The organism is Candidatus Tisiphia endosymbiont of Temnostethus pusillus (assembly GCF_964264675.1).
GTDB lineage: Bacteria > Pseudomonadota > Alphaproteobacteria > Rickettsiales > Rickettsiaceae > Tisiphia.
In genome coordinates this window covers 921,852-1,037,194 of record NZ_OZ183472.1, presented here as the reverse complement: position 1 = coordinate 1,037,194, position 115,343 = coordinate 921,852, and the positions used below count along the sequence as shown (strand labels likewise).

General features: G+C 33.5%; 113 protein-coding genes, 1 tRNA gene and 5 pseudogenes (1 of these 119 only partly in view). 61 read left to right on the top strand and 58 right to left on the bottom strand.

Going from position 1 to position 115,343, the window contains the following annotated elements; all coding sequences use genetic code 11:
- The 7 genes from ACFEL2_RS04995 to ACFEL2_RS04965 all read left to right on the top strand — a co-directional run.
- Positions 1 to 1,062: the final stretch of an AAA family ATPase gene (locus ACFEL2_RS04995; protein WP_375331657.1), read on the top strand. Its footprint begins 1,179 nt before the window's first position; 1,062 of the gene's 2,241 nt are visible here — the last part of the coding sequence; the start codon falls outside the window, past its left edge; the stop codon is at positions 1,060 to 1,062.
- A gap of 530 nt (positions 1,063 to 1,592) precedes the next feature.
- Positions 1,593 to 1,790, top strand: coding sequence for a hypothetical protein (locus ACFEL2_RS04990; protein WP_375331656.1), 198 nt, complete (start codon positions 1,593 to 1,595; stop codon positions 1,788 to 1,790).
- Positions 1,791 to 2,058: 268 nt separating this feature from the next.
- Positions 2,059 to 2,547, top strand: a complete 489-nt coding sequence (locus ACFEL2_RS04985; RefSeq protein ID WP_375331655.1) for a hypothetical protein — start codon at positions 2,059 to 2,061, stop codon at positions 2,545 to 2,547.
- Between the two features lie 346 nt (positions 2,548 to 2,893).
- Positions 2,894 to 3,337: a hypothetical protein gene (locus ACFEL2_RS04980; RefSeq protein ID WP_375331654.1), complete on the top strand. Its 444-nt coding sequence runs from the start codon at positions 2,894 to 2,896 to the stop codon at positions 3,335 to 3,337.
- Between the two features lie 20 nt (positions 3,338 to 3,357).
- Positions 3,358 to 3,942 (top strand): hypothetical protein, encoded by a 585-nt coding sequence (locus tag ACFEL2_RS04975; RefSeq protein WP_375331653.1) that lies wholly within the window; start codon positions 3,358 to 3,360, stop codon positions 3,940 to 3,942.
- A gap of 628 nt (positions 3,943 to 4,570) precedes the next feature.
- Positions 4,571 to 5,035, top strand: a complete 465-nt coding sequence (locus ACFEL2_RS04970) for a hypothetical protein (RefSeq protein WP_375331652.1) — start codon at positions 4,571 to 4,573, stop codon at positions 5,033 to 5,035.
- Positions 5,036 to 5,068: 33 nt separating this feature from the next.
- Positions 5,069 to 6,916, top strand: coding sequence for a phage terminase large subunit family protein (locus tag ACFEL2_RS04965; protein WP_375331651.1), 1,848 nt, complete (start codon positions 5,069 to 5,071; stop codon positions 6,914 to 6,916).
- 17 nt (positions 6,917 to 6,933) lie between these two features.
- On the opposite strand, the gene ACFEL2_RS04960 is transcribed toward ACFEL2_RS04965, so the two are convergent.
- The gene (locus ACFEL2_RS04960; RefSeq protein WP_375331650.1) at positions 6,934 to 7,425 is read right to left on the bottom strand and encodes a hypothetical protein; all 492 of its coding nucleotides are present in this window, start codon (positions 7,423 to 7,425) and stop codon (positions 6,934 to 6,936) included.
- A 352-nt stretch (positions 7,426 to 7,777) separates the two neighbouring features.
- On the opposite strand from ACFEL2_RS04960, the gene ACFEL2_RS04955 reads away from it, so the two are divergent.
- The 3 genes from ACFEL2_RS04955 to ACFEL2_RS04945 are packed head-to-tail and all read left to right on the top strand — an operon-like array spanning position 7,778 to position 11,497.
- Entirely contained in the window at positions 7,778 to 8,326 is a 549-nt protein-coding gene (locus ACFEL2_RS04955) for a hypothetical protein (RefSeq protein ID WP_375331649.1), read from the top strand.
- On the top strand, positions 8,323 to 9,789 hold the full coding sequence (locus ACFEL2_RS04950) for a phage portal protein (RefSeq protein ID WP_375331648.1): 1,467 nt from the start codon (positions 8,323 to 8,325) through the stop codon (positions 9,787 to 9,789). Before ACFEL2_RS04955 ends, ACFEL2_RS04950 begins: the two co-directional genes overlap by 4 nt.
- Positions 9,746 to 11,497: a phage major capsid protein gene (locus ACFEL2_RS04945; protein ID WP_375331647.1), complete on the top strand. Its 1,752-nt coding sequence runs from the start codon at positions 9,746 to 9,748 to the stop codon at positions 11,495 to 11,497. The genes ACFEL2_RS04950 and ACFEL2_RS04945 overlap by 44 nt, the downstream gene beginning before the upstream one ends.
- A gap of 132 nt (positions 11,498 to 11,629) precedes the next feature.
- Here ACFEL2_RS04945 and ACFEL2_RS04940 read toward each other — a convergent pair whose 3' ends face one another.
- Positions 11,630 to 11,929 carry a type II toxin-antitoxin system RelE/ParE family toxin gene (locus ACFEL2_RS04940; protein ID WP_375331646.1) on the bottom strand — a complete coding sequence of 100 codons (300 nt, stop codon included), beginning with the start codon at positions 11,927 to 11,929 and terminating at the stop codon, positions 11,630 to 11,632.
- The gene (locus ACFEL2_RS04935) at positions 11,922 to 12,197 is read right to left on the bottom strand and encodes a type II toxin-antitoxin system ParD family antitoxin (RefSeq protein ID WP_375331645.1); all 276 of its coding nucleotides are present in this window, start codon (positions 12,195 to 12,197) and stop codon (positions 11,922 to 11,924) included. The genes ACFEL2_RS04940 and ACFEL2_RS04935 overlap by 8 nt, the downstream gene beginning before the upstream one ends.
- 50 nt (positions 12,198 to 12,247) lie before the next feature.
- On the opposite strand from ACFEL2_RS04935, the gene ACFEL2_RS04930 reads away from it, so the two are divergent.
- The 16 genes from ACFEL2_RS04930 (at position 12,248) to ACFEL2_RS04855 (ending at position 23,336) form a co-directional block, all read left to right on the top strand.
- Positions 12,248 to 12,556, top strand: a complete 309-nt coding sequence (locus ACFEL2_RS04930) for a hypothetical protein (RefSeq protein ID WP_375331644.1) — start codon at positions 12,248 to 12,250, stop codon at positions 12,554 to 12,556.
- Position 12,557: 1 nt separating this feature from the next.
- Positions 12,558 to 13,001, top strand: coding sequence for a hypothetical protein (locus tag ACFEL2_RS04925; protein WP_375331643.1), 444 nt, complete (start codon positions 12,558 to 12,560; stop codon positions 12,999 to 13,001).
- Between the two features lie 21 nt (positions 13,002 to 13,022).
- Positions 13,023 to 13,412: a phage tail tube protein gene (locus ACFEL2_RS04920; protein ID WP_375331642.1), complete on the top strand. Its 390-nt coding sequence runs from the start codon at positions 13,023 to 13,025 to the stop codon at positions 13,410 to 13,412.
- Between the two features lie 25 nt (positions 13,413 to 13,437).
- Entirely contained in the window at positions 13,438 to 13,779 is a 342-nt protein-coding gene (locus tag ACFEL2_RS04915) for a hypothetical protein (RefSeq protein ID WP_375331641.1), read from the top strand.
- A gap of 23 nt (positions 13,780 to 13,802) precedes the next feature.
- Positions 13,803 to 13,931 (top strand): hypothetical protein, encoded by a 129-nt coding sequence (locus tag ACFEL2_RS04910; RefSeq protein ID WP_375331640.1) that lies wholly within the window; start codon positions 13,803 to 13,805, stop codon positions 13,929 to 13,931.
- Positions 13,932 to 15,668, top strand: coding sequence for a hypothetical protein (locus ACFEL2_RS04905; RefSeq protein ID WP_375331639.1), 1,737 nt, complete (start codon positions 13,932 to 13,934; stop codon positions 15,666 to 15,668).
- Between the two features lie 71 nt (positions 15,669 to 15,739).
- Positions 15,740 to 15,994 (top strand): type II toxin-antitoxin system Phd/YefM family antitoxin, encoded by a 255-nt coding sequence (locus ACFEL2_RS04900; protein WP_375331638.1) that lies wholly within the window; start codon positions 15,740 to 15,742, stop codon positions 15,992 to 15,994.
- A gap of 13 nt (positions 15,995 to 16,007) precedes the next feature.
- Positions 16,008 to 16,301 carry a type II toxin-antitoxin system RelE family toxin gene (locus ACFEL2_RS04895; RefSeq protein WP_375331637.1) on the top strand — a complete coding sequence of 98 codons (294 nt, stop codon included), beginning with the start codon at positions 16,008 to 16,010 and terminating at the stop codon, positions 16,299 to 16,301.
- Positions 16,302 to 16,307: 6 nt separating this feature from the next.
- Positions 16,308 to 16,916: a DUF2460 domain-containing protein gene (locus tag ACFEL2_RS04890; protein ID WP_375331636.1), complete on the top strand. Its 609-nt coding sequence runs from the start codon at positions 16,308 to 16,310 to the stop codon at positions 16,914 to 16,916.
- A complete protein-coding gene (locus tag ACFEL2_RS04885) occupies positions 16,913 to 17,770 on the top strand; it encodes a DUF2163 domain-containing protein (RefSeq protein WP_375331635.1) in 858 nt (285 codons plus the stop codon). The genes ACFEL2_RS04890 and ACFEL2_RS04885 overlap by 4 nt, the downstream gene beginning before the upstream one ends.
- A 6-nt stretch (positions 17,771 to 17,776) precedes the next feature.
- Positions 17,777 to 18,238 (top strand): NlpC/P60 family protein, encoded by a 462-nt coding sequence (locus tag ACFEL2_RS04880; RefSeq protein ID WP_375331634.1) that lies wholly within the window; start codon positions 17,777 to 17,779, stop codon positions 18,236 to 18,238.
- Complete coding sequence (locus ACFEL2_RS04875; RefSeq protein WP_375331633.1) at positions 18,235 to 22,017, top strand: glycoside hydrolase TIM-barrel-like domain-containing protein; 3,783 nt, start codon at positions 18,235 to 18,237, stop codon at positions 22,015 to 22,017. Before ACFEL2_RS04880 ends, ACFEL2_RS04875 begins: the two co-directional genes overlap by 4 nt.
- An 8-nt stretch (positions 22,018 to 22,025) precedes the next feature.
- The gene (locus ACFEL2_RS04870) at positions 22,026 to 22,361 is read left to right on the top strand and encodes a DUF2793 domain-containing protein (RefSeq protein WP_375331632.1); all 336 of its coding nucleotides are present in this window, start codon (positions 22,026 to 22,028) and stop codon (positions 22,359 to 22,361) included.
- 66 nt (positions 22,362 to 22,427) lie between these two features.
- Complete coding sequence (locus ACFEL2_RS04865; protein ID WP_375331631.1) at positions 22,428 to 22,631, top strand: hypothetical protein; 204 nt, start codon at positions 22,428 to 22,430, stop codon at positions 22,629 to 22,631.
- A gap of 7 nt (positions 22,632 to 22,638) precedes the next feature.
- Positions 22,639 to 22,929, top strand: coding sequence for a hypothetical protein (locus tag ACFEL2_RS04860; protein WP_375331630.1), 291 nt, complete (start codon positions 22,639 to 22,641; stop codon positions 22,927 to 22,929).
- An 11-nt stretch (positions 22,930 to 22,940) separates the two neighbouring features.
- Positions 22,941 to 23,336: a D-Ala-D-Ala carboxypeptidase family metallohydrolase gene (locus ACFEL2_RS04855; protein ID WP_375331629.1), complete on the top strand. Its 396-nt coding sequence runs from the start codon at positions 22,941 to 22,943 to the stop codon at positions 23,334 to 23,336.
- A gap of 55 nt (positions 23,337 to 23,391) precedes the next feature.
- On the opposite strand, the gene ACFEL2_RS04850 is transcribed toward ACFEL2_RS04855, so the two are convergent.
- The 5 genes from ACFEL2_RS04850 to ACFEL2_RS04830 all read right to left on the bottom strand — a co-directional run bounded on the left by ACFEL2_RS04850 (position 23,392) and on the right by ACFEL2_RS04830 (position 32,537).
- On the bottom strand, positions 23,392 to 23,775 hold the full coding sequence (locus ACFEL2_RS04850; protein WP_375331628.1) for a helix-turn-helix domain-containing protein: 384 nt from the start codon (positions 23,773 to 23,775) through the stop codon (positions 23,392 to 23,394).
- Between the two features lie 265 nt (positions 23,776 to 24,040).
- Positions 24,041 to 24,349 carry a hypothetical protein gene (locus ACFEL2_RS04845; RefSeq protein WP_375331627.1) on the bottom strand — a complete coding sequence of 103 codons (309 nt, stop codon included), beginning with the start codon at positions 24,347 to 24,349 and terminating at the stop codon, positions 24,041 to 24,043.
- Positions 24,349 to 25,791, bottom strand: a complete 1,443-nt coding sequence (locus ACFEL2_RS04840) for a hypothetical protein (RefSeq protein WP_375331626.1) — start codon at positions 25,789 to 25,791, stop codon at positions 24,349 to 24,351. Before ACFEL2_RS04840 ends, ACFEL2_RS04845 begins: the two co-directional genes overlap by 1 nt.
- The gene (locus ACFEL2_RS04835; protein WP_375331625.1) at positions 25,767 to 26,072 is read right to left on the bottom strand and encodes a DUF6980 family protein; all 306 of its coding nucleotides are present in this window, start codon (positions 26,070 to 26,072) and stop codon (positions 25,767 to 25,769) included. The genes ACFEL2_RS04840 and ACFEL2_RS04835 overlap by 25 nt, the downstream gene beginning before the upstream one ends.
- A complete protein-coding gene (locus ACFEL2_RS04830; RefSeq protein ID WP_375331624.1) occupies positions 26,073 to 32,537 on the bottom strand; it encodes a hemagglutinin repeat-containing protein in 6,465 nt (2,154 codons plus the stop codon).
- Positions 32,538 to 33,137: 600 nt separating this feature from the next.
- Between ACFEL2_RS04830 and ACFEL2_RS04825 the strand changes: the two genes are divergently transcribed.
- A complete protein-coding gene (locus ACFEL2_RS04825; protein ID WP_375331623.1) occupies positions 33,138 to 33,509 on the top strand; it encodes a hypothetical protein in 372 nt (123 codons plus the stop codon).
- A 20-nt stretch (positions 33,510 to 33,529) separates the two neighbouring features.
- Entirely contained in the window at positions 33,530 to 35,482 is a 1,953-nt protein-coding gene (locus ACFEL2_RS04820) for an ankyrin repeat domain-containing protein (RefSeq protein WP_375331622.1), read from the top strand.
- Positions 35,483 to 35,682: 200 nt separating this feature from the next.
- On the opposite strand, the gene ACFEL2_RS04815 is transcribed toward ACFEL2_RS04820, so the two are convergent.
- Together ACFEL2_RS04815 and ACFEL2_RS04810 are read right to left on the bottom strand one after the other, a co-directional pair.
- Positions 35,683 to 36,975 (bottom strand): IS256 family transposase, encoded by a 1,293-nt coding sequence (locus ACFEL2_RS04815; RefSeq protein WP_375331621.1) that lies wholly within the window; start codon positions 36,973 to 36,975, stop codon positions 35,683 to 35,685.
- Between the two features lie 180 nt (positions 36,976 to 37,155).
- Entirely contained in the window at positions 37,156 to 37,338 is a 183-nt protein-coding gene (locus ACFEL2_RS04810) for a transposase (protein ID WP_375332390.1), read from the bottom strand.
- Between the two features lie 89 nt (positions 37,339 to 37,427).
- Here ACFEL2_RS04810 and ACFEL2_RS04805 point away from each other — a divergent pair, with 89 nt between their 5' ends.
- Positions 37,428 to 37,559 (top strand): PD-(D/E)XK nuclease domain-containing protein, encoded by a 132-nt coding sequence (locus tag ACFEL2_RS04805; protein ID WP_375332389.1) that lies wholly within the window; start codon positions 37,428 to 37,430, stop codon positions 37,557 to 37,559.
- Between the two features lie 247 nt (positions 37,560 to 37,806).
- Here the strand turns inward: ACFEL2_RS04805 and ACFEL2_RS04800 are convergent, their stop codons facing one another.
- The 3 genes from ACFEL2_RS04800 to ACFEL2_RS04790 all read right to left on the bottom strand — a co-directional run bounded on the left by ACFEL2_RS04800 (position 37,807) and on the right by ACFEL2_RS04790 (position 39,823).
- Positions 37,807 to 38,196, bottom strand: coding sequence for a hypothetical protein (locus tag ACFEL2_RS04800; RefSeq protein ID WP_375331620.1), 390 nt, complete (start codon positions 38,194 to 38,196; stop codon positions 37,807 to 37,809).
- Positions 38,156 to 39,253, bottom strand: coding sequence for a recombinase family protein (locus tag ACFEL2_RS04795; RefSeq protein WP_375331619.1), 1,098 nt, complete (start codon positions 39,251 to 39,253; stop codon positions 38,156 to 38,158). The genes ACFEL2_RS04800 and ACFEL2_RS04795 overlap by 41 nt, the downstream gene beginning before the upstream one ends.
- 321 nt (positions 39,254 to 39,574) lie before the next feature.
- Entirely contained in the window at positions 39,575 to 39,823 is a 249-nt protein-coding gene (locus tag ACFEL2_RS04790; RefSeq protein WP_341751287.1) for a hypothetical protein, read from the bottom strand.
- A 237-nt stretch (positions 39,824 to 40,060) separates the two neighbouring features.
- On the opposite strand from ACFEL2_RS04790, the gene ACFEL2_RS04785 reads away from it, so the two are divergent.
- The 5 genes from ACFEL2_RS04785 (at position 40,061) to ACFEL2_RS04765 (ending at position 42,799) form a co-directional block, all read left to right on the top strand.
- A complete protein-coding gene (locus ACFEL2_RS04785) occupies positions 40,061 to 40,321 on the top strand; it encodes a hypothetical protein (protein WP_341751286.1) in 261 nt (86 codons plus the stop codon).
- 493 nt (positions 40,322 to 40,814) lie between these two features.
- The gene (locus tag ACFEL2_RS04780) at positions 40,815 to 41,207 is read left to right on the top strand and encodes a DUF1376 domain-containing protein (RefSeq protein WP_375331618.1); all 393 of its coding nucleotides are present in this window, start codon (positions 40,815 to 40,817) and stop codon (positions 41,205 to 41,207) included.
- A gap of 72 nt (positions 41,208 to 41,279) precedes the next feature.
- On the top strand, positions 41,280 to 41,540 hold the full coding sequence (locus tag ACFEL2_RS04775; protein WP_341758062.1) for a hypothetical protein: 261 nt from the start codon (positions 41,280 to 41,282) through the stop codon (positions 41,538 to 41,540).
- Positions 41,541 to 41,733: 193 nt separating this feature from the next.
- Positions 41,734 to 42,549: a hypothetical protein gene (locus tag ACFEL2_RS04770; protein WP_341751284.1), complete on the top strand. Its 816-nt coding sequence runs from the start codon at positions 41,734 to 41,736 to the stop codon at positions 42,547 to 42,549.
- A gap of 16 nt (positions 42,550 to 42,565) precedes the next feature.
- Positions 42,566 to 42,799 (top strand): helix-turn-helix transcriptional regulator, encoded by a 234-nt coding sequence (locus ACFEL2_RS04765; RefSeq protein WP_341751283.1) that lies wholly within the window; start codon positions 42,566 to 42,568, stop codon positions 42,797 to 42,799.
- 50 nt (positions 42,800 to 42,849) lie between these two features.
- Here the strand turns inward: ACFEL2_RS04765 and ACFEL2_RS04760 are convergent, their stop codons facing one another.
- Together ACFEL2_RS04760 and ACFEL2_RS04755 are read right to left on the bottom strand one after the other, a co-directional pair.
- Entirely contained in the window at positions 42,850 to 43,107 is a 258-nt protein-coding gene (locus ACFEL2_RS04760; protein WP_375332388.1) for a type II toxin-antitoxin system RelE family toxin, read from the bottom strand.
- The gene (locus ACFEL2_RS04755; protein ID WP_341754024.1) at positions 43,097 to 43,348 is read right to left on the bottom strand and encodes a ribbon-helix-helix domain-containing protein; all 252 of its coding nucleotides are present in this window, start codon (positions 43,346 to 43,348) and stop codon (positions 43,097 to 43,099) included. Before ACFEL2_RS04755 ends, ACFEL2_RS04760 begins: the two co-directional genes overlap by 11 nt.
- A 267-nt stretch (positions 43,349 to 43,615) precedes the next feature.
- On the opposite strand from ACFEL2_RS04755, the gene ACFEL2_RS04750 reads away from it, so the two are divergent.
- The 4 genes from ACFEL2_RS04750 to ACFEL2_RS04735 all read left to right on the top strand — a co-directional run bounded on the left by ACFEL2_RS04750 (position 43,616) and on the right by ACFEL2_RS04735 (position 46,908).
- Positions 43,616 to 43,924, top strand: coding sequence for an HU family DNA-binding protein (locus ACFEL2_RS04750; protein ID WP_341751944.1), 309 nt, complete (start codon positions 43,616 to 43,618; stop codon positions 43,922 to 43,924).
- A 538-nt stretch (positions 43,925 to 44,462) separates the two neighbouring features.
- Entirely contained in the window at positions 44,463 to 46,223 is a 1,761-nt protein-coding gene (locus tag ACFEL2_RS04745; RefSeq protein ID WP_375331617.1) for a hypothetical protein, read from the top strand.
- Between the two features lie 449 nt (positions 46,224 to 46,672).
- Complete coding sequence (locus ACFEL2_RS04740) at positions 46,673 to 46,816, top strand: hypothetical protein (RefSeq protein WP_375331616.1); 144 nt, start codon at positions 46,673 to 46,675, stop codon at positions 46,814 to 46,816.
- Positions 46,816 to 46,908 (top strand): Mu transposase C-terminal domain-containing protein, encoded by a 93-nt coding sequence (locus ACFEL2_RS04735; protein ID WP_375331615.1) that lies wholly within the window; start codon positions 46,816 to 46,818, stop codon positions 46,906 to 46,908. Before ACFEL2_RS04740 ends, ACFEL2_RS04735 begins: the two co-directional genes overlap by 1 nt.
- Before the next feature lie 15 nt (positions 46,909 to 46,923).
- Here the strand turns inward: ACFEL2_RS04735 and ACFEL2_RS04730 are convergent, their stop codons facing one another.
- From ACFEL2_RS04730 to rimP, 11 genes and pseudogenes are all read right to left on the bottom strand, one after another.
- Complete coding sequence (locus ACFEL2_RS04730) at positions 46,924 to 47,610, bottom strand: hypothetical protein (RefSeq protein ID WP_375331614.1); 687 nt, start codon at positions 47,608 to 47,610, stop codon at positions 46,924 to 46,926.
- Positions 47,611 to 47,900: 290 nt separating this feature from the next.
- Positions 47,901 to 48,467 carry an SCO4402 family protein gene (locus ACFEL2_RS04725; protein WP_375331613.1) on the bottom strand — a complete coding sequence of 189 codons (567 nt, stop codon included), beginning with the start codon at positions 48,465 to 48,467 and terminating at the stop codon, positions 47,901 to 47,903.
- Between the two features lie 168 nt (positions 48,468 to 48,635).
- Positions 48,636 to 48,983, bottom strand: a pseudogene (locus ACFEL2_RS04720) (recombinase family protein); the annotation flags it as partial.
- Between the two features lie 75 nt (positions 48,984 to 49,058).
- A pseudogene (locus tag ACFEL2_RS04715) lies at positions 49,059 to 49,526 on the bottom strand (IS3 family transposase); the annotation flags it as partial.
- Between the two features lie 64 nt (positions 49,527 to 49,590).
- On the bottom strand, positions 49,591 to 50,853 hold the full coding sequence (gene ltrA, locus ACFEL2_RS04710; RefSeq protein WP_375331612.1) for a group II intron reverse transcriptase/maturase: 1,263 nt from the start codon (positions 50,851 to 50,853) through the stop codon (positions 49,591 to 49,593).
- 584 nt (positions 50,854 to 51,437) lie between these two features.
- Positions 51,438 to 52,475 (bottom strand): IS630 family transposase, encoded by a 1,038-nt coding sequence (locus tag ACFEL2_RS04705; RefSeq protein ID WP_375331611.1) that lies wholly within the window; start codon positions 52,473 to 52,475, stop codon positions 51,438 to 51,440.
- A 190-nt stretch (positions 52,476 to 52,665) separates the two neighbouring features.
- Positions 52,666 to 53,136, bottom strand: a complete 471-nt coding sequence (locus tag ACFEL2_RS04700) for a GNAT family N-acetyltransferase (protein WP_341751947.1) — start codon at positions 53,134 to 53,136, stop codon at positions 52,666 to 52,668.
- 7 nt (positions 53,137 to 53,143) lie between these two features.
- Positions 53,144 to 53,539, bottom strand: a complete 396-nt coding sequence (gene rbfA / locus ACFEL2_RS04695; RefSeq protein ID WP_341751948.1) for a 30S ribosome-binding factor RbfA — start codon at positions 53,537 to 53,539, stop codon at positions 53,144 to 53,146.
- Positions 53,540 to 56,029 (bottom strand): translation initiation factor IF-2, encoded by a 2,490-nt coding sequence (gene infB / locus ACFEL2_RS04690; protein WP_375331610.1) that lies wholly within the window; start codon positions 56,027 to 56,029, stop codon positions 53,540 to 53,542. It lies immediately after the preceding gene.
- 683 nt (positions 56,030 to 56,712) lie between these two features.
- Positions 56,713 to 58,209 (bottom strand): transcription termination factor NusA, encoded by a 1,497-nt coding sequence (nusA, locus tag ACFEL2_RS04680; RefSeq protein WP_341747730.1) that lies wholly within the window; start codon positions 58,207 to 58,209, stop codon positions 56,713 to 56,715.
- A gap of 650 nt (positions 58,210 to 58,859) precedes the next feature.
- A complete protein-coding gene (gene rimP, locus ACFEL2_RS04670) occupies positions 58,860 to 59,348 on the bottom strand; it encodes a ribosome maturation factor RimP (protein WP_341752283.1) in 489 nt (162 codons plus the stop codon).
- Positions 59,349 to 59,663: 315 nt separating this feature from the next.
- Between rimP and ACFEL2_RS04665 the strand changes: the two genes are divergently transcribed.
- The gene (locus ACFEL2_RS04665; protein WP_375331609.1) at positions 59,664 to 60,980 is read left to right on the top strand and encodes a porin; all 1,317 of its coding nucleotides are present in this window, start codon (positions 59,664 to 59,666) and stop codon (positions 60,978 to 60,980) included.
- Between the two features lie 126 nt (positions 60,981 to 61,106).
- Here the strand turns inward: ACFEL2_RS04665 and ACFEL2_RS04660 are convergent, their stop codons facing one another.
- From ACFEL2_RS04660 to ACFEL2_RS04650, 3 genes are read right to left on the bottom strand one after another with little or no spacing between them, the layout of a single operon-like run.
- Positions 61,107 to 61,838, bottom strand: coding sequence for an N-acetylmuramoyl-L-alanine amidase (locus ACFEL2_RS04660; RefSeq protein WP_341751952.1), 732 nt, complete (start codon positions 61,836 to 61,838; stop codon positions 61,107 to 61,109).
- Positions 61,839 to 61,848: 10 nt separating this feature from the next.
- A complete protein-coding gene (gene thyX, locus ACFEL2_RS04655) occupies positions 61,849 to 62,742 on the bottom strand; it encodes an FAD-dependent thymidylate synthase (protein ID WP_341751953.1) in 894 nt (297 codons plus the stop codon).
- An 11-nt stretch (positions 62,743 to 62,753) separates the two neighbouring features.
- Positions 62,754 to 63,752, bottom strand: coding sequence for an FKBP-type peptidyl-prolyl cis-trans isomerase (locus ACFEL2_RS04650; protein WP_341751954.1), 999 nt, complete (start codon positions 63,750 to 63,752; stop codon positions 62,754 to 62,756).
- Between the two features lie 402 nt (positions 63,753 to 64,154).
- Here ACFEL2_RS04650 and ACFEL2_RS04645 point away from each other — a divergent pair, with 402 nt between their 5' ends.
- Positions 64,155 to 65,111, top strand: coding sequence for an IS110 family transposase (locus ACFEL2_RS04645; protein WP_375331608.1), 957 nt, complete (start codon positions 64,155 to 64,157; stop codon positions 65,109 to 65,111).
- Between the two features lie 217 nt (positions 65,112 to 65,328).
- Here the strand turns inward: ACFEL2_RS04645 and ruvB are convergent, their stop codons facing one another.
- The 5 genes from ruvB to ACFEL2_RS04620 form a co-directional block, all read right to left on the bottom strand.
- A complete protein-coding gene (gene ruvB, locus ACFEL2_RS04640) occupies positions 65,329 to 66,312 on the bottom strand; it encodes a Holliday junction branch migration DNA helicase RuvB (protein ID WP_341751955.1) in 984 nt (327 codons plus the stop codon).
- Positions 66,305 to 66,907, bottom strand: a complete 603-nt coding sequence (ruvA, locus tag ACFEL2_RS04635) for a Holliday junction branch migration protein RuvA (RefSeq protein WP_341751956.1) — start codon at positions 66,905 to 66,907, stop codon at positions 66,305 to 66,307. The genes ruvB and ruvA overlap by 8 nt, the downstream gene beginning before the upstream one ends.
- Positions 66,908 to 66,910: 3 nt before the next feature.
- Positions 66,911 to 67,153, bottom strand: coding sequence for a Holliday junction ATP-dependent DNA helicase RuvA (locus ACFEL2_RS04630; RefSeq protein ID WP_341751957.1), 243 nt, complete (start codon positions 67,151 to 67,153; stop codon positions 66,911 to 66,913).
- 83 nt (positions 67,154 to 67,236) lie between these two features.
- The gene (locus ACFEL2_RS04625) at positions 67,237 to 68,124 is read right to left on the bottom strand and encodes an Rpn family recombination-promoting nuclease/putative transposase (RefSeq protein WP_375331607.1); all 888 of its coding nucleotides are present in this window, start codon (positions 68,122 to 68,124) and stop codon (positions 67,237 to 67,239) included.
- Positions 68,125 to 68,176: 52 nt separating this feature from the next.
- Positions 68,177 to 68,335: a hypothetical protein gene (locus ACFEL2_RS04620; RefSeq protein WP_341751959.1), complete on the bottom strand. Its 159-nt coding sequence runs from the start codon at positions 68,333 to 68,335 to the stop codon at positions 68,177 to 68,179.
- A 630-nt stretch (positions 68,336 to 68,965) separates the two neighbouring features.
- Between ACFEL2_RS04620 and ACFEL2_RS04615 the strand changes: the two genes are divergently transcribed.
- Positions 68,966 to 69,190 (top strand): DUF2674 domain-containing protein, encoded by a 225-nt coding sequence (locus tag ACFEL2_RS04615; RefSeq protein WP_341751960.1) that lies wholly within the window; start codon positions 68,966 to 68,968, stop codon positions 69,188 to 69,190.
- 206 nt (positions 69,191 to 69,396) lie between these two features.
- On the top strand, positions 69,397 to 71,280 hold the full coding sequence (locus tag ACFEL2_RS04610) for a DUF3857 domain-containing protein (protein ID WP_341751961.1): 1,884 nt from the start codon (positions 69,397 to 69,399) through the stop codon (positions 71,278 to 71,280).
- Positions 71,281 to 71,654: 374 nt separating this feature from the next.
- Here ACFEL2_RS04610 and ACFEL2_RS04600 read toward each other — a convergent pair whose 3' ends face one another.
- On the bottom strand, positions 71,655 to 71,810 hold the full coding sequence (locus ACFEL2_RS04600; protein ID WP_341747719.1) for a Sec-independent protein translocase subunit TatA: 156 nt from the start codon (positions 71,808 to 71,810) through the stop codon (positions 71,655 to 71,657).
- A 261-nt stretch (positions 71,811 to 72,071) separates the two neighbouring features.
- Between ACFEL2_RS04600 and ACFEL2_RS04595 the strand changes: the two genes are divergently transcribed.
- A complete protein-coding gene (locus ACFEL2_RS04595) occupies positions 72,072 to 72,977 on the top strand; it encodes an aminoglycoside phosphotransferase family protein (protein WP_375331605.1) in 906 nt (301 codons plus the stop codon).
- A gap of 129 nt (positions 72,978 to 73,106) precedes the next feature.
- Here ACFEL2_RS04595 and ACFEL2_RS04590 read toward each other — a convergent pair whose 3' ends face one another.
- The gene (locus ACFEL2_RS04590; protein WP_375331604.1) at positions 73,107 to 74,855 is read right to left on the bottom strand and encodes a hypothetical protein; all 1,749 of its coding nucleotides are present in this window, start codon (positions 74,853 to 74,855) and stop codon (positions 73,107 to 73,109) included.
- 431 nt (positions 74,856 to 75,286) lie between these two features.
- Here ACFEL2_RS04590 and ACFEL2_RS04585 point away from each other — a divergent pair, with 431 nt between their 5' ends.
- Positions 75,287 to 76,132, top strand: a complete 846-nt coding sequence (locus ACFEL2_RS04585) for a DsbA family protein (protein WP_375331603.1) — start codon at positions 75,287 to 75,289, stop codon at positions 76,130 to 76,132.
- Positions 76,133 to 76,512: 380 nt separating this feature from the next.
- On the opposite strand, the gene ACFEL2_RS04580 is transcribed toward ACFEL2_RS04585, so the two are convergent.
- The 5 genes from ACFEL2_RS04580 to ACFEL2_RS04560 all read right to left on the bottom strand — a co-directional run bounded on the left by ACFEL2_RS04580 (position 76,513) and on the right by ACFEL2_RS04560 (position 81,872).
- The gene (locus ACFEL2_RS04580) at positions 76,513 to 78,042 is read right to left on the bottom strand and encodes an HlyD family type I secretion periplasmic adaptor subunit (protein WP_375331602.1); all 1,530 of its coding nucleotides are present in this window, start codon (positions 78,040 to 78,042) and stop codon (positions 76,513 to 76,515) included.
- A gap of 9 nt (positions 78,043 to 78,051) precedes the next feature.
- Positions 78,052 to 79,809: a type I secretion system permease/ATPase gene (locus tag ACFEL2_RS04575; RefSeq protein WP_375331601.1), complete on the bottom strand. Its 1,758-nt coding sequence runs from the start codon at positions 79,807 to 79,809 to the stop codon at positions 78,052 to 78,054.
- Between the two features lie 244 nt (positions 79,810 to 80,053).
- The gene (gene asd / locus ACFEL2_RS04570; RefSeq protein WP_341751968.1) at positions 80,054 to 81,079 is read right to left on the bottom strand and encodes an aspartate-semialdehyde dehydrogenase; all 1,026 of its coding nucleotides are present in this window, start codon (positions 81,077 to 81,079) and stop codon (positions 80,054 to 80,056) included.
- A 25-nt stretch (positions 81,080 to 81,104) separates the two neighbouring features.
- Entirely contained in the window at positions 81,105 to 81,455 is a 351-nt protein-coding gene (locus ACFEL2_RS04565) for an HIT domain-containing protein (RefSeq protein ID WP_341747712.1), read from the bottom strand.
- Between the two features lie 51 nt (positions 81,456 to 81,506).
- Entirely contained in the window at positions 81,507 to 81,872 is a 366-nt protein-coding gene (locus ACFEL2_RS04560) for a DUF2628 domain-containing protein (protein WP_341751969.1), read from the bottom strand.
- A 90-nt stretch (positions 81,873 to 81,962) separates the two neighbouring features.
- Between ACFEL2_RS04560 and hslV the strand changes: the two genes are divergently transcribed.
- The 3 genes from hslV to ACFEL2_RS04545 are packed head-to-tail and all read left to right on the top strand — an operon-like array spanning position 81,963 to position 85,407.
- Entirely contained in the window at positions 81,963 to 82,523 is a 561-nt protein-coding gene (gene hslV, locus ACFEL2_RS04555) for an ATP-dependent protease subunit HslV (RefSeq protein WP_341751970.1), read from the top strand.
- Positions 82,520 to 83,884: an ATP-dependent protease ATPase subunit HslU gene (gene hslU, locus ACFEL2_RS04550; RefSeq protein ID WP_341755642.1), complete on the top strand. Its 1,365-nt coding sequence runs from the start codon at positions 82,520 to 82,522 to the stop codon at positions 83,882 to 83,884. The genes hslV and hslU overlap by 4 nt, the downstream gene beginning before the upstream one ends.
- Positions 83,885 to 83,886: 2 nt before the next feature.
- Positions 83,887 to 85,407: a YifB family Mg chelatase-like AAA ATPase gene (locus ACFEL2_RS04545; protein WP_375331600.1), complete on the top strand. Its 1,521-nt coding sequence runs from the start codon at positions 83,887 to 83,889 to the stop codon at positions 85,405 to 85,407.
- Positions 85,408 to 85,563: 156 nt separating this feature from the next.
- Here the strand turns inward: ACFEL2_RS04545 and ACFEL2_RS04540 are convergent, their stop codons facing one another.
- The 10 genes from ACFEL2_RS04540 to ACFEL2_RS04495 all read right to left on the bottom strand — a co-directional run bounded on the left by ACFEL2_RS04540 (position 85,564) and on the right by ACFEL2_RS04495 (position 95,913).
- Entirely contained in the window at positions 85,564 to 85,818 is a 255-nt protein-coding gene (locus tag ACFEL2_RS04540) for a hypothetical protein (protein ID WP_341747708.1), read from the bottom strand.
- 102 nt (positions 85,819 to 85,920) lie between these two features.
- Positions 85,921 to 86,364, bottom strand: a complete 444-nt coding sequence (locus ACFEL2_RS04535) for a phasin family protein (protein ID WP_341747707.1) — start codon at positions 86,362 to 86,364, stop codon at positions 85,921 to 85,923.
- 108 nt (positions 86,365 to 86,472) lie between these two features.
- Positions 86,473 to 88,527, bottom strand: a complete 2,055-nt coding sequence (locus ACFEL2_RS04530) for a S9 family peptidase (protein ID WP_375331599.1) — start codon at positions 88,525 to 88,527, stop codon at positions 86,473 to 86,475.
- A 7-nt stretch (positions 88,528 to 88,534) separates the two neighbouring features.
- Positions 88,535 to 90,151, bottom strand: a complete 1,617-nt coding sequence (locus ACFEL2_RS04525) for a proton-conducting transporter membrane subunit (RefSeq protein WP_375331598.1) — start codon at positions 90,149 to 90,151, stop codon at positions 88,535 to 88,537.
- 40 nt (positions 90,152 to 90,191) lie between these two features.
- Positions 90,192 to 91,064, bottom strand: coding sequence for a CPBP family intramembrane glutamic endopeptidase (locus ACFEL2_RS04520; protein WP_341751976.1), 873 nt, complete (start codon positions 91,062 to 91,064; stop codon positions 90,192 to 90,194).
- Between the two features lie 139 nt (positions 91,065 to 91,203).
- The gene (locus ACFEL2_RS04515; protein WP_375331597.1) at positions 91,204 to 92,673 is read right to left on the bottom strand and encodes a proton-conducting transporter membrane subunit; all 1,470 of its coding nucleotides are present in this window, start codon (positions 92,671 to 92,673) and stop codon (positions 91,204 to 91,206) included.
- Complete coding sequence (locus ACFEL2_RS04510) at positions 92,673 to 94,079, bottom strand: proton-conducting transporter membrane subunit (protein WP_375331596.1); 1,407 nt, start codon at positions 94,077 to 94,079, stop codon at positions 92,673 to 92,675. The genes ACFEL2_RS04515 and ACFEL2_RS04510 overlap by 1 nt, the downstream gene beginning before the upstream one ends.
- Positions 94,076 to 94,432, bottom strand: a complete 357-nt coding sequence (locus ACFEL2_RS04505) for a Na+/H+ antiporter subunit C (protein ID WP_341752284.1) — start codon at positions 94,430 to 94,432, stop codon at positions 94,076 to 94,078. The genes ACFEL2_RS04510 and ACFEL2_RS04505 overlap by 4 nt, the downstream gene beginning before the upstream one ends.
- A gap of 36 nt (positions 94,433 to 94,468) precedes the next feature.
- Entirely contained in the window at positions 94,469 to 95,215 is a 747-nt protein-coding gene (virB9, locus tag ACFEL2_RS04500; protein WP_341751979.1) for a P-type conjugative transfer protein VirB9, read from the bottom strand.
- Complete coding sequence (locus ACFEL2_RS04495) at positions 95,212 to 95,913, bottom strand: VirB8/TrbF family protein (RefSeq protein ID WP_341747699.1); 702 nt, start codon at positions 95,911 to 95,913, stop codon at positions 95,212 to 95,214. Before ACFEL2_RS04495 ends, virB9 begins: the two co-directional genes overlap by 4 nt.
- 236 nt (positions 95,914 to 96,149) lie before the next feature.
- On the opposite strand from ACFEL2_RS04495, the gene ACFEL2_RS04490 reads away from it, so the two are divergent.
- Positions 96,150 to 96,224 (top strand) — tRNA-Gln (locus ACFEL2_RS04490).
- A gap of 234 nt (positions 96,225 to 96,458) precedes the next feature.
- Here the strand turns inward: ACFEL2_RS04490 and ACFEL2_RS04485 are convergent.
- Positions 96,459 to 96,689: a hypothetical protein gene (locus ACFEL2_RS04485; protein ID WP_375331595.1), complete on the bottom strand. Its 231-nt coding sequence runs from the start codon at positions 96,687 to 96,689 to the stop codon at positions 96,459 to 96,461.
- A gap of 175 nt (positions 96,690 to 96,864) precedes the next feature.
- On the opposite strand from ACFEL2_RS04485, the pseudogene ACFEL2_RS04480 reads away from it, so the two are divergent.
- From ACFEL2_RS04480 to ACFEL2_RS04455, 4 genes and pseudogenes are all read left to right on the top strand, one after another.
- A pseudogene (locus ACFEL2_RS04480) lies at positions 96,865 to 97,302 on the top strand (IS110 family transposase); the annotation flags it as partial.
- Positions 97,303 to 97,432: 130 nt separating this feature from the next.
- A complete protein-coding gene (locus ACFEL2_RS04465) occupies positions 97,433 to 97,795 on the top strand; it encodes a transposase (protein WP_375332385.1) in 363 nt (120 codons plus the stop codon).
- Positions 97,746 to 98,876 (top strand): annotated as a pseudogene (locus ACFEL2_RS04460) (IS256 family transposase); the annotation flags it as partial. The gene ACFEL2_RS04465 and the pseudogene ACFEL2_RS04460, both read left to right, overlap by 50 nt.
- Positions 98,877 to 99,300: 424 nt before the next feature.
- Positions 99,301 to 99,996, top strand: coding sequence for an HD domain-containing protein (locus ACFEL2_RS04455; RefSeq protein ID WP_375331593.1), 696 nt, complete (start codon positions 99,301 to 99,303; stop codon positions 99,994 to 99,996).
- Here the strand turns inward: ACFEL2_RS04455 and ACFEL2_RS04450 are convergent.
- The 5 genes from ACFEL2_RS04450 to ACFEL2_RS04430 form a co-directional block, all read right to left on the bottom strand.
- On the bottom strand, positions 99,923 to 101,305 hold the full coding sequence (locus ACFEL2_RS04450) for an MFS transporter (protein WP_375331592.1): 1,383 nt from the start codon (positions 101,303 to 101,305) through the stop codon (positions 99,923 to 99,925). The two genes, ACFEL2_RS04455 and ACFEL2_RS04450, sit on opposite strands and share 74 nt — an antisense overlap.
- Before the next feature lie 47 nt (positions 101,306 to 101,352).
- Positions 101,353 to 102,717 (bottom strand): MFS transporter, encoded by a 1,365-nt coding sequence (locus ACFEL2_RS04445; protein WP_375331591.1) that lies wholly within the window; start codon positions 102,715 to 102,717, stop codon positions 101,353 to 101,355.
- A gap of 47 nt (positions 102,718 to 102,764) precedes the next feature.
- Positions 102,765 to 104,129 (bottom strand): MFS transporter, encoded by a 1,365-nt coding sequence (locus ACFEL2_RS04440; protein ID WP_375331590.1) that lies wholly within the window; start codon positions 104,127 to 104,129, stop codon positions 102,765 to 102,767.
- Positions 104,130 to 104,227: 98 nt separating this feature from the next.
- Positions 104,228 to 104,848, bottom strand: coding sequence for a hypothetical protein (locus ACFEL2_RS04435; protein WP_375331589.1), 621 nt, complete (start codon positions 104,846 to 104,848; stop codon positions 104,228 to 104,230).
- A 31-nt stretch (positions 104,849 to 104,879) separates the two neighbouring features.
- The gene (locus tag ACFEL2_RS04430) at positions 104,880 to 105,860 is read right to left on the bottom strand and encodes a hypothetical protein (RefSeq protein WP_375331588.1); all 981 of its coding nucleotides are present in this window, start codon (positions 105,858 to 105,860) and stop codon (positions 104,880 to 104,882) included.
- A 361-nt stretch (positions 105,861 to 106,221) separates the two neighbouring features.
- Between ACFEL2_RS04430 and ACFEL2_RS04425 the strand changes: the two genes are divergently transcribed.
- Complete coding sequence (locus tag ACFEL2_RS04425; RefSeq protein WP_375331587.1) at positions 106,222 to 107,568, top strand: MFS transporter; 1,347 nt, start codon at positions 106,222 to 106,224, stop codon at positions 107,566 to 107,568.
- On the opposite strand, the gene ACFEL2_RS04420 is transcribed toward ACFEL2_RS04425, so the two are convergent.
- A complete protein-coding gene (locus ACFEL2_RS04420; protein WP_375331586.1) occupies positions 107,462 to 108,199 on the bottom strand; it encodes an HD domain-containing protein in 738 nt (245 codons plus the stop codon). The genes ACFEL2_RS04425 and ACFEL2_RS04420 overlap by 107 nt on opposite strands.
- Before the next feature lie 200 nt (positions 108,200 to 108,399).
- Here ACFEL2_RS04420 and ACFEL2_RS04415 point away from each other — a divergent pair, with 200 nt between their 5' ends.
- The 8 genes and pseudogenes from ACFEL2_RS04415 to ACFEL2_RS04380 all read left to right on the top strand — a co-directional run bounded on the left by ACFEL2_RS04415 (position 108,400) and on the right by ACFEL2_RS04380 (position 115,304).
- Positions 108,400 to 109,680 carry a glycosyltransferase family 2 protein gene (locus tag ACFEL2_RS04415; RefSeq protein ID WP_375331585.1) on the top strand — a complete coding sequence of 427 codons (1,281 nt, stop codon included), beginning with the start codon at positions 108,400 to 108,402 and terminating at the stop codon, positions 109,678 to 109,680.
- A 321-nt stretch (positions 109,681 to 110,001) separates the two neighbouring features.
- Positions 110,002 to 110,370, top strand: coding sequence for a PD-(D/E)XK nuclease family transposase (locus ACFEL2_RS04410; RefSeq protein ID WP_341752001.1), 369 nt, complete (start codon positions 110,002 to 110,004; stop codon positions 110,368 to 110,370).
- Between the two features lie 62 nt (positions 110,371 to 110,432).
- Positions 110,433 to 110,906, top strand: a complete 474-nt coding sequence (locus ACFEL2_RS04405) for a hypothetical protein (RefSeq protein ID WP_341752002.1) — start codon at positions 110,433 to 110,435, stop codon at positions 110,904 to 110,906.
- Between the two features lie 194 nt (positions 110,907 to 111,100).
- Positions 111,101 to 111,670, top strand: coding sequence for an OmpH family outer membrane protein (locus tag ACFEL2_RS04400; RefSeq protein ID WP_375332345.1), 570 nt, complete (start codon positions 111,101 to 111,103; stop codon positions 111,668 to 111,670).
- 20 nt (positions 111,671 to 111,690) lie between these two features.
- A complete protein-coding gene (locus tag ACFEL2_RS04395; RefSeq protein WP_375332344.1) occupies positions 111,691 to 113,148 on the top strand; it encodes an NADP-dependent isocitrate dehydrogenase in 1,458 nt (485 codons plus the stop codon).
- 7 nt (positions 113,149 to 113,155) lie between these two features.
- Complete coding sequence (locus ACFEL2_RS04390) at positions 113,156 to 113,443, top strand: Na+/H+ antiporter subunit G (protein WP_341752005.1); 288 nt, start codon at positions 113,156 to 113,158, stop codon at positions 113,441 to 113,443.
- 14 nt (positions 113,444 to 113,457) lie between these two features.
- Positions 113,458 to 114,433 (top strand): annotated as a pseudogene (locus ACFEL2_RS04385) (DUF4040 domain-containing protein).
- A 223-nt stretch (positions 114,434 to 114,656) separates the two neighbouring features.
- Positions 114,657 to 115,304, top strand: a complete 648-nt coding sequence (locus tag ACFEL2_RS04380) for a heme exporter protein CcmB (protein ID WP_341752006.1) — start codon at positions 114,657 to 114,659, stop codon at positions 115,302 to 115,304.
- The last annotated feature ends 39 nt before the right edge of the window (positions 115,305 to 115,343 follow it).

The following is a 115,343-nucleotide window of genomic DNA, read 5'->3' as shown; positions in this document are numbered from 1 at the left end:
CCACCAAGACCACTGAGGATTTTCTATTTTCAGGCAGAAATTGGTTATCATTACTTGCGGGAGCGATTGCAGAATATGCAATTATCAGAAGAGATAATTAATCTAGCTAAAGATAATTTATACATTACTCCAAATTCAAAGTTGAGTTTGGATGAAAAAACGATAGAGGCATTGGCTGAACATATTAAGCAGGTATTTTCCGATAAACTAGACATTATCGCAATTGATCCCATTCGTAATGTTTTTGATGGCGGCAGAAATGGAGCTACTGAGAATGATAATGATGCGATGTTATTTTTTCTGCAAAAGAGGATTGAGTTACTAAGAGACCAAGTAAATCTAGATGCTGGTATTATACTAGTGCATCACACTAAAAAAATCACTAAAACTCAGTTTGACGAAGATCCATTTCAAGCTTTTAGCGGTGCTAGTAGTTTGCGTGGTTACTACACTGCTGGTACTTTGTTATATAAGCCCGATCTCGAAAGTAACGACCGCCACCTAATCTTTGAGCTGCGTAATGGCAGGGAGATACCAACTAAAATCATTTGTAAGAAAGATGGACGATGGGTGGAAGAATCTATTGCAAATAATAAAAGAATAGCATTTAAAAAAAGTGGTTTGTTATTTGATAGAGAACGACAGAGAAGGGTTATGGTGATCCTCAATTTGCTTGAGTCTGAAGCTATCAAAGGCAAGTTTTATTTAATGAAGCAATTTGGTGAAAAGTTTCGTAATACTAATGATTTAGGAAATAAAAGAGCTATTTGTGATGATTGTTCTGCAGCTGCTACTAAAGGACTTATTAAGTTTTTTGATAATCCAAAAGATTATGGTTTAAAACTTGTCAAAGAAGGAAAAGCAAATTTTGGTTTTATGTGTACTGAAGGGATGAGAATGTATTTAGGTGAATCTATAGATGCCAACACTGGTGAAATATCCAAAAACTATAAAGCGATACTGCCCACACATTATAAACGTGACGGTGATGGTAAAAAAGATGATGTACTTAATCCTAAAATTTGGCACATAGATTTAGAAGAAAGCATGAGGATTAAATGAAGAAAAAATACGGAACAAACAATTGCTAGAAAAAACAAAAGTGTAGCAAAGATGCAGAAATTTAAAGATGCAGCAAAAAAGTGCTGCTTTTTTGGACTGCTCGTAAAGCCTTATATTGCAAGGCTTTCAAGGGATATTAAAAGTGCAGTAAAAAAGCAGTAAAAACGTGCTGCTCTTTTGGAAATACTGCAAAACTTTTTCAAAGATTGGTTTGTAGAGAATTTTAAAAGTGCAGCAAAGATGCAGAAATTTAAAGATGTAGCAAAAAAGCACTGCTTTTTTGAACTACCTGTAACCCTTATATTGTAAGGCTTTCAGGGGATATTAAAAGTACAGTAAAAAAGCAGTAAAAACGTACTGCTCTTTTGGAAATACTACAAAACTTTTTCAAAGACTGGTTTGTAGAGAATTTTAAAAGTGCAGCAAAGATGCAGAAATTAAAAAGACGCAGCAAAAAAGTACTGCTTTTTTGGAAATACTGCAAAACTTAAAAAGACTGGCTTATATAGAATTTTAAAAGTGTAGCAAAGATGCAGAAATTTAAAGATACAACAAAAAAGTACTGCTCTTTTGGACTACCTGCAAACCCTTATATTACAAGGCTTTCAGGGGATATTAAAAGTGCAGTAAAGAAGCACTGCTCTTTTGGAAATACTGCAAACCCTTATACTATAAGGCTTTCAGGGGATAGCAAAAATGCATTTAAAAACGCAGCAAAGATGCAGTAAAAAAGCACTGCTCTTTTGGATTACCCGCAAACCCTTTTAGAAACTGGGATACAAGGCAGACCAAAAAAGCAGTACGCTTTTAAATAAAAATGCGTTTTTGGACTACCCGCAAGACCTTATACTACAAGGCTTTCAAGGTAGGCCAAAAAAGCAGGATTTTGTATATATATAAATATATATAGCAGACTTATAAAAAGTCTGCCGTAGATATATATTTTTGCTTCTGCTGGCAAAGTGGAACTGCAATAATTTTTACAAGGTAACAAACATGAAACACCATAAAACTGAAAGAACAGAATTAAACAAATTTGACAAAAGACCAATAGCTAGGTTTTATCGCTGTTGGCTAGAAGATGAGGCAAATGGAGTAGCAGAAGGTAAGAGGCATGGTATCAACCATGAGCAGTTTAGGGCAGCTGACCGCTTGGCTTGTAATTACCAAAGAACAATCATGTTTGGTGGTAGCGGTATAATCCAAATTGAGGCAAACAAGGACTTTACCAAAATGCTGGGGTTGGAGAGGCAAGTACAGGCGGCTCGCATTCATCAACGAATATTTGCTAAGCTTGGTAGGAAGTCACAGGAGATAGTTGAGCATTTTTGCTTACTGGAGCTGCCGTTGCGACAATTTGAGCTAAAGCAAATGCCACAGTGGCCTAAAGGTGCGGGCAGCACTAGATTACGTGAGGCACTAGATGATTTGATTGAGGCTTATCGGCAAGAGGGGCTAAAGAATTCTAGCAAAAATGTAACTTAAAGTAAAAATTTTTGCCTTGAAAACAGCATAATTCTAAGGGTGAGTAGTAACTTGCAGTAACTTTTAATTAAAAACTATTGCAGGCTGGTAAACTTTGGGATATAATAAAAGGGGAAAAGAGGGATAACAAGAGAAGAAAAAACAAAAAAGATGGCAATAATTTAGGCAAAATGTAACTTAAAGTAAAATTATTCACCTTGAAACCAACATAACTCTAAGGGCGAGTAGTAACTTGCAGTAACTTTTAATTAAAAACTATTGCAAGCTGGTAAACTCTAGGATATAATAAAAGGTGAAAATGGGATAGTGGGTTTGATAGCTTGGTGTAAGGGGAAAAGAGGGATAAATGGCAATAACAAGAGAAGAAAAAACTAATAGCAAACTGCAGCAATTGTTAGCACCAGTAGCAATTAATGCAGATAAACTTGATGTAGAGGCAGTGGATGTGTCAGGTTTTGAAAGTGGTATTTTTACGGTAACGGTAGGAGCAGCTGACGTGAATCCGAATGATGACAAACATGTACAAATCAGGTTGCAACATTCAAACGACAATGTTAACTTTACTGATTGCCTTGATACAGAGATTATAGGAGCTGTGCCTGGGGATAATACTGGCACTTTCGCTTACCTTAAAACTAGACCTGATAATGCTACTGCTTTTATGGCAGGTTATATTGGTGACAAGAGGTTTGTAAGACCGGCAATTAAAGTAACAGGTGACCTTGGAGAGGGGGTTTTAATGGCTGTTGCTGCAATATTGCACAATCCTAAATATCGTCCAGTAGTTTAAAAATTAGAAAGGTTGCAGTTATGAGTTTTACTATTGATGTGAGAAGTGATATAAACAGGATAGCTCGTTATATGGATAATATCGAGAAGAAACAACTACCATTTGCAGTTAACTTGACTTTGAACAAAATAGCATTGCTTGTTCAAGAACAAATCTGCAAAAGAGTACCAATTATATTCAATAACAGTAAAAAATGGTGGGACAAACACCAAAGAACTGGTATCAAGGTAGCATTTGCTAGTAAATATGCCTTAGTATCTGCTGTGTACACTAAGGCTCATTTTGCCTACATTCAGGAAGAAGGTGGCATTAAAGTGCCATATCGTGGCAGTATGATTGCTGTACCAACTAGTAATGTACCAAAAAAGCAAAGAAGTTCAAAAGCTTTGAGAGATCAACAGGGGAATAGAAGCATCTTTAAACTTGGCAAATCTATTTATCGTAGAGTTAGTAGTCAAAGACTGGAAAGGTTATATGGTCTAACCCATGAAGCTAAAGTTATCCCAAGGTTTGGGTTTAAGGCTACAGCAATTAATACTTTTAATAGCCGCTTTGATAAGGTGTTTACGACTTCTTTTAACTTTGCCTTAGACACAGCAAAATAAAGGAGACAGAAGCAATTTAACAAATAGTATGGAAAAAACGAAACGAAACAAGGTACTTTCTAGGCTTGTCGAACCTGGGTGACTGACCACCCCGCCCCTTGCCTAGCGATAAAAATTTTTGGTATATTTCGTTTCTTTTAATTTAACAAAAGCTCTGTAACCCTTAAAATATAAGACTCTTACATTTAATGAGCTGTAGTAAAAAACGAAATTAAGTATGAAATTGTAAGCCATATATCTATTTTTAAACATTGTCTATACATATAATAAAATTTAGTTTAATCTTAGTTTTTAAGAAGAATTAGAGAAAAGGAATGCAAATAGCAAGTATACATGAAGCGAAAATTCATTTTTCTGACTAATTAAAAAAGCTCAAGAAGGAGAAGAAGTAATTATTTGCAAAGCAGGCAGACCAACAGTTAAAATAATAAAATATAATACTTCATCAATTCCACGTAAAGCCGGAGCATGGAAAGGAAAAATAAAAATTGCTAAAGATTTTGATCAATTGCCACAAAACTTATTTAACTATAATTACTAGAGATAATAAAATAACTCAATATTCAGTTCCTATTATTATTGCATAAGTATAATTTTAAGAATTGTTTTTTGAAATAAACCAAGTTTAATGAATAACCATAAAGTATCAGACATTGCCAAAGCTTTGCAATTAAGTGAACGTAGAGTGCAACAATTGGTTAAGGAAACTATACTGCCTGCCCCAGTAGCTGGTAAGTATGATTTAGCTGACTGCATAAAGTCTTATGCACGATATCTTGAATCAAGACCAGTTGGCAAAAATACCTCTGATAATTTAAACGCCCAAAAACTACGCTTACTCAAGGCTCAAGCTGATAAAGCAGAATTAGAAGTACAGATACTGGAAGGCAAATACTTAGCTAGCAGTGAGGTGGAACTTCATTGGTCTAATTTGATTATTGCCTTTAGAGCCAGGATGCTGAGTCTTCCAAACAATATAGCTCGGCAAATAATAGTACTTGATAATGATTTTGCAGCCATTGTGCATTGCTTAGAGGCGGAAATACATAAGGCACTTTTGGAACTAAGCAAATATGGGACTGTTGTAAACTGATTCAAAAAATTTTCATCTTACAACAATCCCATTATGCCAACAAGCCAAATAATTTGGAGTCAGATTACCAAGAAAATAGCTAAACTAGTAGCACCACCACCAAAGTTAAGCGTAAGTCAGTGGGCTGATAATTACCGTAAGCTGTCAAGTGAGTCTTCGGCTGAGCCGGGTAGCTGGCATACTAGTAAGACTCCGTATCAGCGTGAAATCATGGATGCAGTAAATGATCCAAAAATAGAGATGATCGTAGTAATGTCATCAGCACAAGTTGGTAAAACCGAAGTGATCAATAATATTGTTGGCTATCATATTCATCAAGACCCAGCACCAATGCTAATAGTGCAACCTACTGAAAAGCTAGCAGAAAGCTGGTCAACGGATCGTTTAACTCCTATGCTGCGTGATAGTGAGATATTTAAGAACTTAGTCAAAGACCCAAAAAGTAGAGATTCCGGCAATAAGATATTATACAAGCGTTTTCCGGGTGGACACATTACCATGGCTGGTAGTAACTCACCCTCTTCACTGGCAAGCAGACCAGTCAGGATTGTGCTATGTGATGAGGTAGATCGTTATCCTGCTAGTAGTGGTTCAGAAGGAGACCCAGTTAATTTAGCCAAGAAAAGAGCTACAACTTTTTGGAATAGAAAAATTATTTTAACTTCAACTCCAACTATCAAATATTTTAGTAGAATAGAACTGGCTTATCTGCAAAGTGATCAAAGACGTTATTATGTTCCATGTAAATTATGCGGTGAGTATCAAACCTTAAAATGGTCTCAAATACGATGGCCTAAAGACAAACCTGAAGAAGCACATTATGTTTGTGAGGTAAATGGCTGCATTCTGCACGATAATGATAAAATGTCGATGCTGCAGCGTGGCAAGTGGATATCTGAAGCTAAAGGAGAAAGTAACAACATTGCTGGTTTTCATTTAAGCGAGATTTATTCGCCTTGGGTTACTTGGGCTAGAATGACGGCAGAATTCCTGAAAGCTAAAATGATGCCTGAAACCTTAAAGACTTGGGTTAATACCAGTCTTGGTGAAACTTGGGAGGAAGGAGGAGATAAGGTAGATGAGACTTCACTATTATCGAGAAAAGAAAATTGGGGCAATGTTGTACCTAACGGTGTTGTTATTATTACTGCTGGCGTAGACGTACAAAATGATCGACTTGAAGTGGAAATAGTTGGTTGGGGTGTAAAAGAAGAAAGCTGGTCGCTTGATTATAGAGTAATCTATGGTGATCCTGCTAGGAGCGAGATATGGGATGATCTTGATAATATCCTAGAGCAGAACATTAAACACCAAAGCGGCATTAACCTTAGGATTGCCTCAGTTTGTGTTGATTCAGGCGGTCATCACACCCAAGCAGTTTATGCTTACTGTAAGAAAAGACAGTTACGTAGGATATTTGCCATAAAGGGTTCATCAATAGCAGGTAAAGCCTTGGTTAGTAGACCATCAATTGCTAATAGAATGCGAGTTAAGTTGTTTTCCATTGGCACTGATACAGCCAAAGAAATGATCTACAGCCGGTTAAAGATTACTGAACTAGGACCGGGATATTGTCACTTCCCAATAAATTATGACGCGGAATATTTTAAACAGCTAACGGCAGAGAAAATCGTTACTTATTATAATAAAGGCTTTCCAACCCGCAAATGGGAGAAGCCAGCTGGTAAACGTAATGAGGCACTTGATTGTAGGGTTTATGCCTTAGCAGCTTTGTACATATTAAACCCAAATTTAGAACTTTTAGCAAATAAAATGCTTGAGCAAACAGCAAAAGTAGAAGTTAAAGAAACTAAGAAAAAGCTGAGTTTAAACTTTATCAAGCCAATCAGAAAAACAACTAGCTTTGTCAAAAATTGGTAAATTTAAATCCTGAAATATTATGCATTGCCGCCTTTATGTAATTCTTCATCATCGAAATCCATTGTTGCTTTAGCAGCATGCATTATAACGTTAAAATATGAGAAGCAGAATTTTAATAAATAATGCTCAGTTATTATGTCAGTTGCTAAAAAATTATCGAATTTATCTTTTTCAGTATTGGTAGTATGCAATATATTTTCTTGAATATAAAGCCTATTAATCAGCTTAGCTTCTAATAAAGTAGTAATTACCACCCAAGTTACGAAATAACAAATATTACCAAATATACTGTCATCGATGATTAGATTGATAGGACTATTATAATTATTTTGTTTGCTTACTGTATAAATTAATTCGCGAAGTATACTGTCATCGTATTTATTTGGTGCGTCGATAATTTTTATTATTGTAAAATTATTTTCCTTACAAAAATTGATCAAAGATTGCCTTGTGAGTTCAAAACGGGCATGTGATGAATATAATAAGATAATGGCTTGTTGGTTGTTCATATGCGACCCCTTCCCTAATGTTTTAATAATTAAGAGTTTTGATCGCCAAAGATAAAATGATAAAAGACAAATTTTATAGGTTACACATATCTTGGCGATCGGGGGTTCGAAAAACCGCATAACACAGCTACAATAGCCTTTAGGCTTGAGATTTACACCCCAAGCCTTGAACATAGCTATCATCACCCCGATCATGTAATCGAGGAACATCATTTTTACGGTTGATGTTTTACCGGTTATGCTGGAGGTTTCGATACCCCAAAGTAACTTTGCAGTTACTTCATTTTTAATTTTAAACTACAGTTAGCAAAAGTCAATAATAAGTTTTTTCAATTACTAATTATATCTTACGGTGATTTCTGAACCAACATCATTTACTGCAGGTGAAACTGTCAAGTGGCAACGATATTTAAACAAATATCCTGCTACTGAAGGCTGGAATTTGTCTTACAGCTTTCGTAATTATACCACTGGTTTTGACGTTGCTGCTATTGCTGAAGCAGATTATTACCTTGTGTTGCTAGATTCTGAAATAACAACTGCTTACCTAGCCGGTAATTATTGGTGGCAAGCAACAATACATAAAGAGAATTTGCGTTACATGATTGCTAAAGGTAATTTAGAAATTAAACCTAATTTAGCACTACTTGCAACTTATGATGGTCGCTCGCATGTTAAGAAGGTTTTGGATGCTCTAGAAGCTACCATTGTTGGCAAGGCAAGCCGGGATCAATTGTCATATTCGATCAGCGGTCGTAGCCTGTCACGGTTAAGCCCAGCAGAATTACTAAAATGGCGTGATATTTACAAGGCTGAATATGCTAGGAATTTGCAAGAAGAAAAGATAAAGAATGGGCTTAGTTCAGGCAACCTGATTAAGGTTAGATTCAATAACCCATGAAGCTATTTGATTTCTTCAAAGGAAAATCGCTTATTAAAGAAAAGCGTAAATACGCAGCCGCTAGCATTAATCGCTTTACTAATGATTGGATTACTGGGAATCTATCAGCAGATGCAGAGTTATATAGAGACCTCAAAACACTACGCAGCCGATCACGAGAACTTTGTATAAATAATGATTATGCTCGACGGTTTTTAAAAAGAACTTCTACTAATGTTATAGGTGCTAATGGCATACGGTTACAACTACGTGCCTCTAGTAATAGTGAAAATTTTCTGCAAGATAAAAATAATTATATCTTAGAACAATTTAATAACTGGAGCAAAAAAGGTATTTGTACGGTAGATGGCAGATTATCTTGGATAGATTGTCAAAAATTATTTCTAGAATCAGTGGCTCGTGATGGAGAGGTTATTATTCGTTTAGTCAAAGGCTTTGATAATGAGTTTGGTTTTGCTCTGCAGTTTATTGAAGCTGATCATTTGGACGAGGAGTTAAATGAAGCTCTACCGGATGGGGGATATATTCGTATGGGGATTGAATTTAATAAATGGAATAGACCTGTAGCCTATTATCTACTTACCTCCCATCCCGGTGAAATCTTTAAAAAATATGACAATAATAAGCAATACCAAAGAATTACTGCTAATGAGATTATTCATGGCTATATTTTAGAAAGACCTTCGCAAAGTAGAGGCGTGCCATGGATGCACAGTGCCATGTTACGTCTGCGGATGCTGGGAGCTTATGAAGAAGCAGAGCTGGTAGCAGCTAGAGTTGGTGCATCAAAAATGGGGTTTTTTGTTTCTCAAGATGGGAGTGGTTATCTTGGTCAAGATGATAGTTTTGGTGGCAAGATAATGGAAGCTGACCCCGGGACATTTGAACAACTGCCTGCTGGTATGGACGTGCGGCTATTTGACCCTAATCATCCAACAAGCAGCTTTGCTGATTTTGAGAAGTCAATACTCCGGGGAATTGCTAGCGGATTGGATATTTCTTATGCGACCCTTGCCAATGATCTTGAGAATGTAAACTTTTCGTCAATTAGACATGGTAGCCTAGAGGATCGTGATACTTGGCGTATGCTGCAAAATTGGGTGATAGAGCATTTTTGTAACTCGGTATTTGAGAACTGGTTATTAATGACCATTACTACTGGACGAATTAAAATACCGCTATCAGAATTTGATCAATACAACAAACCTATATGGCGAGCTAGAGGATGGGCTTGGGTTGATCCACTTAAAGAAAGCCATGCCAATCAAATTGCGATTGCTGAGAAAACTAAAACTAGGAGTCAAATAGCAGCAGATCAAGGTATGGATATAGATGAATTATTTCAGCAGATAGTATTTGAACAACAATTGGCTAAAAAATATGGCTTAGATTTAACATTAACAACTACCAACAAAGAAAATGAACAGCAAACAATTAGCACAGAAGAATCTAATGACGATTAAATGTAAAAGTGAAATGCTATACCGACATACGGTTTTAGATCAACTACTTAGAGAAGATCGCAGTTTTGAACTGTCTTTTTCAAGCGAAGAACCAGTAGAGAGATTTTTTGGTCTTGAGATACTTGACCACAAACCCGAAAGCATCAAGCTGGATTGGTTAAATTCTGGTCACGCTCCCCTACTTCTTGACCATGACCCAACTAAGCAAATTGGTATTGTTGAAGCTGCTGAAATAACTAGTGATGGTAAAGCTAGGGGCAAAATAAGGTTTGGTAAAAGTACTTTAGCTGAAGCAGCTTACCAAGACGTGCTAGATGGCATTAAAAGTAACATATCAGTAGGCTATTGTTATTTACCAAATGGCATAGTACTTGAGCAAGAGTCAAAAGGGGATAATCCTAACATTTATCGGATCAACAAATGGAAACCACTAGAAGTATCATTAGTATCAATACCAGCTGATCATACAGTAGGCATTGGTCGAAACCAACTAGAAATAATTGCTAATAATATGATTAATATGAGGGAAAACATGCAAAATGAAGTAATAGAAAATAGTCAACCAACGATTACCGTTAATACCGAACAAATTACCAAAGACATTAGGCAGAGTGAAACTACTAGACTTAGTGAGATATTAACTATCGGTGATAAACATAATATGCACGATATGGCGATAGAATTTATTCGTGAGGGCAAAAGTATTGATGCTTTTAGGCAGAAGGTTCTAGAAACATTGAGTAATAATCCAATTATCAACACTACTTCACCAAAATCAGCTATTATCGGAATGAGTACAAAGGAGGCAAGAAGCTTCTCTATTTTAAGAGCCATTAGAGCAACGGTAACAGGTAATTGGAGTGATGCTGAGCTAGAAAAAGAAGCATCTATGGCGATTGCTAAAAAAATTAATCGAGAGCCTTCTAGCTTTTTTGTACCTCTTGATGTCAATTTAGAACAAATAGAGCAAAGAAGTTATGTAGGCAGAACGCTGGAAAAATTATCAAATGTTGCCGGTGGTTACTTAGTTAGTACCGATTACCTAAGCAACAATTTTATTGAACTGCTGCGTAACAAAATGCTTGTTAAGCAAATGGGAGCTAAAGTAATGAGTGGCTTGCATGGCGATGTAGCAATACCAAAACAAACTGGTGGAGCTACTACTTTTTGGGTATCAGAAGGGAGAAGCCCTGAGCATAGCGAGCAAGCCTTTGCCCAAGTAACACTCTCCCCTAAAAGCATTGCGGCATATACTGACTTTACCCGCAAATTAGTGCTACAATCCAGTCCTGATATAGAAAATCTAGTACGCAGTGACCTTGCTACCGTTATTGCTCTTGAAATTGATCGAGCTGCGATAAGTGGTAGGGGCATTGGGGCTGAGCCACTAGGTATTCTTAACACAGTTGGCATTGGTAATGTTACTTTTGATGACGATAATCCAATAAGCTGGGGTAATATCGTAGACCTTGAAAGCCTAATTGCTGCAGGGAATGCTGATATTGGCACGCTTGGCTATTTATGCAATGCCAACATACGGGGAATTTTAAAGCAAACAGAAAAAGCTGAAGGAACTGCCCAATTTGTTTGGGAAAGTAGTAGTGAGCTAGGTTTTGGTTACCTTAACGGCTATAGAGTAGGAACAACCAACCAAATACCAGCTGATACTATATTATTTGGCAATTTTGCTGATCTAATTATTGGATAATGGGGAGTGCTGGATGTATTAGTAGACCCTTACACTTTAGGAACTAGCGGTGGCATTAGAATAAGAGTCATGCAAGATGTAGACATTGCAGTTAGACACGCTGAGAGCTTTGCAGTGCTAACTAGACAATAATTATAGGTAATTATTTTTGATATCACGATAAGAACTTATAACCCGCAAAATTTGCAATGGCTTTGTTTTAGGATTATATATTATGTAGTAGCTATAAACTAACCAAAAACGTACAGGTTTATCAGTTAAATCTTCACGTTTACTTCCAATGTCAGGATTTGCAGCTAGTTTTAAAAACGCTTGTTCAAAAAGACTGGCTATTTTCTCAGCAGCTTTGAGATTATCTTTGGCGATATATAACCAAATATCCTTAATATCTTGCTCTGCTTGAACAGTTAAGCAAAAATTATTTTTACTCATGAGACTTTAATTTATCTCTACGAAAATCCCTGAAATTTTGCAAAGCTTGGTCACCTGAAATAACCTTACCTTCAGCTGCTTGGTCAAGACCTATTTGAATTTCCTGATTAAGCCACATTTTATAGTTTTCAAAATTAGTGTTTTGCATTTCTGATTTAATAAGTAAACGTAATGCAGCTCTTATAACCTCGCTGGAAGAGTGATAAAAACCACTTTTTACCTGTTTATCTACATATTTTTCGAGTTCTAGTGTTAAGGATACATTCATAAATATCAATCATAATAACAATAATTGATATTATAATAACATAAATAGTTATGGTCTTTCAAGAAGATTTTGCTGAGTTTTTAGACACAGAGCAAGGGTTTGCAGTAGAGATAATCGTAACGCCAAAAGATGGACTAGCTTACCAACTCAAAGGGATATTTGTTAGCAACTACTACCCTATAGATATTGGAACAAGTGGCTTTGTCGGATTCAATCCAAGCTTTGAATGCTGTGAGGAAGAAGCAAGAGAAATCAATGATGGAGATATACTAACTGTCCGGCAAATAAAGTACAAAATTGTTGAAATCAAACAAGATAATGCTGGCTGGGTAGTGCTAGGACTAGAGCGACAAAGCTGATATGTTGCATGCTAGAACCAGCATAAGGCAAACTTTTGTGGATATCCTTAAAGGAAAAACGGCAGCAAAAGATAAAGTTTACGATAGCCGGTTATATAGCATGAATGACAGCACTTTGCCGGGGATTATCATATTTTCTAGCCAAGAAGAAATAGTAACCAGCACTATCAGTCCACCAAGATGTCAGAACAGGACGGCACGAATAACGGTAGAATGTTATGCCAAGGCTACTACTTCGGTCAATATCATAGTTGATAATATGACAGCTGAAGTGGAAAGTTTAGTATTAAATAATCCTGAACTAAGGAAGCTTTGCAAAGATTGCCGTTTAGAATCAACCGATATTAGCCTGAATTCAGATGGCGATCAACCAGTAGCAGTAGCAAGCCTCGTATTTGCAGTAAGCTACCAAACTAAAGAGACTTCACCGAATATAATAATATAAATCCAATAATGAGAAGCTAATATGTCAACACATGCAGGATCAGAAGGAATAGTTAGAATTGGTACAACACAGGTAGCCGAAGTTAAATCATGGTCGCTGGAAGAGGTATGCGATACGGTAGATGCCAGTACTATTGGCACTGAGTGGCGTAAGTCTCAGGCTACTATTAAGAGCTGGTCAGGTTCGATAGAGGCCTTTTGGGATGAAGCTGATACTGAAGGTCAAGGAAAGCTTACCATTGGAGCGACTGTACAGCTAAGTCTTTACCCAAAAGGTGAAAATGAGGAAAAGATATATTTTACTGGCATAGCAATTGTTACTGGCATTTCTCGGCAAGCTTCTTTTGATGGGTTAGTTGAAAGTTCCTTTACCTTTCAGGGCAATGGTAAATTATTAGAAGTAAAACAGTAAAATAGATAAGTAGGAGAAGACAATAATGACTGAAAAAATTATTGACAGGATTAAAGCCCATTTTGACGCTAAGGAGATCAAGGTAATTGAGGTAATCGAATGGGGAGATGGTGAAAATCCGTTATATATTCACAGTTCTCCTTTGACCTTAGCCCAAAAGAATCGTCTATATAAAATGGCTAAGGAAGATGATTTAGGCTTAATGGTTGAAGCATTGATTATGAAAGCTAAAGATATTGAAGGTAATTGTTTGTTCAGCAGAGCAGATAAACCAAATTTAATGAGAAACTGTGACCCTGATGTGTTAATTCGTGTCGCAACCTCGATCATGGAGAGTAGTGATACTGAGGTAGCAGAAAAAAACTAACTAACCAGCCAGTATTACTTAACATGTTTGCTTTAGCTGAGCATTTAGGAAAAACCATAGCTGAAATCGAACAAATGACAATAGATGAGTGGAATCATTGGCTGGCATATTTTAAAATTAAAAAACAGTATCAACATAAATTAACAAGATAAATGAATTCTAACAATAAAGAAGTCAGAGTAACTTTTAGAGGAGTTGATAAAACTAAAGAAGCATTTGGCAGAATCAAGCAGAATTTCAAGAAACTACAAGATCAGCTTGGCAGAATTAAACTAGGCTTTGGTAGAATCGGTACGGCAATAACTGCGGCATTTAGTATAGCAACTTTAAAGAAGATTATTGATAGCGGTGAGGAAATTGGTAAACTTGCTAATAAGCTAGATATTAGCACCCATAGTTTATCAGAGTTAAAATATGCTGCAGAGAGATGCGGGGTGGAGTTTAGTACCCTTACTTCAGGTCTTGAGCAAATGGCAATGAGGGTGTCAGATGCAGCAAGAAACTCCGGGGAGGCAAAAGATGCTTTAAGGTTACTGGGTTTATCAGCTAAAGAATTGAATCAAGTAGCACCCAATGAGCAGATTGGACAAATTGCTGAAAACTTGCTAAGAGTCAGAGATGCTTCAGATAGAACACAGTTGGCAATAAAGTTGTTTGGTTCTGCTGGAGCTGCCCTGCTACCAATACTTGAACAAGGTGAAGATGGTATAAGAAGGCTTAGAGAAGAAGCAAGGAATCTAGGGCTATCATTGTCACAGGAAGAATGTGAGGCAATGGCTAAGTTCAACGCAGAACTATCAAAATTACAGGCAATAATGACCAGTTTAATAACCTCAGTATTAGTGCCTATATTACCGTTACTGATAGGATTTTTTGCAGCTATTAGGGAGGGACACCCAGCCATAACTTTTATAATTACCGCAATATCTACTTTGCTAGCTTTGAGATTAGCAGTGTGGTTTATTACTGCTGCTACTGCTGTTAGGGCTTTTACGGCAGCTCTTATAGCAAATCCATTAGGTTTAGTAGCAGTGGCAATATCAACTGTGGTAGCTGGACTTGTTACCTTAACTAAATGGTTTAACAAATCAACTGAAGTAACTAAAGAATTTAATCAGACTTTAGAGGGAAGCAAAACATTAGCAGCAATAACCATCCCCAAAGCGTCACTTGAGGTAATGAGTCAAAGGAACGAATTGCAAAACGAAGCAAAACGGATATTTGAACAAACTAGGACACCGCTGGAAAAGTATAACATAGAAATGGAGAAACTAAATAAATTGCTTAAGCAAGGTTTAATTGACCAAGATACATATAACAGAGCTATGGAACAAAATAAACAGTTACTTGGTAATATGGCAAATGAATCCGAAGATGCATTTAATTTGATTAAAGATCGTTCCAAAGATGCAGCAGATAGTTTAATTGATAATTTTGCCAAGGCTGCTTTTGGTGTAGGTAATCAGGTAAAAAGTTTGAAAGATATTTTTAGTGATTTTTTTAAACAGTTGCAAGTTGATATATTAAAGATGACGCTTAAACAGGCTTTCTCTTCGGCTAGCGGAGGTACATTTGGTGAAATGTTTGGCGGCGGAGGAAGTTTGGGTGGGATAAGTTCCATTTTTGGAGGTGTGTTTGCAAATGGTGGTACGGTAAAGCCCGGTAAAGCACATGTGGTTGGTGATGGTGGTGAGCCTGAGTTGTTTATTCCCAATAGTGTTGGTAGCATTGTACCCTTTAGCAAACTGGAGGCATCGGGTGCTAGCAACAACAATATTGTAGTTAATATGAATATTCAAACCCCGGATATTAGCTCATTTAACCAAAGCAGAAGTCAAATTGCCGCTGATATGGCAAGGCAGATAGCAAGGAGTTCTAGGAATTTGTGACATATAACTTGACAAAAATTTGTACGTAACGTACATTTAAGTAGTAGATTAAAGAGGGTTACAATCCTACTATGAATTTTATTACCACTGTAGAAGCAAGAGAACATTTTTCGGAAGTACTGAATCGTAGTGCTTATGGGAAAGAAAGAATCATTTTTACAAGGCGAGGAAAAAAACTTGTTGCCATAATACCTATGGAAGATTTAAATTTGCTTGAAGCTCTTGAAGATAAATTAGATGTAGAGGATGCAAAAAAATCCCTAGAAGAAGCCAAGCAACATGGCACTATGTCTCTAGCTGACTTTAAGAAAAATGAAGATATTTAGAAGATATTAAATTGTGAGTGTTCAATACAATATCGAGCTAGCACCACTAGCTCAGAGACAACTCAAGAAATTACCAAAACAATTACAAAAGGACATTATCAAAAATCTCGAGAATCTAAACCCCAAAATATCTAATCTTGGAATAAAAAAATTAAGTGGGATGGATGATTTGTATAGATTAAGAGTTGGTGATTACAGAGTAATATATAAAATTCAACATAACATCTTGCTTATTTTAGTTTTAAAAATAGGACATAGAAAAGATATATATAATAATCTTAACTCTCTGATTAACAAGCTAATTTAATCATTTATGATAGTCTTTGCTGAGGTGCAATTTCCGCCTGAGATATCTTATGGTTCTAAGGGTGGCCCAATATTCTCAACTAATATAGTTACAACATTTAGTGGTCATGAGCAACGCAATATTAACTGGCAAATGGCAAGAAGCAGATATGATATAGGGAGTGGTATCAAGACGCAAGCCCAGTGGCAAGAGCTAATAAGTTTTTTTCGGGCAAGGCGTGGCAGAGCTATAGGTTTTCGTTATAAAGACTGGTCTGATTATCAAGGTATAAATCAGTTATTAGGCAAAGGGGACGGTCAAACAAAAAAATTCCAATTAGTTAAAAATTATATTAGTGGTGGATATATTTATGCTAGAATTATAACTAAACCAGTAAAAAATAGTTTTTGCAAGATTTATCTTGATTCTTGTGTAGTGCAAACAAAAGAAATTGACATTGATTTTACCACTGGTTCAATTGTCTTTGCTCAACCTCCAAGAAGAGATGAAGAAATAAAGGCAGATTTTGAATTTGACGTACCAGTTAGGTTTGATACGGATCACCTTGATTTATCGATGGATAGCTTTAACATAGGCTCTTGGGGTAATATTCCTCTCATTGAAATTAGAGTATGAGAAATTTACCGCCAACATTAACTCATCACTTAAAATCCGAGGTGACAAGCCTTGCTACTTGCTGGAAAATTACTAGACTGGATAAAATAATTTTAGGATTTACTGATTATGACCAAAATTTACTGATTGATGATTTGCAATATGAATCTATTGCTAGTTTTACTCCAAGCAATGTTGAGAGTAGCAGTAACATGGCAGTAGATAATCTTGACTTATCAGGGCAAATTTTTACCCCTAAAATAAATGCTAGCGATTTACTGGCTGGTAAATATGATTTTGCTGAAGTTGAAATATTTTTAGTAAATTATCAAGAGCCAAATAGTGGTAAGCTAATACAAAAGCGTGGAATATTAGGGGAAGTAACCTTAAATAGCAACATGTTTTGTTCTGAAATAAGAGGGCTTACACAATTCTTATCACAAACAATGTGTGAAACTTATCTGCCTCATTGTCGAGCTAATCTTGGTGATACAAAATGCAAGTTTAACCTGCAACAGCCAGGATTTACTGTGGAAGAAACAGTATCGAGGGTGATTGACCAGCAAAGCTTTTTTGCTCAAAGCCTTAATCAGCCCAATGGCTGGTTTACTGGAGGTTACGTTATTTGGTATAGCGGTAGTAATCATGGACTAAAGATGGAAGTAAAAGATTTTGCTGATACAAAGATAATATTAGCTCTACCAATGCCTTTTGCTATTAGTGTATCTGATAAATTTGCTATTATTGTTGGTTGTGATAAAAGTAGTGAAACATGTATAGAGAAATTTCAAAACATTGTCAATTTCCGTGGTGAACCTGATTTGCCCGGCATAGATAGACTGATGAGTACTGCTGGAACGCGTAAAAGTAACTAAGTAATAATGATCAGCGGTAAAGATATAGTAACAAACGCTAGAACATGGCTTGGCACTAAGTATCATCACCAAGGCAGACTGAAGAGAAGTTATGCCAGCAATGGCGGTGTTGATTGCATTGGGCTGATTATGGGAATTGCTACGGAACTAAGGCTAGTTGGGGCAGATGGCAAACTATTAGTAGAATTTGATGAAACTAGCTATTCTCCTCATCCTGATGGGGTAAGATTAAAGCAGTTTCTAGATTTACATTTAAAAACCATTGATACCAACCAAATAAAATTAGGTGATGTGCTGTTGTTTAAGCTATTTAGCCATCCCCAACATGTTGGTATAGCCAGTAACTATTTTAGTGGAGGTATAGGCATTATTCATTGTTATTCAGGTTCAGGTCAAGTAGTTGAACATTATTTATCAGCTGCATGGCAGAAAATGCTAGTTGCGGCTTATAGGTTTAGCTACCAATGACCAACGCCATATTACCAGTAGCAGGAGCGGTAGGCGGCTTTTTCATTGGCGGACCTGTTGGAGCGATTATGGGTGCTAATTTGGGTATGGCAGCCAATAATCTTTTTTTACCAAGAAAAAAGCAAAGTATTAAATTACCTACCCAAGAAGGGTCAAGGCTTAGTGACCTAAGAGTGCAGCTATCAAGTTACGGTGAAGTAATACCTAAAATATACGGCTCAATGAGGCTTGCTGGCAATATTATTTGGGCTACTGATATAAAAGAAGTGGCAACTGAGCATGAGCATTCTGAATGCCAAAACAGTGGTGGTAAAGGTGGGGGAGGTAGGCAAACAGTTATTACCACTCAAAGTACTATCACTTATAGCTATTTTGTTAGCCTAGCAATTAGCATATGTGAAGGTGAAGTTAATGAAATTATTAGAATTTGGGCTGATAGCAAGTTACTTACTGAAGATATCTTGAGAAGTGATCAGGGGAGATTTAACATTCATCTTGGTACTGAAGAACAAATGCCCGATGATATTATTGGTAAGTACAAATCTGCTCAAACATATCCAGCCTATAGAGGTTTATGCTATGTGGTAATAGAGGATTTTCCTCTTGAGCAGTTTGGCAATCGCATTCCGAATTTTACCTTTGAGGTTAAACGTTTAGTTAAGTTTAAGCCAGCAGTAGAGGACAAAATTAAAGAGGTAGTATTGATCCCGGGAGCTGGGGAATTTGTTTATGCTGATCAGATTTATACTAAACAAGATGGTATGAATATTGGCAATAGCTGGATGCCACTAAGGAACAAATACTATCTTAACATGCATAATTATGCAAACAAGCCTAATATGTTTGTAGCACTGGAACAAATGGCAAGGGCTTTACCAAACCTTGAGTGGGTGGCATTAGTAGTAACTTGGTTTGCAACCTCCAGCAGAGCTGTTGATTGTCGTATTGTACCTAAAGTAGAATATTATGGTGATAGCACAAAAATGTTACCGAATGATTGGCAAGTAGCAAGAATTGCTAGGTCGCAGGCTGAAGTAGTACTTTACATCAATGAATTTACTCCAACCTATGGTGGTACTCCTTCTGATGATAGCGTAGTAGCTATTTGTCAACATATTAGGCAGCGTGGGTATAAAGTAATGTTTTATCCCATGATCTTTGTAGATGAACTTGAACCAAAGCCGAAGCCTTGGAGAGGGAGGATAACAGCGGCTAGCAGCAGTGAAATTGATAACTGGTTTAATAACCCGGTCTCAGGATATAATCGTTTTATCATGCATTATGCAGACCTTATGGCTGGACAAGTTGATGCATTCATTATTGGCTCTGAAATGGTTAGCCTAACCTCCTTTACCGATAGAGCTGGATCATACCCAGCAGTTGAGCAATTTATTCAGCTATCCTCTATGGTAAAAGCAAAATTAGGTAATACTCTAGTAACATATGCTGCTGATTGGACAGAATACCATCATACAAATGGTGGTTGGTTTAATCTTGATCCACTGTGGGCTAGTCCAAACATTGATTTTGTCGGTATTGATGCCTATTTTCCGCTTACTGAAGATTTGCCACATTCTCAGATTAGCGAAGAGCTTATTAAAAAAGGTTGGGAAAGTGGTGAAGGATGGGACTATTATTGGGACTGGCAAAGGAAGCAAAAATATTATTTTGCCGCTGAATCACCACAAACCCCTGATAAATATGCTTGGAAAAATTTACAACATTGGTGGACAACTGCACATCACAACCCGGATGGTAGAGCTACTAATTGGCAACCGAAGATGAAGCCTATATGGTTTACTGAATTTGGTTTTCCGTCAGTAGATGCTTGCACTAATCAGCCTAATGTATTTTATGATCCGACTTCCATTGAGTCGTACTTTCCTAGAAATTCTAAAGGTAGAGTAAATTTTTCAGCTCAACGTCAAGCACTAAATGCTACACTGGATTATTTAGCAGAACGTAATAGTAAAGAAGGCTGTGAGCAACTGATACCAAAAAGATTTGTTTGGACTTATGATGCAAGACCTTTCCCTTTTTGGCCTGACTTTAAAAGCATATGGCAAGATGGAATATTATGGCCAACTGGTCACTGGATTAACGGTAAGCTGGGAGCTTCAAGCCTTGGAGCTATTGTTGCTGAAATTTTAGCAAGTGTTGGATTAAAGCCTACTGATTATGATGTATCTAGACTGACTCAAGATGTTTATGGCTATATTATCAATCAGCATATAACGGCAAGAGAAGCAATAGAACAATTGCAAAGTGCCTATTTTTTTGATGTAGTAGAAAGTGATGGCATCCTTAAGTTTATGCTAAGACTTGAAAGTATGAATGACATAGATATAGAAGAAGATAATTTAGTTACAGTAGGTACAGATACCAAAACTACTATAGAAATAAGCATTACTCAGGAATTGGAGCTACCACAAAAAGTAAGTGTTACTCATATAGACTGCCAACAAAATTATGATTTAGTCACTGTCCAATCACAACGGCAGGCAGTTCAAACCACAGAACAAGTAAATTTTTCATTACCAATAGTGTTAGATGATCAATTAGCCAAACAAATTGCTGATATTACCCTATACAACGCCTGGCAGGAGCGAATTAATTACCAACTAACTTTGCCTCCCCAATATGGCTTTTTAGAACCAACAGATATTATCAATGTGATCTGTAAAGCAGAAAATAATCAAGTGCAGCATCAGTTAAGGATTGTTAAAACCGATATGCAGCGTTCAGGGTTGATGAAGATTTTTGCTACTAGCTTTAATATGGCTATGTATGACTTTCATAGCGACACAAATTATCTTACGTCAAATTATGAATTACCAAAACCAGTAGCTGCAACCATCATGGAGTTAATAGAGACACCTACACTGCCAACTGACGCCAAATCAAACCAAGCAATGCTACGCATAGCCATAGTGCCTGATGGTAGCAACTGGCAAGGAGCAGCTATATATAACAGTAGGGATGATGGTTATGATTACAAATTGCTAGCAACTACTACTGTCCCCTCAGTTATGGGAGTGGTAATAAATAGGCTTTCTTTTGGAACTACAGTAATTTTTGATTGTCATAACGAAATAATTGTACAATTGCTTTATGGATCATTATCAAGCGTCAGCGAGCTTGCGTTACTAAATGGGGCAAACGCCGCTCTAATAGGTGATGAGCTAGTACAATTCCAAAATGCTGAATTAATTGGTGACCATAAATATAAGTTAACAAAGCTACTGAGAGGTAGGCAAGGAACAGAATGGGCTATTAATAAACACCAAGTTGCAGATAAATTTGTTCTTCTAAATTCAGCAGTTATGGCAGTTAATCTAAATCATCACTTAATTGGTCGGAAGTTACTCTACAAACCCGTGTCAGTCGGTAATTCATTTGGTGAAACTAATACTATAGAGAGCAAGTTTATGGCTAGAAATCTTAAACCTCTTGCACCAGTGCATACCAAGTCTGAAAAAGATAAGCAAGGTAACATTATTATCAGCTGGATTAGGCGGAGTAGAATAGATAGTGATTGGCGTGATTATGTTGATGTACCACTTGGCGAAGAGTTTGAAAAATATCAGGTTGATATTAAAAGTGGTAATAATGTTATTAGAACCCTTGAAGCCTTAACTCCAAATGTTATATACAGCAAACAAGCACAAATATCTGATTTTGCCTATGCATCAGAACTACCGGTAAACTTAAATGCCAGCATTTACCAACTCTCCAGCCAAATCGGTAGAGGCTATGGAACAACTTTAACGTTGCTCTAAAAATTACTATGTCTTACACTTCTAGGTTAAAGCTACCCTATATCCATAGTGGGCAGGCACAAAAGGAGATTACTCATAACGAAGCACTAACTTTACTCGATATCCTCATTAATCCAGTGGTAGAAGCTACTCAAGTAGCTATGCCGCCTCAAGATGCAACGACTGGACAGTTGTACATAGTTAGTCAAAATCCTCAAGGTGAGTTTATCAGCCATGCAAATAAAATAGCCCAAAAGTTGGAGATTGGTTGGAAGTTTGTTACTGTTCCTAAATGGCTAGAAGTAATACTTGATAGTAATGGCAGCAAATACCGCTTCGATGGAAATAATTGGATAAAATCATAGTCTAAATTCCCAATCTAAATCTAACCCTTAACCAAAATTCTAATTCTAATCTAATGAGAAATTATTATGAACATACTCCAAGGTTTTAAAACTATTATCTTCAATATAGTAGCAATAGCAGCAAGTTGGCTTGCTAGTGAGCATGGTATTGAAGTATCAGAAGATCATCAAACTGCAATTACTATCACAATTGTATCCCTTGTCAATATTGTCTTACGGTTTCTTACTAACACTCCTATAGGTCGTAGAAAAAACAAACATCAAAAATAAGCTTCTCATGAGATTCACAGAAAAACGCATATGCGAAGCCTTAAGAAGAGAAATATTATTAAGTATAGAGGTACATCTTGAAAAAGCCATAGAGAAAGGCGTGATAAGTGCTTTAAAGTCCTTTGGTGCAGATGTGGACAACCAACAAGAAGTACAATGTGATTTTCATTTTCTAAGGAAACTTCGCAAACGCTCGGAAGAATCAAGTCACATGCTGATACGGGCTGTAATTTCAGTAACCATAGGGACAGCAGCTGTAACCTTGTGGGAAGGCGTAAAGATAATATTACTTAAATAAATAATAATAGTATGAACAGCAAATACTACCTACCATACTTTACTCACCAAGAACTAGCTTGCAGGCAAACTGGTCAAATCATTTTAGCTGCAGGTTTTGCTGAAAAATTAGTTGTTTTGCGTAGCAAATTTAACTGTCCCATGCAGCTTACCTCAACCTGTCGTTCTAAAGAATACAACCGTAAAATCGGCGGTGTGCCAAACTCTTTCCACATCTACGACTATCCACGTTATGGCTTTACCGGCTGCTGTGCTATTGATGTAGCTACTTCGGACAATACCATTAAAGGAAACCTTATCTCACTTGCTTGGCAGCTAGGCTGGACCATCGGCATCAACAAAAACTTCATCCATTTGGATAGACGGATTGATTATACAAACCTGAAACAAACAATTTTTCTTTATTAAATTACACACAGTTCAAGTAACCACTATATTCCTTTGCTCTTAAAAATTGATAAAATTACTCAGACGTTTCTTGTATTATAAGTGAATGTACTAATGTATTAACTGCTTGTTGATGTTTTGGATTACGAATTTTCATAAAATTTCTTGATACTTCAATACATATAAGTTGGTGTTGGGTAAGTACTGGTTCAGCACTACCTGTATTTCCCAACCCTTCAAGAAAATAATCAATATTTTTATCTAATGCCTTGGCGATAAGCATTAATCTACCTGTGGATATTCTATTAATGCCTTTTTCGTATTTTTGTAATTGTTGATGGGTTACTTCAATTAAATCAGCAAGTTGTTGCCGTGCGTAACCTTTTGCCAATCTCAGAGAAGAAATTTTTCCTCCAATAAGTTGATCAACTTGCTGTATGTATTGGTTTTTTCTTGCCATTCTAGTGAATCAGTTATAAACTCATGTCCATATAGTAACATATGAAATAGCATAATTCAATCATGAATTTCACATAATACATATTTAGATTATAAATACAATAGAAATAATAACCTGTAGTTTTAATTACTAACTAAATAATTATAACATTCTATTCCTTATGATATTGCACCTAATAAATATGTAAAAGTGCTTGTAGCTCTATAATCCTCGCTTCTTCCACCATTCATCGGTTTTAAATTTGTATAGTACTAACATATTTAGTTTATCTATTTTTTACTAAAGGAATATCAAAAAACTTGCTCATTACTTCTAGTAGCCTTTCTTCCGTTATATCATCTTCAGTACTATGCACTATATAAGGTTTTTCAGTATCATTTGATAAAATTTCACACTCATAGAAATAATGATTAGGTTTCAATTCATAAGTGGAAATATAAACCAATTTATTATTTTTTTCTAGACCAATCGCATATAAATCTCCTTCCCAATGATCCATTATTATAGGAGCATTGTTACCAAATTTATTAATAATTAATTCTACTAAATTAGTTATTGAATTATGCTTTTTCATTATTTTGAGAACCTATTATCAATTAATAATTTTCTTACAGTCCTACCACCATCCTTTAGTGCTTCTCTAATTGCAATGGGATTCCCAGCTTTATCATGTAAATATTCTCCTGGAAATTCACTGTAAATACTTCCCTTCCTATATTTTGAAATAAAATTTTCAACAGTTGTGTCAAGGTTATCTAAAACTTGTCTAGTGTTTGCACTTTTGCCATCACTAAAACCAAATTTTCTAGCCTTTTGATCAAGTTTATATTGTTCCTTTCTTAACTGATCGTCATCAGGTTCAAAATCATCAGGGTCAGGCATGAAGGTGCTAGAGGTGGCGGATTTCTGCTGCTGACCAGTAGGTGGTGGCTTTTGAGTATGAGTTTTATAGTAGCTAGCATTCCCTTCATCTTCTTCCTGTTCAATATTATCGTTAGCTACTTTTGCTGCAGTGTAAGCAAATAGCAATGGACCTAGATATTTAAGCACTTCACGTATTGCTGGGATAGCAGCAGCCTCTGCCTCTTGTATACCAAACAATTCCTTAATGCCAAAGCTAACTTTATCTTTCAAACTATCAGCTTTAGTCTCATTTTGTTTTTTGTTTACTACTTTAGCTGCTTCTATCAATTGCTGCTTAAATTTCTCGTAACCTATTTCCTCTACTTTTTTAGCAATTTCCTGATTATCTCGAATAAATTCCTTTAATTTACTGTCTAGCTTATCTTCCTGAATGTGATGCTCATCCTTGATTTGACTAGCTCCTGAAACGACTTTATGATCTACTTCACTCGGCAGTAATGTGCTAGTAGTAGGTGTAGGTATAGAGAAATTATTACTTTCTAGTCCTCTTGTTATTTCCTTTGTTGCCCAATCAGAACCACCAGCAGTAGTGCTAGAGCTAGGTACTTGTTGGAAGGGCAAGATAGCTTTTAATAATGCAGCAGTGTCCGGGGATAATTTTAGTTCTTTAGATTCAGGTTTTGTAAGGAATAACATCGAATAATCAAATGGCTTATCATCGACAGTTGTTATTGCTTTTGCCTTATCTTCCTTGGTTTGACCAGCTCCTGAGACGGGTTGACCATCTACTTTGCTTGATTTTATACTATTTTCACCTCCTGAAATAAATTTAGGATGATGGGCGGTTTTATCTTCAGGGTAATTGCTATGTTGGTCAGCATGATTTCTACCGTCGACTTTCTCAACGCTACTTTGCAATCTAGCATCTAGCATTAATTGCGTTTCTAACAAGGCACTGACTAGATTATTATGCACTTTTGCAGCAAAAACTGGACTTTTGTAAATATAGTTTTTGTTGACGTAAGCTGCAAATTCCTCAAAACTTTTTACAGGACGACCTTCTTTCTCGGCAGCACTCTGTTCCTTGTGATATAGCACCTGATAAATATGTAAAAGTGCTTGTAGCTCTATAATCCTCGCTTCTTCCACCATTCATCGGTTTTGAATTCTTCAGGTAATGTTTCCCATTCTTCAGCATAAACTGTATCTAAACCCAATTCGTCTTTAACAATTTTACACCATTCCTCTCCTAAAGTTTTTGGTAACTTAGTACCACAAAATGGGCAGTAATACATATGTTGTTCCATACCATAATTGTGACCATGCAACATTAAATTATATTCTCTTATTTCAGAGTGATATATGACTAACTCATGTTCCTCATTATAACAATGGTTAGCATAATACTCCATTTTCTTACAGCAATGTTTCATTTATTTTATACCAATAGTATTCTTAAGTTTAATTACAGCTCCTGTTCTGCTTTTCCATTTATCTATTACTTTTCCTGTTAAATCTATATCTGCCTCATGTATTAGCTCCCCACCTTGTTGTATAAACTGTTTCCAATGTTCTCCAGCATGTGCCCTATCTCCACTTCTTTCTTTTGAATACCATATTTTATCATTTTTTGCATCTCTGTAAAGCTTACCATATCTAATGTCTCTTCTTATTTTATCATGATTTTCTTCTTTGCTTGGATCAAAGGAATTTTGCTGATCATCCTCATCATCAGGTTCAAAATCCCCTGGGTCAAGAGAAGGCATGAAGGTGCTAGAGGTGGCAGCTTTCTGCTGCTGACCAGTAGGTGGTGGCTTTTGAGTATGAGTTTTATAGTAGCTAGCATTCCCTTCATCTTCTTCCTGTTCAATATTATCGTTAGCTACTTTTGCTGCAGTGTAAGTAAATAGCAATGGACCTAGATATTTAAGCACTTCACGTATTGCTGGGATAGCAGCAGCCTCTGCCTCTTGTATACCAAACAATTCCTTAATGCCAAAGCTAACTTTATCTTTCAAACTATCAGCTTTAGTCTCATTTTGTTTTTTGTTTACTACTTTAGCTGCTTCTATCAATTGCTGCTTAAATTTCTCGTAACCTATTTCCTCTACTTTTTTAGCAATTTCCTGATTATCTCGAATAAATTCCTTTAATTTACTGTCTAGCTTATCTTCCTGAATGTGATGCTCATCCTTGATTTGACTAGCTCCTGAAACGACTTTATGATCTACTTCACTCGGCAGTAATGTGCTAGTAGTAGGTGTAGGTATAGAGAAATTATTACTTTCTAGTCCTCTTGTTATTTCCTTTGTTGCCCAATCAGAACCACCAGCAGTAGTGCTAGAGCTAGGCACTTGTTGGAAGGGTAAGATAGCTTTTAATAATGCAGCAGTGTCCGGGGATAATTTTAGTTCTTTAGACTCAGGTTTTGCAAGGAATAACATCGAATAATCAAATGGCTTATCATTATCCCCACCTACCTTATCTTCTTTATTTGGTTTATTCTTACTTCCAGCCTTATAGTCCTTATCTTTTACACCTTTTACATCATCAGTTTCATGTTTGGTTTCTTCTAGTTTATCATCCTTTTGTATTTTACTTTTTTCTTCATTGTTACTAGATACAATTTTTTTATCATCACTAGTGATTTTTTGCTGAATAAATTCAACCATATCGCTGATAGGTACAGTAGCGTTTAGTCCTGCTTGTTCACTATTAGTGTTGCCTATGTGGCAGTTAATATCACGTCCTAAACTATCAGGAATTTTGCTACCCTCAGCTGTTAATCTAATATCACCCTTGCCAATAACTGGCATAATATCCCGAGATCGCTCATTAAAATTGCAAACTACTGGCATGCCAGTGCCCCAAGCTAACTCACCATTATTAGTTACCTTTTTAGTTAAGGTAACACCAAGCCCAAAGGTTGAACCATTATCATAATCATGTAACTTTTTAGCCACAATGCTACCAGCTTCAACGTAAGCTTTGCCTTTATCTGTTAAGCTACCATCTACATTAACTTCAGCATTGGCAATCAATCCTCCAGCAATTTCTAAGGTTTGCTGGACTACGACATTTACTACTTGCGTACCGATTATACCGCCCATTGCATTAGACCAAGCTGCATTCCTACTACCAACTTCAACTTTACCACCAAGTGATTGTAAATATCCTGCTGAGTTAAAACCAATACTCATCTGCAAGCCTTGCATCCTTTCTTGGACTACATCTTGCAAACTCTCAACTACTAGGTTTTTTGCTCTAACCAGTACTTCATTGGCATAAAACATCACGCCACTTACCTTACCATTCCCTTCTACACTGACTTCTAAACGACCTTTTACCATTATCATATTGTTATCATGATAATGAACATTATGGCGGTTTGTTTCACTACCACTCATGCTAATGCCACTACCAACGTTACCAGCAATCGGGATCGTTAATTCCATCTCACAGCTGGTGGTTTGACTTTGTGATGAGTTGTGACTTGCTCTTACTTCTAATGACTTACTTTTAAGCTTAAAGTTATCAACTTGGCAAATTATACCTTCAATTACCGCTGCCTCATCTACTTGTATATCAATATCGCCACCAGTTAGGTAATTATCTACGGCTATTGCTTTATAGCTACTTGTACTGGTTTCGCTAACTTTGCTAGACAGCCACACTCCAAACTTTACCATATCAAGTTTTTGTAAATTTTGTCCAAGTTCTGCTAGATTGCTACTACTAGCAAGTGTCCTAATATCACCAGCAATTTGTTGAACATCACTGCCAAGTTTATATAGGTTTAATGCTCTATCTAATACATCAAGCCAATGAGTACCCCTCTTATCTAATAAATAAGCAGCTGTTTTTACAGCTCCGCTGATATTTTCTTGCATACCAACTTTTATTCCTAGACTCATACTCGTAGACTGCTGCTCTTGTGCATGCAGTTCTTTATGAGTAGAAAAATACATACCCCGAACCTTAACCTCAGCTTTAGCAAATTGCATTTTAGATGATATGACTTCTAAATTGCCATTGCTAGATCCAATAGTTAACTTGCCTCTAGCAATAACTTCCGATGCCTCATACAACTCCCTTACATATTGTAATTTATCAATATTTTTAAATAACTCACTACCAATACTTACTTCTCCACAACCTACGCTGTAGCCAGTGCGTATACCAGTTTCGCTGATACTAACAATATTTTGCTTATGATAAGGAGCGGCTTCTAGCTTTACACCACTTTGACCTAATAGATAAATGTTATTACCGATAATCTTAGAACCAAGTAAATGAATTTTACCTTCACTATAACCAAAGAAACTACCACCACTATAGTATAAGGTAGGTACTACCTTCTCACCATAAAAATGCTCTTTTACAGTCTTAGAACTGGCTATCGTTAGTTTTCCATTATGGAAATTAAATAAATAGGTTTTAGTAGATACATGATCATGCAAATGTATGTCATATTTTGGTAATAAATTTATTCCACCTTTACTGAATATAGATGATTCTTCTGTGACTAATATTTGAGCTGCTTCAATAGTAGTAGTGCCATTAATTTCAGCAAATAATTGATCAGCTCTAATAACTGTTGGCAGTACTAAGGAGTTCTCAGTATAATCTTGCCATTCTCGATAACCACCATACCATTTATCTGTGCCAACAAAATGCACATGTCTTTCAAAAATATCATACTCTGCACGAAGATTTAACTCTTTAACATCTAGTTTAATTCCTGTAACATTAATTAAGCTACTTACTGCTTCAAATGCTCCGCCAGCCTTAATATCCAAATAACCGGCGTGGATTTCACTAATTACTTGACGAACAGTATACTCACTAACTGTTGTTTTACTACCTTGGTGATACATCAGACTTTCATGTACTGCTACTGGTAATAAGTGTACTCCATCTTTGGTAATTATTTTTAGAGTCCCTTGCACTTGGAATTTACCAGCTTGTGATATTAACTGATCAGCAACTAAATAGACATCATTACCACCAATAACCGTACGACTTGCATAGGCTGCACTTCTCCCTTTTTCACCACCACCATTGCCAGTATAAATCTGTTGCAAATCTCTGCTAATAATTAATATCTTACCCTGTTCAGCATTAAGATACAGTTTGTCGTATTTAGTAAGTGACCGATCAAGCGTTATATCTCCTGCTGTTTGGGTAAATAATAGATCCTTACTTACATAGTTATCATATATTCCTAAATTACCTATTCTTTGACATATAGAAGTAGACTGACTAAAGTCAAAATATCTGCCTACATTAATTTTCTCTGTATATATTGGCAGATTTCCTATCCATACTGATAATTCTTTAACTCTTGCCTGCTGGTTGGCTATGTCTTGAGTGCTAGCTAGTAAGTGAAGTATCTCAGCTTTTACATTTCCTTCAGATGCTTTAAACAAAGCTCCCACAAAAGTAGCAGCCTTACCAGCATCAATATCGATAATACCAGCATTGATTTTGCTAACTACTTCAGTAATCGTCCGAGTGTTTAACCCCCCAGATACCATCACTTCATTGTATAATACCAAAGGTACTACCTCTAATGAGTGTTTGGTCTTAATAATTACTGAATCTTTTGAAGATATAGTTGATCCAACAATAACGCCTCTATTAGCATCAATGTAAGCCCTGCCTGATTCAACATTTACATCACTAGTAAAATCCACCTGTTGCCATTGAAGTCTAGGTAGAGGGTTATGTGAGTTTGCACTAAATATACCTACTAATGTTACATCATGTGCTACCCTAAATCCACCTTGTATAATCTTATTATCAGCAGAGGAGATATTAGCAAATAACGCATGTGAGTATTGAACTAAATGAATACCTGAATGGACTAATAAAAAATCATGAGTTGCTTGAACAAAAATATCATAGGTAATTATATTGCTATTGCCGATTCTTATGTTACTACCTTTGGTAAATAAAGAATTAGTTTGTATTTGTGAATTACCAATATTAGTGTCACCGCTAGACACTATAGCTATCTTGCATGACACTAACTTTGATGTCTCAATTTGAATATCACCGCTCAAACTATAAAGAAGTAACTCCTGTGCCTTCATTATAGTTTCAGCTATATAATGACTTGTACTGCTATAAACAGTTATACATCTTGCATCTAATGTAGCCCCAACCACATTAACAGAACCATGCTGAGCTACTAATATGATGTTATCTTTAGCTTTTAGAGAACCTTTAACAAATAAGTCGCCATATTTACTAAAGAACCCTATATCTCCACTTATTACTTGTAATGAACCATCAAACCTTATTCCCATACCTGCTTTAACAAGAAAATAGTCTTGTGAGATTGCTGATACAGAGGCGTATATTGCACCACTACCTAACATTCTGTTTGACTTAACTACACTAATAGTACCATCTCTTGAAACTACTATATTATGATCAAATCCGACAAATAGCCGATCTAATTTCAGTTGAGTCCTACTTCCATCTAGATCAACCCATAATAAGGTTGTTAAATTATCAATTGTTTGGATTAATACATTGCCTAGCTCAACCTTTCCTTTAATATAAAAAGTAGATAATTTTGCTAAAATCGTATCGATTTTTGTTAGTTCATTACCAGTATTATCAATTCTGATAACTGATTTGCCTGCCGTAATTCGATTATCCAAATTGGCTGCATCTAAATTTAAGTTTAGCTGCAACATCTTACATATTACACCATTAGAAAAGTTAATGTTACATAAACCAGTTCCTTCTAAATTATCTATTTCTATTTGATGTAATATAGCGTTTACTTCACCAATTAGTAATAAATTATTTAATATTTTCCCACTACTATAGAATTGCCCTGTTCGCGATTGAATACTATATTTTACATCAAATGCGTTTAAATTATACGCAACAACTTTAATACAATCTTCTAGTATTAATTGTTTACAACTACCACCATAAGGCATTGACACCTCATCAGCCTTAATGATAATTATACGATCAAATTGGAATTTATGAGCTGGAAATATAACCTTTCTGTTAGGATAGGTACTATCTGACATATCAAGGACTAAATCTATTCCAGCTAATTGCCCTTGATCTTCAATTATAAAATTAATATAGGATTTTGCCGCGATATAAAATTTGCCACGTGGGGCTAATAAACTAGTTATTTCTATTTTATCAGTAAATATTTGACTATCAATTGCTAGAGTCTTTAGGGATAAGCCGCTTACTGATTGAACATTCTCTAAGTGCCAATCTTCTGCCGCTACGCTATACTTTATGCACAAGTGGTTTATTCGTGCGTGATGAAAACTATCATTAATTAACACCTTATATAATGATAACTGATTAATTGGTGATCTAATATCTAGTTTACCAATAACTAAATACTTCTCTGTAGTGTCGTCACCTCTAAAAGTAATTTCAGGGCTATTGCCATGTAACTTAATACCAAGTATATTGGTTATAGTACCACCGTTTAATAGACTTAAACTATTACAAAATATATAACTTTCTTTAGCATAAAAATTATTTACTGTTAGTTTAGCATTATTACTTACACCTTCATCTAAGATGGCTTCTCTTTTAGTTTGTGTTCTTATTTTGTGATCACTTAACAATACCGACTTAAAACCTTTAAAACTACCATTATGTATGTGGGTAGTAGAGTCAAATAATATTAATAAATCCGCTTCCATACCTTCTATTAAATCAATTGTTCCATACCAATTAATAAGAGCAGTAGTAGAAAGGAGATGAGGCAATATTACAAATACCTCTTTAGCCGGATTCTTTAGATCATTATTATGCACATGCAGTATCGTATCTAAAGCTAAATGCTCCTGATTTAAGGCTAATACAGCTACATCACCATTAATATAAAAATCAAATTCAACCATAATAAATTATAAAAATACATTAAATTTACAATTATTATTTGTATAATGCTTAAGCAAATAATAATTTGTCTCATACATAAAGGGAGTGTTGCGAACTAGGTTCTTATATCTTAAAAATATGTTATAAGTAGTTATAAGAACCTAATGCCTTTTAGTAATTTTGTAGTCAAAATTTGTTTCCGTTCCTCACACATATATACCTACTACTTGCTATACTAAGCTGCATTTTTTCTAAAAATTTTTCAAAAATTATTCAATTGGCAACACTCTCATAATTGCCACTAAACTTAATATTCTCACTATTTTTATAAAACACTTTACATAGCAATAATATATTTATATTATATAAAGTATATACTTTTAAAGTAAAGGGGTTTTTAATTTTACTATTAAAGTGATTCGGTTGTAATTAGTATAAGAGGAGGATTAACGGTGCAAGAAAGTATGGGGCTGTTGTTTCATATTTCTCTCAAAACACTCAAATATCTCAAAGGGTTATGTTCTTTACGAGAAATAATCATGTTGTTTGTATATATGAAGTGTAGAGTTTCTTTTGATTACACCATGTTAGTGAACTTATAATTTAAAAATGAGGTATTTATGTCAAGACAAAGATTACATGAACTGAGAGTCCAATATGACGTACATGCAACGAAATTGAGTGAACTCCAAAAAGTACAGGATGCTGTCGTAGCAGAAGCTAAACAACTGCAACAACAACGAGATGAAAAATTATCAATGTGTACAAGTGTTAGAAGTACGTTAATGGCAAATGTTAACGCCTTAAATCAATTACAAGATAGTAATACTACTATCTCAACAAATATTGATGTGGAAAAAGGAATAATTAACAAAATTACCTCCTTATTAGAACAATATAACGAACATATGCCTGCACCTAATACGCCTAATTTAATTGTTGAGCAAGTTGGTGAAGTTGCTGCTTTTATTGATGCTATTAAATTAACATAAAATTTGAGGAGGGTACAGTTATGAAAAAAATTTTTGATGGAGTAGATGAACAACTTAATAAGCAAGAAGAGGAATTAAAAGGCTTAGCAACTTGCAACCAATTTTCTAACATTTTTGGTGTTAATGGTAGCAATTTTACAAACCCTAACGAACGTCCCCTTGTAAGGCTTGAAGAAATAAATCGAGTGATTGCTCACAATTTTTCCGGTATAGAAAATGTACTGAAGCAACAGCAAGATAATGTTGCTGAAATTACGGTTATGATTAATAATAATAAAACTGTGGTGCAAAATTTAAGATCTGAAATAACAACTATTCAAAGTGATATTAATGAAATACAATCTAAAAGTACTGAATTGTATACTAAGATTGCTGAAGCAACAAAACAACAGCAATTAAAACAACAAGAACTTAGTACTACTCAGAAAAGCAAGGAGCAATTAATTGATAGTATGAATCCTAAGCAGCTTAGCTTTGTCTTACAAAAATCTATTGAGCAATATGATGAGGAAATGGTTACTTTACTCATCAATAAAAATTTTGATGTTAATTTCCAAAGTAGCGATCAAGATACCCTGCTTCATACTGCCAAAAAACATAATCATAAACCTTTATTACAAAAGGTACTGGATAATCATCCTAATATTAGAGCTGATGTTAAGGCTAAAGATAATAGTGACAATATGGAGCTGCTCTTAGCTGCTCAGTCTTGCAAATGGGATATCGTCAAATATTTGGTAGAGAACGGGGCTGATGTTAAGGCTGCAGACAATGATGGCAATACAGTGTTGCACTTAACTGCTAAGTCTTACAAATGGGATATCATCAAATATTTGGTAGAGAAAGGTGCTGATATTAAGGCTACATGCAAGAATGGTTGGACAGTGTTGCATTTAGTTGCTCAGTCTCGCGAATTGGATATCGTCAAATATTTGGTAGAGAAAGGAGTCGATATTAATGCTACAGACAATTATGGTAGTACGGCGTTGCACTTAACTGTTCGGCACGACAATTTGGATATCGTCAAATATTTGGTAGAGAACGGGGCTGATATTTATGCTACAGACGAGAGTGGTTGGACAGTGCTGCACTGTGCTGGGTATGGTTTTGGTGAGTTGAACGTCGTCAAATCTTTGGTAGAGAAAGGTGCTGATGTTAATACTACAGACAAGGATGGTAGTACGGCGTTGCACTTAGCTGCTGGGTGGAAGTCTTGGGACACTGTCAAGTATCTAGTAGAGAAAGGTGCTGATATTAATGCTACAGACAAGAGTGGTCAGACAGTTCTATGCTGGGCTGCTCGGAAAGATCAATTGGATGTTGTCAAATGGTTAGTAGAGAAAGGTGCTGATATTAATGATAATACAGTGTTGCACTGTGGTGCTTCGGAGAACTCTTGGAACAGTGTCAAGTATCTAGTAGAAAAAGGTGCTGATATTAATGCTACAAACAATAATGGCAATACGGTACTACACAAGGCTGCTCAATCAGGTAAGTTGGACGTCGTTACATGGCTGGCAGCAAAAGGTGCTGATATTAATGCTACAGACAATTATGGTAGTACAGTGTTGCACGTTGCTAGTCAGTATAGTATGTGGGATGTCGTCAAATGTCTAGTAGAGAAAGGTGCTGATCTTAAGGCTATAGACAAATATGGCAGTACAGTGTTGCACATAGCTGTTCAGTCAGATAAGTTGGATGCCATTGAATGGCTGGTAGAGAAAGGGGCTGATCTTAAGGCTACAGACAATTATGGCAAGACACCACTGATTTTAGCTACAGAACAAAATCACGAGAAGATTATTGCATACCTACAACTAAAAAACGTGCTAAAAAGTGTTGATTTTCAAGGTCAAGATTTAGCTATACAAGACAATATAGACTATCATATTCCTGAAGTTACAGAACAAACCTGTAGCTCTTTGTTAGGTTCTTTACAAGAGCCGCAAGATTTAGGGGGTGTCATCAATTGAGCCAAATTACCATGGAAACCATATAAACAACACCTAAAAAGTTTTGAGATGTTTTGTCATATCGTGTTGCAATATAGTCAATTCAGGAGAATTTGATGCTAGGAACGATGGAACGAAGCCTATAGATAAATAGGCAAGCGACGAGTGACGACGTCATCAAATTCTCCTGAATTGACTATAGCTCTATATTGCTGGGTCTATCAGAAAGATTGTGTAAGTATGATGTCAGAGTTAGTCCATCTTTGATCGACATTTGCCCATTTTTGGTCATCAGTACCACAAAGTATGGCAAATTGATTCAAGGCAACTGACCAATCTTTAATTGGCATTGTCCACTTCTTTTGAGCGTTTGTCAATGCCAAAAATATTATTTTCTGAATTGATTTATCATCTGGAAATACCCCTTTATTTTTTATAATTTTCCTGATTTGCCGATTGGCTGATTCAATAGTATTAGTAGTATATATTGCCTTTCTAATCCCTTCAGGAAAACTAAAAAGCGGGGCTATACCTGACCAAAGACGTTGCCACATGTCAGAAATTACTGGATATTTTTCGTCCCATTTTTTACTAAAGTTTTGTAGCTCTCTAATCCCTTCCGCCTCGTTTATTGCTGTATAAATTTTCTTTAAATCAGCTGTTACCGATTTTAAATCTTTATATGACACGTACTTGGTAGAATTCCTAACCATATGCACGATACATAATTGTACAATAGTTTTAGGAAAAACACTATTTATAGCTTCAGGAAAGCCTTTTAGACCATCTACACAAGCAACATATATCTTTTCAATTCCCCTATTCTTTAGCTCAGTTACCACTTGCATCCAAAATTTAGAACCTTCATTCTTGCCAACCCAAATACCAAGTAGCTCTTTCTTACCTTCCATATTAACACCTATAGCTATATAAACTGCTTTATTTATTATAGTGTGATTGTCTCTTCCTTTGACATATATGCAGTCAAGATATATTATCGGATATATACTATCAAGGGGACGATTCTGCCAATTTATAATATCCTCCAAAACTCCGTCAGTTACTTTAGATATTAATTCTGCAGATACTTTGGTAGAATAGATTTCCTCTAAATGTCCTTGTATCTCCCTTGTAGTCATACCTCTTGCATACAGAGATATTACCTTCTCATCAAACCCTTTAAATTGTCGAACTCCCTTAGGAATTAATAGGGGTTCAAATTCTCCTTCTCTATCTCTTGGAACATCTACTGTTATATTCCTACCATCTTCATCTATTATAGTCTTTTCATAACTACCATTGCGTCTGTTTTCAGATTCTTTCTCATCCTTGGAATGTTTCTCATATCCAATATAAGATTCCATCTCTTTTTCTAGAATCTTATTAACTAGTTGTTTTTTTAACTCTTGCAATATCCCATCTTTGCCAAAAATTTCTGATGGATTACTTTGTGACAAAAGTTCTGATACTACTTTTTCTACAGATTGATTTATTGTTTTTGTTTTCTTCTTCATATTAACCTCATGTAAGTGTTTTTTCGTAATCTTATTTTTACTACTTTTTTCAACTTACACAATCTTTATGACAGACTCATATTGCTTTCAATTTTGCAAAAAAGTTCTCAATCAAATGCCTAGCTTTATAGAGGTTCTTATCATAATTAGCTGGGTTCACACGATTCTTCTTTGGGGGAATCACGGCTGTACATCCAGCTTATCTTGCATACGTGCATCAGCATCATAAGCCTTATCAGCAAGTACAGCATTCGCTTTCGTCAATTCATTCATCAAAACATTATATCCTTGCAAATCATGAGCTTGACCCGGGGTAAGATGGAATTCCGTTGGATTCCCTAGAGCGTCACATGTGACATGGATTTTAGTACTCAGCCCCCTTTACCTCGTCAAATTGCTTGGTCATCATCTAACCCTTTTTTTTAGCACCAACACTATGTTGATTAAAATCCATTGCAAAAGCAGGCTTAAAGCAAATTATAGATAAACAATATGATGCTAAAGTAAAAGGACACAAACACGTTAAAAAGATCATTAAAATCTCTATGACCTTTTGTGGCAAAAAAGTAGTGCTAGAATACTAAATTGATTAAGAAAAATATTGCATACATAAATTCTTTACTCCTATGACCAAAATTTACTCTTTAAAATGGTTGGGCTAACTATAAAAGCCCTATTAAGGGCAGAGTCTTGTTATAATTAGGCTTTAAAGGGATTTGCAAAAATTCTAACCTAAACTGGTTAAAAGTTCGCAACGTACACCATGCAGCCCGCCATTCGGTACAAGTTGTCGTTTTTTCAAAAATATCGAACGGGAAACGTAGAGAGGTCTCAAGTTTTTTGCCCCTTAGTTTGAGGTTCTGAAATACGAAATTTATCATTTATCATTTTGCGTTTTTGAGGGCTTTCAGAACCTTTGAAGGTTTCATGGCCTTGCGAAGCTAGAGTTATTAGCATTGTAGCCGTATCAGTAAATTTATCGTCTGCTTCCTCATAAACTTTAAGTAAACGAGCAATTTCATATTGACGATCTTTTAATTGTTGTTTCTTTGCTTGGAATTCTTCTTTGCTTAGTTCGCTGCTTAATCTTAAATCAATTAATGAATTTAGTTTATTTTCATTTTCTGTATGTTCTTTCTTTAAAGCAGCCGTCGCTTGCCCATGCTCATCTTTTTTTAGCTCATTTGTATTTTTTAAATAGGCTAGAGTCTCTTTTAGCATTTCTGGGTCTTAAACCTATTCTTTTAAAAACCTCTTCTACCTGCTTTAAAACCTCATCTTCTCTTACATAAATCTTTTTGTTTGGATTCTTTGGATCCCATGTACCTAAATAAGTCCATTCGTCCACTTTGCCATCTGAATATGTTTTGCTGTGAGTTTCAGCTGTTACAACTTTACCAGTTACTGCACAGGTGATTAATCCTCTAAAAAGAAAATCCTTACCACCATATTTAAAAGGCTTCTTCTTCCACCCTAAACGTACATCTTTACATGCCATAAAAGTCTCTTTTGTTATAATTGCTTGGTAACCATGTGACCACATCTCTCCTTTTACTCTCATTTCACCATAATAGAAAGGTTGTTGGATCATTCGATGCACTACTGTTTTATTGACGTAGCAATTGTTTTTGCTCCTAAGACCAAGCTCCTTAGCTTTTTCAGTCAAATAATTAAGAATATACATTCCTGTTGCATATTCTTCAAAGAGTTTTTTTATGATAGAACCTCTTACAGGATCGAGAATTACTATACTGTTTCCTCTTTCATCTCGGCTATTTAGGTAACCAAGAGGGGCTGGTCCTATCCACTCTCCTTTACGCAATTTATGATCTAGGCTTCTTTTAACGTTATCACTTAAACTATCAACGTAAGATTGTGCCATCAATACGTTCATTCCCCACATTAGCTTTGCATGAGACTGAGAATCTTTATCTATTATGTAACCTTCTGTTCTAAAATGTAATTCTATCTTACCAGCTTTTATTGGTTCTTCTAGTAATGAAATTTCTGAGATTCTTCTTTGTACTCGATCTACTTTATCAGCAACTATAGCAATTGTTTCTCTATGGCTTTTAGCAAATTTGATCATCTCTTTAAATTGTTTGCGATCACCTCTGCTTGAAGATTCGATAATTTCAAAAGTTTCGATAACTTCAAGATTTTTACGTTGGCAATATTCTACTAATCTATATTTTTGAGCTTCAATTGAATACCCTTCTTCTTGCTCCCTTGTTGAAACACGAACTAAAATTATTGATTTTGTTGCTTTGTCTGGCATATTTTTTCCTTAGATAATAAATTTTGCTTTAATTAGAAAGTAGTATCTACTCAAAGAGCAGAGATATATCAAGCACCGCACAAGTCAAGTTGAATTATTATTAAATTACCCCATCTCCTTCAGTATTAGAGCCAAGTGTAACATTTTTTTAGTATTAATAATTTTTGGTTATTGTAAATAAATTGTTCTGACACTTAGTAGTGTGCTACATCAGTTGGTTTGTTATTAAACTATTATTTTAGCTCTTTTAAGGCTATTACACGGCTTTTTAGTGTTCTTATGGTAGGGGAAATCAGTTTTTTAAATTATTACGCTCTAAGTCTAAATAGGGGCTTTTTTTAAATCATATTTCATCTTACTTTGCTCATCCCTTTGCTTTTTTATCTTATAATCGGTAATCTCCTGACAAAAACCTATTAGGTTTCTAGCTGCTGTGTGAAGTTCTTGGTCTGTAAGTTTACCTTTAGACATAATTGTTAGTTTGCTAACAATTGCTGTGTAAATTTCTTCAGACGAACGTTTATCTCTGTCTATTTCTTTTATCATCTGCTGTATATAAGCATTTTGCATAATATTCCCCTGTTGTTAAGCTTTTAGTCCTACTGTTTTTATATTACTGTTAACTATTTTTTTTTGATTTACAATAGCCATTTCATAACGTGAAATGATCTATAACTGATAAATTCCTGTCTTATTTGGTTTTATATATAAAAAAATTTCATGATTTGAAAAATTTTCTTAAATTCTTTGTATTTAGACAACTAATAGTGTTTTGTTAGTAAGGATTAAATATTAATGCTAATCGTTATGAAATTACTCACATGGTTAGAACTGTCTAAAGTGTCCGTACGAGAATTTGCTAAAATGATAGGTAAGAATCAAAGTTTAGTACATAAATATGTCTACGAAGAAACAATACCTGGACCTAAAGCTATGATCAAAATTTACACGGTTACTAAGGGAGCAGTTGATGCCAACATTTTTTTTAAGCTTTCTGACCAAATATTTGAAGAAGAATTAAAAAATAAAAAGAACCCTCCCAAACCTGAAATAGATTTTAGCTATTAATACTATCAGTTCGTTATAAATCTCTATTTTTATCGACCAATTACTTAAGCTAGTTAAGTGGTAGAGAATAATCTTATATTTACTAGCTTATCTATAACATTGTACTTCTAGGTTGTTATTTTTATTACATATAATCATTTAAGTTGATTATATGTTTTATAGCTAAGCGAAATAGCAAGGTTATTATTAGTTGTAAATATCAATAAAATCTTCTTAATTATAGGTATTAAGTGATAAAAGTTATCCACAAAATCCGTGCATTAATTTGTGGATAAATATGTGTGTAATATGTGGGTATTACGAGGATAAGTTTTTTCACCCTGTGGATAAGTGGTGAAATTTGGATTTTTTTATAACTTTTTTGGGATTTTTTTTTGCATTTTTTTAGGTTTTTTTTTGATTTATACGCTCGTATAGTTTTTTTTTTGCCATTTTTTGAGAGTTTTTTTATGAGTTTTTACAGCTAAATTATCTAAAATTATAGGAGATTATTATGTTAAAATCTAAGAACAAACCCTTTTCTCTATCATCTTTTCTTCATGGCACTAATTTACTTAGACATGATGAATTAGGAATTTACATTAGACTACTTGAACATATGTGGATAAGTGGTGGAAAATTGCCAAATAATGACCAAAAATTAGCATATTTTTTAAATATTTCGCTAAAAAAATGGCAAAATTATAAAAAAATTTTGCAAAAATTTTTCATTTTTTCTGATAAAACCTTTACACATTTGGAATTGAAAAACGAATGCCAAAAACTCATAAAAGTATCACAACAAAATTCCTTGAATATAGCAAAGAGATGGGAGAAATATCGTAGTCAACTGATCGAATCTGCAGGGGAAAAAGATACCCCCTCTAATGATACGACCGTAATATGATCGTATTACCTACGCGCACGCACGTCTAAAGATAATTATATTGATATAAGATTAGAGGATGATGATAGGCTTGTGGATAAGTCACCAGTGATTGCCAAATTAGCAAAAACCGAAATAGCAGAACTAACTCAAAAGCTACAAGGGTTGTTCAATAAGCACGATATGGTTTTACCAGTAGATGCGTCGTTGCTTATAGAATGGCTAGAAAGTGGTATTAGCAAAGATTTTATTTACCAAAAAATCGAGCAAGTAGTAGCTCGCATTTGCCTGCATCAACTTCAACACCCAAGATCATTTGCTTATTTCACCCCAGAGATAAAACGTTACTGTTAGGCAGGGTAGTAGTAAGTGGAAGTTAAAGGTGCATTTGATAAAATAAATTTCACAATATGAAATAATTTAAATTATTTTTTTGTTTTAGTCTTTCTTTTTTATACAAAAGACCATTTCATGCAATGAAAAGCCTATTGTTTTATAAAAAAACCTTGTCATACTGTGATTAATAAAGGCAATTATAGTAAAAATTATGAACAAAACTACCTTAGAAAAATCTCAACCTCAGCTTGCTTCAATGAAGCCAGTTAATGGACTTCTTGCAGAATTTGCTTCTGTGCAAGGATTTGACGGAGACTCAGAACCTCAATCCGCAGCGTACTCAAATTCTGTTACGGATTTGAGTCTAGACTCATTGTCTAAATCACCAGCAGAAGTAGTATTATGCGAGAAGTCTAATGAAATTTACAAAAATAGTGAGAGTAAGCATGAACAAAATGGTAAAAAAATGATTAAATATCCAATGAGTGAGCGGCTAATGAACCAGTGTTTAATCAATGAAGTTGTGTTTACTGGTTTAGTAAAAAATGTACTACAAGCAAAACTGATTGACCAATTAACTGGTACGTTTAACTTACAGATTCAAGAATTTGGCTATCGTCAATTTTTAAGCAATGGCACAACTATGGGCTTCTGTACCCGGAATTTTTGCACCAAAAATATTGACAATAGCCAAAACAAAAATCTTAGCTACCAATCTCTAATACAATTCTACAGTCAGCAAGCATGTAACAGTTTTGTCATTTACCAAAGAACCAAAGATAAAATTGAAGGGTTTTATTTTTTGCCATCAACTAATAGTCCGGAAATTATTAGCTATTACCTTAGGCACTTTGAATCTTTTGAACAGTTTATTAGTCTTGTAAGTCTTTATGTTAGCCTAGTTCTAGGTAGTATAAGATGCAGTAATTCATACTGCCAAAACTTACACAACAATAACTTATACGTAAAAATTTTTAGCCCCAATAGCTTGGCAGAATTATTTCCTGAAAGGGTTTTAAGCAACTAACTAAAATAACCATATTATGCAAACAACTAAAATTAACGTAAAATATTTAGGCAAGTCTTTCATTCTTACTCAAAGAGCTATGGAATGTCTTACACTTGCAGCTCTTGGCTTTCCTAAAAAGCACATAGCAGCTAGACTAGGCATATCGTACAGAACTGCAGAAAAACATATAACAAATGCTAAAAATAAAATTGGCATCTATCACCACCGACAATTATTAGATTTTTTATTTTCTTACCAACTGTTATAAGTAGCCTACTACCTATTACTGATAATACAAATCAATATAAAAATTCTACACTAATAAATATTACTTCTATGTCCTATTTTATTTATAATGAGCAAATTATTTTCTAAATAAATTTCATAAAGTATTCTGTAGTTACCGTATCTATATCGATAAAGACCTTTGTATTTACCAATTAACGGCTTTCCTAATTTTTGTGGCATCGATGTTAAATAGTTTTTCACTTTATTATATATTTTTAAAGCGATATCAGGAGAAATATTTGATAAATCTGCATCTGCTTTATCCTCCCATTTAGTTTTATAAACCATGCTCTGCACGATATCTTTCTTCTAATCTTTGTTTCATTTCTTCAGAAGTATAAAATTTTCTGTTTGGACTTTTTATTCGTACTAAAGCATCTTCTGCATCCTCTATATCTTCTAGTTGTTCTTTAATGTAGCTTTCAATTGCTTTATGAACAATATAGCTTTTTGATCTTTCCATTGATTTAGCTATCAAAGATAAAGAGTTATTTAAATCATCTGGAATACGTGTAGTAATTGTGGTCATAATAATGTCAATGTATTGTGAATACATGAGTTTCTAGCATTTGTAATCTTTTAAAGTACAATCTATCTTGATTCATTGTGCTAAACCAAATACTTGTTTTAGTCATTATTCTATCATTAATGACTAAAATTACGCCATTCAATTAGGTAACTTACAGTCAAATAACAAAAATTTATTGATTTAAGGTATTAAAAATTCTAGATTTCGACTATTATTAAGTTTTTGGTGAGAGTAATCACACTAGATTATAATCTCAAGGAGGTTTCCATGCACAAAATAGAACTAATTGAGTATATAGCAAATAGAGAAGGTTGTACTAAAAGTGAAGCTGAAAAGGTTATTAATATCTTTACTAAATCAGTGACTTCTATACTTGCCGAAGGTAAAGAAATAATGCTAGTAGGTTTTGGTAAGTTTTACTCTAGTAAAGTTGCAGCTAGAGCTGGAAAAAACCCAAGAACTGGTGAAACAATTAATATTGTAGCTTATGTGCAACCTAAATTCTCTGCTGGAGAAAAGCTAAAATCTGCTTGTAATAGCCATAAAATCTCAAAACCAACAAGCATAAAGAAATAATGAATAATCAAATTGTTTGATTTGCATTATATTGGGATTTAAGATATCATCATTAAGATGCCGATACCAAAAGAAGTAAGTTATAATAAAATATACTTCTAATCAATAGATTTGCTTTTTAGAGAATTGCCTGCAAAAGCTAAGTGTATCGGCTTGCAATAATAAACACGAATTCCAGCAATCAAGGACAATTTGTGACTAAGATTAAATGATTCTATAAATCAGCTTGGCTAACTTTATTTGCAACTATTAAAGTTGTTGTGTAAATTTATTTCTTATTATATAATTTCCGTCTTTTTAGTCATAAGTAAAGTGTTGATGTGGAGCATTCAATTAATTTAGAAATTGCTTGTTTATTAATTTCTTTTTTTCACGGTGTCGGTATCTTTTGACACCAATCTATCCTAGATAACTTGGAACTCAAATGATTAGTTTTGAAAGGTATCTATTGAAAATAAATTTTTAAAAAAGTTTCATTTTATAAAATTGTATGCAGGAATGTTATATACTGATATTTAATAGCAAGAAGTAAATCTATATGGCAAATAACTTTGTTAAAGTTGATTCAAAACAACGATGGAAAGATGCTGTATCTAAATTTAAACAAGCAGTAGTTCCAGAACAGAATGACCTTGGTAAATTATCAGAAGACCTTATTGACAGTGTAAGAGTCAGAGTGGTAGGCACTATAGAGTCTGATAAAACTCAACCTTACCTTGAAGAAATTGCTAGAGCTAAACAAACTATTAATGGTTATGAATACCCAATTTTAAGAATGGGGGCGGATGAATTGAAAAATCATCAATTGTTTTATGACAAGACCTTTAGAGTTTTAGTTGATAATAATAATAAAACAGCAACTACTGTAGGTAAAGAAAGCAAACACACTAAAGATATTCAAGCTTTCATATTAGCTAAAGATGGTTCTTTATATATTGGTAATCATAAAGGACACTATGACCCCATGCATCCAACACTTACTCATGCCTCATTTTTAGGAGGTAGACCGGTAGAAATGGCTGGTATGATAAGTATTAATGCAAATGGTAAGATAGACATGCTTAGTAGTGATAGTGGTCATTATGCTCCTGAAGCCTTGGATACGTACCGAGGTATTAAACGACTACAAGAATTAATGCCAGATATTTTTACTCCAAACGCTCAAATTAAATATTACGATACAACTTTTCATAATATGGAAATTAGCAAATTTACAGAAATGATGGAGGAATCTGATACTAATGACAAACCACTGCATCAGACTCTTAGAGATCAAAGAGTAAAGGAATTTCAACAATATAGAGAAAATTTAAAGAATGCTATTTCTATAAGAATTGATAGTGATAATGATTTACCAAATTCTATAGCTAATTTCACTAAAGAAAAACAGCAAGAGTTAACAACAGGATTAAAAACACCCATGATGAGTATATCTATAAGAAACTCAGAAGGTAAAGTTAGTACATATAATATATCAGATACAGTAATTTCTGTTTTGGATTTTGGCAATCCGGAATCTATGCAAAAATTATTAGATTCAGGGATCAGTGCTCGTAAAGAGTTTCATGCAATAAAACCTTTATATTACGCTACATCACAAGGTAAATCGGAAATTGTTAAAACAATGCTTAATGATCCTATTATGCAGGAATCTTTAAAACAAGAATTATTAAGTCCTGCACCAACTACCTTACACATGGCTGCAGCAGTTGGTAATATTGAAATAATTAACACAATATTAAAATATCCTTCAGGTCAACAACTCTTAACTAAAAGAGATAATAATGGTCATACTCCTTTAGAGGTAGCTAATAACTTAGGAAAAACCCAAGTAGCTAATATTCTGTCAAAAGAATATTTGATATTGGCAAAAGATCAATTAACAAGATATTTAAAGGATGAAATGGAAGGTAAAGATATAATTACTACTACTCATAAAACAGAGATGAAAAATAAAATAGTAGAAATATTATATCCTTTCGCTCATGAAAAAAATAAAAGTGATGTTATAGAAGTTGCAGGGTCAATGGTTAGAGAGTCAGCGAAAATTGCTGGAAAGAAATTAGACTGGCAGCAGAGAATTGCAGCAATCAGTGATATGATAAAAGGTTATTTGCCACAGATCTTTTCTAATGAGAAAAAACAAAAATTAAAAAATATATTGAAGGATACCAATATTACAAATGAATTACAAAAACTTCGTAAGGATTATAAAGTAAAACCTGCTGTAGATATAACAACTGTACCAACATCCAATAAAGCTATAACAAAAAGTAAAGGTGTGGATCGACAACTATAATTTTGGGAGCTAACGAATCAATTTAATATTAGCATTATCTACTTGTAATTCGTTCCATATTTTATCAGCAGTATATATTAGAATCTGTAATTTTATCCCTAAGGCAATACATATAAATCAGCTTGGCTAACTTTATTTGCAACTATTAAAGTTGTTATGTAAATTTATTTCTATTGCCTAAATTGAGCCAAATTATTTTGTCTTATTCTAAGTCCTGTTAATCACTCATTTTCAAATTGTTCTATTTGAAATTTAAAATTTTGGTAGAAATGAATTGCGTTAAATGTAATGTGCTACTTACTTCTATCAATTATTAAATTGTCTGCAATACTTTCAAACGAGAGATTCATGCTATCAAGTTGATGAAAAAATGTAATCATTTCTTTTAGTGATTTATCTAAACATAAAAGTTTGCAAACTATTATAGTATCTTCTCTTTGCCTAATAAAATGGTTGATGGTTTGCATAATATCAGCTTTCCAAGTACACATCTTGATACAAAAATCTTTTTACAAGCTACATTATCTAGTAAGAAAACACTTACCTTAAAACAACTAAATGAAATTAGTAAGGATTACGTTACATTAATATAATGCTTGCAGAATATGTTGGTGAATTAGTGGTTATACGTTATCTCCCCTCTGATATTACTTCAATACGTATTTACTATAAAGGTAAATTCTGATAAATAGCATAAAAATCATTTACAAAAATGTTGCTCAATAACCAGTGGTATTTCTGTATTAATCCTGTTTTGTAAGTCGGTAAAATATTCTAATTTAGAAACATTATCTTTATAAAATATACAGCTATCACTATTTCTATCTTTACAACGCTCACTCTCAGTTCCAATCCAGTTTTTATTAAACTCTGAAGTTTCATGTAATATATAATCATAATGATTTAGTAATGTATTTATCCTATTATACTCTTTCTCATCAGCAGTTTGTTTTAATCCAACCCATTTATAATTTAAAGAATTAGATTCAAATATATGGATACTACTGATATTTCTAAAAACAATATATATCAAGGTTTCTTCATTTGGAACAAGAGTATTCTTTGTAATTTCTATTTTATCATATTCCCCAAATAACTTCTCAAAGAAAGAAGGAGTAAGGTTACATGTTTTATCTGTTAAGTTTTTTATTTTTAAAGTCGCACCAACATAACGTCCTAGGTTATAAGGGGTATCTTTATTCTCTGTACTGATCAATTTATTTACTTGATCTATTTGTAAGATTTTTGTAATGGTGGAAAAAAGTATAGAATAGCTCTTAGTTTCATTATTAGATTTTTCTAATTCTTTAATAAGTTGATTGGTAATTGACCTATCTTCAAAAAATACATAAATAGGGGATATTGTGAATATTAAACAAAAGCTCATAGCTATTGAAGCAAGGAATTGCTCTAGAATAAACTTCAATTTCAACCATTCAAATGTAAATCTTATTATTAGGAAATATATAAATCCTATTGCTAGGAAAGCAATAAAATAAACAATCGTTATAATATTATACTTTTTTTTAATTAATTACATTACGCGAAAATGGAGTATGCCCATCCAAAACTGGGGCGAAGCCATGACCCATTTTCTGATAAAATTTGAGGACCGAATTTAGTGCCTATTTTTAAATTTACACAGTTAAAAATCTAGAGCCTTTTATAATAAAAAATCTATGCGAATACATCTGTAATTAAATTATTTAAGTTTTTGTCTAATTCAGATCGTTTATAAATTATTGGCTTCTCGTATGGTATCATTTCATTTCCTGCTTCTGCATTTTTACGTTCTACATACGTTCCATACTCATGAAAGTCCATGTTATTAAACTTTTCATAACACTCTTCGTAAAAATTATACTTTTTATTATTCTTACCCATCATATCATATATATTTTTAGACCATCTCCATACTTTTGACCATTGAGGATGGTTAATATAAGCATAATCTGGTTGCAAATCTCCTATTTCCTCAGTTAAATTATCAAGAAAACAAGCAAAATTATAAACCTCATTTACTTCTTCTCGAGTGTATAATATACGAATTAAGCTCTGCCTTGCTCCCATAGGGATTTCCAACCCCTCATCATATAAATCGTTAAATATATAATAGCATAAATTATCCCAATATCCATGTACTGCTCCTACTATCCACTCTTTCAATTGCCTCTCCTTATTAGATAATTCTTCAAAGGTACTAAATATATTATGTCTTAAATATGGCGAAGTGATCCAAATCATTTTTTCCCTAACATAATGTTCTTGTACTGTGTTGATAGTATATACCAAATATAAGAATTAAAGTGTACAAAACTTACGCTATGTGAGGTTCTAAATAGCGTAAGTTTTGATACTTTTTACCATTGTAAACTACTAATTTTAGCATAGTCTAGTATAGAAACACTTTAATTATGCTAACTCTGCTTGCCAGTTATAAAGGGTTTGTCTAGAAATTTTTGCCATTTTTGCTATATATGATACTGGATAATTGCCAGTTTTCATCATTTTTACATATTCCTTTCTTACGGATTTATCTGATGAATGAACTCGACCTTTATACTTTCCTAGTTCTTTTGCTCTTTTCATCCCTTCATAAATTCTTCTATTTATTAAGCTTCTTTCAAAATCAGCGATAGAACCCATCATATTGAACATCAACATTCCTGCGTCTGTTCCAGTATCCATTTGTTCCTTTAGACTCTGAAAATTTATAGAATGACTTTTTAAGTGGCTAATTATATCTATCAAATCTTTTAAACTTCTACCTAACGATACTGGACTGAAAAATCAAGACAAAAAAAATAATAATTTTGTTTCCCATTTTTGCATTTTTCAAGCTGCAATTTGTTCATAATTTTGCATAGAATTTAGATAGACATTCATGGGCTTTTTGTAACCAATACTTGAATGAAATCTTCTATAATTATAGTGATTGATGTAATCATCAATACCACGCTTTAGCTCTTTAACATCTTTAAAATCATTAATAAATATACAATTATATTTTAAAGTTCGGAAAAATCTCTCCATAATTATATTATCAATACTTCTTCCTTTACCATTCATCGAAACTTTAATGTTATGCTCTTGTAAAATTTCAATGTGTTCATGACTAGTATATTGACTGCCCTGATCACTATTAAATATCTGCGGTGCAGGATATTTGTTAAGTGCATCCCGCAATACTTCAGTTACCAAACTTACATCCATACTATTTGACAATTTATAACTCAACACAGCTCTGCTATGCCAATCTATAATTGCCGCCATGTACATAAATCCCGAATTAGTTCGAACATAAGGGTGAGTAGACCGAAGCATTGCAGCTTCAGCCCCTCTCAGAACGGTGCGTGAACCTCTCAGCTCACACCGCTCCCACCATTTTAGCCTTTGGATATATTCCTAATTTCCAATGTATAAAAGCTTCAGGATTAAGATTTGCTAATCTATTTAGATATTCTCTTGCACGTCTTTTATGCCATGCAAGTTTCTTATATTTTCTTCTAACCCACCGCTCCAAATACCAATTCAGGTGCTTCCATATGTTGTGCATTGCCGATGGATAAAACTGCCCATAATAGTTATACCAACCTCTTAACTCAGCTTTAAACATTTCCGAAAGTTCAGATAAGGACTTGTCATTCTTAAGCTGAATGTGCCAACTCCTTATGGTTTGTATGATTGCTTTCTTAGAGTTATTACTTATCGCAGGTAAGAAATTTGGATGAACCATGCCTTGTTTGTTTACACATCTTCTTGGTCTAAAACTATATCCGAGAAAGTCAAAGCTGATTCGTTCATATTCATCACGACGATTATTGTCCTTACAATATATAATACCCGACTTATCAGGATGTATCGTAAGGCCACATTCCTGGAATCGTTGTCTAATAACTTGTAACACATATTCTGCCTGTTCTTGACTCTGACAATGGAGTAAACCATCATCAGCATAACGACAAAATGCTACACTTGGCATTTCTCTTCTTACCCATGCATCAAATACATAATGTAAAAATAAATTTGCTAATATTGGACTTATCACTCCTCCTTGAGGTGTTCCCTTATCGCGCATAATAATATTTCCATCTTTATCTTGCAATGGTGCTTTAAGCCACCTTTGTACGTAAAGTAGTACCCATTTGCACTTACAATGTTTCTCCAATGCTTTCATTAATAGTTTGTGATCGATATTATCAAACAAACCTTTGATATCAAATTCAACAACAAAGTCATATTTCCAGCATCTTGCTCTTGTAACTGCTATGGCATCATGTGCAGATTTCTTTGGGCGATAACCATATGAATCTTCGTCAAATATGGGCTCAACTAATGGCTCAAGTACCATCTTCACTACAGTTTGTGCTATTCTATCCGAAATAGTTGGAATCCCAAGGATTCGTTCTCCACCTGATTTCTTTGGAATAGGCACAGCTTTTACTGCAGGAGGAAAATAGCTGCCTGAGGACATACGATTCCATATCTTATACAAATTATCTTTTAGGTTTCGCTCAAATTCTTCCATAGTTTGTTGTTCAACTCCTGCTGCACCTTTATTATTCTTAACACATTGGTATGCTTGCCATACATATTGCTTAGAAATTTCAAAAGGCTTTACTGTCTTCATAAGCTCCTCCTAAATAAATTTAGTTGACACTGTGATGAACAGCTAAAATGGTCAGACACCTTCACTCCATTGCCATTACAGCAACTTCATCATTACTACATGTCTGTCCGCCCCTGTGTATACGCATCAGTACTATCAGCCTCACGGTTTTATTTCCGCTTGTACCTTTCCTTTAACATCGTTGCACAGGCTCCCGTGTTCAGCTTGAAAGCCTTGACTTAAGCTCACGCCACCTCTATGCCGGATGCCACCTAGCCAGTAAACAGGTTCCCGCTAAATTTATCCCAAAGCAACATCACCTCCTTGGTTTTGACATCATCTGAAGCACTTTCGACACTTGAACGGTGGTTCACTGTTGTTCGTCTTCTTAAGTCTATACCTGACACCTCAAGGATGCCTTTTCTGCATCGCTCACGACAATGCCCTTAAACAATTGCCGCATGCAGTGGTTTGCAGCCTATTCCTGTAAATCGACTGCGAAGGACCTACCTTCATCTCTCAAGCCGCTTGGCACAGCACACTGATATCTCCACTCCAAACCTCGTTAGCGTTAGGTACGTGTACAGTCCTAGTTGTATACTCAATTAACCTGAAGAGTTGGCAAAATGATTAAAAGTTATAGTCTGAAATTGGTCAGTTATAAGAGTAAGCAAATTACCTTTGTATTTATCAATATTAGCAAAAAATCTATCTATAGCTTCTGAGAATTGAGCAAAATTATGGTAAAATTTATTATTTGTTACAATTCTATGCATAAATTTCCATAATCGTTCAATCGGATTAAGATTAGGGCTATAGGGTGGTAAAAATACTAATTCTATTTTGCTATTTACTAGATACTCCTTTACTTTCTTTGACTTATGATACCCAGCATTATCACAAATCAAATATATCTTCTCTTTATTAGGATTTTCTGCTTCTAATTTTTGTAGAAAATTGATTATATAATCACCGTTTACTTTAGGATTATCTGTGCTAACTAATTGCAAATCAGATAAATTAATTGCTCCTATTAAATGCTTCCTTTTCCAGCCACTAAATGTTGGTAAAGTTTTATTTTGATTCTTTCTGATCCAACCATAACGGGCTTTTGTTTGATACTGAGGATGAACGCTATCCATAAAATATATAGCTTCTTTAGCCTTGAGAGTACCTTTTAACAAACTATATTCTAGCTTAAATAGTTCTTGCTTATCTATATCAAGCTTGCCGGGTACGATCTTTGGCTTCTTATATACAAAGCCTAATCTGATTAATAGTTTTGTTACTCCTGCTATTGTATAGGTAACACCGTATTTTTCTTCTATGTAATTGCTGATATCTTTGGCATAAACATAATTACATATTTCTAAATGCTCTATTAACTCTTTCTCTTCTAGCTCACTTAGCTTACTTGCACTAACACCGGTAGCTGTCTCTAATTTATTAAATTTTTGATAATCTCTTACATGCTTTCTTATAGCTTCTTCACTTAACAGCAATGCTTCTGCTATTTCTCCATAGCTCCAACCTTTATCATACAGCAAAACTGCCTTAATTCGGTCACATACTCTCCTATCTCGTTCATTACCATGACCTGACTTCAGTACCGTTCTTTGTTCAGATGTTAAAATATTTCCCATTATCATATTCTAGCTTCTTTCTTCTCTTCCTTCAACTCTTCATTTACGAGCAGTATATGTAGTTTGCTTAGAAGATAATTCAAGGAAAATATGCCTAGATAATCGAGAAATAAATATACTGCCAATAGAAGAGTTTTAAAAAAAATTATGGAATCATGAGATTTTTAAGTGATTTAAAATAATAACGCTATTATTCATTAGAACTATATAATTTCATTCCTTCATGTGTTGCTTCAAAACCAAGTTTTTCATAGAACTGTTTGGCTCTTGGACGTTTTTTATTAGTTGTGAGTTGAACAATGGAGACACCTTTTGATTTGCCATATTTCATTGCAATACTCATCATCCATTCACCGAAATGTTTTCCTCTATACTTTTCTGAGATACGAACAGCTTCAATTTGCATCCTAGTTGAACCTATGAAAGTTAGCGATGGCATGATAGTCAGGTGGCAAGTGCCAACTATTTCTTTATTCATTTCAACTATCATCAAATATTGATGTGGATCACTATCTATCTTGTAGAACGCATCAATATAAGCTTGATCCAATTCTGCTGAAAACTGTTCTCTTGTTTGTCCAAGTTCATCTTCTAAAAGAAGGTTAACAATTGTTCTTAAGTCAGCAATTGTGGCTTTGCGATGGGTAAGGTTTTGATTCATTGTAATCCTAGTTCTCTCGATTAGTTTCAACTTGCTTCAATAATTCCTCAACTTTGTAAGCATTATCAAATCCGTGATCATAATGAAAACGAATTTCCGGTGAGTATTTTAAATTAATTTTAGCAGTTATAAAGTTTCTTATAGCATATTTTGAATTATTTAAAGACTCAGTAAGTTGTATCTCATTAAAAGTAGTATTAAATGGTAAAAAGTAACAATCTGCTATTTTTAAATCAGAGGTAACTAAGACTTTAGTAATAGTTACTGGACAATTAATCAGACGTTCATCTAACATCTTACCACGCCTTAGTACTTCCACTAATGCTTCATTTATTAATATTGCCACTTTTTTTTGCCTTTGTGACCTATTTTGTGACTTGTCTTTATCAGAAAGTTTTTGCATTTACAATAACTGTTTTTTTTCTTCAATAATTTCAAAGACTTCTACTATATCACCTTCTTTTATATCATCATAATTTTCAAAAGCGATACCACATTCAAAATTCTCGTGAACTTCTTTGACATCATCTTTAAAACGTTTTAGAGTCTTAAGTTTTCCTTCGTGAATAACAATATTATCTCGTAACAAGCGAACTCCAACACCTCTTTTAATAGTACCCTTGGTAACATAACTACCTGCAACTTTACCAACTTTTGAGACAGTGAATAGCTGTCTAATCTCTGCTGTGCCAATATATTGTTCACGAATAATTGGTGAAAGCATACCACTCATTATTGATTTAATATCATCTAACAAATTATAGATAATGGAATAATATCTAATATCCACTTTTTCTCTTTCTGCCATAACCAAAGCATTATTATTAGTTCTAACGTTAAAACCAACAATAATAGCGTTGGATGCTTTAGCTAAAGTAACATCTGACTCCAATATTCCACCTACTGCATGGTGTAAAATCTTTAAACGAACTTCATCATTTGGCAACTTTAATAGACTAGTGATAATTGCTTCAATTGAACCTTGCACATCGCCTTTAACAATTATCGGTAATTCTTTTACCATACCACTATTACCGGAGGCTTTTAGGAATAATTCTTCTAGACTTGATCTTTGGGTAACAGAAATTTTCTTTTCTTTTGCAAGGCGTTCACGATACTCTACAATATCTCTAGCCTGTTTTTCATTCTGCACTACATTAAACTGATCTCCTGCTCGCGGAGCTTCATTTAAGCCGTAAATCTCTACTGGTAAAGTTGGTTCTGCTTCGGTGATATCCACGCCTTTATCATTATTCATTCTTTTAATTCTGCCATATTTCGTTCCGGCAACTACTATGTCCCCAATTTGTAAAATACCACGTTGTACCAATATAGTAGCAACCGCTCCTTTACCTTTATCAACTCTTGCCTCTATGACTACCCCAGCAGTGAGTCCGCTAAAGTTAGCCTTAAGATCCTGCATTTCTGCAACCAATAATATAGCCTCTTCTAACTTATCTAAATTAGTTTTCTTTAAAGCTGAAATTGGTACAACTATAGTATCACCTCCCAACTCTTCGCTAACTAAACCATAAATTAATAGGTCATTTTTAATTCGGTCAAGATTAATATCCGGTTTATCTATCTTATTTATTGCAACGATTATAGGAACATTTGCCGCTTTAGCGTGATTAATTGCTTCAATCGTTTGTGGCTTTATTCCATCATCTGCAGCAACTATTATAACCACTATATCTGTTACCTTTGCCCCTCTAGTTCTCATATCTGAAAACGCTTCATGTCCTGGAGTATCAATGAAAGTAATAGCCCTACCATCAGCCAAGGTTACTCGATAAGCACCAATATGCTGGGTGATCCCACCTGTTTCCTGACTTGCCAAATCAGTTGACTTTAAAGCATCAAGTAACGAAGTTTTACCGTGGTCGACATGTCCCATAATCGTTACAATAGGAGCCCTATGCTTTAAATCTTCTTCTTTATCAGCTTCACTAATCAATATATTTTCAACATCGGACTCTTGAACCCTTTTTACTGTATGCCCTAAGGTCGTAGCAACAAGCTCTGCTGTATCTGCATCAATTGTTTGGACGGTCGTAGCCATGATACCGAGCTTCATCAATTCTTTTATAACATCTGTGGCTCGTTCAGACATTTTATTGGCTAGATCTCCTACAGAAATAGCTTCCGGAATAATAACTTCCCTATATACTTTATCTGGTGTTTGTTGCTCGGCTTTACGTTTTTCTTTTTCTCTAGCTCTTTTTATTGATGCAAGGCTTCTAGTTCTACCAGTATTATCGCTTCCATCTGCATCAAGCATATTGAAGATATCTGCCTTTTTTAATTTTTTAGGTTCTTCAATTTTAACCTTTGGCACTACTGCTTTATTATCACCAGCCTTGTCTATTGAAGAAATCTCTTCAAGTGCAACACCAAAATGGCTCTGAGAACCAATCAGTGTTGATCTAACAAAAGACTTGGAGGGGTTGTTATCCTGTGAAGATGTAGGTGCTAATGTAGTAGGTGGTATTTCAGAATCATTTTCGATATCTTGTAACTCATCCTGAACATTTTCTTCAATATTGTCTTTTTTCACAGGTTGATTGATAGTTGCAAGTTTACTCAGAGTGCTAATCTTACTATCAGTACTCTGAGATTTTGCATCTTCTGCTGCTTTTTTTAAAATAGTTAAGCGTCTGTTAAATTCTTCTCCAGCAGTAGATTCGCCGCCTTGAGAAGTAGAACCACTAGACCAAAGTTTGTTAAAAGACAAAGTATTAGCTGGAGTGCTACTCTTCCTAACTTCTACAATTGTTTTTGCAGAACTAACAAAACCTCTAGTAACATTGGTGGGTTGGGCTGGCTTACTAAGCGATAGTTTAGGACCACCAAGTGTTAGTTTTTTTGGTTTAGGTTCTTGGTTATTCGTCATAAATATTAAACCTTTAAATAGCAATTATATTTGTGATAAAGTTTTTTAAATAATTTTGCTATGTGATTAATGATTAACAGATATACTCTTCTGCTTTAAAGAATTGGCTTCTGCAAATATTTGTGGGGAATAGTAAGGTACACTCACCCCTTGTTTATTGTCTCCATTCTTCAAATCATTTGAGTATATCGAATAATTTACAAATTTCTAATTTACCGTTAGACCTTTTGTAGAATTCACCCCTGCTAGGGAATTTGTAGGAGACACGAAACCTCGACCCGCAACGTACTCTAGAGTACGTGAGGAGCAGAGTACCAGTATCACACACAAATTACCAGTAGAAGTAGAATTATGCAAGAGGTCTATTAGATTTTCTCTTGCACTTGACTTGCATCTCATGCTTACACTATAATACCATTTTTTTTAAGGGAATTGTTAATTTTTTCTTTACCCAAAATTAAATTACCAAGTTTCTGTTATTAGAAATGGCTAATTTTGCTAGTAGTTCTTCAGTATATCAATAAAATTCTTAGCACTAATACTTAATGCTAAATTTTTTAAAATTTTCTTGCTTTGACTGACAACTAATTAAACATTTTAGAACTCCGTCTACGCACATGGGTGTCAACTTAAGTAGTTTAGGTAGCATCCCCTGTCAGGATTGATACTGAGGTTGCTTAAATTTATTCATCTTCACGAGTACGAGCTGTACGAATCAGTAATTCTATATCATCATCTACCATGTTAGAATTAGGAGCTAATGATTTAAATTCATTAACTGTCAACTCTCCCAAATCTTCTATAGTCTTTACACCATACTCAGCTAATTTTAATATGAATTCTGGTTGTAAATCCAATACATCAATTAATTCTTGTTCAACACCTAAAGCTTCGAGTTTAATAATAATTTTTTCATTTTTAGCATTTACATAATTTATTGCTCGTTCTCTTATCTCAGTTGCTAATTCTTCTTCAAAGCCTTCAATATTCATTAAAGTTTCAATTTTACTGGAAGCTAACTGTTCTAGAGAGGTAAAACTTTGTGCAGATAACAGTTGTGCTATCACTTCTTCAACATCTAAGGTCTCCATAAATAACTCAGTAGCAGAGCAAAACTCATCATTTCTCCGTTTGGATTCTTGATCTTCCGTCATTACATTAATATTCCAGCCAGTAAGTTTAGAGGCTAAACGAACATTTTGACCTCTTCTACCAATTGCAAGACTCAAATTATCTTGAGACACAACTACATCAACTATATTCTTATCTTCATCAATAACAATTTTTGCAATTTCTGCAGGAGCAAGTGCATTCATAATAAATTGGGCAATATTCTTGCTCCATAATATTACATCTATTTTTTCGCCATTAAGCTCATTAGTAATAGCCTTAATCCTATTGCCTCTAATTCCTACACATGAACCTATAGGATCAACACTAGAGTCAGAAGCAAAGACTGCAACTTTTGCCTTTGATCCAGGATCACGAGCTATAGCTCGTAATTCAATTATATTATCATAAATCTCTGGAATCTCTAATTCAAATAATTTTATTAGCATTTGGTCGTCAGTTCTAGATAGAAAAATTTGTGGTCCTTTAGACGATAATCTTACGTCTTGTACATAAGCTTTAATACGATCATTAACCTTAAAGCTTTCTCCTCTAATGAGCTGCTCCTTTTTAATCATTGCTTCAGCACGACCACCAAGGTCAACTATGATATTATTAAACTCTACTCTCTTAACAGTGCCGTTTAAAATCTCACCTTTCTTATCTTTAAAATCTTCATATTGTTTTTCTCTTTCCACTTCACCAACGCGTTGTATTATTATTTGCTTAGCTGCCTGAGCTGCAACACGTCCAAGATCAATAGGCGGTAAGAATTCATAAATCTCATCACCAATTTTAGCATCGACTTTCTTTTCAACAGCATCCTTTAAAGAAATTTGAGTAAAATAATTCTCCACATCATCTACTACATCAAGGATTCTAAAAAGATTAATATTACCATTTTTCCTATCAATCTCAGCTTTTATATTATGTTCATTTCCATATTTTCTGCGTCCTGCAATCTGTACAGCCTGTTCCATTGCCGAAAGTAGTGCTTCCTTAGGAAGATTCTTTTCTCTAGCTACAGAATCTATGATCTGCAGAATTTCTATGTTACCAATATTAATCATAAATTCACTGCCTTTTAATATTAAACTTCTTGCATCTACTTGCTACTGATAATTTGTGCGTCGGTATACTCCTTCTGCTCCTACGAATTATTTTTTGAAAATATCATGGATTCGCATGCTCATGTATTATATGTACACCTAGCATCATAGTACCCTACATTTTCTATATAACCACTATTAAAATGGCTGCTGATCGTCTATTAGCGAGGAGCCGCGAAAAAGCAGCGACGCGGCAATCTAGGATACACGAAGCGTTACTCTAAAAAAACAGCTTCGCTGTTTACCTAGATCACCACAGCATCTAAAGATGCCTTGCTATGACGATTATAGAAAAATGTATGGTACTCTATGACCTAGCATGCTCACCATTCATTAGACCTCTTTCGAAACTCTACTTCTGCTAGTGATTTGTACGTCGATGCGGTACTCGAATCCTCACGTACATTTAAGTACGCTGCGGTTCTGCGTTCCGCGTCTCCTTCAAATCCCTTGCGCATAAGCGAGTTTCGAAAGAGGTCTATTTTCAAATCTAATTCGTAGGATCATTTGAGTATACTAGACTCGAATCTGTAACGGAATTTGAGTACGCTGTGGGTCGAGGTTTTGATCCTCCTACAAATTCCCTAGCAGAAGCAAATTATCCAAGAAGTCTATTTTTTATTCATTAAATTCCTAAACATTTCATCTGTTAATACCAAAGAGGCTTTTTTTATCATATCAAATGAAAACACTATGTCTTCACCATGGTTATTCAGATGAATTTTATTATCTTCAGCTTTAACTATCTTTCCCTGATATCGAGTTTGACCATTTAATAATTCTTTTAATTTTATGGTAGCCTCTCTACCAAGGAATCTAGTATAATCTTCAAATTTTATTAATGGGCGTTCAATACCTGCTGAAGAAACTTCTAAAAAATATTTATCACTAATTATATCTTCAACATCTAAAAGGGCTGAGATAATTCTACTGCTATTCCGACAATCTATTATAGTAACCTTTTTACCATCCAACCTATCTATTAGTATTTCAAGTACTTTATGGGTTGAACCCTTTAAAGTTACTTTTACTAAGTCGAAACCAATATCTTTCAGGTTATCTTGCACCGTATCAATAATTTGTTGCTCTATAGTTTGCATTACAACATAAATATTTAAAGATTTTAATAAAAAAGGTGGGGTTAACCCCACCTTTGTTTTTTCAACTTTATTTACAAAAATTTCAACCCGCAAAGCTAGAATACAATATTTTTATGATATTAGCAACAATTAAAAAAATGTTATATTTAGTTGTAATTTTACCATTAAAATAATAAAATTTGTCTGACTAATCATAGTTATTTACGAAAATTTGTTACATTATGGTTTATCTTCTGCTATAAATACTTAAATAGAAATGTATTATGTTCAATGAACTCGACTACATAATAATGAATAAAGAGTTTTGGTATTACTATGAAAAAATTAATAATGTTGCTTTGTGTCTCTTGTTTGTCTAGCACAGCCTTTAGCAGTTCTACTCCTTCAGCTGAAGCTGCTTCAGATACTGAAATAAAATTAGAAGGATTTTTTGGTTTCCAAGCTGGTTATAGTACTCAAGGCAAATTGTCGTCAGAACAAAGTAAATATATTACTGATAATAAGAAAAAGCTTGGATTTTATAGTGAAGCAGCTTTCTCTGCCACTGCTAAGCAAGAATTTAATGATGTAATAGCTGGAGTTAAAATGGTTTTACTACCAACAACTAAACCAAAGGGTTCTGCAAGTGTCAATGGCTCTTTCATATTCTTAGAGACAGATTATGGTAAAGTAGAGCTAGGCTCTCCTTATGATGCTGCAAATAAGATGGGTGTTAGTGGTGCTAAAGTTGCAGCAGCTAGTTGTGGTTTTGGTTGGAGTAAGTATGTCTCACTAGACGATAGCGGTATGCAATATAAAGGTATGAAGCCACAATTTGAGGTAGTCCCACCCTCTGTCATAGACTCATTTACCAATGGCTTCGATGACATAAATAAAGGAACAGAGCCAGCTAGAAAAGTATCTTATTATACACCAGAGATGCAAGGTTTTCAGTTTGGTATTTCTTATATTCCTGATTCAGCAAATACTGGTGGTCATCGTAATATAAAAAATTTAGATAGTAAAACAGGTCGTAGTACATTAAAGACAGGTATAACTGAAGTAGAACTACCTGGTATAGATGGTGGTAAAGGTGATACAGTAATTTATAATTACAATGTCAAAGATGCGATTTCTGCAGGGATATCCTATAAGTATGAGATTTTAGATGATATGGCAGTAGAAGTTGGTGTTACAGGAGAACATGCTAAGCCAGCTCGCAAACTTATAGTATTAGATCCTAATGGAAAGATACTATCTAGCAACAAGCTATCAGATCTAAATGCTTACAATTTAGGTGCAGTCTTAACCTATGGTAATATTTCTTGTGCTGGTTCTTATGGTAGTTTAGGTAAAAGTTTGACTTCAAAAACTTACCATAAAGTTGGTCGTGATACGAAATATTATAATGGCACAATTGCTTATGGGCAAGGTCCTATAAAAACAAGTCTTTCTTATTTTAAATCACTAAAGTATAAAAATACGGTGGATACAGTAAGCTTAGGTACTGAATATAAGATAACACCAGGCTTGTTGCCTTATGCTGAAATCTCTTATTTCCAAGCTAAGGGTAAGCCAGTTTACCTTATTGAAGCACCTAAGAAAAAAACCAAAGGTACAGTTGCTCTTATTGGTGCAAAGCTTAAATTTTAACCTTTAATAAGCCTTCGTTGTCATTCCAGCTTTTAGCTGAATGACAACGTTTTTGGTTATGTAAGTACCATTACTTACGTTGGTTTTTTGCTCCACACGGGCAAAGGTTTCGCAGGGACAGCTTTTTTACATAAGATATTTTTGTAATAATGCTTCTAAAATTGCCACGGTCTCGATATCTAATATTCCAGAAAAATTCTTTGGGCGGAAATGCATTTGGAACGATACTACAACATCCGTTGTCTGTTGATCAATTATTCCTGTCGGCTGCAACACATAACCATATTTGCTAAATTGTTCTTGGATTAACTTTACATTAGACAGATCTACCTTAGGTATTAGAGCATTAACAGTATCTTGATCATACCAAGCTCCGATATTATTATCATATAATTGTTTCCATGGAAATAGAGGACCTGGGTCTTGTTTCCTTCCCGGAGCAGCATCAGAATGACCGATTACACAAGTGGGGTCAATATCATAGCGAGCTATAATATTCTGACAAAGTTCCATTACTGCTATAATTTGGTCTTCGGGATAAGGATACCAATGAATCTTTCCTTGAGAATCTTTAGTATCGCCAAGATTTACTATTTCAATACCTATAGAAGTATCATTAAGATTCTGACGCCCCTGCCAACCACTAACACCAACATCCCAAGCTCGTCTAGACTCTTCCACTAATTGGAATATATGATTCGGATTAGAGTCAGAAACTAGATAGTGTACACTAACTTTTGGACCTAGTAGGTCTCTTAGGGATCCTTCTAAGTTTTCGTTAGTGTAATGCAGCACCAAAAATCTAACTCTCTCATTAAAAGATGGGGCTCGGTAGGTTGTTCTATCAATTGTAATCATTTTATAATACCTATTTTATAAGTTGCATTAATTCATCCCATTCTCTTTTATTTATGCCACTAGATTCTTGAGTAATTTCTTCATTATTGAGTAGTTTTTTTATAACAGCCAGTCCTTTTTTAGAAATATTACTACCTTCTATCCTATATTCCTTAAAAGCATCATAAGTAAAAGGTACCCAAGCTTTTACTATTTCTAGCATCTTCTCTGCATATACTCTGATTTCATACTGGGCATGAGAATCCCCACGTAACAGTAGAAAATGTAATAGATTATGCAAATTAATCTTCCAATACCATTCTGTATAATAGTTTAAGGTTAAATTCATTCTCGCAAGTTCCCTAGTAATACCTATGGTATTTTCATCGATAATATTGCCATGTTCATCCTGGTTCATCATTTCAGTATAATGCTGATAACATAGTTTAGCATCTTTTTCTAGTAGCACTAAGACTTTATCTGCAATTTCTTTTGGAATTTCTTCATCACTTCTTCCTTGTTTATTTATTGTGGATTGAGCAGCAAGATTCTGTTTTTCTGGTAAATAAAATTCATTTCCTAATATAGAATATCTAGCTGAATATTCATTAACACTAGCAGTTCTGTGACGTATCCATTGTCTTGCAACGAAAATAGGCAGTTTAATATGAAATTTGATATCACACATTTCAAATGGTGTTGTATGGTGGTGACGCATTAGGTAATTGATTAAACCTTTATCTTGGCTTAGTTGTTTTGTACCTTTACCATATGATACTCGTGCTGCTTGGACGATGCTACTATCATCACCCATATAATCAATAATTCTGATAAAACCATGATCTAGTATTTTTATAGGTTCAAATAATAATTCTTCTAGAGCTGGTACTGTAGCTCTTTTTGTCTTGTAATTATTGTCGTGCATTCTTTTCTCTATTATTCTGTTTGAAAATTTGTTAATTCCAGCATCAAATATTCATCCATAGGAATCTTATCTTGATTAAGCATTTTGTTGATATTAGAACCAAGTGCCTTAAATGACTTACCTTTGGCAATTACTGTTCTAGTGCCAACTGGCACTTTACCATGTAGAGCATATGAAACGATTAATGGATAATTAATATCACCAATTTTTATATCTAATTTCTTACCTTTCTGTACTGAATCATAAATTACCTGACCATTTGATAATTTAGTAATCTTTACGTCAACCCCTACTTTATCTCCGCATAATAATGGTATTCTATAAGCTATTTCATCATCAAATATCTTTACTTCATTACTATCAACAAAATTATTAGGTAATATTGAATTTAAGACAATATTAACTCTATAAGGTGCATCATGCTCTCTATCTTCTTCTTTATATTGCTGGTTATAATATGCATATTTTGCAGGAAGCACCGCTTGTCTTGTTTGTCCAACCATCATACCTACTACTACAGCATCAAGACCTAGCATGATCGCTCTAGAACCAAGTGTAAAGGTTTTGGTATTTTCGCTAAGTAAATTATTGTTAATATCCAATAATTGATAACGTAATGTGACTACGTGACCACAAGTAGCTGGTCCAACAGTCCCGTTACCAAAGCTATTAATCTTAAACATTGGTTGTATTAAGTCTCTATTAACCTCTATAGTATATTTACCATCAGTAATAGGTTTGTTTGTTGGTTGTAGTAAATGCTCAAAAAATAGTCGACCTTCTTCTGTCTTAAGAGCATTTATCAAAACCTTTGAAACAGTTTTTTCAAGAAAATTACCAGTTAATGGTATATTTGCTTGTTCAGGAGCAGCGGTAGTATTTTTATTATTTTCAGCATCATTAGTTGTCTGAACTTTAGGGTCTTTGTCCTCGGGAGGAGAGAGCATCTTCATTTGGACAATAGAGTAAATAATTGCTGCAGCAATTATAAGACTTAAAGCTTTTTGCATATAATATTTCTTTCTTAAGTATTTCTTAGTTTGTTTTTAAAATATATAGCTAACCTTGACTAGCATTACTCCGACTATTATCGAGGAGTACATAAATCCTAGTGTCATTGCGAGGAGGCATGAGCCGACGAAGCAATTGTAAGTTAAAAGTATGATATAATAGATGTTGAAGTCAATATAAATAATGATTTATACTGACTTATAAGGGGGTATTACAGCGATAGTCATTAATAATACTAAATGACTATCGCTGTGCAGGCGTGAGCGACCGTGAAGCAATTGGTCTTAAGATCGTATGGATCTTGGTACTCTAGCCCAAATCCCCGAGACGTTTGAATAGTTGATTGGGATGCCTTTGCACTCCCGCTTACAATCGTAAACATTAAAAGTCTTCGAGGTATTATGCCATTATATAATAATTTTATTGGTCTTGATATAGGAAAATTCAATTTTGTTGTTGCTATTCATGGAAAAAAAGAAACTAAAGAATATAATAACAACTCTAATGGAATAGCTGATTTTATCAAGGATTACAAAAAAGAGATTAGTTCTGCATTGTGTGTTTTAGAAACCACAGGTGGATATGAAATGGAACTATTACTAACGCTTTGCAATCAGGGTTTTGCTGTACATAGAGCCAATACTCGCAAAGTTAAAAACTTTATTAGGTCTTTTGGGAATGCAGCTAAAACTGATAGTCTTGATGCTAAAGCTCTAGCACTTTATGGTTTTGAACGGTCAGAAAGATTAGAACTATTTAAAGTACAATCTAAGCAAGCTTTAAACTTGTATGAATTAGTCGGACGTAGGAACGACCTCAAACAAATGTTGATTGCAGAAAAAAATAGGTTTCAGTCCCCGAAAGCTGATTTAATCAAGTCTAGTTGTGTTAAAATAATCGAAGTACTAGAAGAACAAATTGCATCTATTACTAAAAAAATAGATGACTTAATAGCAAAAGATAAACTCTTGCAGGCTAAGAAAGAGACACTGCAAACTATTAGTGGTATAGGCACAGTAGTATCTAATGAGCTTATAGCTTTGTTACCTGAACTTGGTACATTGAACCGCAAACAAATAGCATCATTAGTAGGTGTTGCACCAATATCTAATGATAGCGGTAGATATAGCGGATATAGACATACAGGTCATGGTAGAAGTTTTGTTAGACCTATGTTGTTTGTAGCTGCTATGGCTGCTAGAAATTCTAACTCTGAACTGAAGGTATTTTATGAAAAATTGATCAATAGAGGAAAAAAGAAAATGGTGGCGATGGTAGCATTAATGCGGAAAATCATTGTGATTGCAAACGCTAAGTTACGTGATTTAACTAGCTCTGCAGAAGCAATAAAAATTTAAACCAAATTTATTTAAATTTTTATTGCGAACATAGTTGATCCATTTCTAATCACTTTTTTGGATTGCTTCATCGCCACTAAAGTAGCTCCTCGCTAATAGACGGAGTAATGTTACTCGGGTTAGCTATATATTCTCTAATTTTTAATGTTTTTTTCTAGGAAGCTGTTGGAGATAACTAATTAATTATTTTCACAAACTACCTCTTTGTAACTATAAATTACGATATTCCAAGATGATCAAAGGCATTTTTAGTAATAACTCTACCTCTTGGAGTACGTTGTAATAACCCTATTTGTATTAAATATGGTTCTATAGTCTCTTCAACAGCATCACGTTGTTCTGATAGAGCTGCTGCAATTGTTTCTATACCAACCGGACCACCAGCATAATTATCAGCTATAAATTTTAAGTATCTATAATCATTACTGTCTAAACCTATTTTGTCAACTTCTAATCGATTTAGGGAGATATTGGCAATATTTTTATCAATTTCTAGCTTATCATCGACAGAAGCAAAATCTCTTACCCGTCTAACTAGCCTAAGGGCAATTCTTGGAGTTCCTCTACTACGCCCCGCTATCTCTTCTAATGCCTCATCGGTTAAATTAATTGCTAACAATTTACTAGCTCTACTCAAAACAAGTTTTAATTCAGCCACGTTATAAAAATGCAAACGCAATGGTATACCAAATCTATCTCTCAAAGGGTTGCTGAGTAAACCGAGCCTAGTAGTTGCTCCAACTAAAGTGAAATTGGGTAGATTGATTTTTACTGACCTTGCTGAAGGCCCTTCACCAATAACTATGTCTAAAGCAAAATCTTCCATTGCTTGGTACAATACTTCTTCAATATTTGTACTAAGACGGTGAATTTCATCAATAAATAACACATCATTATCTTGCAAATTAGTAAGTATAGCAGCTAGGTCAGCTGCTTTTGATATAGCAGGTCCTGAGGTGGATTTAAAATTTACTCCCATTTCCTTAGAAATAATTTGGGCAAGAGTGGTTTTACCAAGTCCAGGAGGACCGTAAAATAATGTATGATCTAAATGTTCAGACCTATTTTTAGCTGCTTGGATAAAAATGGATAGATTCTCCTTAATTTGTTGTTGTCCGACAAATTCTCTTAAATAGCTAGGTCGTAGAGAAAATTCTTGATCGCTCGGAAGTATATCAGCTGACAAAATATTTTTAGACATTGGATCCACGTGCTTTTAATGCAAGTTTAATTAGTTCATTAATAGAGAGATTAGAATTTTCTGCAATAATTCCCTGTACTAAATTTTGTGCTTCAGTTTTACCAATACCAAGCGAGGTTAACACTAATGTGGCATCAGATGATATCTTAGCTAAGTCAGTATCATTGTTATCCATGGTAAGGTTGTTAGTAAAATTAGTTAAGGCTTTATCCTTTAACTCTATGATAATTCGTTCAGCTAGTTTTAGCCCAACACCAGAAATGGCTTTAAAAGCTTCTTTATCCCTTCTTGCTATCGCTGATTGGATTTGCTCGGGTGATAAATTTGATAAAATAGCTAAAGCCATTCTTGTACCAATACCGTTTACCGATTGTAATAAATTAAAAAAAGCCTTCTCTTCGAGAGATAAAAATCCGTAAAGATTAATATGATCTTCTCTTACATGTGTTTCAATAAATAATTGACAAAACTCATTAACCACTAACTTATTTAAAGTTTTACTAGAACAATACACTAAATATCCAACACCACTAACATCAATAATGACATAATCATTAAAACAGGCGTCTATTTTACCTTTTAGTTTGCCAATCATAATTTATTTAGTATCAGATTTTACTTTTGGTTTACGATTTTTTGTACATATATGTGCTATTACTGGTAATATAGTTACTATCGAAGCTAAAATATAATGCAGTAACGTTGGAGTTTCAGTGCAATGGCATTGACCATCATCAGAAAATGTTGATATAAGTATAATTTTCGCAGCAATCCAAGTAATCACTATATATATAAGCAAGTATACTACATATTTAACCTTTGCCCAAATACTCTTAATCATAATTTCCTCTTCTGCTATAGCTAACCATTATATAACAATAATGGAATATGTTAGTAAATCATAAATTTGAGGATCGTAAGTCATTATTTTAGATTCTCTATTTGAGATTTACTTAACTTAGTGTATTTAATAATTTTTTCCATCGACTCATCGTTTAATAGCATTTCTTTTGCCATAGATATTCTTTCTTCATATCTACCTTTCGCTATACCTTCCTCTCTACCTTTCGCTATACCTTTTTCCAGTTGTTTCTTTAGAGTATTAGCTTCGATACGTAACCATTTAAGATGGTCTTCATAGGCTTCTCTTTCTTCGTCAGTAAAGTTCATAACATCTAGCACTGTTAGAGCTTTTTTTAAGGCAACATTGTCTAATTCTTTAGGTAAATTATCTTTGTTCAGTAGATCATGTCTTGTTAGAAAAGCTGTCCACATGTCTAGAGAGTTTTTTACTTTTTTCAGTATATCAGGTAATTCCTCATAAGAATTATCAGTAAACTTATTAAGCTCAATAGTATGTAATTCGAGGTCTTTGAAATATAACAAGCCACTATCTTTTTCTACTATATGAAAAACATTGTGATACTTAGTTACATTCGTAATAGAAGTAAAGTTTAGAATATGAATACCAATGGCTTTGCTTAGGGTAGAATAGTCCTGAGCTACCTTTAATTGCTCGGTATATAATTTAGCCCAGTAATATAAAGCTCGCTTATCATAATCAGCTTCATCGCTAATTTGAATTTCAATATTGAATCTTTTGCCATCAACGGATTTGGCTTTAACATCTAATATTGAGAGTTTATCACTCTTAAAGCTCTTTGGATTATATGGATTAAGCAGCGTTACCTCTGCCACTTGATCCTCTTGTCCAACGATAGAATTAATCAAGGATATCAGCAAGTCCTTATTCTCTTCAACACCAAATATCTTTTTGAAAGCTAAATCCACGCGAGGAGTTATTTTTTCCATATATATGCTGCTATTAGTAGTTATCAATTATAAAGTTAGTATAGCACAGAAATTATAAAGCACTAAGTAATATAATGTGGAAAATATAATAGATATCTTTGGCAAACTCTCCTTCTGCTGGTAATTTATTCGTGCTACCGGTACTCTGCTCCTCACGTACATCATCGTCCACTGTGAGTCGAGGTTTCGTGGCTTCTTTAAATCCTTGCACATAAGCGAATTTCGAAAGATATCTAATGCAGAAATTGTGCTAGTATTAAGAATGAGTTGTTTTGCCGCCACTTGAAGTACTGAAAAGCAATGTATACATATTATATGCGAATTCGGGATAAGAATTTGTCAATTATTATGTATTTAAAATAAAAGAAAATGTTGCAATAATTAGTTATCTAGGATAAATTGGTGTTAAAAGATACTGACACCGTGATGCCGAACTGTGAATTCTAGGAACAGATAAAAATACAATTATAGTTAAATACATTGAATTAGGTGGAAAGATAATTGATAAAATCAGTTGATTGTAACAGTTGATGGTAAAAACTACTGCTATGTTTTTACCACCTAATTCAATGTATTTGACTATATAATTTATCATTAGAGGTTCTAATTTTATGTAAGAAAAAGAAAGGTCAATCAAATTAGTTAACTTTTGGGATAATGTTAGTGTATTTCAAAAAATACATATACTCTTCTGCTCCTACGAATTGTTTTTTGAAAATATCATCGATTCGTATGCGTAACTATACTATATGTACGCTACGCCTTCTCAGCATTCATTTTCAAAATCAAAAGATTTAGTAATAATAAATATAAGAAATTAAAATTAATAAAAAATAAGATTATGACAAGGGTAAAACCCCATCAAAAAATTATATCTTTCGCTGAAAACAAATCTGATTTAGATAAAATTACTCAATTTATTATGGACGGTTGGGCAATAGTAAAACTAATGCCACATGGTAATTATTTTATTGGTGTCATGGAAAAAATGAATTATGACAATAATATAAATGACCAAGAAAAAATTGTTTATATTCCTCCAAGAAAAAAGATCATTTTTACTTAGTGGTCTCTATTTTTTAGTGTATAAAATCTTATAATGTTGGTATATTCTTCTGCTTTAAAGAATTGTTTTTTGAAAATATCATGGATTCGCATGCGTAATTATACTATATGTACACCTAGCATGCTCACTATTCATTTTCAAATCCAATTCTTCAAATCATTTGAGTATAACTAAGTGGTATTTTTTTATTTTTAGGATTATTTATAATGACTTATTTAAAATTTTGTATTCGTTTAATATTATTGGTATTTTTAATAAACCATTCCGCTCAAGCTAGATGGAGTAAGTACGAAGATGCTCCTGTTGAAATTAAATTTTATAACAACGATATTAGTATTAATCAAGATGGCACTTCTGAAGAAATAACGGAAATGCACGCAAAAATACTAAAAGAATCAGGACGTAGTGATTTCTCTCAATATAGATTAACTTATAATAACTATAGTTCCCAAATCTCTATATTAGAAGCCAAGACTATTTATAATGGGCAAGAATATGTAGTTTCTAAAGATATGATTGAGGATAAACCACTAGCTAGTTTTGGACAAGGTTTTGATCAACTAAATCAGATAACTATCTCATTCCCTAAAGTGGAACTTGGTGCAGAAATATACTTAAAATATAAGTATGTTGAAACAAAAGTTGCCATAGACAATTTTTATGGTGATACCATATTCTATGGTAGGGAAGGTTACTTGCAAGCAAGTAGTACTAAGATCAATTCTAAATTGCCCCTAAATATCAAAGTAAACGACCCAAAAGGTGTATTAAAAGTTATTACTGATGCTGAAAGTGACTTTCATTCGGCAGAGATTATCCTAGAGAAACCTGTTTATAATCAATTGACTAATGAATCAAGTGAGGGGATATTAAATGTTAAGCAAAAAACTTGGGTATCTTTATCAAGCTTAACTAAATGGCAAGATTTTGCCAAGCAACTAGCTCCTGACTATTCTAAGGTAATCAATCAACCACTTCCTACAACTCTCATGAGTATAGCAGAATCTGCTCTAAATAAAAATACCGATGAAGAAAAAATTAATTTTGTTACTTCTTCATTAGCTGAAAAAATCCAATATATGGGTGATTGGCGAACAGTATCAGGTCGGTATTTTCCTAGAGATTTAGAAAAGATTGCTACTTCTCAAATTGGTGATTGCAAAGATTTTTCTGCAAGTACTGCTGCTATCTTGCAAAAGCTTGGGTTTAAGGTTCAACCCATTTTAGTAATGCGAGGTATTACTAATTTTTCTAATCCAAAAGCACTACCTACTATAGGAAATTTTAATCATGTGATGCTTAAAGTAGCTAATAAAAATGGAAAAATATATTGGATTGACCCAACAAACTTTGTCAGTATGGCACAAGGAATTTTTCCGGATGTTGCAGGTAAGTTAGCCTTGGTATTAGATCTTCAACAAGCAGGTTATACCAAAATTCCTGAAATAGATCATCAAAATTCACAAGCTATAATACACAATGAGTTGGTAATAAGAGATAATATTGTAGATGTGCATGGTCAGCTTGATTTGAAAGGAGAAGTAGCAGTAAATATAACAGGTGCTGGGTTATATCAATCAAATGAACAGCTAAGGGATTTTACTTTCCACATGTTAACAGGAGTATATCTTGATAAAGAAGACAAGAAATTGTTAGAATTACCTGATCTTACTTCTCGTATTGTTAAGGATCTTACAATTAAGTACGCATATCAGCAAAAAAACCGAATTTTTAAAACCAATAAGGGGTTTGGTTTAAGGTTAAGATTATATGGAATGGAGGATATTACAAATACAGCTTTTGACCAAGTATCAGACCTTTTTATAGGTATACCTAACACTAACACAAGACATGTAATTATAAAAAATATTATAATTAAAGATTGTAAAAAATTAAACTTTGAAGTTGATACTCCGTGGGTATATGTCAATAGATCATGTAAATATCAAAATAAAGATACTGAATTTACAGATATAATCTCCATAAGAAAAAGTTTGATTACCAATAAAGAGTTAAAAACTCCTCAATATAAAAACCTTAAAAGCAACTTAGAAAATAAATTTGAGCGAGCAGCAATAATTATTGAATGAATAGATATCTTTCGAAACTCGCTTATGCTAGGGAATTTGTAGGAGACACTTCACCTTGAACCGCAGCGTACTAAATGTACGTGAGGATTCGAGTACCGGATCGACGCACAAATTACCAGCAGAAGTAGAGTTTCGAAAGATATCTATTATAATTATCCCTTGCTGTCAAGGTAATGTCATTCTCGCTTCAGTATACTAGTGCTTGGTTTAAGTAGACGTCATCTCTTAGGCAAATGAACCCCTTCGATGTGAATGCTCGAACTGGGATTCTCTAGATTTCAAATTGTCGTATTGGGGTGTTACGGATTCGAGAACAAAAATAACGTTCGATAAGACCATTAGATAGAAATCTTCACATCACCTAGCAAAACAGGTTATTCATCTTTTTTCTTATCAATGTCTTTCATTCCTTCCTTGAAAGCTTTAAGACCTTTTGCAAGATCTGACATCACTTGAGGCAACTTACCAGCTCCAAACAACACTAAGATGATTAATAAGATCACTAATAAGTGGCTGAAGCTCATTCCCATAATATCAATTTTATAAGTTTTAAGTTAGAATTACCTATAATATTATAGCAAATAGTTAATTTGATCTAGCATAAAAAAATACAAATTTATCATCAACATCAATTTCGGATTAATCAAATTAATCCGAAATTGGAATGAGAATGTAAACAATCAGGCTTAAAGCGGTTTGACGCATAATTGTTAAATATTTCATTTGCTAATAATCTTATTTTTATTGGTATAAAAATAAGATTATTAGCGATAATAGATTAAAATGCATTTGTGCCAGCCGCTTCAATAATGCATCTTTCTGAGGTCATCATGAAAACATTTGAAACTAACATTACTAATATCTATGGCGTTCAAGGTAAGGTTTGGTTAGATGATTTGCCAAAAATTGTCCATAAATTGGCCAAGGAGTACGGTTTATCTAGCTTAAATCCAGTTAAGAACTTGAGTTACCATTATGTCCTAGCAGGCTTCCAAGGTTATCAGCCAATTATCTTAAAGTTAGGGCTAGACATTGATGATCTTAAGAGAGAATCAACAGCTTTAAAAGTTTTTTCTAAATTTGGAGGTGTGAAGGTTTTAGCTGAAAGCACCGGCTTACTGCTAGTTGAACAGGCTATTTCTAATATATCATTAAAATCCTATTTTCCTGTAAAAGATTACGAGGCTATTAAAATAGCATGTAATGTAATGAAAAGATTACACTATGCACCTTTGCCATCAGAAGGTTTTCCTTATGTCACAGATTGGTTGGCAGTATTAGATAAAGAATGGGATGTGCCAAATTACTACTTAGAAAAAGCTAGACAATTGCGAGATAAATTACTAGGCACATCGTCAATGTTAGTTTTACTTCATGGTGATTTACATCATGATAATATTCTGCAAAGTGGTGATAATTGGGTGGTTATTGATCCCAAAGGAGTTATCGGTGAAAAAGCATATGAGGTAGCAGCATTTATTCGTAATCCTCTCCCTGAACTCCTTGCTTTAGAAGATGTTGAAAGTATTATTGCAAATCGCATCATTAAGTTTGCAACTCTCTTGGATTTAGATACGGAGCGAATTAGCGATTGGTGTTTTGTCCAATCTGTACTTTCTTGGGTTTGGGCTTTAGAAGATGGTTCTGACATACGTATGTTAGCAAAGCTTACAAAAATTTTTGATATAATCAATTGATGAGAATTTGGTAACGTCGTCTTCGATCGCTCGCCTATTATCTATAGGCTTTGCTCCATCCTAGCATCAAATTCTTCTGAATTGGCTTTAATATAAGGAGAAATGCCCCCTAAAAAAGGGTTCTTATATCTAATTGAGGTTAGTATATTCATTTAGAATTCTCTTGATATTATTGAGCATGGTAAGTTCATTTTTCTTTCTAGTAAATACACAATATATTACTTTACTTATAGTGGTGCGTTTTTTAACTTGCATAACCAACTCTTGTTGAACGATTGTTCGAATTGTTATTAGATTACCATTAATTAAAAATTGTGATAAAAGTTGAAGCTGTTCAACACTAAAATTTGTTAGTAATATTCTAATAATTACCATAACATAACCTGCAGGAGTTGTTATATTAGTTTTCCTGACATGTTTTTTAAAACTTAAACTAGATGTTTTATTTAAATATTTGTCACTAAAAATTTCTACAAAATTTATTTCACATAATTGTTTTTTTACTTCTAACCTTTCTTGTTCAATTAGTCTTAACGTTTTAACTGAAGTAACATTGCTATTTATCTTATAATCAGCTGCAATTTTACATGTTATTACCTGTTGTACAAACTCTGCATAATTTAGCTCTTTTTTTAATAATGAAGTAATATTTTTAAATAACAACTGATACCTAGTTTTTAAAGCATTTTTAGTAAAACTATCTAAAGAAGCATATCGTTTAATAATTTTAACTTCAAGTTTTGCAGAAAATTTAGACTCAATAGAAGAAATCATTAAAGAAATAGTATGACCACTTTGGATATTTTGAGTTAACCTTTTTCTAATCTGAGCTAATATATAATTCAGATCAGAATCTTCTGTTATATTGAGCATCCTGATAGCATCTATATGCTTTGTAATATTAATTAAAATTTCATGCATAAAGACATTTTGCCGGAGTAAAAACCTTTCTATTATAGCGAACTCTGCATTTTCTATCTGATGTATTATTGCATTATAATTTTCAAATAATACTGAAAGCTCATACCCTGAATTATTAAGTTTACTGAAACTCTTCCTAAATTTTGATTCATCATGTATTCTTAGCAAAATATGGTTTATGGTCTGAGATTTAATAGATAAATCTTTTAGCCTATTATATAAGCAAATTAACTTAGCATTGGTTAACTCCATCAATACATTGTGATCATCTATTAAAAAATTAGTAATTTTTTTTAAAATGTATGTGTAATCTACAGTGTTTTCTTCTTTCAGTGTTAATAATATATTGGCATGAAATAACAATGGAACAGATTCTTTCTTTATGTCAATAGTAGAATCAATCTGCCATAATTCTTTAATGAGCAACAATTGATCTAAAAGTAGATTTTGTTGTTCAAGCGATAAATTATCTAAATTCAAAACAATTGCAGTTGCCTGTAGATTATTTATAACATCTTGATTTTTAACATCTTCAGTTATTAATATACAACAATGTTGTACAAAGTTTCTAGCTAAATCCATTACAGGTTTTAGTGCCTTATTATTTTCTTCATGATGTAAAGTGGAAGAACTTTTTAAGCAATCAACCAATTGATTAAGAGAGGTAACAAAATTTGTTACCTCTTCCATTTGATATTTTTGTTGCTTTAACGTTTCAATAGAGAGAGGTCCGTAATGCTCAAGAACAGAGAGCAAGTTCTTTTGACTATCTAGACTAAGATAATCAAGCAAGTCACTATTCTGTTGTAGAATCTTTATAATATTAAAAGTACGTAAAGACCTTTTTAAAGTACTAGGATATTTACAAGACACGATGCATTCAAAGCTTAAAGAGACAAAACAGCCTTTTAATCTTTCTTCATACTTACTAATAACCTTAGTATTAAAATCTTTCATAATTAATTTTCTTATCGTGTTATTCAGTATCTAGGGAGGAGAATCAATTAACTAATCAGAACATAAATTTACGGATGTATACCCATTTCATGCTTCCATCAAGCATTATATCAGTATCATCATGGTATCCCAATATATTTTTCACTTCTTCTTGGGTTGTGTTACCTTATTTGCAAATAAGACTTAATTATCACGAAAGTTACAAGGGGGTTCAAATCATTATAACAGTATTTTTATTTTAACTAATAGTATTTTTGTATTTATTAGAAAAAATATTTATAGTATATAAATTAATTATTTTGTTACGAATAAGTAAAAATTTTTATTGCTTAAATATCAGTAAAACCTTATTTTTATAAGGACTTCTCATAAGGAATATAAAATCCTGAAGAGTAAAGTATTTAATTTAACTTAAAACTATATCAAAACTTATGCATAATATCCTTATCATTATAATTTCATTATTGTTAATATCATGTTCGGAAGAAAGTGATAAATCTAATAATAAAAACGAACAACCTGATAATAAGGTTGAAGTGACGCAGGAAAAAGCTCCACAAGAAGAAAATAATGACAACCTTGCCAATGATAAATGGAATACAATAGTAAATCCTCAAGACAGTACGGCTTCAACTAATACGGAAGAACCTCTAGATACGGTAGAGGATTCTGCTACTAACTCTACTGATAATGTTAGCTTGAAACAGATGCCTTATAAACCAACTTTCAATGTTAGCCAAAATGATATAGTTCTTGGTAATGTTAAGGCAACTGTAGTGGTAGTTGAGTATTTTTCTCCAACTTGCCCACATTGTGCTTATTATCATGAAAAAATTCTACCTGAGCTTAAAAAGAAATATATTGATACCAATAAAATTGCTTACATAATTCGTGAATTTATCGGTAATAAGCAAGATTTAGATGCAGCAATTTTGGCACGTTGTCCAAATGATCTAGATAGTTTTCTTAAATTCCAAAGTGTAATACTAGCACAACAAGATAAATGGGGTAGTAGCAATAGATATCGTGAATTACTAACAAATATAGCTCAAATTGGTGGAGTATCCGCAGAAACTTATGCTAAATGTCTTAATGATAATAAAATTGTCGAAACATTACTTGCTAATACTAACCTTGCTGCTAGTTCACAAGGTTTTGTTGGTACACCCGCATTTTTTGTTAATGGCATACTAATAACAAATGGGTATAGTTTAGAAATCCTTTCTAGGGTAATTGATAAAACGTTAGAAAACTCTAGCATCAAATCCGAAAATTAATACACTTACTTAATCTCAATTATCGATGTAACAAGTTAACCATAGTACCCTACATTTTTCTATAATCGTCGTAGCAAGGCTCTTTAGATGCCGTGGCGATCTAGGTAAACAGCGAAGCTGTTTTTTTAGAGTAACGCTTCGCGTATCCTGATCTTGGATTGTTGCGTTGCCGCTTTTTCGCGACTCCTCGCTAATAGACGAACAGCAACCATTTTAATGGTGGTTATATAAAAAAAGTAGGGTATTATGATAACATACCTTCTATGTTATTTTTTTAGATTCCCACAATTGCTTAGAATGACAGCGTTTTGACTATAGTACTATAGTTATAGTACTAGGATGGCATCGTTTTTGGCTAAAACCTTCTCTGGTTAGCTATATCATTTCTCTTTAAATGCTCTAAACATCGTATCAGTAATAGGATCAAGTAAATATTTCAGGAGAGTCCTTGTGCCAGTAACAATTTGAACTTCCGCTTGCATACCAGGATGTAACTCTAACTTTCTAGCTTTTGCAATCTTATTAAACTCATCCATATCAATCTCAATTCTAGCGATATAATAAGTGGTAGGATCTTGAGTTGGAGTATTTCTGTCTTGTACAATATCAGGAGATATTTTAACAACTTTGCCAGTAAATAACGGCGTTGTTCTAGATTTAAAAGCACTGAAGCGAATTTTTGCTACCAAACCTTCATGCACTGAATCTATATTCTTGCTTGGAACTTTTGCTTCTATTATTAAATTATCATCAGTTGGAGAAATCTCTAGAATCGGATAACTTGGTGAAATCACCTGTCCTATTGTATGATAGTTCAATACATTTATAATACCATCAACTGGTGATTTAATAACCACTCGATTTAAAGAGTCCTGATGTGCATTAAATGCTTCTTTAAAACGAGCTACTAGCTCTTGTGCCTCTTTTAGTTCAGTCAGAGTTTTCTCTGTATATTTATTCTGTAAGTTAATAATGCTAATCTCACACTCTGTAATCGAATGCTTAATAGATGCAATCTCAGCTTCTGCCATAGCTATCTCACTTTTGTACTGTGCTTCCTTAGCTTCTAAGTCTAATAAAGCGGCTTTATTGGCAAAACCTTTTCCATGCAATGTACCCATTGCCTTTAAACGGTCCTTAACAACCTCTAGAGTTTTTACATTTGCAACTTTTTTAGCCTGCGTACCTTCGATTTTTTTATTTAATTGCTCGATCCTTTGATGTAAGGCACTTTTTTCACTTTTATATACTTCTTTTTTAGACTGGAATAACTTTTCTTGGGTATGTATAATCCTTGCTACTTCAGGTAAATTGATATCTTTGGTTAATAATTCTGGAAATTCAATCTGAGCTTGATTATCTCTCTCGGCAATTAAACGACTTTCCGTTGCTAAAGCATGTCTATATTGGCTTAAATTACTTTCATATGCTGACTTAATTCTTGTATCTTCTAGCTCTATTAATTTATCACCTTCTTTAACTTGATCACCTTGTTTAACAAAAATATTAGCTATAATTCCACCTTCTTGGTGATTAATTGTCTTCTTATTACCACTCGTTATAACAACACCCAATGCTGTAGCAGCACTATCAAGAGGAGCAAAACTGCCCCATACCCCTCCAACTAATACAAAAAAGATTATTACATATACCCCAAAAAGAATTGGGGATCTAGCAATTTGCACTACATCATTGCGATCAACATCATTATTTTTAGTAACAAAATTGACGAAACGATCAAGATAATATAATGTATTTTTAATGGCATTAGAAATCTTTACTATTACCTTTTGTGATACAATAGCTCCCTTTGTTTTTTTTGTGTGTGTTAAATCATTTTGTAGCGACAAAAGCTGTTTAAGTTGCTCCGCTGTAAATGCCGGCTTATTGTTATTTGACTTTTCTTCCATATTTAAAACTTATTCATTAATGTGGATTACACCATTTTGCAACAGTTTAACTCGATTTTGCATTTCTTCTTGAGTGCCATAAAGAGCTACCGCCCCCTCTTGTAATACCAAAATCTTATCTACCACCGATAATACAGAAGGTCTATGAGAGATAACAACTACAGCAATACCCTTAGATTTTGCTTGCTTTAAGCAATTTGATAGGGCTATTTCACCCGCTTCGTCAAGATTTGCATTAGGTTCATCTAAAATAAGTAGTTTAGGATTACCATAAAATGCTCTAGCAAGACCAACCCGTTGTTTTTGTCCACCAGAAAGATTAGAGCCTGCTGTTCCAATATCTGAATCATAGCCATCTGGTAATCTTAAGATCATTTCATGAGCTCCAGCAATTTTAGCTGCCTCAATTACTTTTTCCGGATCAGCATTTTCAGCCATCCTAGCTATATTCTGCTTTATACTACCACTAAATAACTCTATTCCTTGCGGCAAATACCCTACATGTTTACCAAAATCTTCCCTGTTCCAACGATAAATTTCTCCACTATCAAGCCTAACAGTCCCTGACGATGCTTTCCATACCCCAACTAAAACTTTTGCTAAAGTTGACTTACCTGCTGCAGAAGGTCCTATAATTGCTAATATCTCACCAGGCTGCACCGCAAAGGACACTCCTTTTAAAATATATCTTGGTACTGGCGGTTGTGGTATATGTGGAGGAATTGGTATCGAATAATAAATATTTTCCACAGTTAAATGTCCTTCAACATTTGGAATTGGCATTGCTTCTTCTCTTGATTTATACGAAGCAAATAATTGATTGATATTTTTATAAGATTTTATAGCTCCGCTCATACTTTTCCATAACTCAATAGCGTTATCAAAAGGGGCTAAAGCTCTACCAACTATAATGGAACTCATAATCATACCACCAGTAGTCATCTCTCTTCCTGAAGTACTAACAACAACATAAGCCCCAATCCCAGTTACCAGCATCTGCATAACATTACGGATAAATCTTGAAAAATTAGAAATAGCACCATTACGGTAGCTAGCAATTGATTGCTTCTCCAAAGAAGCAATATTAAATTGATGCCAATTTGCCGTAACATTTTTCATCATGCCCATAGCTTCTACAACTTCTGAATTTCTATTGGCGATGTCAGCTTGCGTCATACCCTTTATAGAAAATTCAGTAGCTTCACCGAGAGTTTTATTAGTTGCAGCTGCATTAAAGAAAGCCGTAGATACAATAATAATAGCCCCAGCTAATGTAAGGATTCCAATATATGGATGAATTAAGAAAATTACTATTATATAGACAACACTCCAAGGAGCATCAAATAAAGTATTAATACCAGTGCTAGTTAGAAAGGTTTTTACTGTTTGGAAATCACGAAGTAACTGACTAGCACCCATATTAGTACGAGTTGCAGAGGCTGAAATAGAGTGACCAAAAATTACAGGAGCAATTGTTTTATCCAACCATTCACCAACTTTAATTAGGGTGAATGATCTAGCAATTTGCAATAACCCATAAATAAAATAGATCGTACCAATAATAATAGACAACCACATTAATGTAAATAAGTTACCACTTCCTATAACCCGATCAAGAACTTGCAAGGAATAAAGAGGTGTTATCAACATTAACAAGTTAATAACAAACGCAAAACTAAAAACTATCCAAAACGCAATTTTGCACTTCTCAAGAGCAGTAGTTAGGGGATTTATTACTTGAGATACTAATGCACTATTATTTCTCATATTACCATTGTTATATTATATTTTTCTGAATTAATAATCTATATCATCTAACACAAATTAAATTAGCCTGTCCTGATAATAGTAGTTATCCGAACCTGATGGCTTCCTGGCTCTATTATATTTTTTACTGCTAATTGGTAAAAATTATACTATTTGTAATATTTTTTATTTGACTCTACACTATACGCAAAATAAATAATATGGCAACCTCTTTATTAGACTTAGAGCCTGAAATATAACCTAATTACTTTTTCGACAAATATCCTTTTATCAACTCCTCAGCAATTTGTACAGCGTTTAAAGCTGCTCCTTTACGTAAATTATCTACTGTAATCCATAAATTAATGGTATTTTTTTGACTATGATCATTTCTAATTCGCGAAACATAAACAAGATCTTTACCAACAACATCTATGGGAGAAACATATTGTGTTTTATCCAAATGAGAATTAACTACAATAGAGTCTGATTCTTTTAGTATTTCTTCTATTTCTTTAGCATCTATCTCTCCGCTAAACTCAACATTCACTGAAATAGAATGACCAACAAACACTGGCACTCTTACGCAAGTTACACTAAATTTAGCATGTGATCCTATAATTTTTTCTAACTCCAAAGCAATCTTAGATTCTTCACTAGTAGAACCATCTTCATTAAAACTACCTATATGTGGGAATAAATTAAAAGCTATTTGTTGCGGGAAAACTTTAGGCTCGATGTCCTTAAAAACATATTTTGCCTTGGTTTGCTCATAAAGCTCATCCATTCCTCTCTTTCCTGCTCCTGAAGTCGATTGATAAGTCGATATCACCATTCTCTTAATCTTTACTGCATTATCCAAAGGCTTTAATACAGTAGCTATAGGAGCAGTACAACAATTCGGATTAGCTATAATATTTTTAATAGTATAATCTTTAAGGCTCGCTAGATTGGCTTCTGGAACTATCAAAGGAACATCAGAATCAAGTCTGAAAAATGACGATTTATCGATAACTATGCAACCTTGCTCGACAACCTTGGGTATATATTTCATTGATATTTCTGATCCAGCTGCAAAAAAAGCAATATCTATTTTGCTAAAATCTACACTGTCTATGTCAGATATTTTTATAGTGCCATCTCCAAAGCTAACCTCTTTACCATTAGACTCACTCGAAGCTATAGCGTGGATATTATTAATTGGAAAATTTCTCTCAAACAAAATTTCTAAAGTTTCTCGCCCAACATTACCCGACGCACCAATTACCGCAATATTATATTGTTTTGTCATCTACATTTATCTTTTTATCAATTGACTATATCAGCTTAGAAATAGTTTTTCCCCCTATAATATGGAAATGAAAATGGAACACACTCTGTCCAGACTTTACCCCTTTATTAGTAATCAAACGATAGCCATCTTGATCTAAACCAACTAGCGATGCAATATAGGCTAGTTTGGTGAAATAATCTTTAATTTCATCGCTAGAAGCTTTAAGGATAAAATCACTATAGTCAATATACTCTTTTTTTGGTATAATTATTATATGTACTGGAGCTACAGGATTTATATCATTAAATGCTATTAGATTATCATCTTCATATATTATCTCTGCTGGAATATCTTTACCAATAATTTTTACAAAAACATTATTCTTGTCATACATATTATACTCTCATTTTTATTATCTACTCCCAAATGTCAATATTTGAGATTACTATAACACATTTTTTTCATCCACTAAGCGTTCTAAAAATTTTAATTCAGCTTCTATCTCAGATTTTGCTAATATTATGTCTGTAAGTTGGTATTTCTTTTTTTGCAAATCATATTCTCTCATATCATCGCTGAAAAAACCAAATATCAACATAATGGCGAGTTGACTTACAGAAATAAAATTAGTACAACCTAAACTTGATATAAAAATACTTAATATTAAAGTAGTTATTAGTGGTAACCACATTCTATGATATAATGCCCAAAACACGCTTAAAAACGCAGCAAATAATGAAAAACCTTGCTTGATAAGAATAAAATCATTATCTTTTTTTTGAGGATTAACATATATTGAATAAATATTCATAGGAAAGTCTTGTAATTACGATATTAAATGATTACTTAAATAGCATAATAATAAACAAATAGCCAAACATCAATATTTAAAAGATTCTTTATGTTAGATAACTCGCCCGGTCCTGTCACATTACACGGGACTACTATACTTTGCTTAAGAAAAGGTGAGAATGTTGTAATCGCAGCGGATGGTCAGGTCTCCCATGGTAATACAATTTTAAAATCTACAGCAAGAAAATTAAGAGTCATGTTCAATAATAGTATTATTGCTGGCTTCGCTGGATCTACTGCAGATGCTCTAACTTTATTTGAAAAATTAGAATTAAAGTTGGAGAAATATTCGTATCAGTTACTGAGAAGTGCTGTAGAACTGGCAAAAGATTGGCGTAGCGATAAATATTTACGTAAACTTGAAGCAATGATGATCGTTGCAGATCAAAAAAATATATTAATTTTAACTGGTAATGGTGATGTAGTTGAACCTGATGGTGACGTTGCTGCCATTGGCTCTGGTGGATTATATGCACTGTCTGCTGCTAGAGGTTTAATGTCTTTTGACAATGACCTAACTGCAGAAGAGATTGCTTTAAAATCAATGAATATTGCAGCCGACATCTGTGTTTTCTCCAATCATAATATTATTTTAGAAAAAGTTATATGAGTACTAATATTAAGAAAAAATCAGTGGGATTAACTCCCGCTAAATCTATGGGATTAACTCCCGCTAAAATCGTAGCTGAACTTGATAGATTCATTGTTGGGCAATATAAAGCTAAAAAAGCTGTTGCGATAGCGTTGCGGAATCGCTGTAGACGTAGAAATGTAGACGAACCACTTCGTCAAGAAATAGTGCCAAAAAATATTTTAATGATAGGACCAACTGGCGTAGGTAAGACTGAAATCGCTAGGCGACTTGCTAAGCTTAGCGGCTCACCATTTCTTAAAGTAGAAGCAACAAAATTCACTGAAGTAGGATATGTTGGACGAGATGTTGAGTCAATAATACGAGACTTAGTGGAAATAGCTGTTAACACACAAAAAGCTAATGCTAAAAAAGCAGTGATTGCTAATGCACATTTAAAAACTGTAGAGAGGATTTTGGATGCTTTAGTCGGCAAATCAGCATCAACTGAAACTAGAGAAAAATTTTGTCGCAAGCTTGAAAAAGGTGAACTTGACAATACTGAAATTGAAATAAGTATAACAGATTCAGGTGGCTTATTTGGTAGTAGTAATTTTGAGATTCCTGGTATGCCAGGAGCTGCCATGGGCGTATTAAATATTTCTGATATGATCGGCAAAGCTATTGGTACTAACAAAACAAAAACTAAGAAAATGCTGGTTAAAGATGCTCGTTTAATTATTTCTGCCGAAGAGTCAGAAAAATTGATCGATCAAGAAAAAATTATTCAAGATGCCTTAGTGCTAGTACAAAATGATGGTATAGTATTTTTGGATGAAATAGATAAAATCACCTCAAGAGCTGAGGGAAAAAGTTCAGAAATTAGTAGAGAAGGAGTGCAAAGAGATTTATTACCTATTATTGAGGGTACAACTGTTAATACAAAACATGGACCTATAGAAACTGCACATATATTATTTATAGCATCAGGTGCTTTTCATTTATCAAAACCATCTGATTTGTTACCTGAATTGCAAGGAAGGCTACCTATTAGAGTAGAGTTAAGCTCACTTACTAAGGACGATATGATAAAAATTTTAATTGAACCAGAATCAAGTTTAATAAAACAATATTCAGCCTTAATTGCAACCGAAGGGGTAAAATTAAAATTTACTGATAATGCAATAGATAAAATTGCTACTTATGCAGCAAATGTTAACTTAGAAGTTGAAGATATTGGAGCAAGAAGATTACATACTATTCTAGAAAATTTATTGGAGGAGATAAGCTTCAATGCAAGTGATACGAAAGAAAAAGAGATAGTTATTGACGAACATTTTGTCGACCAGCAATTATCAAAAATTATCAAGAATCTTGATCTAGTAAAATTTATTTTATAAAAATGATAGTTCACCTTGGTAGTTTAACTTTTAGCGGTATAGATATTATCGATGTTGATGTGCAAGTACAGATATCGCCAGGTATACCTAATTTTACTATAGTAGGACTTGCTGATAAAACTATTGGCGAGTCTAAAGAACGAGTTAGAGCAGCACTTTCTTCAATAGGTCTTGCCTTGCCTGCTCAAAAAATACTGATAAATTTAGCTCCAGCTGATTTGGTTAAAGAAGGTAGTCATTTTGACCTTGCTATTGCTTGTGCTATACTTAGCAGCATGAAAATTTTACCAGCTGAGGAAATACAAGAATATCTAGTAATAGGCGAATTATCTCTAGATGGTTCTATTCTACCTGTCAGCGGGGCTTTGCCTGCTGCTATTGGTGCTTTGGCTAGAAATAAAGGGCTAATTTGTTCAAAATCTAATGGTCAGGAAGCTGCATGGTCTGGCAATAATAATATTTTGGTAGCAGGAAATTTAATAGAGTTAGTTAACCATTTTAAAGGCTCACAAATATTATCATCACCTGAATTAGAAATTGACACTACTATAATAAATTACCCTAATTTTAAAGATATCAAAGGACAAAAGGCCGCTAAGCGAGCTTTAGAAATAGCAGCCTCTGGTGGTCACAATCTATTAATGCTTGGTCCACCTGGTACTGGCAAATCTATGTTGGCACAATGTATACCTGGTATATTACCCAAAATGCAACCTGAAGAAATATTGGAGTGCAGTACTATAGCAAGCGTTGCAGGCAAGCTAGCAAACGGGAAACTATCAAGAGCTAGACCTTTTCGTACCCCCCACCACTCATGCTCGATAGCAGCGATGGTCGGCGGTGGGGTTGGTAAAAGAGTAAAACCTGGAGAGATCTCGTTAGCACATAACGGAGTGTTGTTTTTAGATGAATTACCAGAGTTTCCACCTAACGTTATCGAATCTTTAAGGCAGCCAATTGAAACCGGAGAAATACTAATTGCTAGAGCAAATTCGCATATAAAATATCCTGCTAACTTTCAGTTAATAGCAGCAATGAATCCTTGTAAATGTGGTTATTTAAGCGATCCTCACAAAGCATGTTCTAAAGCCCCAAAATGTGGGAGCGATTATCAGATGCGAATTTCTGGTCCTATCATGGATCGATTTGATCTACATATAGAGGTAGGATCTATCGACTCATATAACTATGATTTAATAGAAGATGATACAGAAGAAGAGTCGGGGCAGATAGCATACAGGGTCGAAATGGCTCGTAATATTCAACAAACTAGATATGAAGGATATAATATCAAAACAAATAACCGTTTGGACGGACAGTTGCTTATCGAACATGCATTGCCAGTAGATGACGGTAAGGATTTACTTAATGAAGCCGCGACAAAATTTCGTATATCCATGCGTGCTTATAACCGTATCTTACGGGTTGCAAGAACTATAGCGGATCTAGACGCTTCTTCCAACGTCTACAGGATACACATTGCTGAAGCACTAAACTATAGAAGAATAGGGGGTAGCTTTTGAATTAACCATTAGTCGTACTTCTGTATCATAGTACCCTACATTTTTCTATAATCGTCATGGCAAGGCTCTTTAGATCCCGTGGAATCTGTATCACTTCTTAAACCAGCCTTATGTTGTCCTTTCAACCAATAAACTAATTTCTTTAGCCAAATCTACCTATTTTGCTGAGCTATTTGGTGTTGATATATTTTGACTTGTTTGTTCTTTTAGTAGTTTACTTTTTTCTTCTATTGAATTAAGAAAGAAATAAGTGAAGGTTAGGAAACCAACTAAAAGCGGTATAAATACAAAAAGAATTGCTTTTAGTTTCCTAGCTGATTCTTCACGATCCAGTCGTTTTTCTCTTTCTTCTTCTGTTTCAACAAATTTATTATCGGTATTTCTGTCAGTATCTAAATTATCTTTTGACATTTCTATAATCTAAGGTTCTCGTTAGTTGTATGGTAATGCTATCTTTAGTTAGCTCTTTAATTTATGCGTATTTAAGTTATAAAATATACCCTTTAATAATTCTTAAGCTTTGTTTTTTATGTTATCACAAGTCTTAGTCATCTCTCCTGTCATACTATTTATGGCATCAAACATTTTCATTGAAGTATCAGATGCCATACTGACAAACTCTTTAATGTTATTGATTGAAGTTTCGCAAGTCGACTTAAGGTATTTTTGCTGACATTCGGCTATTTGGTTTAAATCTCCAGAAGTTATTGCATCTTTTGTAGAATTCAGCATATTCATAGCATTGTTTTGAAAATCCTCTGAATTTTTTTGGATCATAGACTGCAGTGATTCAGTAACAATCTGATTTGTTGTAGTAAGTATTTTAGTACTTTTCTTGATAGTATCTGACATAGCAGAAAAATCCATAACAGGTAAGTTTTTTACGGAATTTATGTAAACTTCTGGATTCATAAAAGATTTCATAAAATCTACAAATTGGGCAGTACTATTAGTCATTGTAAATCCTCTAAATTAAGTGATCTATTTATTGTGTAAATCATAAATCTCATGTTACCATTTATAAAAATACGAGTCAATAGCTGGTTAATAATAATCTTAATATAGTCAATTGATTATACCAAAAACCCTAAATATAAATATTATATCATCAGCTGCTTCTTTTAGATAATCGAAACGACCAGAAGAACCTTTATGCCCTGAATCCATATTAGTTTTTAGCAATAATATATTATCGTCGAGTTTTGTTGCTCGAATCTTTGCTACCCATTTAGCCGCTTCCCAATAGCCAACTCTAGGGTCAGAGATTCCAGCAGTAATAAATAGACTTGGATAATTTTGGGCTTTTATATTATCGTACGGAGAATAAGACTTAATATAGTTAAAATACTCTAATTCTTTAGGATTACCCCATTCCTTAAATTCACTAGGGGTTAATGGCAATTGTTCATCGAGCATAGTATTTAATACATCAACAAAAGGTACATGGGCAAGTGCTGCTTTAAATAATTCTGGCTGTTTATTAATGACCGCACCAATTAACATCCCCCCTGCACTTCCGCCACAGATTACTATATTACCTTGGCTAGTATATTTTTCTTTAATTAGCTCTTTACTAACCGCAATAAAGTCATCGAAAGTTCTTTTTTTATTGAGGAACTTGGCAGCCTCATACCAATCATGCCCGAGATCATCTCCCCCTCTAATATGGGCAAGAGCGTAGACAAACCCACGATCTACAAGAGAAATAGCTGTATTCCGAAAAGATACTGGTATGCTAACACCATATGAACCATAGCCATATAAATATAAAGGATTCTTTCCATCCTTGTTAAATAACGATTTTTTATATAATAAGGTAACTGGTACTTTAACCCCATCATTATCAGCAAATATCCTTTCTACCCTATATTCTTCAGGGTTGAAACCACTTGGTATTTCTTGCACTTTCAATATTGACAATTGGTCACTATCAAAATCATAACTATAAGTGGTGTTTGGTCTAGCAAGTGAAGAATAATTTACTCGAATATCATCTTCATCAAAATTAGTAGACATGGCTGAGGCAGTAAAAGCAGCATCCGGGAAGTGGATAATTTTCTCATCCTGTTCTTTAAGATGTTTTATTTTAATAACTGGTAATCCTTGATCACGATAATTAACTATCAAATAATTTCTAGTGATGGCAAAGCTTGACAAATATTTACCCGAGTCTTCCGGTATATAATCATTTTTCCATAAATCATTTTGAAAATTATGTACATTTACTAATACTATACGAAAGTTCTTTGCCCCCTCGTTGGTATTAATATAAAAATTATCACCATTATGCTTAACATTATAAAAAATCCCATCCTTTGCAGCTCTAATAAGTTTAGGCTGGAAGCTATGATCACTCATTTCTATAGCATATATTTCATTTTCATTATGACCAGAAATATCAATAAAAATATATTGTCGACTAGATGACTTGCCTGCATTCAACTGATATAATGGATTTGTTATATGATGTATTAACTTATCATTGGAAATTACATCCCCTAAAGAGTGGAACATTAATTTATCACAACGAGAATTCTCATTAATCGGCATATAAAAGAATCCTTTCAAATCTTCATGCCAAATTATATTGCGACTAACGTTATGTATTTCATCTGGTAGATATTGTTTGGTCTTTAAATTATAGACTTTAATTGTATATTTCTCATCACCGGTAAAATCAACACTATAAGCTAGTAACGTATGATCAGGAGAAACGGCTACTAGACCTACATCAGTAAATTTATTATCTTTGGCAAGAACATTGATATCTAATATAATTTCTTCCGAAGCATCCACTGACCCTATCTTTCGGCAATATATCGGATATTCGGTATTTTCTTCAGTTATAAGATAATAATAATTATTATCTTTTTTTACATAAGTTGACTGATCAGCAAGCTTAATCCTGCCTTTTAATTCTTCAAAGATTTTATCTTTTTCTTCTTGTAACGGCTGAAAAAATTGCTCGGAATATTTATTTTCTGCCTGTAAATATTCTATGATTTCTTTATCGTTCACATTAGGCCATTTGATATCTCTAAGCCAGTGATATTCATCTGTAATTTTCTGACCGTGCAATGTAAAGCTATAATCGATCTTATTAGCTATGGGTGGCTTCATTTTATCCTCATCTAGTGCTGATTATTATAAAAGTAATTAATGATATCATTACTACCAACAAACCGGTTGACTGATTATGCCAAGATTTCATCTTACGTAAAGTACTTTTTTCTATTCTGTTAAAAATAGGGTACTCCGCCCCTAGTCTATCATGAAACCCCTGCCCCACTAAGTGATATTTAGAATAAATACGACGAATATTATTTTCAATAAACTGAAATAAGTCTAAATTTATGTTGGCAGTTGAACGCCTAGAAATCGTTTTACTAAGAACTAAGGCGAATATTATACCTATTACTATTATTACCATTTGTTTTACTAAATCCAACCAATTTGTATCAATTATTTCAATAGGATAAGATGACCATACTAGTTTCAAACCTTCTTCTAAACAAAAGCTAGTTGCTAATAAAAACGATAGCATGACAAATAAACTAACTTTAGTTAGAATATTTAACTTAAGGTAAAAACCACTAATCAAAGATTTGTATTTAACCGCAGAAAATAAAGCAATGCATGTGACAATCTTGAGTAGGAAAATAGCATAATAATTAATATCTTGCTCCAAAGCATTGGTTACAACAATTTTGGTAACAAAACTAGCAAAAGGAGGCAAGGCTATAATGAACAATACACTAACTATTAAACTACCAAGCAATAAAGGGCTTCTCCATGAGTAAAGTCCTTTTATTTCAGAACAATTTTCTATATTTTCTTTGTCTATTAATATAGCAACGTATAAACAAAATAAAGCTTTATACAGTATATGGACAAAAAGAAAAACTATGATTCCTAAATTTGCTTGTTGAGATTTTGTGCCAATGGCAATCAGCATGAATCCAAGCTGAGAAACAGTAAGATAACCTACTAATCTTTTGATGTTATCTTCTAGGCAAGCATAAACCCCGCCATATATAATCATTAATAATCCAAAGAATTTAAGTATTTCTAAGCCACTAAATAGTTTAAGGAGTATAATTATCGATATTTTACTAGTAAAGCTAGTTAAATATATCATCCCTGAGCTTGAAGCAAATGGATAGCAATTAACAATCCATCCAAAAAAAGGTATGCTAGCTACATTAATCAAACAACCACAAAGTATTAGAGCATAAAATATAAAACCAGCCTCTTGATTTTCTGTCAATGAGGTAAGAGAAATAATTTGTGAACTAGAGGTGTGAGTAATTATATAACTAATCCCTATTAAAATAAGACTACCACTTATAAGATGGGTAAGCAAATATTGTCTTGCTGCTCTAACACTATTTTTGTAATTGCCATAAAAAATCAACAAAGCAGCAAATATCATCATCATTTCTAGAGAAGCAAACATCGAAACAAAATCCCCAGCAAATAAACAGACCAAAGAACTAGCTGAATATAGGCTACCTATAACTACCTCAAATTTTCTGTTTTTACTTATGGCATATAAGTTAGTAGCCAGCGTTACAACAATAAAAGCAAGTGCTATTAACTTATTTTCACTACTAAAATTAATAACAAAACTATTATTGTATAGATTAACTACCATCTCATCTTTGTTGTTAATTAATAATATGCCAACAACTATAGGATAGATTGTTGCAATAATATAAAATATTTTATAAAATGCATTTCTCATTATTTAGCCTCAATTTGATGAAGAGATAGGTTAACCTGACTTATATATTTGCAGCAGGATAGCTAAATAACATTAAGTGGAATAAATTTAATCCAAAATGCACCATCATTGCACATATGATCCTATTTGTTTTATCGTAAGTATATCCGTAACATAAAGCACAAATCGTGGCTAATATTATATAAATGCTACCCCCTTGAAAATGAGCTAAACCAAATATAAAAGATGCAATAATAATATGAGCATTTTTACCTCCTATCCCTAAAATATTAAATCCTGCAAGTGGTTCTAATAAAGTTTTTAAGGTATTCTGTAAGAATCCACGAAAAATTACTTCCTCTGCCATACATACAAAGAATAAGTTATTAATTGCCCAAATCAATAACACATTTGGTATCTTCGGATCGAATTTTACATATCCACTAATAAAAGCAGGGATTAAAACTCCTGCAATACAAAGTAAAAGAAAACAAGCTGTTTGTTTTAAAGATTTTACATCTATAGTTTTCTCTAAAATATAAAAATTACTTATAGAATAGAGTATTAGTGCAGACATAGTCTTGTCAAAATTTAAAAACATAGAAAATGGACATGACAACTCAGAAAGCTGGACTTTATTCAAAACTAATATATTAAAGAAGCCTGGTATTAAATGAAAAGCAAATCCAGCTATGAAAGAGGATACTCCTATAAAGAATAGAATTTTTAAAACTTTATTGACATTATTAAGGTGGAAATATAAGTATGTCATTATACTAAAGCAACACAACAAAGTTAGTCCAACGATATTTATTACGCCCTGAGATAATCCTACAATATTTGTTATAATGATGCTTATGTATAAAAACTTTTTATCTCTATGAAACAATGCAATAATTACTGTAATAATTAATAAAATATAAGTTATGTTCATCTGATTCCTTTATATTTGTGTTAAGTTATTTTAGCACCCCTGTTTTGGTGCTAGATATAGAATGTCTAAAACACCCTTCCTGTCTATTTCTTTAGATTCCCGCATATGCGAGAATAATATCAATTCTATCACCACGAATTCAAGTTATAAATATAAAAAACTTCTTAATAAAAATCTGTATAAAATAAAATAATACCACCATGCACGAGCATATAACTAAACTCAATAGCATAGAATTAGGTAATTTATTTTCTATAGAAAATATTTTTGAATTATTATCAATAGGCTTATAAATAAATATTATCAGCTTTGCTAAATACAGTGCAGAGAACAGCGTACTTAAAGCTAGTACCCCCATAACTAATATTTGATTTTGTTCGGCAGCAGCTAACATAATATAAAATTTACTAATAAAACCACCAAAAGGAGGAATGCCTATTAAGGATAAACTGGCAATAAGTACCATAAAGCTGGTTTTAGGCATTTCTTTAGCAGTAGCTATAAGATCAGAAACTTGGTTAGTTTTCTTTAAGCTATAAATACTTCCCATCCCATAAAACAAACAGATTTTAGTGAATGAATGTGAGGATAAATGTAGGATAGCTGCTCCTATAGATTTTGAGGTAAACATGAAGCTACTCAATAAAGCTATCCCTAACTGGTTAATCGTAGAATAGGCTAGAATCTTCTTAATATTATCGCTAGTTAAGGCTTTAAAGGAACTATAAAATATGGTGATAATAGGAAAGAAAAGAATCCAATTAAATTCTGCAAAAATAGATTGTAAATATTTAAGACCAAAAATATATATCAGAATCTTATAGATACAAAAAAGCCCAGTTTTAACAACTACCACCGCGTGTAGTAAGGCACTTACTGGGTAATGTGCTACCATTGCTGCTGGTAACCATTGATGCAAAGGGTATAAGGCTGCCTTCGATATGCCAAAAATAAACATTAATAATAAAATTATTATTTGACTCCTAGAAAAATAATGTTCGATAAAACCTTGTGATGTAAAATCACCATGCCCTGCTTTAGCATAAATAATTATTAAGGCTGGCAAGAATAGTAATATCCCCGAGATCATCAATATTTTTAAATATTTATAGACCCCGGCCATAACTTTATCTCCACCACTATGACCAATTAATGGAGCAGTTGATAATGTTAATATTTCATAAAAAATAAACATAGTAAAAAGATTTGAAGATAATGCTACCATCCCACTAGATAACACACTTAGATTAATGAAGAATAGAAAACGACTGGAATTATCAATATTATTGATTGCCAAATATTTGGTGGTGTAAATTAACGCACAAATCCATAAGAAACTCAGTAAAGTTAAGAAAATGAGGCTTAACGCTTCTAAATGCAACCCAATAGCAAAATTACTGAATATATTTATTGATATATTTGCTCTTACTCCTTTCAGGAATAACCAATCAATAATTAAAATATTGACAAAAAAGAAGCTGCTAATAGTAATTAATAAGGAGTTACGCGTATTATTATCACTATTACTAATAAAGGGAGTAACTAAATTTAGCATAGCTAGAAGTAAAGTTGATAAAATCAAAAAACTAGGGGTAATATAAGGGTACATTACTGTCCCCCTAATATTTGTAATTGGTTTAAGAATATTGGTAGAAAAAATTGCATTATACTAATAAAAATTAGTCCACCATACTTAGTGTTCGATTTTAATTGTGTATAATCATAGTGATCCCAACATAGTTTTTTGGCAATTTTATAATGATAAAGTAACGACATAGCAGAACTTATGACAATAATAACAAACTCTAGCCACATATCTTCCACAACCAACAACTCAAAAATACTAAGCTTAATGAAAAACATACTACTTATTGGCAAACCACAACTGCAAATTAGGCTAAAAACTACCAAGACCCGCCATAACATATTAAACGGTTTCGAAATATCAGAATAAGCAATGATCAGAAATAAAGCAATCTTGTTAATGCTATCAGCAAACAAAAAGGGAAATAACAGTGATTCACCTCTAGGAATAACTAAAAGCAAAAACATATAACCAATTTGCACCGCCGAAGAATAGATAACAATATTTCTAACTTTTTGACTTCTGTAAGCAAAATATGTACATAAAGTAATAGTTATCAAAGCGATTAAGCTGATAAAATTTGATAGATACTTAATGATCACATTGTAATCAATAGTAAAATGAATGAACCTCAAGATTATATAAATACCAATTATACTGGATATACTAGCAAGATATGTCAGAATAACCGGAGCAGCTGAACTATAGGCTCTGATCATCCAAAAATGCATAGGAAAAAAAGCTGTTTTTAGTATAGAGCCAATCAGAAAAAAACTAATGCCTAGCATCACTATTTTGGAGTCATAATGCGTCTTAAGCAGCATTGAAACGTCTAACATATTAAGGCTGCCTGTGCTGCTTAATAAAAATCCAATGCCTATTAATATCAAAGTTGCCCCAACCGTACCGAGCATCAGATAATCAAAAGCACCGATGACAGCCTTGGGGTTATTACCCTGCGCCATTAATACATAGGTACTTAATGAAGATATTTCAATGAATACATAAAGATTAAAGAGGTCATTAGTACTTAATATACCAAGATAGCCGCTATGGGCAAATAATAGAACTGCGTAAAATAACGATTGCCTTTTGTTATCAATGAATTTAAGTACGGTAGTTGTAAGCAACTTGTTACAAAAAATTAGAAAAAATAATAATACACTATTAATATAGATGATTATAGGTTGGTTCAGATAATCTAGCTTATATTCAATACCTATAGGGGCATGCCAATTACCAAAATCATATGACACGGTACCTTTATTAATTGCTGATAAACCACAAATACTTAAAAATAAACTTAGTGCAATCGAAATAACTGCTATAATTCGAGTGGCAAGCACATAACGAAAAGTGAGTATTGAAAATAATGCCCCAAAAAATGGCAGCAATACTTGTAAAGCTGGGAAATGTTTAATTAATGTCATTCACTTCGATCATTAGTCGTTTCACTAAAATTAATCTCACTTTCTGATATAGTATTAAATTGCTTAGAAATACGGTAAATCAAGCTAAGACCCAATGATAAAGTAGCAAATCCAACAACAATAGCCGTGAGCATTAACACCTGAGGGAGTGGACTTGAATAGCTATGTAGTGTTGTACGTTCAATTGGTACAATACCTCCACTTACCTTACCAAGCATAAGGTAAAAAATTAGCACCGAACTTTGCATTACACTAAGCCCAATAATTTTACGAACATAATTATCACTGGTTAGCATTATAAACAAACCACTAACTAACACTAGTAGTGTAAAAAAATATAAAATTTTTGAGATATATATAGTTTCTAAAAACATTGTTACTTAACTTAATTAATACGGCTTAAATGCTTCATTAAACACACATACTATTTTTTTACCATGACGTATTGACAGCTTGTGAAATACTTGTTCAATAATCACCATATTAGCGTTATCTTGTGAGAGTCTATAATTTACCATCGACTCTCTAAGAGCTTCATCAACTGCAAAAATAGCTGGTAACTCAGCATTTTTATCTCTGAATTGTAGGTAAGTATACACTCCATCATCAAAAATTTTAATTGGTGCAATCGATTCATTACCACTTATGGAATAATTAAAATTATATTTTTCAGGATGCGATAAATCAAGGTTAGCTGAAGATGTAACGTAATTTTGTAAGTGATCTCCAGAATTTTCATCATCAGGATAAATAAACCTTAAATTAAAAACCATATCTGGATCTCTCATATCTAAGGCTTCTGTAGCATATAGTTCAAAAAAGTAAGTTCGCTTATTAGTAATAAGCGTCATATTAGTTGTAGCATCTTGTTCCATCGGTTTAATGAATATCCTATGCCCCGCTGGTACTATTTGCCAAGAAGTGGTATCTCCCATGGAAATACTAACTATTTCTTCATCTTTTGCTAGCTCTATACTAGCCTGATAACCATAATATCCAGTAAACTTAAATACATCATCAGGACTATAAACCATTACCCTGATTCTACTATCAATCGGCATTGGTCTAGATTCCCTAACGGCTAACGCAGTATTTACAAAAAATACTGCTACAAAAAATATTATTAGTTGCTTCATCTTATTTTTTTACTTTTATCTTCTATTAACTTAAGTTTGTAACCAGTGACAGCAAAATTAAATCTTGAGTTAGGCGGTAGATGTATATTAATTGCATCTATTTCAAAATTTATTGTAGCTTGCCACACCATATTTTCTAAAATATCATTAGAAGCGTTTTTTGCCAAAGATGTAAATGTAACTTCAGCCTTATTATTTTTATGATAAACCACTGATGATATATTAACAGAACGCTTTAAGGACTTTTGGTAACGCATAACTGGAGACAATGGATTGTCAATATTCATAAAATTGGCAAATTGTCTAAATATTATACGCGTAGAATTATTTTGCATAAATATATACTGAGGACGAAGTAAGTCATAGTCATATGATTCTCTATGTATAACGTAATTTCTAATCATAATATCTGCAATAGAATTAATTGCATTATGCTTAATATGATTAGCGTTAGTTATTGTTGCACTTTTAAGGGATTTAGCACTAATTGCGTATCTCACCTGACGCTTTACTGGTAATAAAGTCTCAAAATTAATCACCACACTTAGAAATAATACAAAAAGAACTACACTAAATATCAACAAAAATGTTCTGTGTACAAGTGGATATATATATTCAAAATTATACCATCTTTTCGCATCAACAAAATATTCACCAGACTTAATATATTCTTGAACAGAATTTAACAGCTTATCCATTAGTTTTAAATAATTGCTTACCTATATCGGATTCTAACACATATTAGAAAAGATGTTATAATTTTTTATAAAAATTATTCTTTTAGCCTGTTCAAAAAGCTAATTTTGTGTCTACAATACCAATAAAAATTGGTATTAAGAATAGTCAAATTAAAAAGAATATTTGACTCAAGAAATGTTTGTTGTTATAAGCTCTGTATATATTAAGTGTACACTTATACACTAGTATTTAATGATGGGGCGTAGCCAAGTGGTAAGGCAACGGTTTTTGGTATCGTCATTCGGTGGTTCGAATCCATCCGCCCCAGCCATTCTTCGATTTTAGTGCATTTTACGAATGCATCAAACGGTGGACGTAGCATAAAGTCTAGCTTTCCGTCTTTTAATTTTAGGTTCGAAAATACTAAATTCATCAATTTACGTTTTCCGTAGTCGAACCTTTAAAGGTTTCTAACGCTCTGGAAGCCAGTTCTACTAGGTTAACCAAGCATTCTGAAAATTTATCATCAGCATAATTATGGTTTTCTATTTCTCTCATGATATCTTCACGTTTTTGTATTAATTGCTGAATCTAAAAATAAATCAGTTAACCTATCCATACGAGTTTTAATCTTAGTATGCTCAGTATGTAGCTCTCCTATACGCATTTTATAAAAACCTTGCTCTATTTTTGCTGAAGCTTTAATATAACCAATTACTTCAGCTAACAATTCAGGCTCTAAATAGAGTGTTGCTAGTACTTTCTCAACTTCTTGTAGTATTATTTCTTCTTTCACATATATCCTTTTATTAGGGTTATCAGGATGCCATCCTAGTAAATATACTCGATGAAAATCAAGAATTGCGTTGTCGTCTTCAGGGATAGTAGGTAGCCACGTACTAAATGTACTCTCCGCTCCTTGACCCTTCGACTCCTGCTACTATCATAATTTTGATCTTCGTCTATCAACTCTTCATTTTGCCAATGATGCAGCTGGTCATGAAGAGATGATTAAATTAGCAAAAGAGCAAGAGATTAAGCTAATAATATGTGAACCTACTGGAGGATACGAAGCTGAGATTTGTCAAAAGCTGGATAATAATAACCAACAAATACATAAGGTCAATACATATAGTTTTAATTCTTTTAGTAAATCGGTGAATTTGTGTAAAACTGATAGGAAGGATGCATTTAAATTAGCATATTATGCGGATAAGATGCAGCTTTCAGCGAATTATATATATCAAGTTGAATCAGAGACTTTGAAGAGATGTCAGCAAAGACGAGAAGATTTAGTATTAATGCTTAGCAATGAAAAGAAAAGACTACATCATAGCATTGATGGTATTGATAAAGAGAGTATAGAAAAACACATTAGATATCTTTCGAAGCTCTACTTCTGCTGGTAATTTGTGCGTCGATCCGGTACTCGAATCCTCACGTATATTTAGTACGCTGCGGTTCTGCGTTCCGTGTCTCCTACAAATTCCCTAGCATAAGCGAGTTTCGAAAGATATCTATAAATTTTTATAAAATGAAATAGCTGAGCTTGATAAAAAGTTAAACAAAACAATAGATGAGTCAGAAGAGTTAAAAGAGAAGGTAAAAATATTAGAGACTGTACCTAGTATTGGTAAATGTTTAGGTACAAAACTAATTAGTTTTGTACCTGAATTAGGGGATAAAAATTATAGTAGCAATGAATTGTCATCAATTGTTGGTATAGCTCCATATGCTCGTGATAGTGGTAATAAGCAAGGACGAAGATTTATTCGAGGAGGCAGGAAAATACCTAGAGATGCTTTATACATGGCAGTATTAGCTGGTAAGAATGGTTTCCAATATTTAAAAAATTTTTGGCAAAGATGGGATATTGCAAGAGTTAAAAAAACAACTAGTTAATAAGATTCTAGAAAAAGAGATGGAATCTTATATTGGATATGAGAAGCATTCCAAGGATGAGAAAGAATCTGAAAACAGACGCAATGGTAGTTATGAAAAGACTATAATAGATGAAGATGGTCGGAATATAACAGTAGATGTTCCAAGAGATAGAGAAGGAGAATTTGAACCCCTATTAATTCCTAAGGGAGTTCGACAATTTAAAGTGTTTGATGAGAAGGTAATATCTCTGTATGCAAGAGGTATGACTACAAGGGAGATACAAGGACATTTAGAGGAAATCTATTCTACCAAAGTATCTGCAGAATTAATATCTAAAGTAACTGACGGAGTTTTGGAGGATATTATAAATTGGCAGAATCGTCCCCTTGATAGTATATATCCGATAATATATCTTGACTGCATAGATGTTAAAGGAAGAGACAACCACACTATAATAAATAAAGCAGTTTATATAGCTATAGGTGTTAATATGGAAGGTAAGAAAGAGTTACTTGGTATTTGGGTTGGCAAGAATGAAGGTTCTAAATTTTGGATGCAAGTGGTAACTGAGCTAAAGAATAGGGGAATTGAAAAGATATATGTTGCTTGTGTAGATGGTCTAAAAGGCTTTCCTGAAGCTATAAATAGTGTTTTTCCTAAAACTATTGTACAATTATGTATCGTGCATATGGTTAGGAATTCTACCAAGTACGTGTCATATAAAGATTTAAAATCGGTAACAGCTGATTTAAAGAAAATTTATACAGCAATAAACGAGGCGGAAGGGATTAGAGAGCTACAAAACTTTAGTAAAAAATGGGACGAAAAATATCCAGTAATTTCTGACATGTGGCAACGTCTTTGGTCAGGTATAGCCCCGCTTTTTAGCTTCCCTGAAGGGATTAGAAAGGCAATATATACTACTAATACTATTGAATCAGCCAATCGGCAAATCAGGAAAATTATTAAAAATAAAGGGGTATTTCCAGATGATAAATCAATTCAGAAAATAATATTTTTGGCATTGACAAACGCTCAAAAGAAGTGGACAATGCCAATTAAAGATTGGTCAGTTGCCTTGAATCAATTTGCCATACTTTGTGGTACTGATGACCAAAAATGGGCAAATGTCGATCAAAGATGGACTAACTCTGACATCATACTTACACAATCTTTCATAGATAAAAGACAAGTCTAATTCTTTACTTTCATGAATTCTCACTAATAAATGATCATCAGGTATCATGCACCTTAATTTTGACATTTCTATAATCTAAAAATCGCATTAGTTACCTAGTATTATAACATAATAGCATAATATTATTATTTTTCAAAATGTTTTCTACATTTTTTTTTGTTTATCCTATTATAGGATATGTGAATATAAAGATAAGTAGCTGTCTATTTATACAACAACAAAATGCAAAAACATTCATCTTTTTCAAAAAAATATAATAAATTCCTAGTAATATTCTAATTTTTAGTTTAACTTATATATTTAAAATATATAGTTTGGTTTTTTTATGGAAGAAGATATTAATTATTGGGACAACTCAAAGTATGCACCTTGTCAATATGCTACTAGGTTACTGGACAAATTACGTAAGATGAATGAGGAAGTAAACCGACCAATAGATATTGATGAGGTTAGAAAGGCTATTTATTACGCCAAGAAATATCATGGTAGCCAAATGCGGCAGTCTGGTGAGCCTTATTACTCCCATCCACTAGAGGTAGCATATATGATTTCGGATGATCTTTACCGCACTGACATTATTGTTACCAGCATACTGCATGACACCATTGAGGATACAGAACTTACCGAAAAGATGATAGCTTATATTTTTGGGGAGCAGGTTGCTAGTCAAGTAGAAGCTTTAAGTAGGAACAAACCCCACGGCAAGATTAGCTCAGCGGAAATATTAGATATATTACTTCAACAAGAAAAATATGATGTGGCATTGATTAAATTATTTGACCGAGTTCACAACTTACAAACTCTAGGAGTTAAATCACCTGAAAAAGCTAGGAAGATTATTGAGGAAACCATACAAGAATTTATACGTTTAACTATACACTTAGAAGCAATTAATTTAGAAAAAAAACTAATAGAATTATGTCATCAATATTTACCTACTATATCATCTAAGCAGTATTTGCTGCAGACTCCACATAAGTTTTCTTTTCAGAAAAATTTCCAGCATCTTTCTCGAGTTTAATAAAATGTGATAATCCATATGCAAAACCTGCAGTCGTTGGAATTGTAATAAAATATAACCCCAACTGACCAAAATACTCTGTTAAATAAATAAGACTAACAGAAGTAATAAAATACACTATAGCTCTTGACACAGCATATATAGCACTAACATAAGTAAAACGTTTAAAAATTGGAAAATGCTTAAAAAATATTGAGTTAGCTGATGATGCATCGCATAAAAATAACATTAATAAAAGTTGAACAATTGTTACGTCCAATCCAGTTTTTACATTATGTAATAAAAATGGAGTCACAAATAAAAATACAGTAGCTAAAATGAATCGTATCTTTAGAATTCTTAGCGGATGTACCTTTCTGCTTAAATAAACCACAACACCAACATTAACTAGCTGTGCAATTGAAACAATCAAGTTATTATGAATAATTTGTTCAGCTGTATAGTTAAATGAATATTTAAAAATATTGGCACAATGCATATAACTCACGTAAAACATCACTGGCCAAATACAATCTGCCAGTAGACAACTTATTGTTGTCTTCCAATTGATTTTCATTTCAGTAGTGTCATGAATGGTGTGATCAACATTAACGTTAGATCCAGCTTCTTGCAAGTATTGCAAAGTTTTGTTTAATCGACGCTTAGCATCAGCAAATTCAGGTGTTTCTCGTAAAGTTGTCCTAGCAATCATACCAACTAATGCAACAACTGTACCAATCCAAAAAGCTAATCGCCAATTAAGACCATACGAAGTAACAAGATGAGCTACACCCACAGCAGCGAAATAGCCAAAAGCAGCACAAAAACCTATAAAAGCTACAGCAACATATCGCCTTGGGGGTTGTAAATATTCCGTTAAATATAGCTCAGCACCGACTATCTCTCCCATAGAGGTTATACCTTGTATAATACGACATATAGTTACCAGCCAAGCTGCAGTTATCCCTATTTGAGCAAAAGTTGGTAAATTAGCCATTACCATACAAGACATTGCCATCATCATGGTTGTAATCACTACAGATACTTTTCGTCCTATGTTATCACCTATCCAACCAAATATTAATGCACCAAATGGTCTCATTAGGTAAGTAGAACAAAAAGCAGCAGCTGAGAGAAGAGTAGCAGTATGCGGATCAGTTTTAGGAAAAAAAAGCTCATTAAGAAGTACAGCCATATGAACATAAAGCATCAGGTCAAAATATTCTAAGAACGTGCCAATTGAGAGTAATCCAATTACTTCTTTTTGTTCTCTAGTGAGACTGGTTTGGGGATAGATAACCCTACCATCTGCTCGTACAAATTTGCTCATATTAGTGTTTAAACCTTTACTTTATGTTATCAATATTTACCTATATATTATCCAGCCTTTGTTGCTAGATCAATTTTTGGCTGAAAATAATTTTCTCTCTTCTTCTCCAACTTTTCAAAATGTAATAACCCGTATGCGAACCCTACAATTGTAGGGATCATAATAACCCATAATCCCCAATAGCCAAAATGGTCAACAAGATAAGTAAAGCCAAAAGCAGTAATAACATACATCAAAGTTCGAGATATAGCGAATATCATACTAGCATAGGTAAAACGTTTAAATACCGGAAAGTTTTTGTAAAAAATTGGCATAGCAGGAGCTAAACAGTCCTCAAATAAAATTATAATAAATTGAATCAAAAATAACTCGTAAGGAGAATGAAGATTATTCAGCCAATACGGACAAAATACTATAAAAACAGAACCTATTATGAGTATAATTCTCACGGTTAATAACGGATACACTTTTAAACTTAAACGAGATAATATTAATACTGTCAAAAACTCTATTATACAGATAATAAAATTATGATGAATAACCTCGGATATTGTATAACCAAAGCTAGCTTGTAAAATATTACCACAATATACATAGACAAAATAAAAACATACCGGGGGAACACATCGTAATAAAAAGAAAGCTAGTACTGTTTTTTTATTAACCTTTTCTGTCCAAATAGGATTTTTTTCTAAAGTACTGGTATCTGTATTAGTTTTTGCAAAAACTGTTTTTAGTTGACGTTTAGCATCAACAAATTCTGGTGTTTCTCGTAGCTTCGTTCTTGCAACAGAACCAATCAGTGCAATTACTGCACCTAGCCAAAATGCTATACGCCAATTAAAACCATAAGAAGTAACAAGTGAGGCAACTCCTAAAGCCCCTATCTCTCCTAAAGAAGAGAAAGCCCACATCAATCCCACACCTACATATTGGGCTGGTGGGTTAATCGTTTCAGTTATATAAAGCTGTGCTCCTGTTATTTCTCCCATAGAAGATATGCCTTGCACGATACGGCAGATGGTCAATATCCAAGCTGCCACACTGCCTATCTGAGCATAGGTAGGGAGATTAGCTATAACAAGACAGGATGCAGACATCATGAAAGTTGTGATAATAACAGTAAATTTACGTCCTATATTATCACCTAACCAACCAAATATTAACGCACCAACTGGCCGAAAAACAAATGTAGCGCAAAAGGCAAAAGACATCATTAAAGAGGAGGAGTGAGAATCAGTAGGTTCAAAAAATAACTCATTAAGAACCCCTGCCATATGAACATATAACATCAAGTCAAAATATTCTAGGAATGTCCCGATCGACAGCAACCCAACAGCTCCTTTTTGTTCTCTAGTGAGACTGGTTTGGGAATGGATAACCCTGCCATCTGCTTGTACAAATTTGCTCATATTAGTGTTTAAACCCTTACTTTATGTTATTAACATTTACCTATATATTATCCAGCCTTTGTTGCTAGATCAATTTTTGGTTGGAAGTAATTTTCTCTCTTCTTCTCCAATTTTTCAAAATGTAATAACCCAAATGCGAATCCTAGACTGATTAAACAAAATAGGATGAGCAACCCCCAATGACCAAAATATTCAGTTAGATATATCAGCCCAAAGGATACAATAACATACATAAATGCACGTGATAGAGCGTATATTAGAGTAGCACAAGTAAAACGTTTAAATACAGGAAAATGCTTATAGAAAATTGGAGCAGCTGGTAGACTATCAGATATAAATAAAATAACAATTGCTTGAAGTAAAAGTACATCGAGGGGATTTCTAAGACTGTCTAATAAATATGGACAACTTATAGCAAAAATAATAAATACTAATAACTTTACTTTCAGAATTTTTAATGGATAAATTCTTGAGCTTAGGTACGTCAAGACTATAAAACCCAATAAATTTACTATAGAAACAATAAAGTTTTGATGTATAACCTGTTCTGCTGTATAACCAAAAGAATCTTTTAGTATGTCAGCACAATAAACATATATAAAATAAAAAATTGCTGGCCAAGAACATTCTATTAAAAAATAAGCCAAAAAGGTTTTTTTGGCAATTTTTTCTTGCAAAAGAGGATGATTTTCTAATGATTTCGGGTCTTCATTAGCTTTTTCTAAGGTTGTCTTTAATTGACGTTTTGCATCGGCAAATTCCGGTGTTTCTCTAAGGGTTGTTCTAGCTAAAGAACCAATTACTGCAACCGCTGCACCCACCCAAAAAGCTATACGCCAATTAAATCCAAAAGAAGTAACGAGCGAGGCAATACCTAAAGCTGCTGTCATACCTAAAGCTGCAAGAACTGAAATTACTGCTACAGCTGGATATTGTGCAGGTGGAGCTATAGTTTCAGTAAGATAAAGCTCAGCTCCGATTACTTCGCCCATAGAGGACATACCCTGAACAATACGACATATGGTTATAAGTATAGAAGCAGTAATACCTATTTGAGCATAAGTTGGTAAATTAGCCATGGTAATACAAGAAATCGACATCATAAAAGTTGTAATAACAACCGTTACTTTACGACCAATCTTATCTCCTAACCATCCAAATATCAATGCTCCAACAGGTCGAAAAACAAAAGTCGCACAAAAGGCAGCAGCCGAAAGAATAGTAGCTGTATGCGGATCGTATTTTGGAAAAAAAAGTTCATTCAACAATATCGCCATATGAACATAAAGCATCAGATCAAAATACTCAAGGAACGTCCCAATCGACAGCAACCCAACAGCTTGTTTTTGTTCTCTTGTTAGACTGGTTTGGGGATAGATAACCCTGCCATCTGCTCGTACAAATTTGCTCATATTAGTGTTTAAACCCTTAAGTTATATTGTCTAGAGTTGTATATAATTGTGTTAAAAAACCCCTATACTAATTGGCATAGGGGTTATAGACTTTGATACTACATAATTTCGCAAGTACTGCTACTTGCCTCACCGGTAACTTTTACATCAGTAAACCCTTCGAAAACTTTAATAGCATGCAACGGATCAGCTTGTTCAAAATGATGGACAGCCTCACCCAAAATTTCATTGGTCATGATAGTTTGTTTAGTATATTCTTGGGCATTTTCTCTAGCAGCCTGAGCAAGTTTCTCCGCTCTATTAATAATATCTCTAGAATATGATCTGACATTAGGATTAGCTTTTAAGAAATCCTTAATATCAAATACCTCATCATTCTTACCCTGCATAAAATCAGCACAAGTTTGACTGCCCAATTTCTCTCCTATTAATATATATAATTTGGCTGTAGTATAATCCTTCTTAACTCCATAACCATTACTATAAATATATGCTAGGGCTGCAGCTGCATACCCTTCTCCAAACGTCAAAGCTTCCTTTAAACTTGATGCCGCTACTTTAAATCCACCATTAGCCTCTTTTACTTTTTTGCAATCTAATAACACCACCGACTCACCTAATGCCTGTACGCCCTCATTATACAAATTAATCGGCGTACTAAGCACTTGATTACCTTGATTATCCTTCCTATCCATATATACTAATTTAGCTTTTGCCATAATATTTATCTATCCTCCTAATTGTTATTGATTATTCTCTACCTGTTCTTTTACTAGAACCTTTATGCAAAGGTGGCGTCCCTACTGGTCCTCTAGCCGTACGTTCCAAATTAGCTCTGCATTTATTTCCTATTTCCTGAGCTTCCATTTGTATTATCCCTAAATTCTTATCTTCTTCTTGATGTTGTTGTTTCAACTTTTGAGCAAATTTTGAAAATTTTTCTTTTCTAGCATCAATGCTAGGCAGATTATCAATTGTTTCTAACAATTTATTATTTTCTTCTCGTTTTCTCTTTTTCATATCATCCAACGCGTTCTTATGCTCATCCACTTCTTTCTTAATTAACGTATTCTTTTCATGCCGTGCTTCAGCTTTAGCTAAATTTTGCTGAGCAACTTTTTTATCAGTACCTGATGATTTTGGATTTTTAATAGCTTCATTACACTTTTTTACCTCAGTACCGGATTTTGTATGGCGATCATTTATTTCTTTTTGATACTGAAGCATAGCTTTATAATGAGCTTGTTCTGCTTTTTGCTGATCATCACTTTTAAGGAGTTGCTCTAATTCCTCCTGCCGTATATCATCACCTCTTTGTATACGACTTGTTATATCTTTCGTTTTAGCTATTCTTTTTTCTTCCTCTGCAAGAAAATTCATATTTTGATCTTTAAAATCCTGATGTTGCTTAGCTTCTTTTGCTTCCCTCTCTAAAAACTCTATTTGTTCTTGCATCTTAGTTGCGGCTTCCGCTTCTTGCCTGTAAGTAATATTTTGTTCAGCACGCTGCTCTTCTTTGGCAACAGCAGCTTGTAAAGCTTCCAAACTTTTTAGTATTTTTGCTGGAAGATTACTAGCTAACAAACTGCTTATAGCACTATTGAGTCTCGCTAGCTCAGCTGGGTTAGTAGTATGCAGCTGAGATTTGATATCATTAATAACATTCTCAAACTGAGTAACATAAGCAGAGTCTTCTTTGCCCATATTCCCGTCATCAGAATCATCAGCCATGTTATTTTTCATTTGTATTAATAAGTTTATTTATATTACCATAATTTAATTAGAATCAATTCTAAAATATTAGTCAAGTATTTTTTAATTATAAATATTATTATTTTTTAACTATTTTCTCTGCAAAGATTATTTTTAATAATTTATTAGGATGCGATGCAGTTCTGATATTTAACATTCTTTGATCTTAAGCCTATATTTTTACCACTCTCTCTTTTCCCCTTTCTAATTTGTTTATAGAATTGTGATATTGTTACAACCAAGATTTATTATTTCAATTTTCTATATTATTTTTTCTTGCTATCGTTCAACCAAATCATCACTATCTATTAGTATTAATAAATATATTAAGGTGAATACAATGATAGGATATCAGCAGGAACAAAAAAGCCTAACGAAAGAACAAAAATCAGCTGTTGGCTTATTATCGATTGGAACTTTTTTAGAATATTTTGATCTGATGCTTTATGTACATATGGCTGTACTGTTAAATGAGCTGTTTTTTCCAAAATCTGACCCTCATACTACCGCTCTTTATTCAGCTACAGCTTTTTGCTCTACCTTTGTTTTTAGGCCTGTTGGTGCAGTAATATTTGGATGGTTAGGTGATAATATAGGGCGTAAGACTACCGTTATCATCACGACTTTTATGATGGCTTTATCATGTATTACCATGGCTAATCTCCCTACTTATGCCCAAATAGGCATTACAGCTTCTTGGTTAATCACTATATGCCGTATACTACAAGGAATATCCTCTATGGGAGAAACAATAGGAGCAAGACTTTATTTAATTGAATCTATAAACCCACCAATCCAATATCCGACTTCTTCATCAATTTCCATTTTTAGTACTTTAGGAGGAGTTTTCGCTTTAGGGATAGCATCGGTAGTGACCTCCTATGGATTTAATTGGCGTATAGCCTTTTGGATGGGAGCAGTCGTAGCACTGATTGGTACAGCAGCTCGAAGAAGTCTTAGAGAAACACCGGAATTTGCTGACGCCAAACGTCAACTAAAAAAAACTTTTGAGCAACCTTCAAATGTTGGCAGCATAGATCTTAAAAAACTAGAAAATAATCCAATATGGCAGGAAAAAGCTAATAAAGTAACAACAATAGCATTGTTTCTAATAGAATGCATGTGTCCCGTATGTTTTTATTTTACTTATATTTATTGCGGAAATCTTTTAAAAAATTCTTTTGGCTGCACTGCTGAACAGGTCATTCATCAAAATTTTATTATCTCAATATTTTCCTTCTTAGGCACTTTGGTATTAACATATTTAAGTTATAGAATATATCCGTTAAAAATTGTAAAAACTTTGTTATTAATATTTTGTCTATTTGTTTTAGCTTGCCCTTACTTATTAAATAATCTTAATAGCTCATTTGATGTATTTTTAATGCAATTATTCGTTACGTTATTTGTACCTACCGGTGCTAGCACAGGACATGCAATCTTTTATAGATACTTTCCTGTCTTTAAACGTTTTAGCTGTGCTAGCCTTACCTTTGCCATATCTCGTGCCTTAATGCATGTAGTTACCTCTTTTTCAATTGTTTACTTAACTGAATATTGGCATCATTGGGGAATAATGGTTATATTGCTTCCAGTTTGCATAGGTTTTGCATTCGGACTATTTCATTTTGAAAAGTTGGAGAAAGAGGCTGGGAATTATCCACAAAAGCCTTATGTAGAGGTATAGATAAATGTTGACAACATAATGTAATAATTCGTTTTGTTACTGTTGGTATTTTTAAATACATAGATAAAGTTAAAAAATGTATTACAGTTTCTTCTACTATCTTTTTAGCTTTTTCTAGTGATTTCGCTCCTAGAGTTTCTAAATTGTGAATCCGATCAAAAAGTTTAATCAGTGCTACATCATGTTTTTTTTGCTGAATTAATAAATCTAGTGTTTCTGCCGAGCTAATCTTGCCATGAGGCTTGACCCTGGTCAGGTCTTCTACTTGACTAGCCACTTGACTGCCAAAGATGTAAGCAATCATCTTTTCGGTCAGGTGTGTATCCTCAATGGTGTCATGTAGTAATGCAGTCACAATCATGTCTGTTCTAAACAATCGTGGAATTTCTAGGGCTGTGTACTGGGCAAGCATATACGCCACTTCAATCGGATGTGAATAATACGGCTCGCCGGACTGCCTCATTTGGCTGCCATGATATTTTTTAGCATAGTAGATGCCTTTTTTGACTTCATACATGTTTATTGGTTGCTTTACTTTTTCATTTAGCAAAATTAACTCCTTAAGCAACCTCTCAGCATATGCACAATACTGGTATTTTGAATTATCCCAATAGTTATTAACATCTTCCATAAGAAACCATGATATTTTAATTATAAAGTTATAATAAACTAAAATTCTCATTACTTAAAGCACTTAACACTCTTCCCAACCGTAATACGATTATTTACGGAGGGTATGAGGTTATAGATCATAACTCTAAGTCACTGTCTTTTATAAGACCAGATAAAATATTATCAGCAAAAAAATGTAATATCCCATTATTCCCTCTTATGCGAGGATTAATTCATGGATGTGCTCTTTTAATACCTATAAAATATTTTTGTGAAATTGGTACTTTTGATGAAACATTATTAACTACCCAGGATTATGCACTTTGGTTTGAGTTTTTACGGATAGCGCCTATTCATTTTGATGATCGTATTTTAATTAAAAGTCGCACTCATCTAGATCAAGGAACCCATAAAATTGCTAGCCACATGAATGAATGTAATGAATTATGGTCTAGGTTTCTCAGAAGGTTAACTTTAGAAGAAATGACTATAATGGAAGGATCACCTTATTTATTCCTGCATCGTACTAGTGTTTTTCTTGCAAATGCTTCTTGTTATCAAGCATCCGAACTAGCTAAGTCAATGGCTAAGGATATCTTAACCGATATTAAGATTAGTGTAATTATGCCAATTTATAATAGAGTTGATTTGGCAATTGAGTCTATAAAAAGTGTTATTGCCCAAACTCATCAGTGTTTTGAATTGATTATAGTAGATGATGGTTCTAAAGATGATGTATCTAGGTTGATTGAGGAGTGCAATAAAGATAGTAGAATTAAATACATTCGTAAGGAAAATGCAGGACCAGCAGCGGCACGTAATCTAGGTATTAAACATGCATCTGGGCAGTACATAGCGTTCATTGATTCTAATGATTTGTTTTATGACAATAAACTTGAGGTTCAATTGAAGTTTATGGAGGATAATAGTTTGTTATTCTCGCATACTTCTTACCATAGAATAGATTGGGCTGGAAATTTGATAAAATATATAAGCTCTGGTACTTTTAGCAAGCAAGTCTTTCCAAACATTATTACTAAATGTCCAATAACAATGTCTAGTGTGATGGGAAAAACCTCCCTTTTTATGTCAAACAAATTCCCTGAAAATATAGGAATTGGTGAAGATGTATGCTTATGGATATCTATAGCAAGCAAATATGAGATAGGAGCGATTGACATTGCATTATCGAAGGTTAGAATTAATTACAGTACTACTACATGCTTAAATACTAAGAAAACAATAATAGGATTAATCAATATTGCATCATTTGTTATGAACGATGAATATTTAAGTCAATTTGATAAGCAAGTTCAGTTGTTACTATTTTCTGCAACAAATATATCTAGCTTGCCATTAGATAAATTAATAAAATTTGATGACTGGCCATCTGAGAAACGTAACCCTAATATAGTAGTGAAGTTAATTAGATCGCTACGTGTAGATGGTTTTAGAATAACGTGGAACAAAATTTGTAGGAAACTAGGTATACTCCAATGATGATTCTGATACTGTCTTAAGAGTCAAGGATTAAATTGGGATTAAAGTAATTCTTCAGTAACCCAAGCTCCTCCTACTTTACTCTCAAAAGAGCAATTAAAATCAATTTATTTGCAGCTTTTCAGTGGAGAAAATGCTAGTATAGTCTTAGAAGATTTAGCCTACATGAGTGGTGTGTATCGCAGCAATTTCATGCGGCAAGAAAGCAACTACACCGCTTTCAATGAAGGCATGCAAGCTTTGTTTTTGTACATATGCTTGCATGCGTCTAGAGATGATGGAGTTGATGATATTGAAGGAAATTTATAATGAGGATAGCTTATGAGTACGAATAGTAAAACATTGGTATCGTTAGACTATGCGATTAAATATCTACTCAAAGATAAAGGTGATTATGAAATAATCGAAGGCTTTATTTCGGCTATCCTTAAAGATGCTGGTTACTTACCAGTAAAAATCACCGCTTTACTAGAGAGTAAGAGTAATAAAGAACGTAAAGACTTAAAGAAAAGCATAGCTGACGTTATCGTTGAAGACCAGCAAGGTCATAAATATATTGTGGAAATAGATCGTTCAACTACCCACACTTTTCTCCACAAAGCTTGCTTTAATAGTTATCGGTTGATTGTTGATAATATCAGCTCAGATCAGGATTATAGTGATATCAAAAAATATTTCATATCAACTTAATATATTTTGTGTTGAGCGATATAAGCTCTCCATTATATCACGGTCAAACTATATTTAGAAAAATGGACAGGGAACATCCAGTAGACTTACATCTTGCTGATATGGGTTGTAGGTTTTTTGATGTTCACAATGTATTTCCTGAATATTTTGTTATTTCCGTACCGCTTTTTGATGGTATTATAAAAGATGAGTTGGATGAGTGGTTATATTTTGCCAAACATTCTGAGGTTAAAGATGATTTTAAGTCGCCTTATATGAAGAAAGTAGCAGAACGTCTGAGTGTTCTAAAAATGACTCCAGAAGAACGTCAGCACTATCAGAATTATGTCAATGAATCGCTAAAAGAACGTGATTATATAGTTGCAGCTAGAACTGAAGGTAGAGCTGAAGAAAAAATAGCAATGGCAAAAAAAATGCTAAAAGAAAATTTTTCTATAGAAACTATAAGTAGAATAATAGAACTATCCATAGAAGAAATAGAATGGCTACGTAAGAATTTGGCTGAGGACACAACTACTGTACTTGACGAAAATTAAATAGGAAGGGTATTGAATTGCTGTATTGGAAAAATAGAACGACCGTTGTTCATAACTGTTGAAAGTTAAAAAAGATATTATTTTTGTAAAAACATATTAGTGGAAGAAATTTTTGGTATATACTGCAAAAAATTGAAGAATTTAGAAGAGAAAATTCTATGTGGATCAAAAACACTAACATTAGTATGATAGTTATGTGGTCAAAACGATGTCATAGTTGGTTAACAATAATATTTTGTTTAATAATTAACAGCTATTCAACTATTCATGCTTCCAATACAAATATTGAAAATAGATTTGCAACAAGGATTGCTATTGTAGATATACACTCTATTCTAGAACATTCTGTAGCAATCCAGTCTATAAGAAAATCTGTAGACCAAATAAGCGAAAAAATTCGACAAGATCTATCAAAGAAGGATGGAGAACTAAAAGAAATAGAAAATCTATTAATGGGAAAACGTAATTCTTTAAGTGAATCAGCTTTTGAACAAGAATTTAGTCTTTTTGAAAAGAAAATAAATATAGCACAAAAAGAAATACGAGATAGAAAAGTACGCCTTGAACAAGCCCATGCTGAGGGTATAGGGAAAGTACAAGAAGCTATAACAAAAATTATAAGTACTTTAGCAGAAAAGTATAATCTTGATCTAGTTATACCTAGTACTCAAATTTTATTTGCTAAAAATAGTCTAAATATTACGCAAGAAGTGATAGCAGAACTAAATAATAAATTAAAACATGTTACAATTAAATACGAATAATTTGTTATAGAGGTTTATCAATGACAGAATTTACTCCTATTACAGTAGCTTATGGTGATGGTATAGGTCCAGAAATAATGCAAGCAGTACTGTATATTTTAAAAGAAGCTGAAGCAAGAATACGTATAGAGGTAGTGGAAGTAGGAGAAAAATTATACCAAAAGCACTATACCTCAGGGATAGCAGAAGATACTTGGCAATCATTAGCAAGAACTAAGGTGCTTCTAAAAGCTCCTATTACCACTCCTCTAGGTGGTGGGTATAAAAGCTTAAATGTAACTCTTAGAAAAGCCCTATCTCTTTATGCCAATATTCGCCCTGCTATTTCTTATGCTCCTTTTGTTAAAACACTGCATCCAAATTTAAACGTGGTTATAGTACGGGAAAATGTTGAAGATTTATATGCAGGCATCGAATATCGTCAGACTCACAATGTCTATGAATCTCTTAAACTAATTAGCCGGGTTGGTAGTGAAAGAATTATTAGATATGCTTTTGAGTATGCGATAAAGAACAATCGTAAAAAGGTTACATGTTTCAGTAAAGATAATATTATGAAACTGTCTGATGGGATTTTTCATAAAGTTTTTGAGGAAATTGCTAATGAATATAAGCAAATTCAAAGTGATTATTACCTTATAGACATCGGCACTGCAAGACTAGCAGCTCAGCCGGAATTATTTGACGTCGTTGTAACTTCAAATCTGTATGGTGATATTATATCGGACGTATCTGCAGAAATTTCTGGTTCGGTAGGACTCGCTGGCTCTGCTAATATAGGGCAAAATTATGCTTTATTTGAAGCTGTACATGGCTCTGCCCCAGATATTGCCGGTCGCAACCTAGCTAATCCTTCTGGTTTACTTAACGCAGCAATTATCATGCTAATTCATATCGGGCAACAGGATATTGCTACACTAATAGAAAATGCCTGGAAAAAAACCATTGAGGATGGAGTCCATACTGGAGACATTTACAATGAAGAAATATCTAGCAAAAAAGTTGGTACTAAGGAATTTGCTGATGAAGTAGTAAAAAGACTAGGGATCAAACCTTCTACCCTCAGAGTAGCGGCATATTCATCACCAGTTACCCAACAACAAACTACTGAGCAGATATATTCGATTAATAGTAAAGAAGTTAAAGAATTGGTAGGTAGTGATGTATTCATCCAAATGGCAGCGTTGACTGCTCATGAGGTAGCAGAAAAAATTCAAATTATTAGTTTAGGTGACTTAGAATTAAAAACCGTATCTTCCATGGGACTTAAATTATGGCCCAGGGATGAGAGATTTGAATTATTATCTGATCATTGGTGTTGCCGTTTTATGGCAAAGAAGGATGGAGAAAAAATAACACATTCATCTATAGTCCATTTACTTGAATCGCTAAGCCAGGCAAAAATAGATTTTATTAAAATTGAGAATCTCTTTGAATTTGATGGGAAAGCGGGTTACTCGCTTGCTCAAGGAGAATAGAATATTTATGTTTTTTGTTATTGGTTATGGATTAATCCTACTTGGAATTATAGCAATATTTTCTGGCATTGTTGGACTGTTCAGATTTCCTGACTTTTATACAAAAATTCATGCTGCCAGTGTAATTGAATGTTGTGGAGTACCTTTATCACTTGTTGGTCTTGCCTTTTTACAACATGATTTTACTAGCTCTTTTAAATTAGTTTTTGCCTCTATATTGATTTTAATATTAAACCCGGTATCTACTCATGCAATTGGCAAGGCTGCTTTATTAGGAAAAACTAACCTAAAATAATTGATTGTTTATTTATGATACCAGAAATAATAAATTTTCAACTAGCTAGCTGGTTGCTTATGGTAATCCTTATAATGCTTGCCATCGTATCAATTAAGATTATATTTTGTAATTCTTTATTAGAAACAGTGATCATAAGCTCTGTATTTAGCCTACTTATTGGTTTATCTTATCTTCTTATGGACGCTCCAGACGTGGCAATGACTGAAGTAGCTCTAGGTAGCTGTTTGTCTAGCTGTGTTTTCCTAAGCTTTCTCACTAGATTGCAAGACATACAAAAATGTGATCTTAAACCAACACGAGTAATAAGTTCATCAATTATATGTTTAATGTTCATAGTAACATTTAGCTTTGCAGGACTTGATTTACTAGAATATGGATCTATAGATTCTCCTATGCAAAGTCACTTAACCAAATATTATATTGAAAATACTAAAAGTGATATTGGTATTCCCTCTTTTGTAGCAGCACTACTAGCTAGTTACAGAGGTTATGATACTCTTGGAGAAACGGCAGTCATTTTAATTGCTGGAATATCGGTATTATTGCTATTTTCACAAAAAAGTAATGAACATGCTTAAAGATTTTATCATTATAAAACATTCTACTCTTTTTATCTTACCTTATATATTTTTATATTGTCTATATATTCAAATTAATGGTGATGCATCACCAGGAGGTGGATTCCAAGCTGGGGCTATATTTGCTTCTATGATAATTGCTTTTGATTTAGTTCATGGTCAGTTCAAATTAAAACAATATTTTTCTACTGATTTACTAGTTGGTATGGCTACTATCGGGGTACTTATCTATGCCATGACCGGTATGGTATCAATATTATTTGATGATAATTACTTAAACTACTATTCTCTTGCAAATGATAAATTATTAGCTCAACATATTGGTATCTTTATCATTGAAATTGGCGTTGGACTTTGCGTTGCATCGGTTATGTGTTTAATATATTCCATAATGAGATATACTCGGTGAACTTCAAGAATTGGCGTCGTCGTGTCTAAAGATCTCCGCTGCTCACGTACTAATGTACGCTCCGCTGCTCGACTTTGACACTCCTAGCTCTTCTTGAAGTTGACCTTCGTCTACCAACTCTTCATTTACGAGCAGTATATACTCGATGAAAATCAAGAATTGGCGTTGTCGTCTTCATGATTTTGATTCTATCGTCTATCAACTCTTCATTTACGAGTAGTATATGCATAAACTAGTACAGCTAATAAAATGGGAATATTTAATTCAAAATCGTATTAATAATCTTAGCAAATATCTATTTATATTTTTTTTATTTTGTATTTTCAGCACGGCTTTAATCAATGACCAAGCAGATATTAAGAAATTTGGGGTTATTTTTTCAGTAATTTTTTTACCAATAGCCCTAATTGGCTTCTCTAGTCTAATATTAAAGCAAGATGTGGAGGATGGAAGTTTAGAGCTACTATTATCCAGTTTCAGTGAGAGCGAAATTGTTACATCTAAATTATTTGCTATATTTTTTAGTTCGCTTACTAGCTCTTTATTAAATATCCCGATAATTTATATTATTTTCGATCTTGATCTAACAACAGTAACCTATCTTTTTATCACTCTAACTTTGCTATTAACTTTGTCCAGTAGCCTACTAGTTTTAATTGGATCTATTCAAAGCTATTTTAGGTCAAATACTAACCTGCTAGCAATATTAATCATGCCACTATTAATACCCAACATAATACTTACCGGTCTTGTTTTACAAAATCTTGAGAATATAAGTCTAATTTTTGTTATGATTGGTATCAATATGCTTCTTTTACCAACCATATTTTATCTCTCATCATATCTAATTAAGAATATTTACAACATTTAATTTATATTATACACCATACTGACCCCTGCACTAATAAAA

Coding starts and splice junctions, on each gene's coding strand:
- ACFEL2_RS04990 (WP_375331656.1), top strand. CDS start 1,593: ATGCAGAAATTTAAAGATACAACAAAAAAGTACTGCTCTTTTGGACTA.
- ACFEL2_RS04985 (WP_375331655.1), top strand. CDS start 2,059: ATGAAACACCATAAAACTGAAAGAACAGAATTAAACAAATTTGACAAA.
- ACFEL2_RS04980 (WP_375331654.1), top strand. CDS start 2,894: ATGGCAATAACAAGAGAAGAAAAAACTAATAGCAAACTGCAGCAATTG.
- ACFEL2_RS04975 (WP_375331653.1), top strand. CDS start 3,358: ATGAGTTTTACTATTGATGTGAGAAGTGATATAAACAGGATAGCTCGT.
- ACFEL2_RS04970 (WP_375331652.1), top strand. CDS start 4,571: ATGAATAACCATAAAGTATCAGACATTGCCAAAGCTTTGCAATTAAGT.
- ACFEL2_RS04965 (WP_375331651.1), top strand. CDS start 5,069: ATGCCAACAAGCCAAATAATTTGGAGTCAGATTACCAAGAAAATAGCT.
- ACFEL2_RS04960 (WP_375331650.1), bottom strand. CDS start 7,425: ATGAACAACCAACAAGCCATTATCTTATTATATTCATCACATGCCCGT.
- ACFEL2_RS04950 (WP_375331648.1), top strand. CDS start 8,323: ATGAAGCTATTTGATTTCTTCAAAGGAAAATCGCTTATTAAAGAAAAG.
- ACFEL2_RS04945 (WP_375331647.1), top strand. CDS start 9,746: ATGAACAGCAAACAATTAGCACAGAAGAATCTAATGACGATTAAATGT.
- ACFEL2_RS04940 (WP_375331646.1), bottom strand. CDS start 11,929: ATGAGTAAAAATAATTTTTGCTTAACTGTTCAAGCAGAGCAAGATATT.
- ACFEL2_RS04935 (WP_375331645.1), bottom strand. CDS start 12,197: ATGAATGTATCCTTAACACTAGAACTCGAAAAATATGTAGATAAACAG.
- ACFEL2_RS04930 (WP_375331644.1), top strand. CDS start 12,248: ATGGTCTTTCAAGAAGATTTTGCTGAGTTTTTAGACACAGAGCAAGGG.
- ACFEL2_RS04925 (WP_375331643.1), top strand. CDS start 12,558: ATGTTGCATGCTAGAACCAGCATAAGGCAAACTTTTGTGGATATCCTT.
- ACFEL2_RS04920 (WP_375331642.1), top strand. CDS start 13,023: ATGTCAACACATGCAGGATCAGAAGGAATAGTTAGAATTGGTACAACA.
- ACFEL2_RS04915 (WP_375331641.1), top strand. CDS start 13,438: ATGACTGAAAAAATTATTGACAGGATTAAAGCCCATTTTGACGCTAAG.
- ACFEL2_RS04910 (WP_375331640.1), top strand. CDS start 13,803: ATGTTTGCTTTAGCTGAGCATTTAGGAAAAACCATAGCTGAAATCGAA.
- ACFEL2_RS04905 (WP_375331639.1), top strand. CDS start 13,932: ATGAATTCTAACAATAAAGAAGTCAGAGTAACTTTTAGAGGAGTTGAT.
- ACFEL2_RS04900 (WP_375331638.1), top strand. CDS start 15,740: ATGAATTTTATTACCACTGTAGAAGCAAGAGAACATTTTTCGGAAGTA.
- ACFEL2_RS04890 (WP_375331636.1), top strand. CDS start 16,308: ATGATAGTCTTTGCTGAGGTGCAATTTCCGCCTGAGATATCTTATGGT.
- ACFEL2_RS04885 (WP_375331635.1), top strand. CDS start 16,913: ATGAGAAATTTACCGCCAACATTAACTCATCACTTAAAATCCGAGGTG.
- ACFEL2_RS04880 (WP_375331634.1), top strand. CDS start 17,777: ATGATCAGCGGTAAAGATATAGTAACAAACGCTAGAACATGGCTTGGC.
- ACFEL2_RS04875 (WP_375331633.1), top strand. CDS start 18,235: ATGACCAACGCCATATTACCAGTAGCAGGAGCGGTAGGCGGCTTTTTC.
- ACFEL2_RS04870 (WP_375331632.1), top strand. CDS start 22,026: ATGTCTTACACTTCTAGGTTAAAGCTACCCTATATCCATAGTGGGCAG.
- ACFEL2_RS04865 (WP_375331631.1), top strand. CDS start 22,428: ATGAACATACTCCAAGGTTTTAAAACTATTATCTTCAATATAGTAGCA.
- ACFEL2_RS04860 (WP_375331630.1), top strand. CDS start 22,639: ATGAGATTCACAGAAAAACGCATATGCGAAGCCTTAAGAAGAGAAATA.
- ACFEL2_RS04855 (WP_375331629.1), top strand. CDS start 22,941: ATGAACAGCAAATACTACCTACCATACTTTACTCACCAAGAACTAGCT.
- ACFEL2_RS04850 (WP_375331628.1), bottom strand. CDS start 23,775: ATGGCAAGAAAAAACCAATACATACAGCAAGTTGATCAACTTATTGGA.
- ACFEL2_RS04845 (WP_375331627.1), bottom strand. CDS start 24,349: ATGAAAAAGCATAATTCAATAACTAATTTAGTAGAATTAATTATTAAT.
- ACFEL2_RS04840 (WP_375331626.1), bottom strand. CDS start 25,791: ATGGTGGAAGAAGCGAGGATTATAGAGCTACAAGCACTTTTACATATT.
- ACFEL2_RS04835 (WP_375331625.1), bottom strand. CDS start 26,072: ATGAAACATTGCTGTAAGAAAATGGAGTATTATGCTAACCATTGTTAT.
- ACFEL2_RS04830 (WP_375331624.1), bottom strand. CDS start 32,537: ATGGTTGAATTTGATTTTTATATTAATGGTGATGTAGCTGTATTAGCC.
- ACFEL2_RS04825 (WP_375331623.1), top strand. CDS start 33,138: ATGTCAAGACAAAGATTACATGAACTGAGAGTCCAATATGACGTACAT.
- ACFEL2_RS04820 (WP_375331622.1), top strand. CDS start 33,530: ATGAAAAAAATTTTTGATGGAGTAGATGAACAACTTAATAAGCAAGAA.
- ACFEL2_RS04815 (WP_375331621.1), bottom strand. CDS start 36,975: ATGAAGAAGAAAACAAAAACAATAAATCAATCTGTAGAAAAAGTAGTA.
- ACFEL2_RS04800 (WP_375331620.1), bottom strand. CDS start 38,196: ATGCTAAAAGAGACTCTAGCCTATTTAAAAAATACAAATGAGCTAAAA.
- ACFEL2_RS04795 (WP_375331619.1), bottom strand. CDS start 39,253: ATGCCAGACAAAGCAACAAAATCAATAATTTTAGTTCGTGTTTCAACA.
- ACFEL2_RS04790 (WP_341751287.1), bottom strand. CDS start 39,823: ATGCAAAATGCTTATATACAGCAGATGATAAAAGAAATAGACAGAGAT.
- ACFEL2_RS04785 (WP_341751286.1), top strand. CDS start 40,061: ATGAAATTACTCACATGGTTAGAACTGTCTAAAGTGTCCGTACGAGAA.
- ACFEL2_RS04780 (WP_375331618.1), top strand. CDS start 40,815: ATGTTAAAATCTAAGAACAAACCCTTTTCTCTATCATCTTTTCTTCAT.
- ACFEL2_RS04770 (WP_341751284.1), top strand. CDS start 41,734: ATGAACAAAACTACCTTAGAAAAATCTCAACCTCAGCTTGCTTCAATG.
- ACFEL2_RS04765 (WP_341751283.1), top strand. CDS start 42,566: ATGCAAACAACTAAAATTAACGTAAAATATTTAGGCAAGTCTTTCATT.
- ACFEL2_RS04760 (WP_375332388.1), bottom strand. CDS start 43,107: ATGGTTTATAAAACTAAATGGGAGGATAAAGCAGATGCAGATTTATCA.
- ACFEL2_RS04755 (WP_341754024.1), bottom strand. CDS start 43,348: ATGACCACAATTACTACACGTATTCCAGATGATTTAAATAACTCTTTA.
- ACFEL2_RS04750 (WP_341751944.1), top strand. CDS start 43,616: ATGCACAAAATAGAACTAATTGAGTATATAGCAAATAGAGAAGGTTGT.
- ACFEL2_RS04745 (WP_375331617.1), top strand. CDS start 44,463: ATGGCAAATAACTTTGTTAAAGTTGATTCAAAACAACGATGGAAAGAT.
- ACFEL2_RS04740 (WP_375331616.1), top strand. CDS start 46,673: ATGGTTGATGGTTTGCATAATATCAGCTTTCCAAGTACACATCTTGAT.
- ACFEL2_RS04735 (WP_375331615.1), top strand. CDS start 46,816: ATGCTTGCAGAATATGTTGGTGAATTAGTGGTTATACGTTATCTCCCC.
- ACFEL2_RS04730 (WP_375331614.1), bottom strand. CDS start 47,610: ATGAGCTTTTGTTTAATATTCACAATATCCCCTATTTATGTATTTTTT.
- ACFEL2_RS04725 (WP_375331613.1), bottom strand. CDS start 48,467: ATGATTTGGATCACTTCGCCATATTTAAGACATAATATATTTAGTACC.
- ltrA (WP_375331612.1), bottom strand. CDS start 50,853: ATGAAGACAGTAAAGCCTTTTGAAATTTCTAAGCAATATGTATGGCAA.
- ACFEL2_RS04705 (WP_375331611.1), bottom strand. CDS start 52,475: ATGGGAAATATTTTAACATCTGAACAAAGAACGGTACTGAAGTCAGGT.
- ACFEL2_RS04700 (WP_341751947.1), bottom strand. CDS start 53,136: ATGAATCAAAACCTTACCCATCGCAAAGCCACAATTGCTGACTTAAGA.
- rbfA (WP_341751948.1), bottom strand. CDS start 53,539: ATGCAAAAACTTTCTGATAAAGACAAGTCACAAAATAGGTCACAAAGG.
- infB (WP_375331610.1), bottom strand. CDS start 56,029: ATGACGAATAACCAAGAACCTAAACCAAAAAAACTAACACTTGGTGGT.
- nusA (WP_341747730.1), bottom strand. CDS start 58,209: ATGATTAATATTGGTAACATAGAAATTCTGCAGATCATAGATTCTGTA.
- rimP (WP_341752283.1), bottom strand. CDS start 59,348: ATGCAAACTATAGAGCAACAAATTATTGATACGGTGCAAGATAACCTG.
- ACFEL2_RS04665 (WP_375331609.1), top strand. CDS start 59,664: ATGAAAAAATTAATAATGTTGCTTTGTGTCTCTTGTTTGTCTAGCACA.
- ACFEL2_RS04660 (WP_341751952.1), bottom strand. CDS start 61,838: ATGATTACAATTGATAGAACAACCTACCGAGCCCCATCTTTTAATGAG.
- thyX (WP_341751953.1), bottom strand. CDS start 62,742: ATGCACGACAATAATTACAAGACAAAAAGAGCTACAGTACCAGCTCTA.
- ACFEL2_RS04650 (WP_341751954.1), bottom strand. CDS start 63,752: ATGCAAAAAGCTTTAAGTCTTATAATTGCTGCAGCAATTATTTACTCT.
- ACFEL2_RS04645 (WP_375331608.1), top strand. CDS start 64,155: ATGCCATTATATAATAATTTTATTGGTCTTGATATAGGAAAATTCAAT.
- ruvB (WP_341751955.1), bottom strand. CDS start 66,312: ATGTCTAAAAATATTTTGTCAGCTGATATACTTCCGAGCGATCAAGAA.
- ruvA (WP_341751956.1), bottom strand. CDS start 66,907: ATGATTGGCAAACTAAAAGGTAAAATAGACGCCTGTTTTAATGATTAT.
- ACFEL2_RS04630 (WP_341751957.1), bottom strand. CDS start 67,153: ATGATTAAGAGTATTTGGGCAAAGGTTAAATATGTAGTATACTTGCTT.
- ACFEL2_RS04625 (WP_375331607.1), bottom strand. CDS start 68,124: ATGGAAAAAATAACTCCTCGCGTGGATTTAGCTTTCAAAAAGATATTT.
- ACFEL2_RS04615 (WP_341751960.1), top strand. CDS start 68,966: ATGACAAGGGTAAAACCCCATCAAAAAATTATATCTTTCGCTGAAAAC.
- ACFEL2_RS04610 (WP_341751961.1), top strand. CDS start 69,397: ATGACTTATTTAAAATTTTGTATTCGTTTAATATTATTGGTATTTTTA.
- ACFEL2_RS04600 (WP_341747719.1), bottom strand. CDS start 71,810: ATGGGAATGAGCTTCAGCCACTTATTAGTGATCTTATTAATCATCTTA.
- ACFEL2_RS04590 (WP_375331604.1), bottom strand. CDS start 74,855: ATGAAAGATTTTAATACTAAGGTTATTAGTAAGTATGAAGAAAGATTA.
- ACFEL2_RS04585 (WP_375331603.1), top strand. CDS start 75,287: ATGCATAATATCCTTATCATTATAATTTCATTATTGTTAATATCATGT.
- ACFEL2_RS04580 (WP_375331602.1), bottom strand. CDS start 78,042: ATGGAAGAAAAGTCAAATAACAATAAGCCGGCATTTACAGCGGAGCAA.
- ACFEL2_RS04575 (WP_375331601.1), bottom strand. CDS start 79,809: ATGAGAAATAATAGTGCATTAGTATCTCAAGTAATAAATCCCCTAACT.
- asd (WP_341751968.1), bottom strand. CDS start 81,079: ATGACAAAACAATATAATATTGCGGTAATTGGTGCGTCGGGTAATGTT.
- ACFEL2_RS04565 (WP_341747712.1), bottom strand. CDS start 81,455: ATGTATGACAAGAATAATGTTTTTGTAAAAATTATTGGTAAAGATATT.
- ACFEL2_RS04560 (WP_341751969.1), bottom strand. CDS start 81,872: ATGAATATTTATTCAATATATGTTAATCCTCAAAAAAAAGATAATGAT.
- hslV (WP_341751970.1), top strand. CDS start 81,963: ATGTTAGATAACTCGCCCGGTCCTGTCACATTACACGGGACTACTATA.
- hslU (WP_341755642.1), top strand. CDS start 82,520: ATGAGTACTAATATTAAGAAAAAATCAGTGGGATTAACTCCCGCTAAA.
- ACFEL2_RS04545 (WP_375331600.1), top strand. CDS start 83,887: ATGATAGTTCACCTTGGTAGTTTAACTTTTAGCGGTATAGATATTATC.
- ACFEL2_RS04540 (WP_341747708.1), bottom strand. CDS start 85,818: ATGTCAAAAGATAATTTAGATACTGACAGAAATACCGATAATAAATTT.
- ACFEL2_RS04535 (WP_341747707.1), bottom strand. CDS start 86,364: ATGACTAATAGTACTGCCCAATTTGTAGATTTTATGAAATCTTTTATG.
- ACFEL2_RS04530 (WP_375331599.1), bottom strand. CDS start 88,527: ATGAAGCCACCCATAGCTAATAAGATCGATTATAGCTTTACATTGCAC.
- ACFEL2_RS04525 (WP_375331598.1), bottom strand. CDS start 90,151: ATGAGAAATGCATTTTATAAAATATTTTATATTATTGCAACAATCTAT.
- ACFEL2_RS04520 (WP_341751976.1), bottom strand. CDS start 91,064: ATGAACATAACTTATATTTTATTAATTATTACAGTAATTATTGCATTG.
- ACFEL2_RS04515 (WP_375331597.1), bottom strand. CDS start 92,673: ATGTACCCTTATATTACCCCTAGTTTTTTGATTTTATCAACTTTACTT.
- ACFEL2_RS04510 (WP_375331596.1), bottom strand. CDS start 94,079: ATGACATTAATTAAACATTTCCCAGCTTTACAAGTATTGCTGCCATTT.
- virB9 (WP_341751979.1), bottom strand. CDS start 95,215: ATGAAGCAACTAATAATATTTTTTGTAGCAGTATTTTTTGTAAATACT.
- ACFEL2_RS04495 (WP_341747699.1), bottom strand. CDS start 95,913: ATGGATAAGCTGTTAAATTCTGTTCAAGAATATATTAAGTCTGGTGAA.
- ACFEL2_RS04455 (WP_375331593.1), top strand. CDS start 99,301: ATGGAAGAAGATATTAATTATTGGGACAACTCAAAGTATGCACCTTGT.
- ACFEL2_RS04450 (WP_375331592.1), bottom strand. CDS start 101,305: ATGAGCAAATTTGTACGAGCAGATGGTAGGGTTATCTATCCCCAAACC.
- ACFEL2_RS04445 (WP_375331591.1), bottom strand. CDS start 102,717: ATGAGCAAATTTGTACAAGCAGATGGCAGGGTTATCCATTCCCAAACC.
- ACFEL2_RS04440 (WP_375331590.1), bottom strand. CDS start 104,129: ATGAGCAAATTTGTACGAGCAGATGGCAGGGTTATCTATCCCCAAACC.
- ACFEL2_RS04435 (WP_375331589.1), bottom strand. CDS start 104,848: ATGGCAAAAGCTAAATTAGTATATATGGATAGGAAGGATAATCAAGGT.
- ACFEL2_RS04430 (WP_375331588.1), bottom strand. CDS start 105,860: ATGGCTGATGATTCTGATGACGGGAATATGGGCAAAGAAGACTCTGCT.
- ACFEL2_RS04425 (WP_375331587.1), top strand. CDS start 106,222: ATGATAGGATATCAGCAGGAACAAAAAAGCCTAACGAAAGAACAAAAA.
- ACFEL2_RS04420 (WP_375331586.1), bottom strand. CDS start 108,199: ATGGAAGATGTTAATAACTATTGGGATAATTCAAAATACCAGTATTGT.
- ACFEL2_RS04415 (WP_375331585.1), top strand. CDS start 108,400: ATGCGAGGATTAATTCATGGATGTGCTCTTTTAATACCTATAAAATAT.
- ACFEL2_RS04410 (WP_341752001.1), top strand. CDS start 110,002: ATGAGTACGAATAGTAAAACATTGGTATCGTTAGACTATGCGATTAAA.
- ACFEL2_RS04405 (WP_341752002.1), top strand. CDS start 110,433: ATGGACAGGGAACATCCAGTAGACTTACATCTTGCTGATATGGGTTGT.
- ACFEL2_RS04400 (WP_375332345.1), top strand. CDS start 111,101: ATGTGGTCAAAACGATGTCATAGTTGGTTAACAATAATATTTTGTTTA.
- ACFEL2_RS04395 (WP_375332344.1), top strand. CDS start 111,691: ATGACAGAATTTACTCCTATTACAGTAGCTTATGGTGATGGTATAGGT.
- ACFEL2_RS04390 (WP_341752005.1), top strand. CDS start 113,156: ATGTTTTTTGTTATTGGTTATGGATTAATCCTACTTGGAATTATAGCA.
- ACFEL2_RS04380 (WP_341752006.1), top strand. CDS start 114,657: ATGCATAAACTAGTACAGCTAATAAAATGGGAATATTTAATTCAAAAT.